Source organism: Cupriavidus sp. USMAA2-4 (genome assembly GCF_001854305.1).
Classification (GTDB): domain Bacteria; phylum Pseudomonadota; class Gammaproteobacteria; order Burkholderiales; family Burkholderiaceae; genus Cupriavidus; species Cupriavidus malaysiensis.
The window spans coordinates 228,186-340,343 of sequence record NZ_CP017749.1 but is presented as its reverse complement, the minus strand read 5'-3'; the positions used below and the strand labels follow the sequence as shown (position 1 = coordinate 340,343).

101 protein-coding genes and 1 pseudogene (2 of these 102 running past the window's edge) are annotated in these 112,158 nt (G+C 67.5%); 42 read left to right on the top strand and 60 right to left on the bottom strand.

What is annotated here, in order from left to right; genetic code table 11:
- A protein-coding gene (locus BKK79_RS21645) for an isocitrate lyase/PEP mutase family protein (RefSeq protein ID WP_071038752.1) crosses the window boundary here: on the top strand, positions 1 to 657 show its 3' portion. The gene continues 198 nt to the left of window position 1, outside the view; 657 of the gene's 855 nt are visible here — the last part of the coding sequence; its start codon lies beyond the left edge, outside the window; the stop codon is at positions 655 to 657.
- A gap of 79 nt (positions 658 to 736) precedes the next feature.
- On the opposite strand, the gene BKK79_RS21640 is transcribed toward BKK79_RS21645, so the two are convergent.
- Positions 737 to 1,159: a YciI family protein gene (locus tag BKK79_RS21640; RefSeq protein WP_071018807.1), complete on the bottom strand. Its 423-nt coding sequence runs from the start codon at positions 1,157 to 1,159 to the stop codon at positions 737 to 739.
- 482 nt (positions 1,160 to 1,641) lie between these two features.
- Here BKK79_RS21640 and BKK79_RS21635 point away from each other — a divergent pair, with 482 nt between their 5' ends.
- A complete protein-coding gene (locus BKK79_RS21635; protein WP_071018809.1) occupies positions 1,642 to 2,067 on the top strand; it encodes an organic hydroperoxide resistance protein in 426 nt (141 codons plus the stop codon).
- Between the two features lie 96 nt (positions 2,068 to 2,163).
- Here BKK79_RS21635 and BKK79_RS21630 read toward each other — a convergent pair whose 3' ends face one another.
- The 9 genes from BKK79_RS21630 to BKK79_RS21595 form a co-directional block, all read right to left on the bottom strand.
- Positions 2,164 to 2,457 carry a hypothetical protein gene (locus BKK79_RS21630; protein ID WP_071038751.1) on the bottom strand — a complete coding sequence of 98 codons (294 nt, stop codon included), beginning with the start codon at positions 2,455 to 2,457 and terminating at the stop codon, positions 2,164 to 2,166.
- A gap of 214 nt (positions 2,458 to 2,671) precedes the next feature.
- A complete protein-coding gene (locus tag BKK79_RS21625; protein ID WP_084085022.1) occupies positions 2,672 to 4,720 on the bottom strand; it encodes a T6SS phospholipase effector Tle1-like catalytic domain-containing protein in 2,049 nt (682 codons plus the stop codon).
- Complete coding sequence (locus tag BKK79_RS39220) at positions 4,717 to 5,208, bottom strand: DUF3304 domain-containing protein (RefSeq protein ID WP_084085020.1); 492 nt, start codon at positions 5,206 to 5,208, stop codon at positions 4,717 to 4,719. The genes BKK79_RS21625 and BKK79_RS39220 overlap by 4 nt, the downstream gene beginning before the upstream one ends.
- Positions 5,209 to 5,317: 109 nt before the next feature.
- Entirely contained in the window at positions 5,318 to 5,809 is a 492-nt protein-coding gene (locus BKK79_RS39215) for a DUF3304 domain-containing protein (protein WP_198173385.1), read from the bottom strand.
- A 13-nt stretch (positions 5,810 to 5,822) separates the two neighbouring features.
- Entirely contained in the window at positions 5,823 to 7,001 is a 1,179-nt protein-coding gene (locus BKK79_RS21615; protein WP_071038748.1) for a T6SS phospholipase effector Tle1-like catalytic domain-containing protein, read from the bottom strand.
- Complete coding sequence (locus tag BKK79_RS39210; protein WP_198173384.1) at positions 6,998 to 7,489, bottom strand: DUF3304 domain-containing protein; 492 nt, start codon at positions 7,487 to 7,489, stop codon at positions 6,998 to 7,000. Before BKK79_RS39210 ends, BKK79_RS21615 begins: the two co-directional genes overlap by 4 nt.
- A gap of 376 nt (positions 7,490 to 7,865) precedes the next feature.
- Complete coding sequence (locus BKK79_RS21605) at positions 7,866 to 8,279, bottom strand: hypothetical protein (RefSeq protein WP_071038746.1); 414 nt, start codon at positions 8,277 to 8,279, stop codon at positions 7,866 to 7,868.
- A gap of 33 nt (positions 8,280 to 8,312) precedes the next feature.
- The gene (locus BKK79_RS21600; RefSeq protein WP_071038745.1) at positions 8,313 to 9,134 is read right to left on the bottom strand and encodes a DUF4123 domain-containing protein; all 822 of its coding nucleotides are present in this window, start codon (positions 9,132 to 9,134) and stop codon (positions 8,313 to 8,315) included.
- A 297-nt stretch (positions 9,135 to 9,431) separates the two neighbouring features.
- Complete coding sequence (locus tag BKK79_RS21595) at positions 9,432 to 11,912, bottom strand: type VI secretion system Vgr family protein (protein ID WP_071038744.1); 2,481 nt, start codon at positions 11,910 to 11,912, stop codon at positions 9,432 to 9,434.
- Between the two features lie 655 nt (positions 11,913 to 12,567).
- Between BKK79_RS21595 and BKK79_RS21590 the strand changes: the two genes are divergently transcribed.
- Entirely contained in the window at positions 12,568 to 12,852 is a 285-nt protein-coding gene (locus BKK79_RS21590; RefSeq protein ID WP_071018812.1) for a hypothetical protein, read from the top strand.
- A 100-nt stretch (positions 12,853 to 12,952) separates the two neighbouring features.
- On the opposite strand, the gene BKK79_RS21585 is transcribed toward BKK79_RS21590, so the two are convergent.
- On the bottom strand, positions 12,953 to 13,156 hold the full coding sequence (locus BKK79_RS21585; RefSeq protein ID WP_071018814.1) for a cold-shock protein: 204 nt from the start codon (positions 13,154 to 13,156) through the stop codon (positions 12,953 to 12,955).
- A 316-nt stretch (positions 13,157 to 13,472) separates the two neighbouring features.
- On the opposite strand from BKK79_RS21585, the gene BKK79_RS21580 reads away from it, so the two are divergent.
- From BKK79_RS21580 to BKK79_RS21570, 3 genes are all read left to right on the top strand, one after another.
- Complete coding sequence (locus BKK79_RS21580) at positions 13,473 to 13,679, top strand: hypothetical protein (RefSeq protein ID WP_071022330.1); 207 nt, start codon at positions 13,473 to 13,475, stop codon at positions 13,677 to 13,679.
- Between the two features lie 427 nt (positions 13,680 to 14,106).
- Positions 14,107 to 14,385, top strand: coding sequence for an isochorismatase (locus BKK79_RS21575; RefSeq protein ID WP_071018816.1), 279 nt, complete (start codon positions 14,107 to 14,109; stop codon positions 14,383 to 14,385).
- 219 nt (positions 14,386 to 14,604) lie between these two features.
- Positions 14,605 to 14,859, top strand: a complete 255-nt coding sequence (locus tag BKK79_RS21570) for a translation initiation factor 1 (RefSeq protein WP_071038743.1) — start codon at positions 14,605 to 14,607, stop codon at positions 14,857 to 14,859.
- 51 nt (positions 14,860 to 14,910) lie between these two features.
- Here the strand turns inward: BKK79_RS21570 and BKK79_RS21565 are convergent, their stop codons facing one another.
- On the bottom strand, positions 14,911 to 15,627 hold the full coding sequence (locus tag BKK79_RS21565) for a TetR/AcrR family transcriptional regulator (protein ID WP_084085014.1): 717 nt from the start codon (positions 15,625 to 15,627) through the stop codon (positions 14,911 to 14,913).
- 279 nt (positions 15,628 to 15,906) lie between these two features.
- Between BKK79_RS21565 and BKK79_RS21560 the strand changes: the two genes are divergently transcribed.
- Positions 15,907 to 17,892 carry an alkyl/aryl-sulfatase gene (locus BKK79_RS21560; protein WP_071038742.1) on the top strand — a complete coding sequence of 662 codons (1,986 nt, stop codon included), beginning with the start codon at positions 15,907 to 15,909 and terminating at the stop codon, positions 17,890 to 17,892.
- A gap of 82 nt (positions 17,893 to 17,974) precedes the next feature.
- Here the strand turns inward: BKK79_RS21560 and BKK79_RS21555 are convergent, their stop codons facing one another.
- The 4 genes from BKK79_RS21555 to BKK79_RS21540 all read right to left on the bottom strand — a co-directional run bounded on the left by BKK79_RS21555 (position 17,975) and on the right by BKK79_RS21540 (position 22,040).
- Positions 17,975 to 19,015, bottom strand: a complete 1,041-nt coding sequence (locus tag BKK79_RS21555; RefSeq protein ID WP_083384437.1) for a S1C family serine protease — start codon at positions 19,013 to 19,015, stop codon at positions 17,975 to 17,977.
- Positions 19,012 to 19,716: a hypothetical protein gene (locus BKK79_RS21550; protein WP_071018822.1), complete on the bottom strand. Its 705-nt coding sequence runs from the start codon at positions 19,714 to 19,716 to the stop codon at positions 19,012 to 19,014. The genes BKK79_RS21555 and BKK79_RS21550 overlap by 4 nt, the downstream gene beginning before the upstream one ends.
- Positions 19,717 to 19,989: 273 nt before the next feature.
- The gene (locus BKK79_RS21545; protein ID WP_071022335.1) at positions 19,990 to 20,967 is read right to left on the bottom strand and encodes a chromate resistance protein ChrB domain-containing protein; all 978 of its coding nucleotides are present in this window, start codon (positions 20,965 to 20,967) and stop codon (positions 19,990 to 19,992) included.
- Between the two features lie 248 nt (positions 20,968 to 21,215).
- Entirely contained in the window at positions 21,216 to 22,040 is an 825-nt protein-coding gene (locus BKK79_RS21540) for a DNA-binding transcriptional regulator (RefSeq protein WP_071038741.1), read from the bottom strand.
- 346 nt (positions 22,041 to 22,386) lie between these two features.
- Here BKK79_RS21540 and BKK79_RS21535 point away from each other — a divergent pair, with 346 nt between their 5' ends.
- From BKK79_RS21535 to BKK79_RS21520, 4 genes are all read left to right on the top strand, one after another.
- Positions 22,387 to 24,276, top strand: a complete 1,890-nt coding sequence (locus BKK79_RS21535) for a bifunctional 3-(3-hydroxy-phenyl)propionate/3-hydroxycinnamic acid hydroxylase (RefSeq protein WP_083384439.1) — start codon at positions 22,387 to 22,389, stop codon at positions 24,274 to 24,276.
- Between the two features lies 1 nt (position 24,277).
- Complete coding sequence (locus BKK79_RS21530) at positions 24,278 to 25,228, top strand: 3-carboxyethylcatechol 2,3-dioxygenase (protein ID WP_071038740.1); 951 nt, start codon at positions 24,278 to 24,280, stop codon at positions 25,226 to 25,228.
- A 43-nt stretch (positions 25,229 to 25,271) separates the two neighbouring features.
- Complete coding sequence (mhpD, locus tag BKK79_RS21525; protein WP_071018828.1) at positions 25,272 to 26,063, top strand: 2-keto-4-pentenoate hydratase; 792 nt, start codon at positions 25,272 to 25,274, stop codon at positions 26,061 to 26,063.
- A gap of 147 nt (positions 26,064 to 26,210) precedes the next feature.
- Entirely contained in the window at positions 26,211 to 27,218 is a 1,008-nt protein-coding gene (locus tag BKK79_RS21520; protein ID WP_083384440.1) for a Bug family tripartite tricarboxylate transporter substrate binding protein, read from the top strand.
- 364 nt (positions 27,219 to 27,582) lie between these two features.
- Here the strand turns inward: BKK79_RS21520 and BKK79_RS21515 are convergent, their stop codons facing one another.
- The 3 genes from BKK79_RS21515 to BKK79_RS21505 all read right to left on the bottom strand — a co-directional run bounded on the left by BKK79_RS21515 (position 27,583) and on the right by BKK79_RS21505 (position 30,236).
- Positions 27,583 to 27,909 carry a hypothetical protein gene (locus BKK79_RS21515; protein ID WP_071038739.1) on the bottom strand — a complete coding sequence of 109 codons (327 nt, stop codon included), beginning with the start codon at positions 27,907 to 27,909 and terminating at the stop codon, positions 27,583 to 27,585.
- A gap of 291 nt (positions 27,910 to 28,200) precedes the next feature.
- On the bottom strand, positions 28,201 to 29,931 hold the full coding sequence (locus BKK79_RS21510; RefSeq protein WP_071018832.1) for a cation acetate symporter: 1,731 nt from the start codon (positions 29,929 to 29,931) through the stop codon (positions 28,201 to 28,203).
- On the bottom strand, positions 29,928 to 30,236 hold the full coding sequence (locus tag BKK79_RS21505) for a DUF485 domain-containing protein (protein WP_071018834.1): 309 nt from the start codon (positions 30,234 to 30,236) through the stop codon (positions 29,928 to 29,930). The genes BKK79_RS21510 and BKK79_RS21505 overlap by 4 nt, the downstream gene beginning before the upstream one ends.
- Positions 30,237 to 30,642: 406 nt before the next feature.
- Here BKK79_RS21505 and BKK79_RS42065 point away from each other — a divergent pair, with 406 nt between their 5' ends.
- Positions 30,643 to 31,380 (top strand): LuxR C-terminal-related transcriptional regulator, encoded by a 738-nt coding sequence (locus BKK79_RS42065; RefSeq protein ID WP_269466496.1) that lies wholly within the window; start codon positions 30,643 to 30,645, stop codon positions 31,378 to 31,380.
- A gap of 282 nt (positions 31,381 to 31,662) precedes the next feature.
- Here BKK79_RS42065 and BKK79_RS21495 read toward each other — a convergent pair whose 3' ends face one another.
- A complete protein-coding gene (locus tag BKK79_RS21495; protein ID WP_071038738.1) occupies positions 31,663 to 33,093 on the bottom strand; it encodes an HdeD family acid-resistance protein in 1,431 nt (476 codons plus the stop codon).
- A gap of 263 nt (positions 33,094 to 33,356) precedes the next feature.
- Between BKK79_RS21495 and BKK79_RS21490 the strand changes: the two genes are divergently transcribed.
- Together BKK79_RS21490 and BKK79_RS21485 are read left to right on the top strand one after the other, a co-directional pair.
- Positions 33,357 to 34,130 carry an SDR family oxidoreductase gene (locus BKK79_RS21490; protein WP_071038737.1) on the top strand — a complete coding sequence of 258 codons (774 nt, stop codon included), beginning with the start codon at positions 33,357 to 33,359 and terminating at the stop codon, positions 34,128 to 34,130.
- Positions 34,131 to 34,261: 131 nt separating this feature from the next.
- Complete coding sequence (locus BKK79_RS21485) at positions 34,262 to 35,167, top strand: LysR family transcriptional regulator (RefSeq protein ID WP_071018841.1); 906 nt, start codon at positions 34,262 to 34,264, stop codon at positions 35,165 to 35,167.
- A 36-nt stretch (positions 35,168 to 35,203) separates the two neighbouring features.
- Here BKK79_RS21485 and BKK79_RS21480 read toward each other — a convergent pair whose 3' ends face one another.
- The 7 genes from BKK79_RS21480 to BKK79_RS21450 are packed head-to-tail and all read right to left on the bottom strand — an operon-like array spanning position 35,204 to position 41,033.
- Entirely contained in the window at positions 35,204 to 36,487 is a 1,284-nt protein-coding gene (locus BKK79_RS21480) for an MSMEG_0569 family flavin-dependent oxidoreductase (protein WP_071038736.1), read from the bottom strand.
- Positions 36,488 to 36,528: 41 nt separating this feature from the next.
- Positions 36,529 to 36,816 carry an MSMEG_0570 family nitrogen starvation response protein gene (locus BKK79_RS21475; RefSeq protein WP_071038735.1) on the bottom strand — a complete coding sequence of 96 codons (288 nt, stop codon included), beginning with the start codon at positions 36,814 to 36,816 and terminating at the stop codon, positions 36,529 to 36,531.
- A gap of 3 nt (positions 36,817 to 36,819) precedes the next feature.
- A complete protein-coding gene (locus BKK79_RS21470) occupies positions 36,820 to 37,845 on the bottom strand; it encodes a sll0787 family AIR synthase-like protein (RefSeq protein WP_071018847.1) in 1,026 nt (341 codons plus the stop codon).
- A complete protein-coding gene (locus tag BKK79_RS21465) occupies positions 37,842 to 38,423 on the bottom strand; it encodes an MSMEG_0567/Sll0786 family nitrogen starvation N-acetyltransferase (RefSeq protein ID WP_071018849.1) in 582 nt (193 codons plus the stop codon). Before BKK79_RS21465 ends, BKK79_RS21470 begins: the two co-directional genes overlap by 4 nt.
- On the bottom strand, positions 38,420 to 39,499 hold the full coding sequence (locus BKK79_RS21460; protein ID WP_071038734.1) for an MSMEG_0568 family radical SAM protein: 1,080 nt from the start codon (positions 39,497 to 39,499) through the stop codon (positions 38,420 to 38,422). The genes BKK79_RS21465 and BKK79_RS21460 overlap by 4 nt, the downstream gene beginning before the upstream one ends.
- The gene (locus BKK79_RS21455; protein ID WP_071018852.1) at positions 39,492 to 40,532 is read right to left on the bottom strand and encodes a Nit6803 family nitrilase; all 1,041 of its coding nucleotides are present in this window, start codon (positions 40,530 to 40,532) and stop codon (positions 39,492 to 39,494) included. The genes BKK79_RS21460 and BKK79_RS21455 overlap by 8 nt, the downstream gene beginning before the upstream one ends.
- Positions 40,533 to 40,550: 18 nt before the next feature.
- A complete protein-coding gene (locus tag BKK79_RS21450; RefSeq protein WP_071018854.1) occupies positions 40,551 to 41,033 on the bottom strand; it encodes an MSMEG_0572/Sll0783 family nitrogen starvation response protein in 483 nt (160 codons plus the stop codon).
- A gap of 495 nt (positions 41,034 to 41,528) precedes the next feature.
- Between BKK79_RS21450 and BKK79_RS21445 the strand changes: the two genes are divergently transcribed.
- On the top strand, positions 41,529 to 42,917 hold the full coding sequence (locus BKK79_RS21445) for an aminotransferase-like domain-containing protein (RefSeq protein ID WP_071018856.1): 1,389 nt from the start codon (positions 41,529 to 41,531) through the stop codon (positions 42,915 to 42,917).
- Between the two features lie 34 nt (positions 42,918 to 42,951).
- On the opposite strand, the gene BKK79_RS21440 is transcribed toward BKK79_RS21445, so the two are convergent.
- The 3 genes from BKK79_RS21440 to BKK79_RS21430 form a co-directional block, all read right to left on the bottom strand.
- Positions 42,952 to 43,719, bottom strand: a complete 768-nt coding sequence (locus tag BKK79_RS21440) for an MBL fold metallo-hydrolase (RefSeq protein WP_071038733.1) — start codon at positions 43,717 to 43,719, stop codon at positions 42,952 to 42,954.
- 105 nt (positions 43,720 to 43,824) lie between these two features.
- Entirely contained in the window at positions 43,825 to 44,403 is a 579-nt protein-coding gene (locus BKK79_RS21435; protein ID WP_071018860.1) for a TetR/AcrR family transcriptional regulator, read from the bottom strand.
- Positions 44,404 to 44,530: 127 nt separating this feature from the next.
- Entirely contained in the window at positions 44,531 to 45,823 is a 1,293-nt protein-coding gene (locus BKK79_RS21430; protein ID WP_071038732.1) for an NAD(P)/FAD-dependent oxidoreductase, read from the bottom strand.
- Between the two features lie 216 nt (positions 45,824 to 46,039).
- Between BKK79_RS21430 and BKK79_RS21425 the strand changes: the two genes are divergently transcribed.
- From BKK79_RS21425 to BKK79_RS21410, 4 genes are all read left to right on the top strand, one after another.
- Entirely contained in the window at positions 46,040 to 46,930 is an 891-nt protein-coding gene (locus BKK79_RS21425; protein WP_157128499.1) for a hypothetical protein, read from the top strand.
- A 358-nt stretch (positions 46,931 to 47,288) separates the two neighbouring features.
- Positions 47,289 to 47,966: a PspA/IM30 family protein gene (locus tag BKK79_RS21420; protein WP_071018866.1), complete on the top strand. Its 678-nt coding sequence runs from the start codon at positions 47,289 to 47,291 to the stop codon at positions 47,964 to 47,966.
- Between the two features lie 69 nt (positions 47,967 to 48,035).
- Complete coding sequence (locus BKK79_RS21415) at positions 48,036 to 48,716, top strand: OB-fold-containig protein (protein ID WP_071038730.1); 681 nt, start codon at positions 48,036 to 48,038, stop codon at positions 48,714 to 48,716.
- A 66-nt stretch (positions 48,717 to 48,782) separates the two neighbouring features.
- Positions 48,783 to 50,585 carry a flotillin family protein gene (locus BKK79_RS21410; RefSeq protein WP_084085011.1) on the top strand — a complete coding sequence of 601 codons (1,803 nt, stop codon included), beginning with the start codon at positions 48,783 to 48,785 and terminating at the stop codon, positions 50,583 to 50,585.
- 107 nt (positions 50,586 to 50,692) lie between these two features.
- On the opposite strand, the gene BKK79_RS21405 is transcribed toward BKK79_RS21410, so the two are convergent.
- The gene (locus tag BKK79_RS21405; protein ID WP_232346422.1) at positions 50,693 to 52,429 is read right to left on the bottom strand and encodes a CocE/NonD family hydrolase; all 1,737 of its coding nucleotides are present in this window, start codon (positions 52,427 to 52,429) and stop codon (positions 50,693 to 50,695) included.
- Between the two features lie 212 nt (positions 52,430 to 52,641).
- On the opposite strand from BKK79_RS21405, the gene BKK79_RS21400 reads away from it, so the two are divergent.
- On the top strand, positions 52,642 to 53,277 hold the full coding sequence (locus BKK79_RS21400) for a TetR/AcrR family transcriptional regulator (RefSeq protein WP_071018869.1): 636 nt from the start codon (positions 52,642 to 52,644) through the stop codon (positions 53,275 to 53,277).
- A 94-nt stretch (positions 53,278 to 53,371) separates the two neighbouring features.
- On the opposite strand, the gene BKK79_RS21395 is transcribed toward BKK79_RS21400, so the two are convergent.
- From BKK79_RS21395 to BKK79_RS21375, 5 genes are all read right to left on the bottom strand, one after another.
- Positions 53,372 to 53,773: a hypothetical protein gene (locus tag BKK79_RS21395; protein ID WP_071018871.1), complete on the bottom strand. Its 402-nt coding sequence runs from the start codon at positions 53,771 to 53,773 to the stop codon at positions 53,372 to 53,374.
- A gap of 793 nt (positions 53,774 to 54,566) precedes the next feature.
- On the bottom strand, positions 54,567 to 55,370 hold the full coding sequence (locus BKK79_RS21390) for an IclR family transcriptional regulator (protein ID WP_071040277.1): 804 nt from the start codon (positions 55,368 to 55,370) through the stop codon (positions 54,567 to 54,569).
- 201 nt (positions 55,371 to 55,571) lie between these two features.
- Positions 55,572 to 56,036 (bottom strand): zinc-finger-containing protein, encoded by a 465-nt coding sequence (locus BKK79_RS21385; protein WP_071018873.1) that lies wholly within the window; start codon positions 56,034 to 56,036, stop codon positions 55,572 to 55,574.
- 90 nt (positions 56,037 to 56,126) lie between these two features.
- A complete protein-coding gene (locus BKK79_RS21380; protein ID WP_071018875.1) occupies positions 56,127 to 57,446 on the bottom strand; it encodes an MFS transporter in 1,320 nt (439 codons plus the stop codon).
- A complete protein-coding gene (locus BKK79_RS21375; protein ID WP_157128498.1) occupies positions 57,443 to 58,654 on the bottom strand; it encodes a M20 aminoacylase family protein in 1,212 nt (403 codons plus the stop codon). Before BKK79_RS21375 ends, BKK79_RS21380 begins: the two co-directional genes overlap by 4 nt.
- A gap of 319 nt (positions 58,655 to 58,973) precedes the next feature.
- Between BKK79_RS21375 and BKK79_RS40490 the strand changes: the two genes are divergently transcribed.
- Positions 58,974 to 59,933 (top strand): LysR family transcriptional regulator, encoded by a 960-nt coding sequence (locus tag BKK79_RS40490; RefSeq protein ID WP_071038728.1) that lies wholly within the window; start codon positions 58,974 to 58,976, stop codon positions 59,931 to 59,933.
- A 54-nt stretch (positions 59,934 to 59,987) separates the two neighbouring features.
- On the opposite strand, the gene BKK79_RS21365 is transcribed toward BKK79_RS40490, so the two are convergent.
- The 3 genes from BKK79_RS21365 to BKK79_RS21355 form a co-directional block, all read right to left on the bottom strand.
- A complete protein-coding gene (locus tag BKK79_RS21365; protein ID WP_071038727.1) occupies positions 59,988 to 60,374 on the bottom strand; it encodes a hypothetical protein in 387 nt (128 codons plus the stop codon).
- Positions 60,375 to 60,596: 222 nt separating this feature from the next.
- Complete coding sequence (locus tag BKK79_RS21360; RefSeq protein WP_071018883.1) at positions 60,597 to 61,331, bottom strand: enoyl-CoA hydratase/isomerase family protein; 735 nt, start codon at positions 61,329 to 61,331, stop codon at positions 60,597 to 60,599.
- Positions 61,328 to 63,451: an acetate--CoA ligase family protein gene (locus BKK79_RS21355; protein WP_071038726.1), complete on the bottom strand. Its 2,124-nt coding sequence runs from the start codon at positions 63,449 to 63,451 to the stop codon at positions 61,328 to 61,330. Before BKK79_RS21355 ends, BKK79_RS21360 begins: the two co-directional genes overlap by 4 nt.
- Before the next feature lie 162 nt (positions 63,452 to 63,613).
- On the opposite strand from BKK79_RS21355, the gene BKK79_RS21350 reads away from it, so the two are divergent.
- Positions 63,614 to 64,522, top strand: a complete 909-nt coding sequence (locus BKK79_RS21350) for a LysR family transcriptional regulator (RefSeq protein WP_071018886.1) — start codon at positions 63,614 to 63,616, stop codon at positions 64,520 to 64,522.
- Here BKK79_RS21350 and BKK79_RS21345 read toward each other — a convergent pair.
- The 4 genes from BKK79_RS21345 to BKK79_RS21330 all read right to left on the bottom strand — a co-directional run bounded on the left by BKK79_RS21345 (position 64,495) and on the right by BKK79_RS21330 (position 68,290).
- Positions 64,495 to 65,067, bottom strand: a complete 573-nt coding sequence (locus tag BKK79_RS21345) for a GNAT family N-acetyltransferase (protein ID WP_071018888.1) — start codon at positions 65,065 to 65,067, stop codon at positions 64,495 to 64,497. The genes BKK79_RS21350 and BKK79_RS21345 overlap by 28 nt on opposite strands.
- Positions 65,068 to 65,172: 105 nt before the next feature.
- Complete coding sequence (locus BKK79_RS21340) at positions 65,173 to 66,222, bottom strand: Bug family tripartite tricarboxylate transporter substrate binding protein (protein WP_071038725.1); 1,050 nt, start codon at positions 66,220 to 66,222, stop codon at positions 65,173 to 65,175.
- A gap of 303 nt (positions 66,223 to 66,525) precedes the next feature.
- Entirely contained in the window at positions 66,526 to 66,954 is a 429-nt protein-coding gene (locus BKK79_RS21335) for a VOC family protein (protein ID WP_071018892.1), read from the bottom strand.
- Positions 66,955 to 67,384: 430 nt separating this feature from the next.
- Positions 67,385 to 68,290, bottom strand: coding sequence for a LysR family transcriptional regulator (locus BKK79_RS21330; RefSeq protein WP_071018893.1), 906 nt, complete (start codon positions 68,288 to 68,290; stop codon positions 67,385 to 67,387).
- A 180-nt stretch (positions 68,291 to 68,470) separates the two neighbouring features.
- Between BKK79_RS21330 and BKK79_RS21325 the strand changes: the two genes are divergently transcribed.
- Positions 68,471 to 70,042: an MFS transporter gene (locus BKK79_RS21325; RefSeq protein ID WP_071038724.1), complete on the top strand. Its 1,572-nt coding sequence runs from the start codon at positions 68,471 to 68,473 to the stop codon at positions 70,040 to 70,042.
- A gap of 97 nt (positions 70,043 to 70,139) precedes the next feature.
- On the opposite strand, the gene BKK79_RS21320 is transcribed toward BKK79_RS21325, so the two are convergent.
- The 4 genes from BKK79_RS21320 to BKK79_RS21305 all read right to left on the bottom strand — a co-directional run bounded on the left by BKK79_RS21320 (position 70,140) and on the right by BKK79_RS21305 (position 73,768).
- On the bottom strand, positions 70,140 to 70,796 hold the full coding sequence (locus BKK79_RS21320) for a Type 1 glutamine amidotransferase-like domain-containing protein (protein ID WP_071038723.1): 657 nt from the start codon (positions 70,794 to 70,796) through the stop codon (positions 70,140 to 70,142).
- A gap of 285 nt (positions 70,797 to 71,081) precedes the next feature.
- On the bottom strand, positions 71,082 to 72,104 hold the full coding sequence (locus BKK79_RS21315) for a class I fructose-bisphosphate aldolase (RefSeq protein ID WP_071038722.1): 1,023 nt from the start codon (positions 72,102 to 72,104) through the stop codon (positions 71,082 to 71,084).
- A gap of 245 nt (positions 72,105 to 72,349) precedes the next feature.
- A complete protein-coding gene (locus BKK79_RS21310) occupies positions 72,350 to 72,775 on the bottom strand; it encodes an SgcJ/EcaC family oxidoreductase (protein ID WP_071040276.1) in 426 nt (141 codons plus the stop codon).
- Between the two features lie 144 nt (positions 72,776 to 72,919).
- Entirely contained in the window at positions 72,920 to 73,768 is an 849-nt protein-coding gene (locus BKK79_RS21305) for a LysR substrate-binding domain-containing protein (RefSeq protein WP_071038721.1), read from the bottom strand.
- Positions 73,769 to 73,871: 103 nt separating this feature from the next.
- Between BKK79_RS21305 and BKK79_RS21300 the strand changes: the two genes are divergently transcribed.
- Positions 73,872 to 74,519, top strand: coding sequence for a LysE family translocator (locus tag BKK79_RS21300; protein ID WP_071018903.1), 648 nt, complete (start codon positions 73,872 to 73,874; stop codon positions 74,517 to 74,519).
- A 231-nt stretch (positions 74,520 to 74,750) separates the two neighbouring features.
- Positions 74,751 to 76,964: a penicillin-binding protein 1A gene (locus BKK79_RS21295; protein WP_071038720.1), complete on the top strand. Its 2,214-nt coding sequence runs from the start codon at positions 74,751 to 74,753 to the stop codon at positions 76,962 to 76,964.
- A 71-nt stretch (positions 76,965 to 77,035) separates the two neighbouring features.
- Here the strand turns inward: BKK79_RS21295 and BKK79_RS21290 are convergent, their stop codons facing one another.
- Positions 77,036 to 77,920 (bottom strand): LysR substrate-binding domain-containing protein, encoded by an 885-nt coding sequence (locus BKK79_RS21290; RefSeq protein WP_071038719.1) that lies wholly within the window; start codon positions 77,918 to 77,920, stop codon positions 77,036 to 77,038.
- Positions 77,921 to 78,057: 137 nt separating this feature from the next.
- Here BKK79_RS21290 and BKK79_RS21285 point away from each other — a divergent pair, with 137 nt between their 5' ends.
- Complete coding sequence (locus BKK79_RS21285) at positions 78,058 to 79,116, top strand: DMT family transporter (protein ID WP_084085606.1); 1,059 nt, start codon at positions 78,058 to 78,060, stop codon at positions 79,114 to 79,116.
- An 18-nt stretch (positions 79,117 to 79,134) separates the two neighbouring features.
- Complete coding sequence (locus BKK79_RS21280; protein ID WP_071038718.1) at positions 79,135 to 80,271, top strand: NAD(P)H-dependent flavin oxidoreductase; 1,137 nt, start codon at positions 79,135 to 79,137, stop codon at positions 80,269 to 80,271.
- 68 nt (positions 80,272 to 80,339) lie between these two features.
- Here BKK79_RS21280 and BKK79_RS21275 read toward each other — a convergent pair whose 3' ends face one another.
- The 8 genes from BKK79_RS21275 to BKK79_RS21240 form a co-directional block, all read right to left on the bottom strand.
- Positions 80,340 to 81,392 (bottom strand): alcohol dehydrogenase, encoded by a 1,053-nt coding sequence (locus BKK79_RS21275; protein ID WP_071038717.1) that lies wholly within the window; start codon positions 81,390 to 81,392, stop codon positions 80,340 to 80,342.
- A 282-nt stretch (positions 81,393 to 81,674) separates the two neighbouring features.
- The gene (locus BKK79_RS21270; RefSeq protein WP_198173383.1) at positions 81,675 to 83,021 is read right to left on the bottom strand and encodes a spinster family MFS transporter; all 1,347 of its coding nucleotides are present in this window, start codon (positions 83,019 to 83,021) and stop codon (positions 81,675 to 81,677) included.
- A 238-nt stretch (positions 83,022 to 83,259) separates the two neighbouring features.
- Positions 83,260 to 84,816, bottom strand: coding sequence for a class I adenylate-forming enzyme family protein (locus tag BKK79_RS21265; protein ID WP_071038716.1), 1,557 nt, complete (start codon positions 84,814 to 84,816; stop codon positions 83,260 to 83,262).
- A gap of 187 nt (positions 84,817 to 85,003) precedes the next feature.
- The gene (locus BKK79_RS21260) at positions 85,004 to 85,933 is read right to left on the bottom strand and encodes a helix-turn-helix domain-containing protein (RefSeq protein WP_232346421.1); all 930 of its coding nucleotides are present in this window, start codon (positions 85,931 to 85,933) and stop codon (positions 85,004 to 85,006) included.
- Between the two features lie 292 nt (positions 85,934 to 86,225).
- Positions 86,226 to 87,038, bottom strand: a complete 813-nt coding sequence (locus BKK79_RS21255) for an SDR family NAD(P)-dependent oxidoreductase (protein WP_071038714.1) — start codon at positions 87,036 to 87,038, stop codon at positions 86,226 to 86,228.
- A gap of 72 nt (positions 87,039 to 87,110) precedes the next feature.
- Positions 87,111 to 87,902: an enoyl-CoA hydratase/isomerase family protein gene (locus tag BKK79_RS21250; RefSeq protein WP_071038713.1), complete on the bottom strand. Its 792-nt coding sequence runs from the start codon at positions 87,900 to 87,902 to the stop codon at positions 87,111 to 87,113.
- Between the two features lie 103 nt (positions 87,903 to 88,005).
- The gene (locus tag BKK79_RS21245) at positions 88,006 to 89,154 is read right to left on the bottom strand and encodes a thiolase family protein (protein ID WP_071038712.1); all 1,149 of its coding nucleotides are present in this window, start codon (positions 89,152 to 89,154) and stop codon (positions 88,006 to 88,008) included.
- Positions 89,151 to 89,555 carry a Zn-ribbon domain-containing OB-fold protein gene (locus BKK79_RS21240; RefSeq protein ID WP_071038711.1) on the bottom strand — a complete coding sequence of 135 codons (405 nt, stop codon included), beginning with the start codon at positions 89,553 to 89,555 and terminating at the stop codon, positions 89,151 to 89,153. The genes BKK79_RS21245 and BKK79_RS21240 overlap by 4 nt, the downstream gene beginning before the upstream one ends.
- Positions 89,556 to 89,788: 233 nt before the next feature.
- Here BKK79_RS21240 and BKK79_RS21235 point away from each other — a divergent pair, with 233 nt between their 5' ends.
- The 4 genes from BKK79_RS21235 (at position 89,789) to BKK79_RS21220 (ending at position 95,071) form a co-directional block, all read left to right on the top strand.
- Positions 89,789 to 90,538, top strand: coding sequence for an IclR family transcriptional regulator (locus BKK79_RS21235; RefSeq protein WP_071038710.1), 750 nt, complete (start codon positions 89,789 to 89,791; stop codon positions 90,536 to 90,538).
- A 108-nt stretch (positions 90,539 to 90,646) separates the two neighbouring features.
- Positions 90,647 to 91,795, top strand: a complete 1,149-nt coding sequence (locus tag BKK79_RS21230; RefSeq protein WP_071038709.1) for an acyl-CoA dehydrogenase family protein — start codon at positions 90,647 to 90,649, stop codon at positions 91,793 to 91,795.
- An 85-nt stretch (positions 91,796 to 91,880) separates the two neighbouring features.
- Complete coding sequence (locus tag BKK79_RS21225) at positions 91,881 to 94,007, top strand: acetate--CoA ligase family protein (RefSeq protein ID WP_071038708.1); 2,127 nt, start codon at positions 91,881 to 91,883, stop codon at positions 94,005 to 94,007.
- Positions 94,004 to 95,071 (top strand): CaiB/BaiF CoA transferase family protein, encoded by a 1,068-nt coding sequence (locus tag BKK79_RS21220; RefSeq protein ID WP_071038707.1) that lies wholly within the window; start codon positions 94,004 to 94,006, stop codon positions 95,069 to 95,071. The genes BKK79_RS21225 and BKK79_RS21220 overlap by 4 nt, the downstream gene beginning before the upstream one ends.
- A 51-nt stretch (positions 95,072 to 95,122) precedes the next feature.
- Here the strand turns inward: BKK79_RS21220 and BKK79_RS21215 are convergent, their stop codons facing one another.
- From BKK79_RS21215 to BKK79_RS21210, 3 genes and pseudogenes are all read right to left on the bottom strand, one after another.
- On the bottom strand, positions 95,123 to 96,106 hold the full coding sequence (locus tag BKK79_RS21215) for a Bug family tripartite tricarboxylate transporter substrate binding protein (protein WP_071038706.1): 984 nt from the start codon (positions 96,104 to 96,106) through the stop codon (positions 95,123 to 95,125).
- A gap of 286 nt (positions 96,107 to 96,392) precedes the next feature.
- Positions 96,393 to 96,626, bottom strand: a pseudogene (locus BKK79_RS42330) (porin); the annotation flags it as partial.
- Positions 96,627 to 96,760: 134 nt separating this feature from the next.
- Positions 96,761 to 97,507, bottom strand: a complete 747-nt coding sequence (locus tag BKK79_RS21210; protein WP_071038705.1) for an IclR family transcriptional regulator — start codon at positions 97,505 to 97,507, stop codon at positions 96,761 to 96,763.
- Positions 97,508 to 97,789: 282 nt separating this feature from the next.
- Between BKK79_RS21210 and fabG the strand changes: the two genes are divergently transcribed.
- Genes fabG through BKK79_RS21170 form a run of 8 tightly spaced genes read left to right on the top strand, consistent with a single transcriptional unit; the run spans position 97,790 to position 106,320 of the window.
- Positions 97,790 to 98,542, top strand: a complete 753-nt coding sequence (fabG, locus tag BKK79_RS21205; RefSeq protein ID WP_071038704.1) for a 3-oxoacyl-ACP reductase FabG — start codon at positions 97,790 to 97,792, stop codon at positions 98,540 to 98,542.
- A 21-nt stretch (positions 98,543 to 98,563) separates the two neighbouring features.
- A complete protein-coding gene (locus BKK79_RS21200) occupies positions 98,564 to 99,712 on the top strand; it encodes an acyl-CoA dehydrogenase family protein (RefSeq protein WP_071038703.1) in 1,149 nt (382 codons plus the stop codon).
- Positions 99,713 to 99,723: 11 nt separating this feature from the next.
- Complete coding sequence (locus BKK79_RS21195; RefSeq protein ID WP_071040273.1) at positions 99,724 to 100,230, top strand: MaoC family dehydratase; 507 nt, start codon at positions 99,724 to 99,726, stop codon at positions 100,228 to 100,230.
- 29 nt (positions 100,231 to 100,259) lie between these two features.
- Positions 100,260 to 101,051, top strand: a complete 792-nt coding sequence (locus BKK79_RS21190) for a citryl-CoA lyase (RefSeq protein ID WP_071038702.1) — start codon at positions 100,260 to 100,262, stop codon at positions 101,049 to 101,051.
- A 32-nt stretch (positions 101,052 to 101,083) separates the two neighbouring features.
- The gene (locus BKK79_RS21185) at positions 101,084 to 103,201 is read left to right on the top strand and encodes an acetate--CoA ligase family protein (protein ID WP_071038701.1); all 2,118 of its coding nucleotides are present in this window, start codon (positions 101,084 to 101,086) and stop codon (positions 103,199 to 103,201) included.
- Between the two features lie 42 nt (positions 103,202 to 103,243).
- Complete coding sequence (locus BKK79_RS21180; RefSeq protein ID WP_071038700.1) at positions 103,244 to 104,212, top strand: Bug family tripartite tricarboxylate transporter substrate binding protein; 969 nt, start codon at positions 103,244 to 103,246, stop codon at positions 104,210 to 104,212.
- A 34-nt stretch (positions 104,213 to 104,246) separates the two neighbouring features.
- Positions 104,247 to 105,296 carry a CaiB/BaiF CoA transferase family protein gene (locus BKK79_RS21175; RefSeq protein ID WP_071038699.1) on the top strand — a complete coding sequence of 350 codons (1,050 nt, stop codon included), beginning with the start codon at positions 104,247 to 104,249 and terminating at the stop codon, positions 105,294 to 105,296.
- Between the two features lie 10 nt (positions 105,297 to 105,306).
- Positions 105,307 to 106,320, top strand: a complete 1,014-nt coding sequence (locus tag BKK79_RS21170) for an NAD(P)H-dependent flavin oxidoreductase (protein ID WP_071038698.1) — start codon at positions 105,307 to 105,309, stop codon at positions 106,318 to 106,320.
- 28 nt (positions 106,321 to 106,348) lie between these two features.
- Here the strand turns inward: BKK79_RS21170 and BKK79_RS21165 are convergent, their stop codons facing one another.
- The gene (locus BKK79_RS21165; RefSeq protein ID WP_071038697.1) at positions 106,349 to 109,039 is read right to left on the bottom strand and encodes a LuxR C-terminal-related transcriptional regulator; all 2,691 of its coding nucleotides are present in this window, start codon (positions 109,037 to 109,039) and stop codon (positions 106,349 to 106,351) included.
- Positions 109,040 to 109,203: 164 nt separating this feature from the next.
- On the opposite strand from BKK79_RS21165, the gene BKK79_RS21160 reads away from it, so the two are divergent.
- The 3 genes in view from BKK79_RS21160 to BKK79_RS21150 are tightly spaced (at most 40 nt apart) and all read left to right on the top strand, a layout consistent with a single transcriptional unit that may run on beyond the window.
- Positions 109,204 to 109,971 (top strand): crotonase/enoyl-CoA hydratase family protein, encoded by a 768-nt coding sequence (locus BKK79_RS21160; RefSeq protein ID WP_071038696.1) that lies wholly within the window; start codon positions 109,204 to 109,206, stop codon positions 109,969 to 109,971.
- 37 nt (positions 109,972 to 110,008) lie between these two features.
- Entirely contained in the window at positions 110,009 to 111,250 is a 1,242-nt protein-coding gene (locus BKK79_RS21155; RefSeq protein WP_071038695.1) for a thiolase family protein, read from the top strand.
- A gap of 40 nt (positions 111,251 to 111,290) precedes the next feature.
- A protein-coding gene (locus tag BKK79_RS21150; protein ID WP_071038694.1) for an acyl-CoA dehydrogenase family protein crosses the window boundary here: on the top strand, positions 111,291 to 112,158 show its 5' portion. The gene runs 293 nt beyond the window's last position; 868 of the gene's 1,161 nt are visible here — the first part of the coding sequence; its start codon is at positions 111,291 to 111,293; its stop codon lies beyond the right edge, outside the window.

Genomic DNA, 112,158 nt, shown 5'->3' with positions numbered 1-112,158 from the left:
ATCCGCGAGCGCGTGGCCCTGCCCCTGATCGTCGATGCCGACACCGGCTTCGGCAATGCGCTCAACGTGATGCAGACCGTGCGCGTGCTGGAGCGTGCCGGCGCCTCGGCCATCCAGCTGGAAGACCAGGCCATGCCCAAGCGCTGCGGGCACCTCGACGGCAAGACGCTGATCCCGGCGGCGGAAATGGCCGGCAAGATCCGCGCCGCCTGCGATGCGCGCCGCGATGCCGACACGCTGATCGTGGCGCGCACCGACGCGGTCGCGGTGGAAGGCATGGAGGCGGCGCTGGCGCGTGCCGAGCGCTACGCGGAGGCCGGCGCCGACGTGTTGTTCGTGGAAGCGCTGCGCAGCCGCGAAGACATGGGCGCGGCCATCGCCCGCCTGGGCGGCCGCGCGCCGCTGCTGGCCAATATGGTCGAAGGCGGCAAGACGCCGGTGCTGTCCGCGGCCGAGCTGCAGGCGATCGGCTTCCGCCTGGTGATCTTCCCCGGTGGCACGGTGCGCGCGTTGAGCTTCGCGCTGCGCGACTACCTGCAGAGCCTTGGCGCGCACGGTACCACCACGCCTTACCTGGACAAGATGCTGTCCTTCGCGGCGCTCAACGATGTCATCGGCACGCCAGGGATGCTGGCGCTGGGCAAGCAGTACGAATGAAGGGCGGCGCGGTCCGGCCGGGTGAGCCGACCGGGCCGCGCTGCGGAAGCAGGGTAGGGCGCGCGCGCCGCCGCCGCGCTTATCGACCCGGGGTCTGGGCGCGCAGCCGCGCTTCCTGCTCGCGCAGTTCCGGCGTCATGGCATCGCCGAAGTCCTCCATGCCGAACAGCGGGCGGATCTCGATCTCCGATTCGCTTTCCATCGGGTTGGGGCAGCGCTTGACCCACTCCACCGCTTCCTCCATCGACTTGACCTGCCACAGCCAGAAGCCGGCAATCAGTTCCTTGGTCTCGGCGAAGGGGCCGTCGATCACCGTGCGCTCCTTGCCCGAGAAGCGCACCCGCTTGCCGCGCACGCTGGGCTGCAGGCCCTCGCCGGCCTGCATGATGCCGGCCTTGACCAGTTCCTCATTGAACTTGCCCATGGCCTCCAGCAGCTCCGTGCTGGGCATCTCGCCGGCTTCCGATTCGGCGCTTGCCTTCACTATCACCATGACTCGCATTGTTCTCTCCTGTTGGGATCGGGGACATAGGGGGAGCCTGCCCTCCTTCTGCGGTTCTCGCGTGGCGGGCGGCTCTGATGGTACGACGAAGGAGGCAGGCGGAAATCGACAAGGACAGATGAAAATCGTTGGCTGGCGCGAAAAAGTGCTGATCGGGGCGCTACGTGAGCGACTCCTGTCGCCAGGGAGTGACGCATCGGACAAATGATCCGGTTGCCTTCATTGGTAAAAAGTAGCTTGCAATTAAATCGTGCACGATCTATATTCCTCTCCATGGCGAGCGCGACGGCGCAGGGATCCGAGGGGATCCCGAGCGGCAGCGGATCGCCTTTGCTGATTTTGCTGATGGCCTGTGCGGAATTGGGGGCTGGAGTCTTTCCCTGGTGTCGCTGCGGCAAATAAGTAGTGTGCGATTTAATCGTATGAAAATTCCGGCGGAAGCCTGTCGGCCCGCCCATCACAACCCAAGCAGGAGTCCTGTCATGTCGATCGAAAAAGTCCTCTACCGCGCCGAAGCCACCGCCACCGGAGGCCGCGACGGCCGCGCCGTCTCGTCCGACGGCGCGTTGGAAGTCAAGCTGTCCACGCCGCGCGAACTCGGCGGCGCCGGTGGTGATGGCACCAACCCCGAGCAACTGTTCGCGGCCGGCTATTCGGCCTGTTTCCTCGGCGCGCTGAAATTCGTCGCCGCGCGCGACAAGGTGGCGCTGCCCAAGGATGTCGCGATCACCGGCAACGTCGGCATCGGCGCGATCCCGACCGGCTTCGGCATCGAGGTCGACCTGCGCATCGCGCTGCCGGGCCTGGAGCGCGACGTCGCCCAGGCGCTGGTGGACAAGGCGCACACCGTCTGCCCCTATTCCAACGCCACGCGCGGCAATATCGACGTGCGCCTGACCGTGCTGTAAGACCTGAGCGAATGGTGCCAGGGCGTCGGGTCGAGCCCTGGCCAGCGGAGCGTCGCCAGCGCGGCCGGCCATGCCGGCCGCTTTGCTGTGTTCTTGCTAGCCGATGCCGGCGGTCTGCGGCGCGTGCCGTAGCGCCATCTCGCTGAATACCAGGGTCTGGTGCGCCAGCTCGGCCGCGAGCGACAGCGCGCTGTGCTGCGCGCAGTCATCGCCGGCGTCGGGGCCGCCATCGCCCGGCGCCTGCTCGCACAGCAGGCGCAGCAGCGCATGCAGTTGCGCGGCCTTCTGCTCGGCCACGCTCAGCGGGGTTTCCAGCGGGAAGCGCGTGGTCAGGTAGAGGTCGGGGCCGCTGCGTTCGGCGGCCAGGGTCTGGCGGGTGGGTTCGGGCATGGGCGTCCTCCAGGGCGATTGCAAGATCCGGCCGCGTGCTCGCGGCCGTCTACGTGGTCGGGACGCCAATCCCGGTTGCCGTGGTTGCGGCAACACAGTGAGCGTATCGCGGACTGATGGGCCGCGATGTTTCGGATCGAAACGTTTGCAGAGGTGGAGGGGCTGGCCATGCTGCGCGCTGCGCCTCCTGCTCCATGCGCATCAGCCGGATGCGTCACGGATGCGCTTCCCCCTGCCGCGGGTCCATGTCTCGCGTTTCGTTATCGGCATCGCCCGCTTTCGGCATGTACACCCAGCGTTGCCGGAAATACCCGCCGCCTTCGCGCCGGCTGCTGGTCACCAGCCGAATGACCGCGACCCGCATCGCCGGGGCATCGTCGTCCCGCATGAGCGGATAGTCCAGTTCGTACTGGTCGCCGTCTTTGGGCAATGCGGTACCGTTGCGGAGGGACGCGATGCGGGCATCCGCATAATGCCGGTTCTGCTCATAAAGGCGTTGCCAGAACGGGTTCAAGCGCTTTCCGCCGGCCTTTGCCTTGCACATGTCCTCGAAGTCCTGCTCCTTGTCATACCGGGTCACGGCCCCCGCGAGATAGAAGCCGGCCAGCGAATCGTGCACATAGTGCTCGAACAGGACAGCCTCCGTCCAATGGGGACGCTGGTGGTTTTCCAGGGGGGCAGCGAAGATGTCTTTCGCCCAATGCTCCCACGGCGTCAGCGGGATCCCGTTGTCCGCGTACAGGACCTGCATCTGGCTCGCCCCGGCGCGCTCGGCCGGGGACAGGAGCACGTTACGGTTGCCGTAGATATGCGCGTTGTCGTCGGCGCGCGAATGCATCACCCGCAGGTCCCATTGCAGATTCTCATTCGATTCCTCCAGATCCTGCTTGTCCTGCGCCGTGGCCGCGTGCTGCGAAATCGATCCCTGTGGCGTGTGCAGCATCCGCGAGCGCCAGCGGTAATAGAGCCGCATGTGCTTGAGGTAGACCTTGCGGAAATCGGTTACCCCATCCGCACGCAGGCGCTGCATGTAGAGGTTGAAGGCCGAGAACACGCCGGGGTCAACCTCGAAGTCTTCGCGGACAACCGGCTCCAGCTTGTCGAATCGCACAAACGGCACACCATGGACCAGTGCCGCCCGATACATGTGAAGCAGCGGAATCTGCGACAGCAGCGCTGCGTGCCCGCCACGCGAGCGACCCTGGTTGCCGGGCGCGTAGCCGCCGCCGACATCCGAATGCACGCCGGGAAAGAGCCATTCCTCGACGTTGCCGCCGACCACGCGGGTCAGGGGGAAATTCATGCGGTTCTCGTGCGCGGCCATCAGGTGCACCGTCTTCGTGACGAGGGCGGGCAGGGGCAGCAGGATTTCCGCCGCCCAGCTGCAATGGCCGCTGAACATCCAGAGAGCGAACTGCTCGTGCAAAGACGCCGACGCGCCCACCGAGGCCACCGAATCGAACAGGCCCAGGAACTGGATTTCCGTATCGATGGCGCCCAGGAACTTGCCATCCTGCAGCGTATCCCGATACCAGTAGCAGAAGGCACGGGCCTCGACCGCGCCGCGCGAGAAGCCGAACACCGAGAGCGTCACCTTGGGCACGCTCGGCGTCGGCTTGGCGAGCAGGCGCTCGCGCAGCTTCTGCGACAGCCGGTCCGACAACGGCTTGAACCACTCGTGGCGCTTCAGTGGGGCAGACGCTGGATCGGGGCGTTTCCCTTGATCGACTTTGGCTTCGTAGTCCTGGATGAGGGCGGCCATTTCCTCTCTTCGGAGCATCGGTTGATCGTCAAATACTGTGCGATGCACGGCGTTATAGACTTGCAAGACCGCCCAGAGGATGCGGGCCTGTCCGCCCTTGGCGAACGCCTTGCCGTCTGTCGTTTCCTGATGCTCGCCGATCTCCTTGAACGGTGTGCCGACGCCTGGGATGTAGTGGCGGTAATACTGATTCGAGTTCTCCGGCAGGTTCTCCGTGATGTCGGGGTATGCCAGAAACAGCCGGACAATGTTGCTGTGGCATCGTTCTTCGGGGTTATCTTCCAGCTTGTCGTAGTCTCGTTCCTTGTTGTTGTTCGTGCCGTCGAAGAACAGTCCGACGTTGACGGCATGATGGCAATTCGGCTCCCCCCCTTTCCGGAAAAGCAGTGCCTCCGGGAAGGTGTTGACCAGGTGATCTTCTTCCTCAAGCGTTAGCTTGCAATAGTCAGCCACTGGTGCGTATTGCGTGACAATGCTTGGGCTCTGAACGGATTGACTCATTGACGCTTGTCTCCCGTCGGATCGTATGGGCGGGTGGGATACGGAATCGGATGCAGCGTGCTTCTTGGGCCGGGGTTCGACACGACGACACGAATCTCGTCGTTGGGGAAGAAGTGCACATATACGTCGCCTGGTTCGGTGTAGGACTCGACCGGGACCCCTTTCTTGGTTTTCCAGTTGTGCTTACTTCCGTTATCCAGTGTCAAGTCGTACCGGATATCGATCGTCAGACCCGGCCGCCAGACTCGCGGCAAGCGGACGCAGCATGTACTCGCGATATCCGCGCCGTATGCCCTGGCATTCGCGCCAAATTGGCCATTGACGGTGAAGCCATAGAGAAATTGACCGGTATGGTTGACCGGTCCGATGGCGGCGTTGATATAGCGCTTGTCATCGTCGCGCGTAGACAGGCCGCCGCTGTTACTGGCGCAGGAAGCCAGCAAGCAAGAGGTGAGGCATGCAGCAATCAGATGGTGTAGCCGTGGCATGGAGGATTCCTTTTCAGTATCAGTTGATCGTCTTCCTCAAGCGTCAGCTTGCAATAGTTAGCCGCCGGTGCGTATTGCGTGGTAATGCTTGGGCTCTGAACGGATTGACTCATTGACGCTTGTCTCCCGTCGGATCGTATGGGCGGGTGGGATATGGAATCGGATGCAGCGTGCTTCTTGGGCCGGGGTTCGACACGACGACACGAATCTCGTCATTGGGGAAGAAGTGCACATATACGTCGCCTGGTTCGGTGTAGGACTCGACCGGGACCCCTTTCTTGGTCTTCCAGTTGTCATCCTTCCCGTCATTGATCAACAGGTCATACTGGATATCGACCGTCAATCCCGGCCGCCAGACACGAGGCAGTCGCACACAGCACACGCCCGCATTTCCGCCACCGTACTTGCTTGCGTTGCCGCCGAATTGGCCGTTCACGGAGAACTCATACAGGTATTGCCCCGTGTGGTTGACGCCCCCGAGGGAGGCATTGATATAGCGCTTGTCAGCGTCGCGCGTAGACAGGCCGCCGCTGCTGCTGGCGCAGGAAGCCAGCAAGCAAGAGGTGAGGCATGCCGCAATCAGATGGTGTAGCCGTGGCATGGGTGAGTCCTTGTCAGTGAACGCGCAGGGGATGGCGATAGACGCGGCGAGAATCGCGTTCCTCATTCAGCCGATACGTGCGAACCAGTGGAATCTGCGACAGCAGCGCTGCGTGCCCGCCACGCGAGCGTCCCTGGTTGCCGGGCGCATAGCCGCCGCCGACATCCGAATGCACGCCGGGAAAGAGCCATTCCTCGACGTTGCCGCCGACCACGCGGGTCAGGGGGAAATTCATGCGGTTCTCGTGCGCGGCCATCAGGTGCACCGTCTTCGTGACGAGGGCGGGCAGGGGCAGCAGGATTTCCGCCGCCCAACTGCAATGGCCGCTGAACATCCAGAGGGCGAACTGCTCGTGCAAAGACGCCGACGCGCCCACCGAGGCGACCGAATCGAACAGGCCCAGGAACCGGATTTCCGTATCGATGGCGCCCAGGAACTTGCCGTCCTGCAGCGTATCCCGATACCAGTAGCAGAAGGCACGGGCCTCGACCGCACCGCGCGAGAAGCCGAACACCGAGAGCGTCACCTTGGGCACGCTCGGCGTCGGCTTGGCGAGCAGGCGCTCGCGCAGCTTCTGCGACAGCCGGTCCGACAACGGCTTGAACCACTCGTGGCGCTTCAGTGGGGCAGACGCCGGATCGGGGCGTTTCCCTTGATCGACCTTGGCTTCGTAGTCCTGGATGAGGGCGGCCATTTCCTCATCGGTGAGCATCGGGCGACCGTAGACGCAGAGATGCACGGCGTTGTAGACCTGCAAGACCGCCCAGAGGATGCGGGCCTGTCCGCCCTTGGCGAACGCCTTGCCTTCTGTCGTTTCCTGATGCTCGCCGATCTCCTTGAACGGTGTGCCGACGCCTGGGATGTAGTGGCGGTAATACTGATTCGAGTTCTCCGGCAGGTTCTCCGTCATGTCGGGGTACGCCAGAAGCAGCCGGACAATGTTGCTGTGGCATCGTTCTTCGGGGCTAGCTTCCAGCTTGTCGTAGTCTCGTTCCTTGTTGTTGTTCGTGCCGTCGAAGAACAGTCCGACGTTGACAATATGATGGCAATTTGGCTCGGTTCCATTCCGAGAACACAGTGCCTCCGGGAAGGTGTCGATCAGGTGATCTTCTTCCTCAAGCGTCAGCTTGCAATAGTCGGCCGCCGGTGCATACTGCGAGAGAATGCTCGCACTCTGAATGGGTTGGCTCATTGGCTCCTCCCTCCGCGTTTCTTGTTCGGATTCACCGGAAAGGGAATGGGGTGCTCTGCCGCATTGGGGGCCCAATTCGTCACGACTACCCGGATTTGGTCGTCTGGAAAGAAGTGCACATAAACGCTGCCGGGCTCCGTGTAGGGCTCGACCGGGACCCCTTTCTTGGTCTTCCAGTTGTGCTTACTTCCGTTATCCAGTGTCAGGTCGTACCGGATATCGATCGTCAGACCCGGCCGCCAGACTCGCGGCAAGCGGACGCAGCATGTACTCGCGATGTCCGCGCCGTATGCCCTGGCATTCGCGCCAAATTGGCCATTGACGGTGAAGCCATAGAGAAATTGACTGGTATGGTTGACCGGTCCGATGGAGGCGTTGATATAGGCCTTGTCAGCGTCGCGCGTAGACAGGCCGCCGCTGTTACTGGCGCAGGAAGTCAGCAAGGTGGAGACGAGGCATACCGCAATCAGATGGTGTAGCCGTGGCATGGGTGAGTCCTTGTCAGTGAACGCGCAGGGGATGGCGATTGACGCGGCGAGAATCGCGTTCCTCATTCAGCCGATATATGTGAACCAGCGGAATCTGCGACAGCAGCGATGCGTGCCCGCCACGCGAGCGACCCTGGTTGCCGGGCGCATAGCCGCCGCCGACATCCGAATGCACGCCGGGAAAGAGCCATTCCTCGACGTTGCCGCCTACTACGCGGGGCAAGGGGGGAATTCATGCGGCTCTCCTATGCGGCCGTCCGGGGCACCGTTCTCGTGACGAGCGATTCCAGGGCCGTGAGGATCCTCGCTGGATGGGCCGTTCACGCGGACGTCATGCGGGCTTGGTTGCGCTTGCCTGACGTGGGCATGGGAATGCCTATCGGGCGCGCCCCTGACAGAACTGAACCGTCATGAGCGCTGCGATCTCCTGTGTCACCTGCTGCGCGCTGTCGGGGTGATAGAGCGCGGAGAAATCCGGGGAATAGACGTAGCTCACGATATTCCTGGTCATCGCGGCGACTTGGGGCGGCGTCGGCATCGTGCTTTGCTTCTCCTCGATTCGCCTATGCGCGGTGTCCAGGGTTTCCCGGTCTTGAAAGCGGCTATTGATGGCTTCTTTGAGTACGAAATCAATGCTGCGGAAGCAAGCCCTGCTCTCGTCGCCAGGATCCGCGGCGAAAGGCGGTGTCGCTGGCCGCTCGTTGTCTCGCTCAGTCGGCGCGGCGCCAGCGCAGGTCGATGCCAGGGTAAGCGCTAAGGCGGAAAGAAGCAGCTTGCAGCGTTTTCGCATAAGACAGTCTCCTCGAAAGATGTTGGCTCGCATTCAGCGTGGCAGCCGTGTGAGCAGATCGGACAGGATGCCTTCCTTGTGGCGCGCGCATAGCAGTGCTTGCTGCACGGCGGGGTCTTGCTCGCAGTCGCCCGCAAAGCGCACCGCGAAGCGGGCGTAGAGAAAGCGCTGTTGATCGTCATCGATGCCGATCCGGTCCAGCGTGGCCAATGCCCGATGCACGGTGTCGTATTGTTCGATGGGGCTGCGCGCCAACTGGGCGTGGTAGGGGTTTTCGGCCATCCTGGCCAGGTGCTGGTCCGGCTCTCCGACGTCGAACAGTTGGATCAGTTGCCGTTCGGTCACCCGGAAGTCCTCGACAGGTTCGTCTGGCCGGGCGGGCTCGGCATCGGGCGCGCCGTCGAAGGATTGGGCCTGCCCGTGCCGGTTGACGATGATCCAGGCGCCAATTCCCGCGAAGGCGTGCGCTTGCTGCTCCGCGTTCAGCCATCCGGGCGCGGGAGGCCAGACACGGGTATCGGCAAAGCGCAACAGCCAGCGCTTGCCGCTGCCGTCCGTGATGCCGGCCGTGCGCATCAGTTGGGCCTGTACGACGGGAGCCGGATGGCGGCTTACCAGCACGCCCAATGCCGGCAGGCCGCTGCAACGGGACACGAGTGTCGCCGTGTGTTGCGCGAGTTGGTTCAGGTCATGCGGCAATTCCAGCAGATGAGGTGCCCAGTCGCGGCCGCTGTCATAGCCGGGGGAGCCGGCGTAGACGGAGAGCGGCGCCGGCCAGCCGTGTTGCCGGCACAGGTCCGGCAGCTCCCTGACGAGCAGGCAATCGACCAGCGCATACAGGCGCGATGCCGGCATTGCCTCGGCGCATTGCCGCAAGATGCCTACCAATTCGCCAGGAAGTTGTGGCGATGATTCTGCTACAGCAAAGTACACGAGGGCTCCAATCCGTTTTCAGAAGGGGGGGCTTCGCGCTCATCGGTGGCGCGCCCATCGCCGCTACGGCGCTGCGAGCTTGGGCGGCCTGGGCGGCCTGGGCGGCGCAGGCCATGCATGGCACCGGCGCGGGTGGCGATGCGGCGCAGCCAAGCCACAGAAGCCACGGCGCGAGTGGCAGCCAGCCTCTCAAGCGGGCTGTCCGCCTGGGGCCGCGCTTCATCCGGCGCGGCTCGCCTGGCTCAGCGCTGCTCCTTGTCTTGCCGCCAGCGTCATGCATTCCAGGCAGATGCCGTTGGGCATCATCTGCCGGGGAGGTGGCAAGGACTTCGGCCCGGGCATGGCGTGGCTGGCCGCGTGTGCTGCCCAACTGCCGGTGGTGCCGTGTTCAATGCCGTTCGCATTGAGCCGCAGATAGCTGCTGCCGGCATTGACCACCACCTCCTTGGCTGCCGCAATCTCGATGCTGTCCATGGCGCTGATCACGCGCAGTACCTTCTGCGCGATGATCTCGATGTCGTCGGTCTGCGCCTGGATCTCGATCTTGCCCTTGGCGGCAAACAGGCGCAGTCCGGCCTTGCGCGCAAACAGCACGATTCGGTGCAGGGCGCTGGCTACCAGGCTCTTGCCCGTTGCCAGGGACAGGTGTCCGCCCGTCGTCATCGCCGTATGGCAGTTGCTGTGCAGATGGATCTCCTGCCCGGCTGTCACCGCGATGCCTGCGGGACTCGCCGCCACGAGATGCGGCGCCGAGAATTCCCCCTGCTCGCCGTGGCCTTTCAGCGTGCTGAGTTGGGATTGCAGCGCGCGGGCGACGTCCAGCTGCTCGGACTGCTGCGCGTGCAAGTGGTCCGCGGCGTCGCCCAGTTCGTGGTGGATTTCATGCGCGCGTGCCAGCCGCTGTGTCGTCTCGGAAACGTCCTTGTGATGGTTGGCGGCATGCGCGCGCATTTCCGTGGTCAACAGCAGGCCCGAGCCGGCACGCATGACACCCCAGGCATCCGTGCGCAGCTCGTACCCTTCGCCGCGCTGGTCGCGCCGTCCCGCATGGCCGGGGACGCGCACGATGTAGCCCATGCTGAGCATCGTGGCCTGATGGTCGCTGCCGAGCTGTGTCTGAATCTGGCCCTGGGTGTCGTCTTGCAGGAAGGTGTTGTGGCGTTCGCCGAACAACTCCTTGCTGCGAAAGCCCGACAGCGCGTGCTGGTCCGGCAGGTTCCACGGCGACCGGTTGACGTGGTTCACCACGCGGCCGGTGATGATGGGGCAGTCCGGATCGCCCGACTGGAAGTTGACAATCACCTCCTGGCCGATGCGCGGCAGGTGGCTTGCGCCGAACTGGTTGCCCTGCCAGGCCTGCGCGGTACGCACCCAGCACGAGCTGTTGGCGTTGCGCTGCCCGACGCGGTCCCAATGGAACTGCACCCTGACCCGTCCGAACTCGTCTACCCAGATCTCCTGATTCTCGGGGCCGACGACCAGGGCCGTCTGCGGCCCGTGCGTATGCGGTTTGGATCGCGTACGGTCGGGGCGGAAAATCTCGGCAGTCGATTGCGCGTCGAATTGCACTTCACAGCGCCACGATTGTCCCTGCCCGGAGACTTCGCCCACGTCCTCGAGCGTCAACTGCGTCGCGAATACCAGATACTCACGATTGGCGGCGGTCTGCGCAAAGCCTTTGAGGGCAAAGGTCGTGCCTGGCACGACGGCACGGACATTACCGGTCCCGGACACGCGGCTGCCGTGCTGCCGGATGGCTTCCATGCGGATGCGGGCGAGCATATCGCCCTCCTTCCATGGGTCGTTACCGGTGGCCGGTTGCGCGTGGCCGCCGCGATACGCGTAGATCTCGCTGTCGGCATGGGCCGTGTCGCGCGGGTCGTGGCACGCCACATGCAGGTCGGCGCGGGGCTTTACGAAGTCATAGTCGGTGCTTGCCCATCTGCCCGAGACCAGTCGGTCGCGCACATGAAACGCATACAGATGTTCGGCATCCGCGCGGTCGGAAGACTGGCGCCATTCGAGTGTGTGATAGGCCGGGCTGGCGACGCGGCGGAACGCCCCGTTGCCGTCGGACAGGACCAGACGATGGCGGCCGCTGGAGTGCTCGAAGAAGAAGCTGATCCCCCATTCTTCGGTCAGGCGCTGGAAGAACGCATAGTCGGTCTCGCCGTACTGGACCTGATATTCCCGCTTGGGGTAACGGGCCACGTCCAGCCGCTTTTCGACCGGAAAGGAATAGTCGGCCAGCAGCTCGTCAAGGATTTCGACCACCGTTTTTTGCTGGAATATCTTGTAGTCCGTGGTGAGCGATGCCAGAAAGAGCCAGGGACGCAGCGTCAGCCGATACAAGAAATGTCGTCCCTCGGGAATCGGCCCGGTGATCTCGGTGACAATTCCTGTAATCTCCCGCTCGCCCGCGCCGAAACCGCCGCTCGGGCCCGTGCCGCTGCCGTCGAGTTCGATCTCCAGCGTCAGTTCCTGGCCCTGCATCTGCGGCAGGTCCAGGTTTGCCTCCGGTCCCCCGAGTCCCCAGCGTTCATCAGGCGTCTTCAGATCCACCGTATAGGTGAACAGGTCGTTGATGCCTTCGGAGCCCTGTACGCGGGCAACGGTCAATGCTACTTGGGCGAGAATTTCCGGCAAGCCGTCGCCGCGGAGTTTGACAGTGCGGGAGGAAGAAGGCGGAGGCATACCCATGAGTCAGACTCCAGGGAAGGAAAGCGCAGCGATCGGAAAGGGGGGATGGGAAACCTGGCGCAGGGCGGCGCCGCGCGAACGCGCGAGCGGCGGTCGCTACCCATGCGGCGGTGCTCCACCGTGCGTAAGCCGGGCCGGCGTCAACCAGAGATGGCGCCCAGGCAACTTAGATGCTGGTGCAGCAAGAGAGGGATTTCCACAGGACGATTCCCAAAATCACCGAAATTTGGCGGCAATTTGCGGTAATCGATGGTCATTCCCCGATCCTTCCAAACGAAGGATGGAGGTTTTCCTGAGCTGAGTAGCGGTCGCTGGCGCAAGACGCTGCAACTGGCCTGGATGGGTCGATGCGCGGGCATCGGGCCAAGGCAATGGGTGGTGCCTGCATCGGCTAGGCTGGCGCCAGCGGGCAGCGGGCCACAGTGGCGCGGCGTGCGCCAATGGATGCCAGCGAAGGGCTTGCGCGGTCGAACCGAGCCAGCGCGATACCGCAGCCGGTGCGGTTGACTCAGCCACGCGGTTCGCCGTCGGTCGTTCGCGAGTGCCGGCGTTCAGCCGCCAGGGGGGGGGGGGCGGTGCCGGCGATCGCCAAATATTCCCGCTGAACGTGGGGAATGCGCGTACAGTGGGGGCATACCATCAACCGGAGAAGGCTGTGGATGCCTACCCGAGCGCCAACTACAAGGGCTTCGATCTCTACCCGCTGGTTTACCCATACGAGCCGCCGCGGGAATGGCATGAGCCCCGGCCCGACCGCGCGTACAACGCCTCGGTCGTGATCTGCCGCGAAGGCAGTCCGCCGAATGCCGAGCATGGCAGGGTCTTCGCGCTGCCGGTCGCGCAGTGGGAGAGCCTGGGTGCCGCGAAGCGTGCCGCCGTCAAGACCGGTGAGGAAATCATCGACGGCCTGGTGGAGGGCATGAGCACGGCCGGTCTTTGAGCCGGGCCCGTTGACCGTCTCGCGGCGGGCTCCAACCGGGATCCCGGCGGGCACAAAAAAAGCCCCGCATTGCGGGGCTTTTCTGCCTGGGAGGCGAGACTCAGATCGCTTCGATCTTGGTCGCTGCCGGGCCCTTCTGGCCTACGCCGGCCACGTAGCGGACCTTCTGGCCTTCCTGGAGCGACTTGAAGCCGCTGCCTTGGATTTCCGAGAAGTGCGCGAACAGGTCGTTGCCACCTGCGTCGGGCGTGATGAAGCCGAAGCCCTTGGAGTCATTGAACCACTTGACGGTACCGGTTTCCATGTTTGGATTCCTCAAAGAATTTCCGCCAGGAAAAACCGCTGGCGGAGCATGACGATCAAGGAAGAAACGAGGAAACGCTTGAAGTGTGTTACGCACCCAGTACTTCAAAGTTACTGCCTGAAAATCTTGCCCGCTCCTTATACCTGTATGTGGATGGAATGTCAAGGATTCGCCCCGGCGGCTGTGTCCGATCGGGCGCATGGAGCGTCACGCCTGTGCGGCGCCGGCTTTCCCGTTCATGATGGCTACCCTTGGCAGGGGCCGTTCCTTGCCCAGGACATTGGCCGTGGCCCCCATCACTCACGAAGGACGCGATATGACGCTCTGTCCGGCCTGCCAGGCCATGGAAATGCACAAGTTCGGCGCACCCGGGCACCCCGCCTTGCGGATCACGGATACCCAGCGCATCAAGCCGGCCAGAGGGCCTGCGCTGACTGTCAGCACCTTCGTGTGCCAGGTCTGCGGAACGCAGTGGACGTATCGCGACCAGAAGCGCGATCCCGAGGCGGGGTGGCAGCGATAGCGCTGCACGCGCGGGGTGCCGGCGGCGTGGGGGAACGGGCCGGTTCCTGCTGGCAGGTATCGAAGATGGTATCATTGCGCCTTATCACCGCATGCCGGTGATAAGCCATAGGCAGGCCGCGACACATCATCAATAGAAGAGAACAAGCTCGGCGGCCGCTCGGGTGTACACCCGATCCCTTCCGGGCGCCACGCGCCTGTCACTATCCGACCAGCGGCACCGCCGCTCCGCGGCGATCGCGCATGTACAGGGCGCGATGGCGAGCGCAAGCATGGTCCTCCCCGAACAGTGCAAGCGATTCTGCCGATGGGCATGACGCGCATTGTTTTTTCCACGTCGACTGGAAGCCGAAGCCGCACCAGTCCGTGTTGACCGCAGTGCGCGGCGCCAGGCCTCTGGCGCGCGCACTGGCAAAGCAGGAAACAACTTGAATCAGAGCATCACCCCGTTCACCGTTTCGGTGTACCCCATTCAGCAAGAACCCGGCATCTGGTTCGCGAACTACGTCATTTCCGAGTACCGCAATGGTGTCGAGCAAGTCGTCGCCAATGTTTCGATGCGGCACGCTACGCACCGTTCGGAAGCCCGTGCCAAGCAGGCCGCGCGCAGCGCCGGCGAACGCGCCGCGGCGCATCTGCGTGCGCGCCAGTTGCGCGGCGCCAAGGCCGGCGGCCTTCGGCTGCCCGGCGGCAAGTCCCCGCGCTGAGCGGGAACGACCTTGGCAAACGCGGGTCTGCGACAGGAGGTTGTCGGTGCATCCGGACCGCCGCCTGCGCGCCAGGCCGGAGATGCCGCGGTGCGGGCCGGCCAAGGGCCCGATCCGATGCCGACACAAAACATGAGCGGCTCCGCCGCTCCCGCGATGGCCACGCGCCATCCGATCTGACCGATCTCAACGATCTGACTACAGGAGGAAGTTCAAGACATGCCGAACAGCGAAGAGTGGGAAGTGCAGCATCTGACTTCGACCGGCTGGGTTGCCGGCAGTTACCGGCACATACCTTGGTTGGAGGTCGAGGTCGATGCGCCGCAGTCTGGTGTGCTGACCGTGCGCCGGCACATCACCGCGATCTACGCGGGGCCTTCCCGCATCACCGAAGACCGCACGCCGCATACCGAGGACATCGGCTTGATCGAGTCCCTGCTGGCGCAGTTCGGCAACCCGACGTTCAGCATCTAGTCCTATTTGCCGCATGCCGGCGCGCGTGCGGCCATCACCCCTCACCCTGCATCAAGACCGCCTGCGGCGAGCCGCAGCGGCGCCGGGCTCGATCGCCGCTGCCCCTGCCCCTGCCGCCGGCGCTGCGCCAGCGGGCGCCGTGAGCCACTGCCGCATCAGCTCGCGCGCCGGCGCCAGGTAGGCTGCGATCGGCTCGCCGCGCCCGTTGGCATACCAATGGCAATAGCACCCATGGAACACCGCCAGCAGCAGCCGCGCCATCTCCGGTGGCAGCGGCCGCTCCGGCGTGCCCAGCGCCTCCACCAGCGCGCGCACATGCCCGTCCCAACCCGCGCGGATGTGTTCGCGCACGGCCTCGGGAACGCTGCCTGAGAACAGCAGTGCCAGCACCACGCCCTTGGTCTCGGGGTGGCGCGTGAAATAGTCGGCGACGCGATCGAACAGATTGTCGAGGCGCTCGGCCTGGCTCCGGCCGGCCGGGGCGCGCGCCTGCATCTCCCCTTCGATTTCCCGGAACAGGCTGATGGCTGCCTCCGCCAGCAGCATTTCCTTGCTGCCGAAATGCCATAGCAGGCTGCTCTTGGCCACGCTGGCAGCGGCCGAGATCTGGTCCAGCGTGACTTCGGCATAGCCGTGTTCGGCGATCAGGCCCTTGGTCAGTGCGATGACGCGCTGGCGTGTCTCCAGGCCGCGGCGGTTCTTGGCCGGCGTGGCCTGGGCGTCTGGCGTGGCCGGAGTGGCGGGCGCGGCGGAGGCTGGGGCAGTCATGGGCAGGGGTACTGGGTCGGCGGAAAATTGTAGCAGCGGGCACTGGCCCCTCCGCCTCGGCCAGATGCCCCCTTGTGCCGGACCCTCCCTCGATATCCCGGCACCTTGACAATGGAAGGGGATCGCTCGCACACTTGAATTATACTGAACGTTCAGAACAATTATAGTCTTGCCGCCAGGGCAGGGGATGCGTCATGCTGCCGGGCGGAGCCGTCCGCAGCCGGGCCGGCCGCCCCTGGCAGGTGCAGGAACACCACGAGATCACAACGAGGAGACACCATGCTTCGCAAGCCCGCCGCGCTGGCCGCGGCCCTGACCTTGCTGTCCGGCGCCGCCGGCATGCCCCCGGCGCTGGCGGCCGACGCGGCCGCCACGCCTGGCGATGCCACCGCCGCCACCCGCCAGGCCAACGAGGCCGTGCTGCAGCAGCTGCCCTTCAATGACCGCCAGGACTACGAGGATGCCCAGCGCGGCTGGCTGGGCACGCTGGCCGATAGTGAAATCCGCAACGCGCAGGGCCGGGTGGTGTGGAACCTGAGCGACTATGCCTTCCTGCGCGCCGATGCCGCGCCGGCCACGGTCAACCCCAGCCTGTGGCGCCAGGCCCAGCTCAACCTCAAGCACGGCCTGTTCCGCGTCACCGATCGCATCTACCAGGTGCGCGGCTTCGATCTCTCCAACATGACGCTGATCGAGGGCGACACCGGCCTGATCCTCATCGATCCGCTGCTGACCGCGGAGACGGCGCACGCTGCGCTCGAGCTGTACTACCAGCACCGGCCCAGGAAGCCGGTGGTGGCGGTGATCTACACGCACAGCCACGTCGACCACTTCGGCGGCGTCAAGGGCGTGATCCGCGAGGAAGACGTCAAGGCGGGCCGCGTCAAGGTGCTGGCGCCCGAGGGCTTCATGGAGGAAGCCGTCAGCGAGAACATCTACGCCGGCAATGCCATGAGCCGCCGCGCCCAGTACATGTACGGCGCGCTGCTGCCCAAGGGGCCGACGGGACAGGTCGACGCTGGCCTGGGCAAGACGGTCTCGCTCGGTACCGTGACGCTGATCGCGCCCACCGACCTGGTGCGCAAGAGCGGCGAGACGCGCACCATCGACGGCGTGCAGATCGAGTTCCAGATGGCGCCGGGTACCGAGGCGCCGGCCGAGATGCTGATGTACTTCCCGCAGTGGAAGGCACTGTGCGCGGCCGAGGACGCCACCCATAACCTGCACAACCTGTACACCATCCGCGGCGCCCAGGTGCGCGACGCCAACCAGTGGTGGCGCGCGCTCGATGCCACGCTGGACCGCTACGGCGACCGCACCGAGGTACTGTTCGCGCAGCACCACTGGCCGAAGTGGGGGCAGCAGAACATCGACGCCTTCCTCGGCCGCCAGCGCGATGCCTACAAGTTCATCCACGACCAGTCGCTGCGCCTGGCCAACCAGGGCTACACCATGACCGAGATCGGCGAAAGGGTGAAGCTGCCACCGGCGCTGGCCGGCCAGTGGGACCTGCGCGATTACTACGGCACCGTCAACCACAATGCCAAGGCGGTCTACCAGCGCTACCTGGGCTGGTACAGCGGCAACCCGGCCGACCTGCACCCGCTGCCGCCCGAGGCAGCGGCCAAGCGCTACGTGCAGTACATGGGCGGCGCCGACAAGGTGCTGGCGCAGGCGCGCGAATCCTATGTCCAGGGCGACTACCGCTGGGTGGCGGAGGTGGTCAAGCACGTGGTGTTCGCCGACCCGGACAACCAGGCCGCGCGCAAGCTCGAGGCCGACGCGCTGGAGCAGCTCGGCTACCAGGCCGAGTCGGCCAGCTGGCGCAGCGCCTACCTGATGGGCGCGCGCGAACTGCGCAACGGCGTGCAGCGCCTCGCCTCGACGCAGTCGGCCAGCCCGGACATGGTGCAGGCGATGACCGACCCGATGTTCCTCGACTACCTGGCGGTGCGCCTGAACGGCGAGCGCGCCGCCGGCCGCACGCTCAAGATCAACTGGGTCCAGCCCGATACCGGCAAGCGCTACGCGCTCACGGTGGAGAACGCGGTGTTCCGCTACAAGGCCGACCAGCAGCATGCCGATGCCCAGGCCACGCTGACCGTGCCGCGTGCCGTGCTGATCGGCGCGCTGCTGGGCCAGACCACCTTGCGCGAGGCGGTCGGCGCCGGGCGCGCGAAGATCGAAGGCGACCCGGCCGTGCTGCAGGCCTGGATGGGGATGCTGGACAACTTCGATCCGCAGTTCGAGATCGTGGCGCCCTAGTCCTGCCTTGGTCCTGCGCTAATCCCGCGCGAGTTCCGCCTCGGTCCTGCCGGGCGGGGGCCGCCCGCTCATTGCCGCCCGCTCATTGCTTTTCCGGCTTGTACACCACGACATTGTCGATGGCGTACAGGGTGCACCGGCGCCGATGGAATGTCTCGCAGTCGGGCACGGCGCGGACGGCGGGATCGGGGTCGGCGGCGGGGTCCTTCGGCTTGATGCCATAGGAGATCCACCAGCCGCCGTTCTCCGCGATGGCGAAGGCGCGCGGCTGCGGCTTGCTCAGGAAGCTCTCGTAGCCGGCACGGGCGCGCGGAGCGACCTGCAGCAGCTTGTCGATGTCGTTCACTTCGGCATAGCCGGAAGCGGCAGGTGCCGGGCGCCCGCCGGGCCTGTCGCCCACGGGGGCACGGCCCTGTGCCGCTACCGGACTGGACCCGGCCCCGGCCGCGAGCGCGGCCGAGCGCCTGGCCAGTGCGGCGGCACTGCGCGCAGGCAGTTCCCGCAGGTAGTTGATGGGCATGGCGAAGTTCAGGTTCTGCCCGCGCCGATGGATCAGGGTCGTGATGCCGATCAGGCGTCCTTCTTCATCGAACAGGCCGCCGCCGCTCGACCCCATCGAGAACGGCGCGGAAGTCTGGATCAGCTTCAGGCCGGATTCCTCATCCTGGCGCAAGGCGGAGACCAGGCCTTCGCTCAAGGTCAGTTCGAGATTCTCCGGATTGCCGAGCGTGTAGACGTGCTGGCCCACCACCAGCTTGTCGCTGTCGCCCAGGGGCACGGCCGGTGCGTTCAGGTTGCGCACCGTGATCTGGCAGAGATCGCGCTCGACATCGAGGTACTGCAGCTTGCCTTCGTAGCTGATGTTGTCCTGCTTGATGACGAAGCGCTTCGCCTTGGCCAGCACGTGGCAGTTCGTCAGCAGGGTCTCCTTGCCGATCACCACCGCGCTGCCGCGCGCGAACTGGATGCCGTCGGCGTCGTAGGTGAGCACGCGCCAGACGCTGGGCGCCGTCTTCTTGAAGAACTGGTCAGGCGCCATGGCCTGCGCGGCCGGGGCCGCCAGCGCGAGCCAGGCCGCGCCCAGGCATGCGGCGCGCCATCCCTTGTGGAGCAAGATGTTCATTTCGGCAGCAGGTCGTTGAAATCGTCCAGGCTGTTGGCGGCACGCTGGCCGCTGTCCGGCGTGGCACCGTCGTAGGTCGACTTGATCGCCTCGTCGGCCCGCGCATTCTTGTTGACGGGGTCGCAGCCGCCGGCGCGCGGGGTGCGTGCGATCAAGGAGCGCTCGGGCCGGGGATTGTCGCCATCGGAGGCATCGAGCACGTTCACGGCACAGCGCATGCCGTCCTGCGACATCGCCAGCAGATAGGTGTGGTTTGCCTTCGGATAGAAGGAAAAGACCACGCGGCAGGATCGCCTGCCGTCCACGCCGACATAGGAAAGCGTCGCCAGCGGCCCGGCGCGCAGCGTACTCGACTGGTGGCCGGTGCTCGCATTGCCCGTCATCACCCGTGCCGGGCTGTGGCAGGCATGCGCGTCATCGTAGGCGTAGAGCGCGAAGGACATGTTGGCCGGTGTCGTCGGCCGCAGCAGCAGGCGCGCCGTGTCGCCGCGCGTCGGCGGTACGTAGGGCTGTACGGGAGTGCATGCGGTGAGCAGCGTCGCCACCGTCGCCACCGTCGCCGATACGACCGCCGCGCCGGGTCCCTGGGGGCGCGCATAGGCTGGCGGGCGGTGGCGTGCCTGGGGACGATGGTCCCGGCCCGGCATCGGCCGGCTCCCCAGGCAGCAGGCGGCGAGCGCCGCCAGGCCGATGACCCGCATATCGTTTCCCCGTGATGTCTTATGGTTTGTCCCGCGGCGGCCCGTGCCTCGTTCCGGCATCGCCTATATTCCGCCAGCGTCGCTAACGTATCGTCCGCCCCCGGGGCTGACCACACCCCTCGTTGGTGGGGGGGGCAGGGCTCCGATCGAGAATCGACCGGGTTTGCCGGCCTGCGGCGATTTAAGCCGTCGGCAGTTGCAAGCCATGATCGCCGGCGGCGTTCTTCGCCAGGCCCGGCGCCGTGGCGTGGCGTCTGCCGCATTCGAGCAGCGCTATCGCTTGCGCCGGGCCGCGCCGGCATAGTGGGTGTAGAGGGACTCCAGCACCGCGCTCATTTCCTGCAAGAGGGCGTCGTCATCCGGCAGGCGTTGGCGCGCACCGGTCAGCACAGCCTCGAACCCGCTCGCCTCGGCGACCGGCGCGCCGCCGACGTCCAGCACGTGCACCAATTGCGCCAGCTTCGACAGCCCCTTGTCTTCCTCCAGCCCGAAGCTGGCCAGCAGGACCTCGAACGACACGCGGTCTTCGAAGTGCGTGAACGTAGCGCCGTCGAAGTCGAAACCCAGGGCGTCTGCCGGGCACTGCCGCACGTCGTCGAGCCACAGGAAGGTCGCATGGGGATCGATGAAGCGCTGGATCAGCCAGGCGCACGCCACCCGGTCGACCCAGAGATGCCTGCGGGTGGCCCAGCGGCGCCCCTGGTACTGCGCGGGGTCGCGCCGCGCGATGATGCCCCGCGCGGCACCACGCGGTTCGCCTGGCGACAACACCGCATCGATCGCGGCATTGAAGTCGCGCCACTTCGCTTCGGCAATGGATGCGAGTTCGCCGGGGAAGAAGTCGATGCGCCGGATCGCGTCGTAGCCCCGCCCGAGACGGCGTGCCAAGCGCAGCAGCTCGGCCTCGCCAAGGCTCGCCATGGCCGCGCGTGCCGCCGCCAGTTCGTCTGTCCACGCCGCGTATTCGGCCGACCGGTCGAACAGCGCCTGGTAGTCGGCCTCTTCCGGCATGGCCAGCACCGGCAGCAGCCACACCTTGCCATCCTGGGCCGCCGCATCGTCGGCGATGGCCTGCAAGGGCTGAAGCAGTTCGGGCCGGTTGGGCAGCAGGTAGACGCCATCGCGCAGGGCGGCGCCACCCAGCGCCTTGATGGCACGCCAGCATCGCATGCGGGCGGTGGCCGCGGTCGTCGGCAGGCTGATGACCAGGAGCCGCCAGTCGGCGCCGGCCGGAGCAGGAGCGGGTTTCATGCGGCTCATCCTAGGCGGGCGCAGCACCCATTTCAAGCATGTAGCAAGGTCTACAAAGCACCGCAGCCGGGCACCGAGCGCGCCATCCGCCATCCATGTCCTGCCGGATGGCCAATGCACCTTGTGTGGATCCTCATGCGCGATGGCGCGGATCCCGGCCGGCATGAAGGGTTCCGGCGGGGCGGCCAGCGTCAGCGCTGTGTACCTGCGCATGGTCAGCACATCGTCAGCGCATCGTCAGCGCATGCCTAGGCCGCCCTGCCGGCCAGGGCCGCCTCGATCCGCGCCGCCACTTCCTGCAAGGGCGCGGCAAAGCGTTCCACGGCCTCCTTGGCGCCGAGCGCGGCGGCCAGGTAGACCACGTTGAGGCTGCCCAGCACGCGCTCGCCGTGCCGCACCGGTACCGCCAGCGCGCCGATCTTGCGCTGTTCGGTCCAGTCGCTGCGGTTGGTGGCGAAGCCGTCGTCGCGCACGCGCTGGACCAGGCGGCGCAGGAAGGCTTCGTCATGGGCCAGCGCGGCCTGCTCGGGGCCGCCGCCGCCGGCGCGCAGCACCTTGAGCACGCTGTCACGCTCGGCGTCGCTGCAGAAGGCGAAATAGGCCCGTCCCGCCGAGGTCAGCAGGATCGGCAGGCGGCGCCCGACCATGGCGCGGTGGAAGGAGAGCGGGCTGAAGCGGTGGGTGGTCTCGCGGATGATCATGGCGTCGCCGTCGGGCGTGGCCAGGTCGGAGGGCCAGACCACGCGCTGCAGCAGTTCGCCCATCAGCGGCGCGGCCAGCGTGGAGATCCATTCGTCGTCGGTGAAGCCCTCGCTGAGCGCGCGTACCTGCAGCGTCAGGCGGTAGCTGTCGTCGGACTCGCTGCGCCACACCAGTCCCTCTTCGATCAGTGTCTCCAGCAGGCGGCGCACCGTGGTGCGGTGCAGGCCGGCGGCCTCGCTGAGCTGCTGCGCGGTGGCGCGGCCGCTTTCCATGCGGTTGAGCGCCCGCAGCACGGTCAGGCCGCGTGACAGGCCGCGTACGTTGGCATAGGGCGAGTGTCGGACCGTGCGCTTTACCGGGGTGGCTGGCATGGAAAAAAATCCTTGTAAATCAATGGCGTGCATTCCTTGCACATGTTGAACGTTTTTTTGTCCGGCGGCAACCGGAACTCTAGACTGCAGCCCATACCAAGACCGATTCTGGAGCAGACAATGTCCCACGCGCCCCGCCTCGCCGCGGTTGCCAGGCCCCGGCCCGCGGCGGCCATGCCGCCGCGCCGAGCCGCGTTCCACCGCGCTCGGCTGCGGTAAGCCGCGGTAAGCCGTCCGGCAACGCTCCCGCATCGCACCCTTTCCAACCGTATCCACATCGATTCCCTGCGGGTCCCGCGGCCGCCAGGCTTGCCGGCACCGGCCCGCCAGGGAACAAGGAGGAGACATGAACCCCGCCTTCGACAAGGACAAGGCGGCCGGAGACGGCCGTCCCCACGACCTGCGCGCGGACGTCGCCATCATCGGCGCCGGCCCCGTGGGCCTGATGATCGCCAACATCCTCGGCCTGCAGGGCGTGAGCGTCGTGCTGCTGGAGAAGCTCGAGCAGATCATCGACTACCCGCGCGCGATCGGCCTCGACGACGAGGCGCTGCGCGTATTCCAGTCGGTCGGCCTGGCCGACGCGCTGCTGCCGCACACCACGCCGAACCACTGGATGCGCTTCGTCACGCCGGGCGGGCGCTGCTTCGCCTCGATCGAGCCGCGCACCGACGAGTACGGCTGGCCGCGCCGCAACGCTTTCATCCAGCCACTGGCGGACCGTGTGCTCTACGAAGGGCTGGCGCGCTTCCCCCACGTGCAGGTGCTGTTCGGCCAGGCAGTCGGCGGCTTCACCCAGGATGCCGACGGCGTCACCATCGATTCGGCCGACGAGGCCGGCCGGCCGGTGCGCGTGCGCGCGGCCTACCTGGTCGGCGCCGACGGCGGCAACAGCTTCGTGCGCCGCGCGCTGGACATGCCCTTCGAGGGCCGCACCAAGCCCAACCAGTGGATCGTGGTGGACGTGCGCAACGATCCCATCGGCACGCCCCACATCTATATGCACTGCGACCCGGAGCGCCCCTATGTGTCGGCCGCGCTGCCGCACGGCATCCGCCGCTTCGAGTTCATGGTGATGCCCGGCGAGACCGAGGAAGAACTGTCGCGGCCGGAGAACATGGCGGCGCTGATCCGCAAGCTGGTGCCGGAGCCGGACAAGGTCGACTACATCCGCAAGCGCGTCTACACCCACAACGCGCGGCTGGCGCGCAGCTTCCGCGCCGGGCGCGTGCTGCTGGCGGGGGATGCCGCCCACATCATGCCGGTGTGGCAGGGGCAGGGCTACAACAGCGGCATCCGCGACGCGGCCAACCTGGGCTGGAAGCTGGCCATGGTGGCCAAGGGCCAGGCCGGCGACCGCCTGCTCGACAGCTACACGCAGGAGCGGCGCGCCCATGCCCGCTCGATGATCCACCTGTCCGAGGTGGCGGGCGACATCTTCGCGCCGGCCAGCCGTGGCGCGGCGCGCCTGCGCGACGCCTTCACGCGGGTGATGAACGCCTTCCCGTCGGCCAAGCGCTACTTCGTCGAGATGCGCTTCAAACCGATGCCGCGCTATGAGCAGGGCGTGGTGCTGCTGCCCGGGGTACCCGAGCGCGAGACCCGGCCCGGCTTCCTCGCGCGGCGCCTGGAGCGAGCCGGCAACTCGGCGCTCGGCCGCCTGCTGGGCTTGATGAGCGAGAAGCGCGAATCGCTGGTGGGGCGCCTGGTGCACGGGCCCGATCCGCTCGGTGCCTCGCCGGTGGGGCGCATGTTCCTGCAGCCGCTGGTGCGCTGCGAGGACGGCCGCATCGCGCGCCTGGACGACGTGATCGGCAACCGCTTCGCCGTGCTGAGCTGGGGCATGGACCCGACCTTCGGGCTCAGCGCCCCGGCGCGCGAGGCGTGGCAGCGGCTGGGGGCCTGCTTCGTCATCGCCAAGCCCGACCCGCAACTGGAATTCCGCGACGACGTGCCGGACGGCGTGCTGGCAGTGGGCGATGTGCATGGCCGCCTGAAGGACTGGTTCGGCGGCCAGCCCGACTCGGTGGTGGTGCTGCGTCCGGACCGTTTCGTGGCCGCGACCTGCTCGCCGCAGGATGTCTCGCGCGCCATCCTCGGCGTGGCGGACAAGCTGGCGCTGCCCGTCGCCGCAGGCGTGGCCGCAGCCCCGGCAGGCCCGGCGCAGCCGGCGCCGCAGCCGGGCCGCGCGGCGGATGCCGGCGGGCCGGCCCTGGCACGCGTGGCGGGAGCCTGACATGCCCATCCATCTCGAATGCCTGTCGCACACGCCGCTGCACGGCTACTTCGATCCGGTGCCGGCGGTGCTGGCGGAAGTGGAGGGCGTACTGGCGCAAGCGCGCGCGCGGGTGGCCGCCTTCGATCCCGAACTGGTCATCGCCTTCGCGCCGGACCACTACAACGGCTTCTTCTATGACCTGATGCCGCCGTTCTGCATCGGCGCGGCGGCGAGCGCGGTGGGCGATTTCCAGAGTCTGGCCGGTCCGCTGGACGTGCCGCGCGACACCGCGCTGGCGCTGGCCGAGGCGGTGCTGGCGGCGGACGTCGACGTGGCGCTGTCCTACCGCATGCAGGTCGACCACGGCTGCGCCCAGGCCCTGGAAGTGCTGACCGGGAGCCTCGACCGCTACCCGGTGATCCCGGTCTTCATCAATTCGGTGGCCGCGCCGATGGCCTCGTGCCGGCGCGCGCGCCTGCTGGGCGATGCCATCGGCCGCTTTGCCGCGCGCAGCGGCAAGCGTGTGCTGGTGGTGGGCTCGGGCGGCATCTCGCACGAGCCCCCGGTGCCCGAGCTGGCCACGGCCAGCCCCGAGAATGCCGAGCGGCTGATCGCGGGGCGCAATCCCTCGCCCGAGGCGCGCGCGGCGCGGCAGGCGCGCACCGTCGCCGCGGCGCGTGCCTTCACCGCCGGCGATAGCGCCATGCACGCGCTCAACCCGGCATGGGACCAGGCCTTCCTGGCCACCCTGCAGCGGGGCGAGCTGAGCGCCGTGGACGGCATGACCGATGCCGCCATCACGCGCGAGGGCGGCAAGTCGGCGCACGAGATCCGCACCTGGATCGGCGCCTTCGCCGCGCTGGCGGCAGCCGGTCCCTACCAGGCCGAGATCGATTACTACCGTGCGATTCCTGAATGGATCGCCGGCTTCGCCGTGATGCACGCCGCGCAGGCCGGAACGGACGCTTGAGACCGGCTGCCAACCCTCCCTCCAACGACAGGACGCCCCAGACATGACCCAGCAAGACCTCATCGCCACCCTGGCCGAGCGCCTGCGCCGCGCCGAGCAGGAGCGCAGCCCGGTCGCGCCGCTGCGCGGCGAGATCGCCGCCGGCGATGCCGACACCGCTTATGCCATCCAGCGCGCCAACGTCGCCTTCTGGCAGGCGCGCGGCCGCCGCGTGGTCGGCCGCAAGATCGGCCTGACCTCGCCGGCGGTGCAGCGCCAGCTCGGCGTCGACCAGCCCGATTTCGGCACGCTGTTCGCCGACATGGTGTACGGCGACGATGAGCCCATCCCGCCGGCGCGCACCCTGCAGCCAAAGGTGGAAGCCGAAGTGGCACTGGTGCTCAAGCATGACGTGAGCGCCGCCGATGCCACCCTGGTCGACCTGATCGGCGCGGTCGACTACGTGCTGCCCGCCATCGAGGTGGTCGGCAGCCGCATCGCCGACTGGAACATCAGCTACGTCGATACCGTGGCCGACAACGCCTCCAGCGGGCTGGTGGTGCTGGGCGCGGTGCCGGTGCCGCTGGCCGGGCTGGACCTGAAGACCGTGCAGATGGAGATGTTTGCCGGCGATGCGCGCGTCTCGGCGGGCCAGGGCTCGGCCTGCCTCGGCCATCCGCTCAATGCCGCCGTGTGGCTGGCGCGCAAGCTCGCCTCGCTGGGCGATCCGCTGCGTGCCGGCGACCTGGTGCTGACCGGCGCGCTGGGCCCGATGGTGGCGGCCGAGCCCGGCCGTTGCTACGAGGCGCGCATCAGCGGCGTCGGCAGCGTGCGCGCGAGCTTCGCCGCGGCCTGAGGCCCGCCGGCGCTCAGGCCCCGGACCCGAGGCCTCAGAGCGCAGGCCGCCGTACCACGGCGGCGCGGCACCGGCGCCGCGCCGCCATCCAGAGGGCCGCATCGACGGCCCCGTCCACAACGAGAAACAGGAAACAGGAGACAGAGCATGAGCCATCGCCATCCCCGGCGCGCGTTCGCGCGCCTTGCACTGGGCGCGGCCGCCGCAGCGGCCGCCGCCTGCCTGGCGGCACCCGCCGCCGGCGCCGATACCGACACCTTCCCGAACCGGCCGCTGACCTTCGTGGTGCCGTTCCCGGCCGGCGGCATCACCGACATGATCGCGCGCCAGCTCGCCCAGCAGATGGGCAACGGCCTGGGCAAGCCGGTGGTGGTGGAGAACCGTCCGGGCGGCGGCGGGCAGATCGCCGCCCTGCAGGTCAAGCGCGCCGACGCCGACGGCCACACCGTCTTCATCGCCGCCACCGAGATGTTCGCCATCAACCCGGGCCTGTACCGCAATTTCTCCTACGACCCGCTCAAGGACTTCAAGCCGGTCACCGCGCTGGCGACCTCGCCGCTGGTGCTGGTGGTGCCGAAGAACAGCCCGGCCGCGTCGGTCAAGGAACTGATGGCGCTGTCGCACAGCAAGGCTGGCGGCGTCAACTATGCCTCGCAGGGGATCGGCTCGATCGGCCACCTGCTGGGCGGCATGTTCGCCGACAAGGCCGGCGGCCGTTTCACCCACGTGGCCTACAAGGGCTCCGCGCCCGCGCTGCAGGACGTGATGGCAGGGCAGGTGGACATGATGTTCGACCCGGTCATCACCACCTCGCCGCTGATCCAGGGCGGCAAGGTCAAGCCGCTCGCCATCGCCGCGCCGCGCCGCGCGGCCCAGCTGCCCGAGGTGCCGACGCTGGCCGAGCTGGGCGTGCCCGGCCTGGATGCCGGCGTGTGGTTCGGCATGGTGGTCAAGGCGGGCACGCCGGACGCCATCGTCAACCGGCTCAACGAAGAGGCTCGCAAGGCGCTCAAGGCGCCGGAGGTGGTCAAGCGCTTCGACGACCAGGGGCTGCAGGCGATGCCGATGTCGCCGCGGCAGTTCGGCGCCTTCCTGCAGAGCGAGAGCGGGCGCTGGGCGCCGCTGGTGAAGGCCAGCGGAGCGGTGGTGGAGTGAACCTGAGCGAGGAGGAGGCCGTGCGGCGGCGCCGGGCCTTGCCTGACGCCGCCATTGCTGCCGGTGAGCAGAACATGATCAGGCCGCTATCCACCCACGCGGCATGCGCTGCTCGGCCACGTCCGTGGCCATAGGGAATGCAAGCGCCGCCGCCGGTACGCGCCTTCGAGCCTCCGTGCCGAGGTAGCGCGCACCGGTCAGCGTCAAGGCCAGGCCATCCCGCGCTTGGTCTTGGCGCCTTTCCTGTCGAAGGTGAGGATGCGCACCATGCCTTTCGCTGCAGCGATGCCGCGTTTCTTGTCCTGCTTGCCTTGTGCGGGGCGCGCTTCCGCGAGCCGGCGGGAATGTCGCGGGGGGGCGTGGCTCAGGGAGCGGAAGCTCCGCCCGCAATGAGCGCGAGCAGGGGCCAGCAGAGGTAGGCCAGCAGCAGGATCACGGCCAGCGGGCGCCAGCGGTGCGGCGGACGATCGATCCAGCGGTACACGAAATAGACGACTGCGCTGAGTGCGACCTGAAAGAGTGCGCTCACGCCGAGCAGCACCCATCCGAAGGCGGGCATCAGCGCTGACGCATCGCGCCAGCCGATCGAGCAGCCGTTGCACATGCCGCCTCCCAGCATGGCCAGTACCACGAACAGCAGATAGGGCACGAGGATCAGCAGTGCCGAGTCGATACCCAGCACCCAGAGCAACCATCGATATCGCAGCGGGGCGGCGGCTGGGGCGTGAGCGGGTGAGGCGCTTGGCATGACAGGCTGGCGGGCATATGGGGAGAGCGCCAAGGCTATCGGCGCGACGCCAGCGGTGTCTCAAGAGATTTCCGATTCCACATGAGAAACGCCCGAATCTGTGCCGCGGATGTCGACACAGGACGGTGCGGGCGCTGCCGCGCGCGAGGTGGGGGAGAGGGGCAGAGGGGGAGGAGGAACCAGGCCCGTCGGCGCGCGTGGCGCCGCCGGGCCCGTCGGCACCGGGCCGATGCCTCAGTGCGAGGAGGCGCCGGCTGCGCCCAGGCCGGTTTCGGAGCGCACTTCCTGTGCGTCGAAGGCGGCGCGTTCAGCCTTGGCGCGTGCGCTGTTGTCGAGCAGCGAGAACAGCCAGACACCGGCGAAGCCGATCGCCATCGAGAACAGTGCCGGCGAGGTGTACGGGAACCAGGCCGAACCCTTCGGGTAGCCGAGCGTGGCTTCCCACACCGAAGGCGAGACAATGGTCAGGCCGACCGAGGACACCAGGCCGAGGAAGCCGCCGATGACAGCGCCGCGCGTGGTGCAGCCCTTCCACAGCATCGACAGGAACAGCACCGGGAAGTTGGCGGAAGCCGCGATGGCGAAGGCGAGCGACACCATGAAGGCGATGTTCTGCTTCTCGAAGGCGATGCCGAGCGCGACCGCGACGATACCCAGGACCACCGTGGTGATGCGCGAGACGCGCAGTTCCTCATGGCTGTTGGCCTTGCCCTGCTTGAGCAGGGTCGAGTACAGGTCGTGCGATACCGCCGAGGCGCCCGACAGCGTGAGGCCGGCGACCACCGCCAGGATGGTGGCGAAGGCGACCGCCGAGATGAAGCCGAAGAAGACGTCGCCGCCGACCGACTTGGCCACCAGCACGGCCGCCATATTGGCGGTGCCCGCGCCGCCCTTGATCACGCCCTTGGCCACGTCGGCCATCTCCGGGTTGGTCAGCACCAGGGTGATGGCGCCGAAGCCGATGATGAAGATCAGCACATAGAAGTAGCCGATCCAGGTCGTGGCCCACAGCACGGACTTGCGCGCTTCCTTGGCATCCGGCACGGTGAAGAAGCGCATCAGGATGTGGGGCAGGCCGGCCGTGCCGAACATCAGGGCCATGCCGAAGGAGATGGCGGAGATCGGGTCCTTGATGAAGCCGCCCGGGGCCATCACCGACAGGCCGATCCTGGCGGCCTCGTCCGGGTTCTTGCCGGAGGCGCTGGCGATGGCCGTCTTGACCTCGACCGCCTTGGCGAACAGGGCCTCGGGGCTGAAGCCGTACTGGGCCAGCACCATGATGGCCATGAAGGTGACGCCGGCCAGCAGCATGCAGGCCTTGATGATCTGTACCCAGGTGGTCGCCGTCATGCCGCCGAACAGCACGTACACCATCATCAGCGCGCCCACGATCACCACCGCCACCCAGTAGTCGAGGCCGAACAGCAGCTTGATCAGCTGGCCGGCGCCCACCATCTGCGCGATCAGGTAGAAGGCCACCACCACCAGCGTGCCGAGCGCGGCGAAGCTGCGGATGGGGCCCTGCGCGAAGCGGTAGCCCGCCACGTCCGCGAAGGTGAACTTGCCCAGGTTGCGCAGGCGCTCGGCCATCAGGAAGGTGATGATGGGCCAGCCGACCAGGAAGCCGATCGAGTAGATCAGGCCGTCGTAGCCGCTGCTCATCACCGCCGCGGAGATGCCGAGGAAGGAGGCGGCGGACATGTAGTCGCCGGAGATCGCCAGGCCGTTCTGGAAACCGGTGATACCGCCGCCCGCGGTGTAGAAGTCCGCGGCGGAGCGCGTGCGCGAGGCCGCCCACTTGGTGATCCACAAGGTGCCGAGGACGAACAGCGAGAACAGCACGATGGCCGTGGTGTTGGTGGCCTGCTTGGCGGTCTCGCCGACGTCGCCGCCGCCGGCGAATGCCGCGCCGCAGGCGGTGGCGGCCGCGAGGCCGCCCAGGATGCGCAAGGATGGGGTCTTCATTTCGCCACGTCCTCCAGGATGTCCACGGTCAGGCGGTCGAACTCGCGGTTGGCGCGCCGCACGTAGATGCCGGTGATAGCGACGGTAAAGAGGATGACGCCGAAGCCGACCGGCACGCCGATGCTGGTCACGCCGCTGCGGAAGGGCTGCCCCAGCAGCGTCTTGTCGAAGGCGATCAGGGCAATGTAGCCGTAATAGACGATCAGCATCAGCATCGTCAGCAGGATGCCGAGGCTGTTGCGCCTGCGCTTGAGCGCCGCGTATTTCGGGTGCGCCTGGATCTTCCCGATCAGGTCGGTGGACATGAAGCGTCTCCTTTAGTGTCTTGAGTTGGATAGCCTGGATTCTCGGCAGTTGACCTGACGCGGGACTTACAGCGGTGCCGCGGAAGCATGGCGATCGGATCAGTGCTTTCCCTAGCGTGCCATGTGCGCCGTGCCGTCGCGCAGCGCTCCGGCTGCGATCGATGGCAGCCATCGGCGCTTGCCGCATGGCGTTCTCTGCACGGCAAGGGCCCGGGTGTCTCGCGCGCGCAACCCGTCATGCGAAGCTTCCTTACGGGCGCTGCCTTCTCGGTATACTTCGCGGAAAACAGCCGGAAGTCAGAGCTGTCCTGGCTATGCGGGAATGGAGGGGCAACGTGGTGGCCGACAGGCCACCCATCGAGCGGGAAGGGACTGCGCTGTGGCAGGCACCGGTAACAACGACAAGATGACCGGCTGGGCTGGGGTTCTGATGCCATGTGTCGACACGCAGGTGCGGACCTGCGGCGAGCAGCAGGAAGCGCGGCGGGGCTTGCCCTTGCCGATGCGCGCTGACGGCTTGCCGGACGGTGGTGGCAAGGACGGCGCGGCGGGTTGCGCCCTTGCGCCGGTCGCAGACGAGAGCCAGGCCGTCGGCGCGACGCTGCCGGGCTGCCCCGGGGACGAACGGTCCCCGCATGCGCAGGCCGTGGCCTTGCCCATGCTGTCCGCGCGCCAGGCCAGCGTGTACGCGCTGCTGGTCGACGGTCTCTCCAACAAGCGCATCGCCCTGCTGCTCGGCCTGCAGGAGGGTACGGTCAAGGAGCATGTCTCTGCCATCCTCGCCAAGCACTGCGTGCGCGACCGCCGCCAGTTGATCCGGCAGGCGCCGCTGCCGGCCCCGGCAGCGGCTGCGCCGGCGCAATGGGACCTGTCACCAGCAATGCCGCCGCACACGCCGTGCGCCGGCGTCCCGCGCCAACCGATCACGCCGGCGGAGCTGGGTCTCACCCGCCGTCAGGGCGACGTGCTGCAATTGCTGCTCGACGGTCTCTCGAATCGCGTCATCGGCAGGCGGCTTGGCTTGCGCGAAGACACCGTCAAGGAGCACGTCAGCGCCATCCTGATGGCGCTGAAGACGCCGCGACGCGCGCAGGTGATGGCGCTGATGCGGCAGTTCGAGCTGCACTTGTGCCCTGAGTCCTAGTGCCCTGGTGCCCTGGTGCCCTGGTGCCCTGGTGTCCCGGTTCTTGAATTCGTGGAATCACCAGGCCTGTCGAGAAGCCGTGCGAGGCCGTGCGAGGCGGTGTCCCGCATCGCCTGCCGCGCGGCGCCGATCGTCTCCGTGTGCCGGTTCACGTGTGCGGGAGGGGCGGCCGGCGCGCCGGCAGGAGCCTCGACTCGCGCGAAGCCCGGCATGCTGCCGTCGATCGCTCGTTGCGACGGCTGGCGGGATGCGTCCGCCTGAGCGCCCGGCAGCCTGCCGGCCTCAGCGCCGCGCGCTGCCGGCGTCTTCGTCCTGCACCTGCCAGTCGCGCCGTTGCTGGCGCAGCCGGGCGAGCGTGGTGCGCGCGGCGCGCGCGGCCTTGCGCCAGGCGAAAGGCCGGGGATCGGCCAGCATGCTGAGCGCGCGCGCGTAGTCGAGCGCGAGGCCGGGCGTCCATGCCATGGTCACCGCGCGCTTGCGGATCTGCGCGGCCACCCACAGCTCCGGCGTCACCAGCACGCGCAGCAGGCTGCGCCAGCCGGCACGATCGCCATGCAGGCGGCCCACCGCGCCTTCGAGCGCGGCTTCCAGCGCGTGGGCGACGGTGCTGGAGCAGTTGCGGTGCGTCAGGTTGTAGGTGGTGTTCCGGCGGTAGCGCTGCCAGAAGGCCTGCAAGCGCAGGGGATCGTAGTTGCGGATGCGCACGCGCGTCGTGGAGGGACACCAGGCCTGCGCTTCGGTGGCGTAGTCGGGCTGGAACAGGCCGGGTACGTCGTTGTCGGCGGTGGCGCGCAGCAGGCGGCCGAAGTCATCGGGCGAGCGGTCGATCTCGACCGCCGGGTAGAGGCTGATGTAGATGCCTTCCGGCGTTTCCAGCGCGGCATGGCCGGTGGAGATCACGCCGTTGGCGTCGACCGCGGCGATGTAGCGGCGGATGATCGGCGGCGACTGCGCGGGTGTCCTGGCCGATCCCGTGGGCGTCCACACGTGCACCGTCAGCGCATGTTCGCCGTCGGCGGGCGGCCCGTCCCATTCGGCGCGGTCGAAGGCGGGCGGTGCCGGTGCAGCGTTGCCGCCGCCGTCCTCCTCCGGCATGGTCCCCGCCACGTCGGCCTCGGGCAGCCGGCCGGGCCGCGACGATCCGCGCAGCGCCGGATTGGCGGCCAGCCGCCTGACGCGCGCGGCCAGCGTCAGCATGTTCAGGCCGCCGAAGAAGAGGAACAGGCCGAGGCCGTAGGGCAGCGTGCCGACATAGTGGGTCGGGTAGGGCTGGAAGAAGAACACCGCGATCAGCAGTTCGGCCACGCCCCAGGCGAGGGCGACGTGCCAGCGCCGGTAGCGCACCACCCACGCCGACACGCACTGGAGCAGCCCGTCGATGAGGAAGAGGGCGCCGAAGATCATCGACAGCAGGAAGTGGCCGTAGTGGTGGCCGGCGAAGATCAGGGCCGACGCGCCGACCACGGCGATACCCTTGACGTAGCGCAGCACGCGTTGGCCGCCCACGCCGCTCCAGGCGACCACCAGCGTCGCCAGGCCTTCGATCAGGAAGAGCCAGGCGAAGAACTGGATGGGGAAATGCAGGGCGCCGTCGAGCGCGTCGATGAAGATGGCGATGCCGGCGACCGCCCAGAGCGCGCCCGTCCAGAGAATGGCGCGGGCGCGGCGGTGCAGGTAGTCGATGCCCATCAGCAGCAGCACCAGTCTGACCATATCCCCTCCTGAGTATGGGGCCTGTCGGGGTCCAGTCCCGCGCGGCAGGCCGGCGCGCGGGGCGCATGCATTGCCGGAGGACCATAGCACGGGCCGCCGCCGGTCGCCAAGCCGCCGGCCGTGGCGCCTGCGGTGTCGAAGCGCTGCGGTGCTGCGGCATGCGATTGGAACGGATTCCTGGACAATCCATCCAGCCGCGCCGGGCTGCGCAGGCCGGCGCGATCGCCTAGTCTTGAGACTCTCGAATCGATGCGGAGGCATGCATGGCTGACCACTCTATCCAAGGCAAGACCGTCCTGATCGCCGGCGGGGCGAAGAACCTCGGCGGGCTGATCGCGCGCGACCTCGCCCGGCACGGCGCCCGCGCGGTGGCGATCCACTACAACAGCGACGTCACCCGCGCGGCCGCCGAGGAGACCGTGGCCGCGCTCAAGGCGGCCGGTGCGCAGGCCGTCGCCTTCCAGGCCGACCTGCGCCGCGCCGGCGCCATGGAAGCCCTGTTCGCCGATGTGGTCCAGGCGGTCGGCCGGCCCGATATCGCTATCAATACCATCGGCAAGGTGTTGAAGAAGCCCTTCACCGAGATCACCGAGGCCGAATACGACGACATGGCCGAGGTCAACGCCAAGACCGCCTTCTTCTTCCTGCGCGAGGCCGGCAAGCACGTCAACGACCACGGCAGGATCGTGACCCTGGTCACCTCGCTGCTGGGAGCCTTCACGCCGTTCTATGCCGCCTACGCCGGCACCAAGGCGCCGGTCGAGCATTTCACGCGCGCCGCCGCCAAGGAGTTCGGCGCGCGCGGCATCTCGGTGACGGCGGTCGGGCCGGGCCCGATGGACACGCCCTTCTTCTATCCCGCCGAGGGCGACGATGCGGTGGCCTACCACAAGACCGCGGCCGCGCTGTCGGCCTTCAGCCGCACCGGGCTCACCGACATCGAGGACGTGGTGCCCTTTGTCCGCCACTTGGTCAGCGACGGCTGGTGGATCACCGGACAGACCATCCTGATCAACGGCGGCTACACCACCAGGTAGGAACCGGCACGGGCGGGGTGCCGCGCTATCATGCGGCCGTCGCCTCCCCCGTGAGCGCCGCTGCCCGCGCCGGAGAGGGGCCGTAGCGCGGCGTCCGCCGCGCGGATTCCCTGCTTGAGCACAAGGCCGAGATGGACCGACTCGAACAATACCGCGTCTTCGTGCGCGTGGCGGAGATGGGCAGCTTCATCAAGGCCGCCCACGCGCTGGAACTGCCGCGTGCCTCGGTCTCGGCCGCGGTGCAGCAGCTCGAAACGGGGGTCGGCACGCGCCTGCTGCACCGGACCACGCGCCAGGTGCGCCCGACCGCCGATGGCCTGCAGTTGCTGGAACGCGTGCGCCCCCTGCTGGCGCAGGCGGACGAGGTCGAGCAATTGTTCCGCGCCGGCCAGCGCAAGGCGGTCGGCCGGCTGGTGGTCGACGTGCCCAGCCGTATCGCGCGCCGGCTGGTCGCACCGGCGCTGCCCGCGCTGCTGCGGCGCCACCCGCGCCTGGAACTGGTGCTGGGTTCGACCGACCGCATGGTGGACCTGGTGCAGGAAGGCGTGGACTGCGCGGTCCGGGTCGGCGCCCTGCAGGACAGCAGCCTGGTGGTGCGCCCGGTCGGGCGGCTGGCCCTGATCAACTGCGCCAGCCCGGGCTACCTGGGGGAGTACGGCACGCCGCGCGCGCCCGAGGACCTGGCGCGTGGCCATGTCGCGGTCGGCTACGCCAATGCGCTCACCGGCCGGACGCTGCCCTGGGAGTACCGCCACCAGGACGAGACCGTCACGGTGTCGATGCCGAGCCGCGTGGTGGCGAACAATGCCGAGACCTATATCGCCTGCTGCCTGGCCGGCATCGGCCTGATCCAGATCCCGCGCTTCGACGTGCAGGACCTGCTGGACCGCGGCGAACTGGTCGAAGTCCTGCCGCAGCACCGCGCCGCGCCGATGCCGCTCTCGCTGGTCTATCCGCACCGGCGCCAGCGCTCCGCGCGCCTCAATGCCTTCTTCGAATGGTTCGAGGCGCTGATCGCGCCGAGCGTCGAGCCATAGCGGCGAGCGGCCACGCATGCGGCCGAGCGGTGGGCCTCAAGCCGCCAGCGCCTCCGGCGAGCACGCCGCCGCGATCCTCTCCGCCAGGTACTGCGCGTCGCGCGCGATGCCGGAGAAGCGGCCCGAGCCCCACGTGTGCAGCCATGGCAGGCCGAGGAAGTACAGGCCGGGATGCGCGCTGACGCCACGCACGTGCCCGGGGTGGCCGCGGCCGTTGAATACCGGCACCTCCAGCCAGCCGAAGTCGGGCCGGAAGCCGATGCACCAGATCACGCTGCCGATGCCCGCTGCCTGCGGGTCGAGTTCGGTGCGTTCGGCCGCGGGTGTCCAGGCCGGTGTGTAGAGGCTGGGCGGCGGCGCGTCGATGCCGTGCGCGGCGATGTACTGGTCGATGCCGGCGTTGATGCGGTTGTAGGTGGCGTCGGCATTGTCGAGGTTCCGGCGCAGGTCGGGTGCGAAGCGCAGGCGCCCGTCGCGGTAGTCCTCCAGCACGCCATACAGTTCCATGCCCTCGGCGGCGAAGCGGCGCAGGTCGATGTCGCGTCCTCCGTCGCGTCCGGTCACGTAGTGGTTGGTGTTGTCGCGCACGCCTTCGCGCAGGGGATGTTCGGTGACAGGCAGGTCGTAGTACTTCATCTCGGCCAGCCAGTCGACCACATCGCGGCCGCGGTAGAAGCGCGCGCAGCGCGGGGCTTCGCCCACGGCGAGGTAGACCTGGCGCCCGGCCAGGTGCAGGTCCTCGGCGATCTGCGCGCCCGACTGGCCGGAGCCCACCACCAGCACCGCGCCCTCGGGCAAGGCCTGCGGGTTGCGGTAGTCGGCCGACTGGACCTGCCTGATCGATGCCGGCAGCCGCTCGGCCAGGCGGGGCACGATCGGCGTGCGATAGCCGCCCGACGCTACCACTACCTGGTCGGCGCCGAAGGTACCGCGTGTGGTGACCACCGCAAAGCCGCCCTGCGGGCGCGCCTTGACGCTGCATACTTCGGTGTGTTCGAGCACGGGCGGGGCGACCGCGCGGATGAAGCCGTCCAGGTAGGCGATGATCTCGTCCTTCTTCATGAAGCCGTGCGGGTCGTCGCCGGCATAGGGGTGGCCAGGCAGTGCGCACTGCCAGTTCGGCGTGACCAGGCAGAAGGCATCCCAGCGCTGGGTGTGCCAGGTATGGGTCATGGTGTGCTGCTCCAGCACGAGGTGTTCGATGCCGGCCTGGCGCAGGTAGTAGCTGAGCGAGAGACCGGCCTGGCCGCCGCCGACAATGATGACGGAGTAGTGGCGGGCCTCGCTGGTGGCGGGAGGGGGAGGCGTGGTGTCAGGCATGACGCGGGTTCCTTGGCAGAGGGAGGTTCACGGAGGGCGTTCTAGCGCTCGAAGGCGAGTACCGTCACCGTGGCACCGGCCTGGCCGGCAAAGCGGGCGGCGGTGGCTTCGATAACGTCGAGCTGGTCCTGGGCCGCCGAGCAGGCGAAGCCATAGCGGCGGCGCACCCGCTCGGAGGCCTGGTTCAGCGCGCTGCGCGCGCGGTCCAGGAATTCCGGCAGCGGGTAGGCCGCGCCGGCCTCGAGGTGCTCGCTCACGACGGAAGAGGGCGAATAGCACAGCGTTTCGCGCTGGTCGGGCCAGCGGACGCGGAAGTGCGTGACGGGCATGGTTCAGGCTCCCAGAGGCACGGCATCGATGCCGGCGGGTGGCAAGCCGGCCGCGGCGGGCCGGGGCAGGATGAAGGGCTCGCAGCCGAAGTCCCATAGCAAGGCCCGCTCGCCGGCCTGGGCGATTGTCACGCGGCGCGATGCGTCGAGCATGCCGATCTCCGCGCAGGCAAGGCCGCGCGCGTGGAAGCGGGCCGCCACCGTGGCGGCGTCGGCCGCGTCGACGGCGAGCAGGAAGCCGTAGCTGGGAAAGGCCGACAGCCAGCGCGGCAGCGGCACGCCCGGCGGGATCGGCAACGCGTCGAGGTCGATGGTGCCGCCCACGCCCGAGCATTCCATCAGCATCAAGGCGGTGCCGACCGCGCCGGCCATGCTGATGTCCTTGGCGGCCGCGCACAGGCCGTCCTCGGCCAATGCCGGCAGCAGTTCGAGGTCGGCGCGCAGGCGCGCGCCGGGCACGCCGGTGGTGGCGTTCCAGTAGGGATAGGGCTCCTCGAAGCGGCCGCGCAGGTCGACCGCCATCAGCAGGCGCTGCCCGGGGCGCGCGCCGAAGCTGGTCAGCAGCCGGCGCGCGCGCCCGAGGATGGCCACTGCAAGCTGGGGGCCGTCGCTGCGCGCGTTGCTGTGGCCGCCCACCAGCGGCACGCCGTAAGCGGCCGCGGCAGCGGCCATGCCGCGCACGACTTCGTCGGCCGGCTCCAGGCCCTCGCTCCAGATGGCATCCACCACCGCCAGGGGGCGCCCGCCCATGGCGTAGATGTCGCTCACGTTGACCATCACCGCGCTGTAGCCGGCGAACCAGGGCATGGCGCGCAGGAAATCGCCGACCATGCCTTCGATGGCGAACAGCAGATGGCTGTCACCATCCGCGATGGCGGCGCAGTCGTCGCCGAGCAGGATGCCGCGCGCCTCCGCCTGCGCGCCGGCCGGCAGCGCCTGCTGCAGGCGGGCGAGCAGGCCGGCGATATCGGTCTTGTGGCCGAAGCCGCGGCTGGCGCGCAGCAGGTCGGCCAGGGTGGCGGCGCTCATGACGGCCTCCTGTCGTGCTGTGCGCTCCCGTCGTCGATGACGAAGCCGGCATACGGTGCATGGCAGGGCGGATAGTGGTGCAGGTCGGCCTCCATCAGGTGGTGCGGCCAGCCCAGCAGCGTCTCCTCGGCCAGCGTGGTCCAGTGCAGGCGGCGGAACAGCGGCACGTTCTGGCTCTGTACGTGGGCGAGGAAGCGCCGGCAGCCCAGCGCATGCGCGCTGCTCACCGCCAGGCGGATCAGCGTGGCGCCGAGCCGGCTGTGGCGCCGGTAGGGCGCCTGTACCGCCAGCCGCGAGCCGTACCAGACCCCGGGCTCGCTTTCATGGATGCGCACGGTGCCGACCACCGGGCCGCGCGCGCCGGGCGGGCCGCCAGCGGCCTCGTCGCAGCGCACCGCCACCAGCAGCTGTGCGGCGTCATCGACCGCGTCACGGTCGTCCTCGGCAAAAATGCCTTGCTCGGCGCAGAACACCGCGCGGCGCAGTGCGTAGGCTTGTTCGATCTCCCAGCCGGCCTCGGCCCAGCGCACCTGGTAGGCCGGCGCGGCCGGCACCTCCACGCATAACTCGGGTCTCATGCCGCGTCTCCCTCGTAGGCCGACAGCGAGGAGCAGGCTCCGCACTTGCCGCAGCCGGCCTTGATGTCCGCCGAGCGCAGCCCGGCCGCGGCCACCATGCGGCCCAACGGCGCCAGCACGGCGCGCATGAAGTCCGGCGAGGGGGCCGGATGATCCTCCAGCGGCGTGCCGGAGATCGGCACGAAGGGCACGACGAAGGGATAGACGCCGATCTCCAGCAGCCGCTGCGACATCGACAGGATGGACTCGGCGGTGTCGCCCAGGCCGGCCAGGATGTAGGTGCTGACCTGGCCGCGGCCGAACACCCCGACCGCCGCCGCGAAGGCATCGAGGTAGCGCGACAGCGGCACGGTGGCCTTGCCGGGCATGATGCGCGCGCGCACCGATGGCGTCACCGCTTCCAGGTGCATGCCCAGGCTGTCGATGCCAGCGGCGCGCAGGCGCGCGAACCAGCGGTCGTCGTCGGGTGGTTCGCACTGGCCCTGGATCGGCAGGTCCACGGCGGCGCGGATGGCGAAGGCGCTGTCGCACAACAGGGCGGCACCGCGGTCCGGCGTCGGCGGCGTGCCGGTGGTCAGTACCATGTGCCTGACGCCGTCGAGCAGCACCGCCGCGCGCGCCACCTCGGCGAGCTGCTCCGGAGTCTTGCGCGCGATGGTGCGGCCGGCCGCCAGCGACTGGCCGATCGCGCAGAACTGGCAGGTCTTGCGCCGGCTCTGGTAGCGGATGCAGTCCTGCAGTACCGTGGTCGCCAGCACATCGGCGCCGTGCAGGGTGGCAATGTGCGAGTACGGAACGCCGTCCAGCGTCTGCATCGCATAGAAGCGCGGCGTGCGTGGAAAGCTCACGCTGGCGATCGGGATGGCGCCGCGCATGAGCGTGCTGCGCCCGTGCGCGTCGGGCGTGGCTGCCACGTAGGGCGAGTGCCAGGCGGTACTGGTATGGACCGGCACCATGATGGTCACGCCGTCGATGGTGACGGCCTTGTGGTCGGACGGACCGGCACCGCCGCGCCGGCTGGCAGCGCCGGCGCGCGGGTCTTCCAGCCGCAGCCCGATGGACTGCAGTTCAGTCATCAACTGCCGGCTCGAGGCCGGCAGCGTGTCGCGAGAAGGCATGGTCTGGACTCCGGTCGTCTGGGTGGATGGCGGCGGCGGGCACCTGGGGCCGTGGTGCGTGCATGACGGACACGGGGGCCGCCGGGCGGTCGTTGATCAGCAGGCTGAGCAGCTCGGGGCGCGCGTAGTGGCCCACCGAATCCATCATGCGCTTGCGCTTGGTGATGAGGGCCAGGTCGAGGTCGGCCACCACCATGCCTTCGCCTTCGCGCAAGGGCGGCGCCAGGTGTTGCCCCTCGGGCGAGATGATGGCGGTGTGGCAACCGCCGCGCAGCGCCTTCTGCAATGCGGGGTCGGTGGTGACCGAAGCGATCTGCGCCTCCGTCAGCCAGCCGGTTGCATTGACCACGAAGCAGCCGGACTCCAGCGCGTGGTGGCGGATGGTGGCCTCGATCTGCTCGGCAAAGATGGGACCTACCAGCGAACCGGGGAACTGGCTGCAGTGGATCTCCTCGTGCCGGGCCATCAGCGCATAGCGCGCCAGCGGGTTGTAGTGTTCCCAGCAGGCCAGCGCCCCGACGCGGCCGATGGCCGTCTCTGCCACCTGGAGACCGGCGGCATCGCCCTGGCCCCAGATCATGCGCTCGTGGAAGGTAGGCGTCAGCTTGCGTCGCTTGAGTGCGAGCCGGCCTTCGGTGTCGAAGATGAGCTGGGTGTTGTAGAGGCTGCCGTGGTCGCGCTCGTTGACGCCCAGTACCACCACCATGCCGTGGCGGCGCGCACGCGCTGCCACGGCCTCGGTGACGGGACCGGGGACGGCCACGGCCTGTTCGTACAGGCGCAAGTGCTCCTGGCCTGATTGCACCGGCGGGCGCACGAAGGAGAAGTAGGGGTAGTAGGGCACGAAGGTCTCGGGGAAGACGATCAGCCGTACCCCGTCGCGCGCGGCCCGGTCGATGGCGTCGAGCACCTTGGCGAGGGTGGCGGCGCCGCTGTCGAGATCGGGTGCGATCTGGACGGCGGCGGCGCGCACGATGCGTGGGTCGGACATGGCGGATCCCCTGCCGGCTCAGACGGTCCAGGTGTCGAGGATGAGCGCGTTCTCCTTGCGGTGAAGCAGCTTCAGGTCGAGCACGTCGAGCGGATTGATGGGGCGGATGCCTTCGACCAGGGACGCTTCGCCATGGCCGTAGAGCGCTTGCAACGCGAAGCGGCAGGCGTACACCTTGCCACCTTCGGCCATGAACTTCTTGAGCTGCTTGTTGAAGTTGAGGTGGCCGGCGAAGGCCTCGTCACCCAGCGTGGGAAAGCCCCGCTGCAGGCCGAGCGTGACGCCCGGGCCGTATAACAGGATGCTGGTGTCGAAGCCTTTGCGCTGCAGGCGGGTGGCCTGCAGCAGGTTGACGAAGCCGATCGAGCCTTCGAAGGCTACGGTGTGGAAGGTCACCAGGGCTTTCTCGCCGGGCTCGGCCTTGACGTCCTCGAACACCTTCTCCTCGAAATCGACGAGGACATCGCCATCCTTGTGGGCGGGGTGGTTGACTGCGGGCATGCTTGGCTCCAGTGCGTATGGGTTGCGTTGAGCGGACGGCGCGTGGCTCGGGGCGGTCCGGCCGGCGCTCGCCGCCGGCATGGGCAGCGGTGCAAGCGATATGCCATCGGTGCCGCTCGACCATGCGATCAAGGACCGATCATTCATACGGCGAGCGATCGATCGCATGCTTGATCGCATCCGCGCGATGGCCTCGGCGCCACGTGCCGCGCCGGCATGGCGCCTGGCGGCGCCGCGGCCCTGCACCGCGAGCGCGCGGAGGCTGCCCGCGCGAGGCATCGGCTTGGTGCAGGCGATGCCTCGCGCACCATCAAGTGGCCACCCGGAATGCAATCAAGGATGCGATCAATGATGCGAACAATGCAGGCGCACATGGCCATGCATGGAGCGAAGCGCAGGCGAGACTGGCGCGTGGCGCCATGACGTCCGGATGGCACGCGAAATGCATCGGCAGCGCTGGCGCCGCCGCGGCGCACGTTCCAGAAGGAGAGAGCCGTGTCCGGCCTGACCAGTCATTGGGCGAAGCGCATCGCCGACAGCCCCAAGCCCGCCTACCTGATGATCCCCGACCTGATCGAGGAGGCCCTCGCCGATGGCCGGCTGCAGGCGCGCGACCGTCTGCCGGGGCTGCGCGACATGGCCGAGGCGCTGCGGCTCAACTATTCCACCGTGGCGCGCGCCTACGGCGAGGCGCGCAAGCGCGGCCTGATCGATGCCAAGGCCGGCAGCGGCACCTATGTGCGCGGCCGTGCCCCCGCGCTGCCGCTGCGTGCCGGCACCAGCGCGGAGATGACCATGAACATGCCGCCGGAGCCGCCGGCGCTGGCCGCGCGGCTGCGCGAATCGGCCGCCGCGCTGCTCGGCGGCACCGATCCCTACCAACTGCTGCGCTACCAGGACTTCGGCGGAACGCCCTCCGATCGGGCCGCGGTGTCCGGCTGGTTGCGGCGGCTGGTGCCGGCCGCCGGCGGCGACACGCTGCTGGTCTGCCCGGGCATCCACAGCGCCCTCGTGGCGCTGCTGTCGCAAGTGGCGCGCAGCGGGCAGACGCTATGCGTCGAGGCGCTGGCCTATCCGGGCATCAAGGCCATCGCTGCCCAGCTTGGCGTTCACCTGCAGGCGCTGCCGGGCGACGAAGACGGCATGCTGGGGGCGGCCTTCGAAGCCTTCTGCAAGGCGCAGCGGCCAGCGGTGCTGTATTGCAACCCGACCCTGCAGAACCCGAGCACGCGCACCATGCCCCAGGCGCGGCGCGAGATCCTGGCCGATATCGCGCTGCGCTACAACGTGCCGATCATCGAGGACGATGCCTACGGCATGCTGCCGCGGCGCAAGCCCGATGCCTTCGCTGCGCTGGCGCCGGAACTGACCTACTACCTCACCGGACTGTCGAAGTGCTTCGGCGCAGGGCTGCGCACCGCTTTCGTCCACGCGCCCACGCCGCGCCAGGCCCAGCGCCTGGCCGGCACGCTGCGCGCCACCTCGGTGATGGCCAGTCCCTTCACCACGCTGCTGGCGCGCGCGTGGATCGAGGATGGCACCGCCGACGAAATGCTCGCCGTGCTGCGCCAGGAGAACGCCGCGCGCCAGGCGATCGCCGCGCGCGTGCTGGGTGCTCATCCCTACGAGGCGGATGGCGAGGGCTTCCACCTGTGGCTGCCGCTCGACGGCAGTGCCTGGCGCCCCTCCGAACTGGCGCTGCATCTGCGCTCGCGCGGCATCGGCGCGGTCTCCGGCTCTGCCTTCTCCACCGACGGTAATCCGCCTGATGCCATTCGACTGTGCCTGGGCGGCCCGAGCGAGCGCGACGAGATCGAAGAGTCATTGCAGATCGTGGCCGAGACACTGGAGGACCCGCATCACCTGCATTCGGCGATGCTGTGAGGCGGCGGGCGCGGCCCGGGACGGCCGCTCGGCATCAGAGCCGGTAAGCCTCGCCGTCCTCCGGAATCCGCAGGCGGTCCGTCATGCCTTTCTCGATGGCGAATTCGCGCAGTGCCCGGCGCGTCAGCACGGCGTGGTTGACCGCTTCCATATGCGAGGCGATCAAGGTCGCGCCCGGCGCGGCCTGATAGGCCTGCCAGACGTCCTGCGCGTCCATGATGATGGCGCCGAGGCCGATCACCCGGGCGTCGCCGGCGTTGAGGATCACGACTTGCGGGTTGTAGCGCCGCAGGTTGTCCTCGACCTGCGCGTTCCATACCGTGTCGCCGGCCAGGTACAGCGTGTCCTCGCCGGCGTGCTCGAAGACCACGCCGCAGACCTCGCCGAGGATGTCGCCGATGGCGCCGATGGCGGCGTCCGAGCCGTGCTGCCCGGTGGTCTGGCGCAGGGTGACGCCCTGGAAGATCGCGTCGCGCAGCAGGCGGACGTCGCCGAAGCCCTGCGAAGCAAGCAAGGCGCGATCGGCTTCATGCTGGACGAACACGGGGAGGTGTTTCGGCACCAGGGTGCGGGCGGCTTCGTCCCAGTGGTCCGGGTGCGTATGGGTCACGATCACGGCATCGACGTCGAGCAACGAGGCGACGGGCACCGGCAGCGCGGCGGTGGGGTAGGGCAGGTGGCTGTTCACCGTGCCCGGCAGTCCGGGGTAGGCGCCTTGCTCGGCGAGCATCGGGTCGATCAGGAAGCGGCTGCCGCCGTACTCGATGACCAAGGTGGCATTGCGGACTTGCTGGATGCGCATGGAGTTCTCCTGAGAGGGCGCTTCGGATGGATATGGACCGATCAGTCCATAATGGGGAAATGAAATCGGCGGGCTGGCGCGGTTGCCGCATGGACCCGGCGCGGTTCAGTCGAGGTGGGAGAGCAGCAGCGCCAGGGCGTGCTCGAGTTCCTGCGGCGGGAAGCCGGCGCGCGCCATCACCTGCAGGCCGGGGAAGCCCAGCACCAGCAGCCGTCCCAGTTCGGCGGGGTCGCGCGTGGCGGCGATCGAGCCGTCCGCGCGGCCCCTTTCAACCTCCTGGGTCAGCGCCGCCTGGATGTACTGCAGGTCGCCGATGACCCGCTCGCGGATGGACGCGTCCTGCGGGGCCATTTCGACAGCCTGGTTGATGCTCATGCAGCCGCGCAAGGGACCGGGCGTCGCGACATCGGCGAAGAGCGTGCGGAAGAAGCGCTCGATGGCCTGGCGCGCGGGGCCGTGCCCGAGAATGCGGTGCATCTCCGCTGCCCGCCCCTGGCGGTAGGCGTCGAAGGCGGCCAGGAAGAACTCGCGCTTGCCGCCGAAGGTGGCGTACAGGCTGCTCTTGCTCAGTCCGGTCGCGTCGAGCAGGTCGGCCAGCGAGGTTGCCTCATAGCCTTTGCGCCAGAATACGTCCATCGCCTTGTACAAGGCTTCGGCGGTATCGAATTCCTGTGGCCTTGCCATGGTGGACCGGGGAACGCGCTCGCGGGCAGTTTCAATGTCCGGCAGCATATCAGTTATGGACCGATGGGTCCATAACTGGCTTGTGTGCCGCGGACGGGCACTGGACCCCGCCCGGAGAGGGATGCCCTCAATCGAGCCGGATCGGCGCGCGCAGCCGGGTGTTGAGCCGGTCGACCAGCCACAGCAGTCCGCCGCGCCAGAAGCCGAACAGCCGCGCCTGGTGGCTGCGGTACAGCAGCGCGTGGCTGAGTTGCGCGAGCCGCCCGCGTATCGTCAGGCCCTTGAACAGGCCGAATTTTCCCAGCGAGCCGAAGGCGTCGTAGTCGCCCAGCGAGACCAGGGCGCCGAAGTCGCGATAGGAGAAGGCGGGAATCTTGTCGCCCCGCAGCCAGCCGGGAAGATGGCGGATCAGGTGTTGTGCCTGCTGGTGGGCGACCTGCGCCGTCGGCGGCAGCGGGCGCTGGTTGCCCGGCAGGGTCAGGCTGGCACAGTCGCCGATGGCGAAGATGCGCGGATCGCGCGTGGTCTGCAGCGAGGGGTGTACCAGCAACTGGTTGGCATGGGAGGCCTCCAGACCGTCCAGCCGCGCCAGCAGGCCGGGCGCCTTGACGCCGGCCGCCCACACCTTGAGCGAGGCCGTCACCTGGCCACCGTCAGCGAGAGTGAAGCCGTCCGCGGTGGCTTCGGTCACGCGCGTGGCGGTGCGCACGCGCACGCCCAGCGCTTCGAGCCGGGCCTGCGTGGCGGCCGAGATGTCCTGCGGAAATGCCGCGAGCAGGCGCGGCCCGCTTTCGATGAGGGTGATCGACAGGCGGGCCGGCAAGCCTTGCGCGCCGTAGGCGACCGCGGCTTGCGCAAGCTGCACCAGCTCGGCCGCGAGCTCGACCCCGGTGGCGCCGCCGCCGACGATGCCGATCGACAGGGTTTCGTCCTGCGCGAGGCACTGGAGCATGCGCAGGCGGACTTCGCGGTTGAAGGCGTCGGCCTGCAGGCGGGAGTCGATCTTGAAGCAGTGCGCGGCCACGCCCGGTGTGCCGAAGTCGTTGGCCTCGCTGCCGATCGCGAGCACCAGCGCGTCGTAGGTCAGGCGCCTGGCCGGCACCAGCAGGCGCCCGTCGCGCGCGTGCAGCGGAGCGATCCGCAGCTCGCGTGTAGCCCGGTCGAGGCCGGCGAGTTCGCCCGGCTGGTAGGTGAAGCCCGCATCGCGGGCCTGGGCGAGGAAGGTGGTCTGCTGCTGGGAGACGTCGCGCGTGCCTGCCGCGATGGTATGGAGCATGGGCTTCCAGACATGGGCGGAGTCGCGGTCGACCAGGGTGACGGCCATGGTCCGTCCGGCGCGTGCGGAGCGCCTGCCCAGGGCGGTGGCGACCTCGAGGCCTGCTACCCCTCCACCCACGATGACGATCTGTTGCGGCTGCATCTTGTGCGTTCCTTTGCTCGGGCATGAGATGCGCCGGATTATACATACATGCGTGAATGTATGTATGTGGTCGACGGCTTGGAGGAGCGCCGGTGTGAGTCGGTGTGCCCCAGTTACCTGCGTTGCCTGCGTTGCCTGCACTGGCGTGTGATAGACGCGGTCGCGCTCATCCGGGCGCCCGGCGCCCGGCGCCTGGGGCCGGGTATCATGCGCCGCATGACCATCAAAGCGAACCCGACATCGCGCCCGGCCGGGCGCCGCCAGCGTGCCGGCGCCGAACGGGCCTTGCCCGAGCCGCTCGCCAAGCGCCGCGTGCTGGCCATGCTGGCCAGCCGCTTCTTCATCCGCTGCCACGTCATGCTGATCGCGCTGTGGTCGCTGTCGATCGGTGTGCTCGCCAGCAAGCTGCTCTGGCTCGCGGGGCTGTCGTCGCTGCCGCTGCGCTATGGGCTGGCGACGGTCGCGGCCTACTGCGGCTTCCTGTGCGCGGTGCGCGTCTGGCTGGCCTATGTCGGGCTGCCCGCTGGGCGCCGCGGGACCGGTGACGAACCGGCGCGCGCGAGCGACGGGGCCGATGGGGGCGTGGATCTGGTGGATTGCCTGCCGCTGCCCCGCGGCGGGGCGGGCGGCGCCGCACGCGGCGCGCGCCCGGTGGCGGGGCAGGGCGGTACCTTCGATGGCGGTGGCGCCTCCGGCGATTTCGATGTGGCGGCGGCGGACCTGCCCGGCCTGGCGGACCTCGGTGAGACCGGGAAAGCGGCAGGGCGCGGCGCCGGCGACCTGCTGGACGGCGCGGCCGATGCCGACGACCTGTTCGGCGTGGTCCTGCTTGCCCTCGGCTTGCTGGCCGCCGCCGTGATCGGTGCCGCCTACGTGTTCAGCCAGGGGCCGCTGATGCTGGCCGAGATCGCGTTCGAGGCCCTGCTGGCCGGCGGCCTGCTGCGCGTGGCACGCCGTGCCGACGAGGCCGGCTGGCTGCGCGCCGCCGTGCGGGTGTCGGCGCGTCCGGCGCTTGCCGTGGCGGCGCTGGCCATCGGCCTGGGCTTGGCGTTGCAGCACTGGTTCCCCCAGGCCCGGAGCCTGGCGCAGGCGCTGGGGCTGCGCTGAGCCACCGGCGGCGCCTTGTTCCGTGCAGCCATGCCCGGGGCCAAGGCGTGCTGGCGCACCTGGTCGGATGCTGCCCGGCGTCGCGGCATCCCACGCGATTCCTGCAATTCAGACGGATTACGCCGATCTCGAGAATGGTCTGAAGCCCAGCGATTGCAGCGCCGGCGAGAATCGCCCCGGTACCTGGCGCGACGGCGCGGGCCGGCGCGATCCTGAACCTGTCCCGCCCCCTCCCGCCCGCGCCTCGTACCTGCCGCCAGACGCACCGCAAGAATCGCCGCCGGATGCGTCGTTGCCCTGCCTGCCAGCGTCGCCTTTCCCCATGCGTCGCAGCCACCGTCCACCGAGGAGAGTCGCCTTGAACAGCGAAGGACTTCACAGCCGCATCGCGAGACTGCTGGCCGCCAACGTGCATGCGCTGGTCGGCTCGATCGAGAGCCGGACTCCCTTGGCTGTCCTGGAGCAATACCTGCGCGAGTTCGACGAGGTGATCGGCCGGGCGCGCGTGCACCTGGGCCGGCACGAGGCCGCCCGCTACCAGTCGACCAAGGCCATCGCCCGCGTGAACGACGAGATCGGGCGGCTCGACGCGCAGATCGCCGTCGCGCTTCGCAGCGGGGAGGAGGCGCTGGCACGCACCGGCGCCGCGCGGCAGATCGAACTGGAGGACAGCCTCGTGCTGCTGCATCAGCGCTTGCAGGAGACGGTCGAGCGGACCGGCGCGGCCGAGGCCGAACTGCTGGCCCTGCGCGCCAAGCGCGAAGAGATGGAACTGGCACTGTCCGACCTGCTCGCCGCGCGGGCGTCGGCTTCCTTGCACCCAGCGGCGCCGTCGGCACCATCGGCGCGGGCGCAGCAGCTGGGCCTGGGCTTCAGCCGTGCGATGGCCGGCGCCAGCGGGCTCCCTGCCGGGGGGGCGGCGCCTGCCCAGGCCGACGCGGCATCGCTCAGGCAGCTCGACGCCCTGCTCAAGGAGCAGCGCGTCAGCGAGCGCCTCGAACGGCTGCGGACAAGGCAGGGCAGCGCCGCCGCCTAGGCCGTGCGCCACCGCTTGCGCCGCGGCCCGCGGGTCCGGCCTTCCTGAACCGTCCTGTGCTGCCCTCTCATGAGTGAACTCCTGCATCCCGGCTATGTGCCGTTCGTGGTCGCTATCGGTGTCATGGTCGCCATCGGCACGCTGGAGGCGCTTGCCTTGCTGGCCGGCCTGACACTGACCGGCCACGCCGACCACTTCCTGACCGCCCACCTGCCGGGCCCGCATGCGGCGGCCGCCGGCGCGCTCGATGCGGGCGAAGGCGGCGGCGCCGGCATCGTCGGCGCATGCCTGGGCTGGCTGCACGTCGGACGCGTGCCCTTGCTGATGCTGCTGATCCTGTTCCTGACAGGTTTCTCCATTGCCGGCCTGCTGCTGCAATGGCTGCTGGCCACCGCCACGGCGCACCTGCTTCCCGGCGCCGTGGCGGCGGCGCTGGCCGCGCTGGCCGCGCTGCCGTTCGTCAGGGGAGCCGGCGGCCTGCTGGTGCGCTATTTCCCGCAGGACGAGAGCTCGGCGGTGTCCGAGTCCGATTTCGTCGGGCGCGTCGCCAGGATCACGCTGGGCCAGGCAAGCGCCGAGCACCCGGCCGGCGCGCGCCTGATCGACGATCACGGCCGCGCGCACTACATCCGGGTCGCGCCGGAGGACGCCACGCAGACCTTGTCGCGCGGCCAGGAGGTGCTGGTGGTGGCGCGCGCCTCCGGCAGCCTCTACCGCGCGATTCCCAATCCGCGGCCCGATCTGTTGTAGGGGCCGCCAGCCGGGGCAATCGCCGGCTGCTTCATCCACTTTCCGCTGACGGAGACTCGCAACCCCATGGCCAACCTGGATTCCCTCGTTTTCTGGAGCGTCATCGCCCTGGCCGGCATCATCGGCCTGGTCGTGATCGGCGTGATCTTCTCGCGCCTGTACACACGCGCCTCGGCCGAGCGTGCCTTCGTCCGCACGGGGCTGGGCGGGCAGAAGGTCATCATGAGCGGCGGCGCGATCGTGCTGCCCGTGTTTCACGAGGTCATCCCGATCAATATGAACACGCTCAAGCTCGAGGTCAGCCGGGCCACGCGCGACAGCCTGATCACCAAGGACCGCATGCGGGTGGATGTCGTGGTGGCGTTCTTCGTGCGCGTCAAGCCGACCGTGGAGGGCGTGTCCACCGCCGCGCAGACGCTGGGCCAGCGCACGCTGGCGCCCGAGAGCCTGCGTTCGCTGGTCGACGACAAGTTCGTCGACGCGCTGCGTTCCACGGCGGCACAGATGACCATGCAGGACCTGCAGGACGCGCGCGAGCAGTTCGTGCAGGGCGTGCAGAACACGGTGGCGGAGGACTTGACCAAGAACGGGCTGGAACTGGAAAGCGTGTCGCTGACCAACTTCAACCAGACCTCCAAGGAGTTCTTCGACCCGAACAACGCCTTCGATGCGGAAGGCCTGACCAAGCTGACGCAGGAAACCGAGCGGCGCCGGCGCGAGCGCAACGAAGTCGAGCAGGATACCGAGGTGTCGGTGCGCGAGAAGAACCGCAACGCGCTGGAGCGCAAGCTCACCATCGAGCAGGAGGAAGCCTTCCTCAAGCTGGAGCAGGAACAGCAGGTGAAGACGCGCAGCGCCGAGCAGAACGCGCGCATCGCTTCCTATGAGGCCGAGCGCCACCAGGAGGCCGAGCAGAGCCGCATCTCCGCCGAGCGGCAGGTGCAGGAAACCGAGATCCAGCGCGAGCAGGCCGTGCGCGGCCGCAAGGTCGAGGCCGAGCGCGACGTGCGCGTCAAGGAGATCGAACTGCAGCGCGTGACCCAGATGGCCGCCATCGAGCAGGCCAAGGTGACGGAGATCGCCGAGCAGGAGAAGGCCATCGTCATCGCCGGCAAATCGGAGGCGCAGTCCCAGGCCCAGGCACGCGCCAACGAGGCGCTGGCCGAGGCGGTCAAGGCCGAGCAGATGGTGGAGACGACCCGGCGCACCGCCGAGGCCGATCGTGCCAAGCAGGTGGCGCTGATCGAGGCTGCCCAGGAAGCGGAGATGCAGGCCGTGCACGTGACCACGCGGGCTCGCGCGGAGCGCGAGGCGGCGGAACTGCAGGCCGCGGCCATCGTCGAGCTGGCCGAGGCGACCCGCCAGAAGGGCCTGGCGGAGGCCGAGGCGCAGCGCGCGCTGAACGACGCCGTCAATGCGCTGTCGTCCGACCAGACCAGCCTGAAGTTCAGGCTGGCCCTGCTGCAGGCGCTGCCTGGCATCATCCAGCACTCGGTCGAGCCGATCAAGGCCATCGACGGCATCAAGATCATCCAGGTGGACGGCCTGAACCGGGGCGGCGGCGCCGAGGCGGCCGGCCCGGCGGCCGGCGGGGGCGGCAACCTTGCCGAGCAGGCGATGTCGGCCGCATTGTCGTACCGGGCGCATGCGCCGTTGATCGATTCGCTGTTGCAGGAGGTGGGGATCGATGGGCGTTCGCTGCAGGGCCTGGCGCCGAAGCTGGAGGAGGCGCCGGCGGCGCGCCTTGCCTCCCCGGGGCCGCATGCCCAGCCTGGAACGCGAGCCGGCGAAGGGTGGACCGAGGAGGAGCGGGGCGGCAAGGCGCGCGGCGGCGCGGGCGAGGCGCGGCCGCCGCGGGTCGGAGCATAAGCGGAAGGCAAGAGGCGGGGGGGCAAGGCGGGGGGCAAAAGCGGAAGGCATCCGGCCACCAGGTCCGGTTGCAATGGCCGCGCCATCTCGTCCTGCCCGATCCCCCGTCAGCGTTGCCGCGGGATCAGCGGCAGCAGCAGGTAGGACTCCTGGCCCTCGCCGGTGGCGATGGTGTTGACGCCGCCATAGACCACATCATCGCGATCGGCGTGCAGGAAGGGGCCCGAGCCGTGGAACGGACCGTCGAGGCCCGGCTGCGCCCAGTCCGAGCCTTGTACCGTCAGCGCGAGCCGGAAATCCTTCGGTACCACGATGCTGGTCGCCCAGATCTCCACGTCGACCTCATAGAGCCGGTCCGGCACCATCGCCTCGCTGGCGAGGTGCGCGTGATAAGGCCGGTATTCGGTCGAGTGCGCCGGATCGAGCGCGCGATGCGACACGCGCAGCCAGCCCTGCGACACCGGCGCATGCGGCTCGGACGCCCCGTCGAACGTCACGTCGCGGCCCTCGGGGTCGAGCAGGCGCAGCGTCGCGAAGATGTCCATGTCGGCCGTCGAAGAACGCACCCACAGTTTCAGCTTCACCGGGCCGGTGAACTCGGCCTCCTCGCTGAATGGCGCCGTCCTGAAAGTCTGGGCGCCGCTCATGGCCGGATAGGAACGTTCGGCGGCGGGGGCGCCGCTGCGGCCGGGGGCGAGGCTGGTGTCCTCGGCGTTGAGGTAGAAGCGCTGCCACTGCGTGCCTGGCAGCGGCCACTCGGTTTCGCTGCGCCAGGCAATCGAATCCGGACGCCGGATGGCGAGCTGGATCGGCGGCTCGTCATCCCAGCCGTTCTTCTCCCCTTTCAGGAAGAAATCGAAGAAGCGCTTCTGCAGCGCGACCGACTCCGGCGCGTAGAACGGCGCATGATGATCACCGGTATGGATGCGCAGCCACTTCTGCCGGCTGCCGGCGGCGAGATAGCCTTCGATGTTGCCGCGCCCATGCAGGCCCTGGCCGCCCCAGTTGCCGACCGACAGCAGGGGCACCTGGATGCGGGCGCCGATCGGGGTGCGCTCGCGGTAGAAAGCCGTGTCGAAGGGCTGCCGGCGGTGCGCCTCGGTCGGCGCGATGCGGTTGGCTTCGAGCACGTGCTGCGGCAAGGGCTCGCCCGTGGTCTTCTGGCCGGAGATTGCGTCGACATACGGTGTCTCGCCGTTGCCGTGCTGGTTGAGCAGGATCTGGCGGGCAAACCAGATCTTCTGGAACTCCGTGCTGGCGATGCCGCCGTGATAGGCGATGTCGCGATAGTGGTCGAAGGCGCCTTCCCACGGGACGATGGCCGCGAGCCCTTCGGGCTGGCGCGCGGCGACCTGCCATTGGTTGATCGCGTAGTAGGAGATGCCGAGCAGGCCGATCTTGCCGCTGCTCCAGGGCTGGCGCGATGCCCAGGTGATCAGCGTGGCGTAGTCCTCGGTCTGCCGCGGCGAGAAGGGATCGAGCATGCCGGGCGAGGCATTGCTGCCGCGCGAGTCGGCGTGAACGACCACGTAGCCGTCCGCCACCCAGTGCTCCGGATCCGGCGCTTCCCAGCGGATGAAGCGGCAGGACGAGGTCTTGCAGAGTTCCGGGTTCCCGGCGACAAGCTTGTTCCAGGCGTCCTGGTAGGCGGGCGCGTCGGCGTCCCTGGTGTCCTTGCCGTAGGGCCCGTGCAGCATCACGACCGGAAAGCGGCCGGCTTGGTCGGGGCGGTAGACATTGGCCCGCAGCGTCAGTCCATCGCTCATGGGCACTTCCACATTGCGCTCGAAGATCATCCCGGGCACGCCGGTCTCCACGTGCTGCGCAAGGCTCGATTCGGTCATGGTGAAAATCAATCCGGTTGTCAGAAAGTTGGCGAGGTGCAAATATCCGCGTACCACTGTGGTCTCCTCCTGGCCCATCCGATCGCCGGCATGGCAGGCATCTGCCGGTTTCCGTGATCCGTCGGGCTTGCAGGGGAGGCGGTGCGTCAAATCATAGGCGGCGGTACAGGGCGCGGAAACTCGCATTCGCCGTCGCGGACAGGAAAGGCATCATGCTGAAGAAGGTCCCGAAACAGGCACGTTCGGAGCACATGGTCGCGTGCATCCTCGCGGGGGCAACTCGCGTTCTGGACGCGGTCCCGCTGGCCGAAGCGACCACCAACCACATTGCCGAGGTGGCGGGTGTCAGCATCGGCTCGCTCTACCAGTACTTCGGCAGCAAGGAGGCCATCGCGCATTGCCTGCTGCACCAGCATCTCGAGCAGACGGTCGGCCTCTTGCGTGAGATCCGCATCGCCTCGCGCGGCTGCCCGGTCGAGGAACGCATGCGCCTGTCCTTTCTCGAAGTGCTGCGTGATCACCGCAGCCATCCCATGCTGCATCTCAACCTGACCGCCGTGACGCAGCGGGAGGATTTCCCGCCGTCACAACTGAAGCAGGTTGTCGGCCGGATGATCGACGAAATCGCGCTGGGACTGGCGGAGGAGCACCCCGAGGCCGATCCCGACGAGATCAGGGTCTGTGCGACCCTGCGGCACCAGAGTTCGATGCTGCTCGCCCACGCGGCGCTCGATCGCCGGAGGTTCGGCCAGGATAGCGTCGTGATGGATTACTTCGACACGCTGAGCGCGGCGCAGCTGTCGTTGCTCGACCGCCGGCCGGTCCGGCGTGCCCCGCAACCTTCGTAATCGCTTTCCGGGCAGTTCCATCGCGGCGCCGCTCCGCATCCGCCCGCGGCCCCGGGCGGGGCCTTGGGCGGGACGGCTGGGTTCAAGCGGTGGTTCAAGCGGTGAGGCGCTCCGCCAGGGCAAGCCGGTACGCGGCCCAGCTGAAGATCGCCCACACCATCGCGAGCAGGCAGAGCCAGTGGTAAGACGCGGCCGGGCCGGCGCCCGCGGCCATCTCCCCGTCCGGCAGTGCGCAGGCCTGGAGCCCGAGGCTCAGTGCCAGGCCCAGCGCCGCGCCGGCGCTGGCCGCATGCGCGAGCCGGCGGCGCTGCAGGCGCGCATCGCCGTGGGGCGGGTGGCTGGCCAGCAGCCGGAAGGCGAGGGCGAGTCCGGCGCACAGGCCGGCCAGCGCGCACAGCATGGCGGCGGCCGGGTTGCCGAGGGCCATGACGAAGAGTCCGGCGCCTTCCAGCGAAGCCAGGACGCAGAGGGACAGCCAGATCTGTTGGGATGACAACGGTATTTCCTCCAATGTGTCGGATGACGCCTAGTCCGGGGTGCCCGACACCGGGTACCCGGCCGGGGTAGGGCGGGCTCAGCAATGTCCGACCCTCCAGCCACGTGAAGCCGCATCGGACCACCCAGGCACCATCATCCTTCTCGAACATTTCGAGACGATGGCCAAGGCAGTCGGTCCGCCGCAGCCGATCGAGCGCGGCGGCATCCAGGGTGCCGAGGTTGCGGGCCAGCCAGTGCGGATAGGTCCGCCCATGAACCGGATAGAGCCGCTCCTGCGCGAGCAGGGCCGCCAGCAACAGCGTGGACACGGCGATGCCGGCCGCGAGCGCGCCCAGCAAGGCGCAGCGACCCGCGCCGGGCGCAGAAGTCGGGGCCGAATCGCAGGCCTGCCATGGCACAAAGCAGAAGCAGTGATGGCGCGAGCGACTCGATCATCCGAGCCAGCCTCGCCATCGGGGCGCGCAAGCCGTGCCGGGCGGTCATTCGCGTGCGCGTTTCTCCACGTTGTTGGCCTGGGCCGCGCCGGCTCGCGCGGTGAATCGCCGCACGGTGATTCGGTGCATTCTGCTACGGTGCCCGGCGGCAAGTGCGCGCCAGTTTAGCGGTGGCTCGGTGCCAAATGCGTGAGCGGAGAGAAAAGCAGTCTTTTCCTGGGGGTGGTGCGTAAGCTGCTGAACGGCGGGGAGGGAATCAGGCGGGGAATCGCTGCCGCGCCCGCGACGGCGCGGGCCGGTGCCATGCCGTCGCCGCACCACCGGCCAGCGGGGCGCGGTGGATGCGCGGCAGGCGCCTCAGAAGGTACCGGCCAGTTCCCGCGCCGCATCCTGCAGCCGCGGCACGAACTGCAGCGAGCGCGACAGCGGCGAGCGGGCGGTGGGGGCATGCACGGCCAGGGCCGCCACCACATGGCCGGCGGTGTCGTGCACCGGCACGGCGACGCAGGAGATGCCGGCCACGAACTCTTCGTTGTCGACGCCCATCTGCTTGTGCGCCGAGCGGTCCAGTTCGGCCTCCAGCAGCTCGACGTCGGTGATGGTGTTGGGCGTGAAGCGCTCCAGCCGCAGCTGGCGCACCAGCGCGGCGCGCTGCTCGCGCGGCAGCAGCGACAGCAGCAGCTTGCCGCTGGCCGAGCAGTGCAGCGGCACGCGCGAGCCGGGCTTGAGGTCCAGGCGCAGTGGCCACGGCGCCTCCATGCGGTCCAGGTAGAGCACCTCGGTCTCGTTGAGCATGGTCAGGTTGACGGTCTCGCCGATGTCCGCCACCAGGCGGGCCAGGATGGCGTGGCGCAACTGCCGCGTGCCGGAGTGCGTGACGATGGCGACGCCCAGGCGCGCCAGGCGCGGGCCGACCGCGTAGGCATTGCGCGCGCCGGGCTCCCGGATCACCAGGCCGCCAGCCTCCAGCGCGCCCAGCATGCGGTGCAGCGAGGCCTTGGGCGCGTCGAAGCCCTGCATGATCTCGGCCAGCGTCAGCGGCCGGTCGGCGGCGACCAGGAATTCGAGCAGGGAGAAGGCGCGCAGCGTCGGCGTGTCGGCGCGCTCGCCGGCGGCGTCGCTTTCGGGCGTGGGCGTGGGCGTGGGCGGTGCGGTGCGCAGGGGCGTGCGCGCGGTGGCGGGCGCGGACGCCTTGGCGGCGGGCTTGGTGCCGCCCGTCCTGGACTTGGTGCGGGCAGCCGTGGCGGTTTTCAATCCAACCTCCGTTCCGGAAAACGAGACGGATAGATTGTACTTCTGCCCGGCGGCAGGTGCAGCCGCAGGCCTTCGCTCAGGGAGGGGCCCGCCAGGGAGGTGCCGCGCTCAGCTTTCGTCGCCGGGCTCCCCGGCAGCGCCGCGGCGCTGGGCGAGAAAGGCCCCGATCAGGCCGATCGCCTGGCGGCACTGGGCGGCGTCGAAGGCGTGGATGCTGCCGGAAGTGTCCGCCAGGCCGAGCTGGGCGGCCAGCCAGCGGATGCCCTTGGCGCGCGCCTCGAAGGCGCGGCAGCCGTCGCGCCGCATCTTGGCCGCCACCAGCGGCTCCAGCGCCTGGTGCAGCTCGGACTTGGCCTGGCGCAGTTCGGCATTGGCCAGGCGGCCGAGCGGGACGTGGCGCTTGCTGCGTGGATAGGTGCCGATCCAGGCTTCGCAGGGGGTGCACACCCACAGTGGGCCGTGGTCGTCACGGTAGGGGTAGGCGGATTCGCCGGGCTGCATGAGCACGGCTTTGGCGCCGCAGAAATCGCAGACGGGCTGCGGTGGCGCAGGAATCGGGCGGCCGACACGCATGGCTGGGAAGGGCGGGAGGGAAAGCGCCCAATCGTAGCATGCGCGGCGGGCCTGCCCGGGAGGCGCGGGCAGGCGCGGCAGCCGTGGAGACTAGTCGAGCGCGCGTCCCGCCTGCTCCTCGGAGCGCGTGACCGCCCACAAGGCGAGCACGCCCAGGGCCATCACGTACCACGCCGGCGCCAGCCGCGAGCCGGTGAGCTCGATCAGCCAGGTCGAGAGGAACTGCGCGAAGCCGCCGAAGATCGACACGCCGATGCCGTAGACGATCGACAGCCCGGTGGCGCGCACGGCGCGCGGAAAGACCTCCGTGATCATCGTCACCGTACTGACGGAGATGAACACCGTCGGTACCACCAGGATCGCGGCCACGGCCAGCAGGCGGCCGATGCCCGGTGCCGCCGACAGCCAGCCGAAGGCGGGCAGGATGGCCACCAGCAGCAGCACGCGGGCGACGTTGGCGACGCGCTTGCGGCCCCAGGTGTCGCTCGCCATGCCGGCGGCGGCCGCCAGCACCATCTGCAGGGCGCCGGCCAGCAGGGAGGCCCACAGTCCGGTCGAGAATGGCAGCTTGAGCACGCCGACCGCGTAGTTGGTCAGGTAGTGCAGCGCGATGTAGTTGGAGGAGGTCGCGCCCGCGGTCATCAGCACGCCCAGCACGACCTTGCGGCGGTGGTCGCGCAGCACGGCCATGACGGGGGTGCCGGCGGCCTTGCCGCCGCGCACGTCGGCCCGGGCATGGGTCTCGTCGAGATGGCGCCGCACGTAGGTGCCGAGCGGGATCAGCGCCAGGCCGATCAGGAAGGGGATGCGCCAGCCCCAGGCCTCCAGTTGCGCCGGGCTCAGGGCTGCGCTCAGGCCCAGCCCGACCAGCGAGCCGAGCAGGGTGCTGAGCGCCTGGCTGAACAACTGCCAGCTGGCGAAGAAGCCGCGGTTGCGCGGGCCGGCATACTCCAGCAGCATCGAGGTGGAGGCCCCGACCTCGCCGCCGACGGCGAAGCCCTGGATCAAGCGGCCGAGCACCAGCAGGCAAGGCGCCAGCGGCCCCGCCTGCGCATAGGTCGGCACCACCACGAAGACCGCCGAGCCGGCGGCCATCAGCCAGAGCGTCAGGCTCATGGCTGCCTTGCGGCCGGCGCGGTCGGCGTAGCTGCCGATCACGATGCCGCCGAGCGGGCGCACCACGAAGCCGATGCCGAAGGTGGCCAGCGACAGCAGCAGCTGGGTCATCGGCGAGCTGGCCGGAAAGAACTGCTTGCCGAGGATCGTGGCGAAGTAGGTGTAGATGGCGAAGTCGAAGAATTCGAGGCCGTTGCCGATGGTGATGGCGGCAATCTTCCTGGGCAGGCTGGCCTGGCCGCCGGCCGCGGCGGCGGCCCGCGGCGGCACCGCAGGGGCGTGCTCGGCACTCATGCGGCGCCCTCCTCGCGGGCCTGGCCGTTCACCGGCAGGAAACGCTCGACGAGGCGGGTCCAGTAAGCGGCGCCGATCGGCAGGATGGCATCGTTGAAGTCGTAATGGGGATTGTGGACGCTGCAGCCGAGCTCGCCGTCGCCGTTACCGATGATGAAATAGCTGCCCGGGCACTGTTCGAGCATGAAGGAAAAGTCCTCGCTGCCGGTCAGGGGCTCGAAGTCCTCGACCAGCCCGTCCGCGCCGAGCCATTCCCGCGCGACCTCGCGCGCGAAGCGTGTCATGGCCTCGTCGTTGACGAGGGCAGGGTAGCGCCAGCGGTAGTCGATGTCGACGCGGGCGCCGAACACGGCGGCCTGCGCCTGCACCAGCGCCTCGATGCGCTCGCGCAGCTGCAGGCGGACTTCCGGCTGGTGCGCGCGCACCGACAGGCGCAGCTCGACCGAGTCCGGGATCACGTTGGGCGCATCGCCGCCGTGGATGGCGCCGACGGTGACCACGGCCATGCGGCGCGGGTCGACGTTGCGGGAGACGATGGTCTGCAGCGCGACCACGATATGGGCGGCAACCACCACCGGGTCGATGGTGCCGTGCGGCATCGAGCCATGCCCGCCGCGGCCATGCACGGTCAGCACGACGGTATCGGACGACGCCATGGCCGGGCCGGCGCGGAAGCCCAGCTTGCCGACCGGGAAGCCCGGCATATTGTGGAAGGCGAACACTGCGTCGCAGGGGAAGCGCTCGAACAGGCCGTCCTCGATCATCTTGCGCGCGCCGGCCAGGCCTTCCTCGGCCGGCTGGAAGATCAGGTGCACGGTACCGTCGAAGCGGCGCGTCGCGGCCAGGTGCTTGGCGGCTGCCAGCAGGGTGGCGGTGTGGCCGTCGTGTCCGCAGGCGTGCATCTTGCCGGCGATGGCGCTGGCATAGGGTTTGCCGGACGCCTCGTGGATCGGCAGTGCATCCATGTCGGCACGCAGCCCGAGTGCGCGCGTGCCGCTGCCGGCGCGCAGCGTGCCCACCAGGCCCGTGCCGCCGAGGCCGCGCGTCACCGTGTAGCCCCAGCCGCTGAGGCATTCGGCCACCAGGTCGCTGGTGGCGAATTCTTCGTAGGCCAGTTCGGGATGGGCGTGGATGCGGTGGCGCAGCGCGCGCATCTCGGCTTCGCTGTCGCGGATCGCTTGCGGAATATCGGGTGCGGTGGTCGGCATGGTCGGCATGGTCGTCGGGAAGCGGGTGGGGTGGCAGAAGGGGGAGAAAGGGGGCGGCAGCACGCGCCGGCCATATCGGCGATGGCGGCGCACCGGGTGCCGTGCCGCTATACCTGCTGCGCATGGTAGCCAAGCCGTCGGCGCGGAAAAAGGTCGTGGGAGCGCTCGCCGTCAACCGTTGATTGACACCATTGGGCGGGGCCAGGATGATCTTTCCGGTGCGCGCGGCTGCGGCGCGCCGTCGGAGCGCGGCGTGCCGCAGCGAACGAAGCCGCATCCGCGCCAGGCCGGCGCACAGTCAGTAAGCGGAGAGCGTGCGATGACGATCCACTGGAAACTGCATCAACTCGAGTGCCTGGTGGCCGTGGTGGACCACGGCGGCGTGCGCAAGGCGGCCCTGGCGCTGGGCCGCTCGGCGGCGGCGGTCAGCAAGTCCATGCGGGAACTCGAACAGCAGGTGGGCACGGCACTGACCGAGCGCCACGCGCAGGCCCTGGTGCCGACCGAAGCGGGCGCCACGCTGCTGGCGCATGCGCGGCTGGTGCTGGGGCAGTTGCAGCGCGCCGGCGAGGAGATGCTCCAGCGGGGCAGCAAGACCGGCGGCGAGGTGCGCATGGCTGTCACCCCCTGGTTGCTGCAGAGTGTGCTGCCGGCCACGATCCGCGAGTACCGCGCCTTGCGCCCGGACGTGCAGTTGTACATCGCCGAGCACCTGGGCGACGAATACCCGGACGTGCGCAGCGGCGCCCTCCATTTCGCCCTCGGGCCGCCGCCGGACGCCTCGCAGGCGGGCGTGCTGGAGACGCGCCGGCTGTTCCGCTACACCTACGCGGTGGTCGGGCGCCTCGGGCACCCGGCCGCCGGCGTGCGCCGGCTGGCCGACCTGAAGGACTACGACTGGCTGGTCAGCCGCCCGGTCGAACACCTGTCGCCGGTATTGCGCGAGTTTTTCGCGACGGTTCGCCGCGGCAAGGTGCAGCGCCTGCACGTCGCCCGTTCGGTGCAGGCCGCGCTGGCCATCGTGCGCGACACCGATATGCTGACCTTCGTGCCGTGGCCGCTCGTCGAGACGACGGAGATGCGCGATCGTGTGACGACATTGCACCTGGACGGCGAGACTCTTGGCGAGAGCGCGACCTGCCTGGTGACGCGCAGCTTCGAACCGATGCCCGGCGCCGTCATTGCCTTCCTCGACTGCCTGTTCCGCACCACGCGCGAGCACGCCCGTTCCACCGACACGGGCATGCGGCGCATCTTCAGCATGGTGGACGTCTGCTGATGGCCGGCGGGGCCGGAATCGGGGGATCCGGATCGAAGCGTGGACGGCGGCCTGCTACGGCCCGGTGTCGCCGGGCCGCTGCTGGCATCCGGCGAGCGAGGACGGCGAGATCGTCTCGCTGCAGAGAAGCCGGGGATCGATCGGGAAGAGGCTCAGAAGTGCCGGTGGATAGGCGGCCGGGTCGATGACGACCAGCGTGCCATGCGTGGCCGCGCTGAAGACCTGGCCAAGGCCGAGCGCGCTATGCGCGTCGAGGCCGCACACGTAGTAATAGGTCCGCCCGTCCCACTCGATCCAGCCTGCGCGATACGGCTCGGAAAGCGTGGTGATTGCAACTGAAACGTATTCTCGATAGCAGGCGATGGCTAAGCGAAGCCAGGCCAGGTGGACGGTATAGAGGTCTGAGGCAGGGTGAGGAAGCTCGGACGTATTGTCTTGCACAGGAGTATTGTTTCTTTTGTTTCTCTTGAAAGACAATGGCAAGCATAACAGCTATCCGGGCACGTCTGTGAGATTCGGCGGCGCGCTTGTTTTCTCTTTTCTTGTCTCCTCTTTTGTGTCCTCTTTCATGGCGCGCCGGGTATTCGCTGTCCTGGCCGGGGAAGGGGAGCCTCCCCGGCCAGGCCCATGCCCGGCGCTCGGCACGGCGGCTGACGGGGCGTGCTAGCGCCCGCGGAAGTCAGGCTTGCGCTTTTCCGCGAAGGCCTTGACGCCTTCCCGGTAGTCCTCGCTGGCGGCCAGCGCGGTGAGATGGCCCATCTGCGGGTAGGCCAGTTCGGCGGGCGATTTCGGCAAGGTCTCCTGCGCCGAGCGCTTGATCGTCTGCAGCACCAGCGGCGCATAGCCGGCCAGCCGCTCGGCGATCTCGAGCGCGCGCTCGCGGTGCCGGCCCGCCTCCGTCACCTGGTTGACCAGGCCGACCTCATAGGCGCGCCGCGCGCCCAGCGGGTCGCCCAGCATCAGGAATTCCATGGCGATCTTGTGCGGGATGCGCGCCACCAGGCTGGCGGTGATGCCGCCGAACAGGCCCAGCCTGGCTTCGGGAAACAGGAACTGCGCCGTCTCGTCGACCACGCACAGGTCGCTCATCATGGTCAGCGTGAAGCCCGCGCCCACCGCCCATCCGGATACCGCGCTGATCAGGGGCTTGTCGAGCTTGACGCCGACATTGGGCACGCCTTTCCAGGCTTCCTTGGAGGCGTCCTGCACATCCACCCCGGCGCAGAAATGGTCGCCGTCGGCGCTGAGCACGGCAACGCGCTCGTCGCTGCTGGCGAAGCGCTGCCAGGCTTCGTGCAGCAGGGCGGTCATCTCGGCGTTGATGGCATTGCGCCGCTCACTGCGGCGCAGGGTGATCAAGGCCAGATGCCCGCATCGTTCGTAAGTGACCAGGCTCATTGCTCCTCCTTCCAGACGGCGCGTGCGTCCGCTACCAGGATCGTGTCGCCGTGGACCATGACCGGATTGGCCTCGCATTCCGCCAGGCGTTCGCCCAGGTGGGCGGCAAGCTGTCCCATCCGGTGGATGAGTTCGACGATGCTGTCCACCCGAGCCGGCGGCCGCCCGCGGTATCCGTTCAGCAGCGGATACTGGCGCAGTGCCGACAGCGCCCGCGCGATGGCCGGGCGCGACGCCGTGGCGGGCAGCAGGGCGGTGTCGCGCTGCAGTTCGACCAGCGTGCCGCCGAAGCCGAACGTCAGCATCGCGCCGAACTGGGCATCCCAGTGGGTGCCGACCAGCAACTCGGCGTCGGCGCGCGCCATCCGCTGCAGCAGGCAGCCCTCGAACACCGCCCCGGGAACCTTGCCCGCCGCCGCCCGCAGGTCGGCGAAGCGGCTGGCCACCATCGCCTCGTCGGCGATGTCGAGGGCCACGCCGCCGATATCGCTCTTGTGGCTGATCTGCGGCGATACGACCTTCATCGCCAGGGGGAAACCGAGCCGGCGCGCCAGCTCGACGGCCTCCCCGGCGGATGCGGCGACCTCGCCGCCGGTGGTGGCGATGCCGGCCGCGCACAGCAGTTGCTTGGCCTGGTGCTCGGGCACGAGCCCGGCGCGCAGTTGGCGGCAGGCCGCGTCGACCTCGGCCCGGGAGAACGGCGGCTGCGCCGCCGGCGTTTCGTCCGTGCCGGCAGCGCGGGCATCCGCGAGGCGGTTGACGAGGAAGCGGGTGGCCTCCTTGACGGAAGCGAAGTGGGGCAGGCCGGCCTCCCGCAGCCTGGCCACGGCGGCATCGCCGCAACTGCTGGCGGCGTTGACGAACAGCAGCGGCTTGCCGGCATCGCGCTGGCAGGCAATGACGGTCTCGGCCGCGCCGACCATGTCGGGCTGCGTGGTCATGACGAACAGGCCCGCGCCGACATGGTCGTCCGCCATCATCGTGGCCAATACCCGCTTCAGCCAGTCGGGTTGCCGGAGGCGGTCGGCGGCAGGAACGGAGCCGAGGTCGAAGGGCAGGTGGGCGGAGGCCGCCGGCATCAGCGCGGCCAGCGCCTGCACCGTGGCGCCGGACAAGGTGGCGGCGCGCAGGCCGGCCTCGTCGACCAGGTCGGATGCCACCGCGCCGCCGCCGCCGGAGCCGGAGAAGACCGCGACGCCCCGCTTCGCGGGAGCGGGCAGGCTGGCCCAGGCCGCGGCCTGCACCACCAGTTCGAGCGGATCGTCGACGATGACCGCGCCGGCGTGGCGCACGCATGCCTCGAAGGTGCGGTAGGCACCCGCCATGCTGGCGGTATGCGATTGCACCGCGCGCTGGCCGGAATCGGTACGCCCCGCCTTGGTCAGCAGCACCGGCTTGCCGGCGGCCCGCGCGCGGCGCAGCAGGTCCAGGAAGCGCAGCGGATCCTTCAGCCCCTCGACATAGAGGGAGATGACGCGGGTGTGCGCATCCGCGATGGCGTATTCGAGGAAATCGCAGACCTCCAGGTCGGCCTGGTTGCCGAGCGAGACGCAGAAGCTGAAGCCGGCGCCCAGGTCGTAGGCGCGCGCCAGCATGGTGCCGGCCAGCGCGCCGCTCTGGCTGACCAGCGCGATGCTGCCCGCGGGCAGGCTTGCATTGCGCATCAGCGCCTGCGAGTTCAACAGGCAGAGCGAGGCATGGCTGCTGAAGTAGCCCATGCAGTTGGGGCCGATGATGCGCGTGCCGGCCGCGCGGGCGATCGCCACCACCTGCTCCTGCAGGGCACGGCCCTGCTCGCCGGCCTCGGCGAACTGCGAGGTGACCATCAGCACGGCCTTGACCCCGGCGCCGGCGCAGTCCCGGATCGCGTCGAGCACGCGCTCGTTGGGCACCGCCACCAGCGCCACGTCGACCGGCGCGGCGATAGCGCGCACGCTGGCGAAGGCCGGCAGGCCCTGGACCTCCTGGCTTTTGGGATTGACGGGGTAGATCTGCCCGCCGTAGTGGAATTTCCGCAGCAGGGCGAGCATGCTACCGCCCCATTTCTGCAATTCGTCGGAGGCGCCGACGATTGCCACCGCGCGCGGGTTGAGGATGGTTGCGATCGTATCCAGGCTCATGTCGGCGTGTTCCTCATGGTGTCGTTGGCATATGTCGTTGGCACATGCGGTACCGCCTGGGCCGTCGCCGGAGGCCGCGGCGGAGCGTGGTTGAGCCCGAGTATTGAATAAGGTAACTTATATGTGAAATAGAAATGTTCTATTCATTGATAGAGTGACTCGATGAAATTCAGCCTGTCCCAACTGCGTGCCTTCGTGTCGGTGGCGGAAACCCGCAGCTTCAGTACCTCGGCGACGCGGCTGCATGTGACGCAGCCCACCTTGAGCGCCACCATCCGCACGCTGGAAGGGCTGGTCGAGGCCAAGCTGTTCGACCGCGATACGCGCAACGTGGCCATGACGCCGGTCGGCGAGGAGTTCCTCGCCATCGCCAAGCGGGTGCTGGACGAGGTCGAGCGCGCGCAGCACGACCTGAAGCAATTCCTGGTCGGGGGGCGTGGACGGGTGCGCTTCGGGGCGTTGCCGGTGCTGTTCGGCTCCGAGGTCCTGCAGCAGGCGATCGCGGAGTTCCGCCAGGCCTGCCCGAACATCGAACTGGAAATCCATGACCTGCGTACCGAGTGCTCGGTCGACCTGCTGAAGAGCCATCGCCTGGACCTGGCCCTGATCACGCAGGTGGCGGCCGACGCGGAGCTCGAGCCCGTCGCCATCGGCACCCAGACCATCGCCGTGCTGTTGCCGGCCGCGCATCCGATGGCGGCCGCGGCGGCGATCCGCTGTGCCGACCTGGTGCGCGAGCCGATCGTGGCCCTCAACGCCAAAGGCCCGATGAGCGTTTACTTCGACCAGCTCCTGTACCAGGCCGACCTGCGCCTGCAGCGCACCTACCGGGTGGGGCAACTGGTGACCGCCGCCGGGCTGGTCAGGGCCGGACTGGGGCTGGGCATCATGTCCGGCCTGTCCGCGCAACTGATGGCCGGCGAGGACCTGGTCTGCCGCCCGCTGGTCGATCCGCAGGTGGCCCGTCCGATCTCGCTGGTCAGCCTTGCCGGGCGCGAACTGTCGCCGGCCGCGCAGCGCTTCCGGCAGATCCTGCTCGACGGCTATGCGCGCTCGCCGATCCAGGCCTGAGCCGCGGCCGCACCGGCGTGCGCCGCATCCGCAGCGGGGAGGCGCTTGACGAAGGGCAGGCCGATGCGGACCGTGGTGACGGCCGCCAGGTCTTCCAGGGCCGTATAGCCGAGATTCAGGTAGAGCTGGATGGCCTCGGGCTGCCGTGAGCCGGTGGTCAGGTAGAGGTGGCGGTAGCCTTGCCGCGCGGCCTGCCGTTCCAGCTCGTGCATCACGCGCGCGGCCAGCCCCTGGCGCCGGCGTTGCGGGTGGGTCCATACCCGCTTGATCTCCGCGGTGTCCGCATCCGCATGGCGCTTGAAGGCGCCGCCGGCGATCGCCTGGCCCTGGTCGAGCAGCAGCAGGAAGTTGCCGCCCGCGGCGGGGGAAAACAATGCCGGCGCGTACTTTTCCATCTCGTGCGGTTCGGTGCGCTGCGCCGCCAGCTCCCGGTAGCGGCTCGCGTATTCCTCGCTCAGCCCGGCCAGCAGCGGTTCGGCGAGCGGGTCGTCCGGCGTCGTGTAGACGAAGCGATAGGAGGGGGCTGGGCAATCTGCCTGGGTCATGGGGAAGATCCTTGCGGAAGCGATGCGGCCCGCACGGCGGCGGGCTGGAGGCGGTGCAGGCGCGGGGGGCGGACGGGCGGCCGCCCGGCCATCGCCCGCCGGCCGTCACTCGAGGCTGATGCCGGCGCTGCGGATGATCTCGCCGAAGGTCTTGTAGTCCCGCTGGTAAAGCTCGCCGAACGCCTTGGGGCCGGCGTAGGACGGCCACATCGCGAAGGTCTTCATGCGCTCCAGCAGGTCCTTGCTCTGCAGTACCTTCTCGCATTCCTGCGCCGCCTTGTCGATGACCGGCTGCGGCGTGTCCTTCGGCACGAACAGCCCGAACCAGGCTCCGGGCATGGCGGGCAGGCCGGCCTGGTCGCGGTTCGGCACGTTGGGGAAGTCTTCCGGCGCCTTGGGCGACAGGTAGGCGAGCGGGCGGACCTTGCCGCTCTTGGCATAGGGGATCAGCGTCGGGTCGAACATGATATCGAGGCGGCCTGCGAGGATGTCCGCCACGCTGTCGGAGGCGCCCTTGTAGGGCACGTGCAGCAGCTTGATGCCGTAGGTGCGCTCGACCATCGTGCCGGTCAGGTGGAGCTGCGTGCCGATGCCGCCGCTGCCATAGCTCAGCTTGCCGGGATTGGCCTTCGCATAGTCGATCAGCTCCTTGAAGGTCCTGGCCTTGACATGGTTGCCGACGAAGACATAGCCGGAGGTCTCGGCGAAGCGGCAGACCGGCGCGAACGCCGTCAAGGGATCGATCGGCGACTTGCGTACCTGCGGCGCGACCGCCATGACCCCGACCGGCGCGGCCAGCAGCGTGTAGCCATCCGCCGGCGCCGACAGCGTGGCCTGCATCGCCAGCACGCCGGCGGCGCCGGTCTTGTTCTCCACCACGTAAGCCTGTCCGGTCGACCGCTGCAGGACCTGGGCCATCGCGCGCAGCACGCCATCGACGTCGCCGCCGGCCGAGAAGGGCCAGACGATGCGCACGGGCCTGGACGGATAGGCGTTCTCCGCCTGCAGGGCCGACGAGAACGTCCCGCAGGCCACGGACAGCACCGCAGCGACCGCCAGCGGCCAGCCACGGCGCCTGCGGGTTTCGGGGGAGGCATGGCTGGCGGAACGGGCCATGCCGGGGAACCGTCTTGCTGCGGCGGCGCTGCGGATCATCGCGTGGTCTCCTCGATAGGAAGGATGCCGCTCTGAGCGGCGGCTGGGGACGAGTATCGAGGAGCCCGCCTGATGAGTGAAGTTGAAAAATTCAATAAATATATAGATGCGGGCTATGGGTGTTGACGGGCCGGGCCCGGGGGCCGGACCCACGGCGAAGCCGGGGCTTGCGCCAGTGGTGTTCCCGATCCGGCGGCGGGATGGTACCGGCGGTGCGGGGCGGAAACGGCAGAGGCGGGGCCGGGCCGGCCGCATCCCGGCCGCATCCGTGAGCGCGCGCTGCCATGCCGCGCCCGGCGCCGATCACCCGGCTGCCCGCATCGTCGGTGTAAAGGTGATGCCCACCAGCAGCCCTTCCGGTCCGATGAAACGGCTGACGGTCTGGCCCCATGGTTCCTGCCGGTTCCTGACCAGCAGCCGATACCCTCGCGATTCGAGTTCCGCCGTCGCCGCTTCGACGCGCTCGACGTCGAACTCGATCCAGGCTTGCGGGATGGGCACGTCGCCGGGCCACTCCTCCGCGCCGAAGCACGATTGCGCCGCCTGGGAGAGTGGCCACAAGGCAAAGGTGTTAGCGCCTGCCAGGCGCTCCGTATGGAGATAGCCGCCGTGCTCTTCCCGGAACGGGATGGCGAGGGTCCGGCAGTAGAGGTCCCGGCTTGCCCGGGCATCCTGGACGATGGGGCCGAAGCCCGCGATGAACAGGGCCGTGGTGGCGAGAGGCTTTTCCATGGCATCTCCTTTGCCGCGATGCGCGGCGTGAAGAGGAACTCGCTTGGGGAGCGGATAGGCCCGCCCGCGCCCCGGCCGACCTGGTCCACTGGATCCCTGAAATCGGTCGCTGCCTGCCATGCCGTGCGGGCTGATCGCGTCGTTGCCATGGCTCGCCAGCGCCGGGCCATGGCTGCGCTCGGCGCCTGGCGCCGATTCCCGCATGACATGTCCTTCACCTCCGGTCTCAATGATTCGGCGGACCAGTGTGGCGGCCAGAATCCGGGGGGCACGGATGGGGATGAGTCTATGGATGAGTGTAGGTTTGTTTCTGGCCGGCTGGCCGGGCCGCGCTCGCGACATCGACCTTGTACGCCGCGTCGCAGGTGTACTGCCGGCACTCGACTTGCGCTCACGTACCGGCGCTGGCGAGCCTTGCCCTCAGCCGAGGTCAGCCGAGGTTCATCAGCGGAATCTCGGCAACCAGTGCATCGATCGCACAACGGGTCTTCAACGGCAGATAGGGCGTCTTCGGCCACACCGCATGGATTTCCTGCAGTCGCACGCCGCAGCGCTCCCTCACGGCGATGAGCTCACCTGCCGCCACATATCGCGTCAGCAACCAGCACGGCAACTGCACGAGCCCCAGCCCGGCGACGCCTGCCCCGGCAATCGCCTGGATATCGTCCAGGCTCAATTGCGGCTTGACCAGCAACTCCCGCTCCATGCCGTCCGTGTCGAGCACGCGCCATGGCGACATCACGCCGGCGCGCGAGTAAGCGATCCCCGCATGCCCCTCGAATTCATCGATCGCGACAGGCGTGCCATGCCGCGCCAGATACGACGGCGCGGCTCCGATGCTCAGGTCCTGGACCCCGAGGCGGCGTGCCGCCAGGCTCGTGCTGTCACGCAATGCGCCGATGCGCACCGCAAGATCGATGTTCTCTTCGACGAGATCCACTGCCCGGTCTGTAAACGAGATATCGATCTGGAGATCGGGGTGCTTGCGTGCGAGCCCGAACAGCACCGGCGCGACGCAATGGTGGCCGAACGCGAGCGGCACGCTGACCCGCAGGCGGCCGCGCGGCTCGCTGTGTCCGCTCTCGAGTTCCACCTCGGCGGCTTCCAGTTCGGCCAGCGCCCGGACGCATCGATCGTAATAGGCCTGCCCGGCCTCCGTCAGTGTCTGGCTGCGCGTCGTGCGCTGGAGCAGGCGCACGCCAAGGCGACCCTCGAGCCGCGCAATCACCTTGCCGATGGCCGAGCGCGTCAGCCGCATGCGCTCGGCTGCAAGCGTAAAGCTGCCGGCTTCGACGACCTGCACAAAGACCGCCACGCCATCCAGTTTGTCCATCACATTGGGGCCTCGTGGGAGTAATTCATGGGAATTATTTGCGTCAATGGGGAAATTTATTCCCGATATAGTACATCCGACGAGATGCTGATCGGGCCGCTCCCGGCGTGTACACCGGACGTGTTCACGCAAACGCAAACGCAAACGCAAACGCAAACGCAAACGCATTCCACTGCGATATCCATGACACTTTCCCACCCGCCAAGAAACGCCCTCGCGCTGGCCGCAGTCTGCTTGACTTCGTTGATGTTCGGCCTCGAGATATCCAGTGTCCCGACGGTACTCCCCATCCTGGAAAGCGTGCTGCGCGCGGATTTCAAGGAGATCCAATGGATCATGAACGCCTACACGCTTGCATGCACCACCGTGCTGATGGCGACCGGGGCGCTGGCGGACCGATTCGGACGCAAACGTATCTATGTGGCCAGCATCGTGATGTTCGCCGTCACCTCCCTGATCTGCGGGCTCGCGCAAAGCGCGCCTGTCCTGATCGTCAGCCGCTTTTTTCAAGGAATGGGCGGCGGAGCGATGCTGATCTGCCAGGTGGCGGTGCTCTCGCATCAGTTTCAGGAGGGACGTGAACGCAGCCGGGCGTTTGGCGTCTGGGGAATCATCTTCGGCATCGGCCTCGGCTTCGGCCCGATCATCGGAGGCATGATCGTCGCGGTCGCCAACTGGCAATGGGTCTTTCTCGTCCACGCACTGATCTCGATCGTGGCACTGGGTCTCGTCTTCGCCGGCGTGCGGGAGTCGCGCGACCCCCATGCGCAATACCTCGACGTTGCCGGCATCCTCACGCTCTCTTTGTCGTGCTTCGGCCTTGTCTACTTCATTACGCAAGGACCGGATCTCGGCTTGGGCAGCCCCGCCGCGTTAAGCATTGTCGCGGCGACGGTGCTGAGTTTCATCGTGTTCATCTTTGTCGAGAAGCGCAGTCCCCGGCCGATGTTCGATTTTTCCGTCTTCAGGATCCGCCCGTTCTCGGGGGCGCTGTGCGGGTCGATGGGCATGAACTTCAGCTACTGGCCGTTCATGATCTACCTGCCGATCTATTTTCAAGGCGCGCTCGGCTATACGAGTGTGAATACCGGACTGTCACTGCTCGCTTATACGCTGCCGACGCTGGTCGTCCCGCCACTTGCCGAGCGGCTTGCTCTCAGGTTCGACGCGCGCAGGGTCATTCCGCTTGGCATGTTCACCATCGGTCTCGGCTTCCTGCTGATGAGGTTCGGCGCCGGCATGGAGCAGGCCAGTTGGCTCACGATGCTGCCGGGTTGCCTGTTGTGCGGAACGGGGCTGGGTCTGACCAATACGCCGGTCACCAATACCGCGACGGGCGCCGTGTCGCCGAACCGCGCGGGCATGGCTTCAGGCATCGATATGAGCGCGAGAATGATCAGCCTGGCCATCAATATCGCGCTGATGGGTTTCATACTCCTCGAAGGCGTGCTGTCCTATCTTGCGCACGCGCTTCCTGGCATTGCCGAAACCACGCCGCTGCGTTGGCTCGCGGAAAAGGTCGCCGCAGGCAGTATTGCGCAACTCACGCAGCATGGCGCGGAGCTTGCGACTGCCGATCCGCACGGCGTCATCGTTCGTGCAGCGCTTGTACACGGCTTCGAACTAGTGATGCTGTACGGCATGATCTGTGCCTGGGCCTTGGCGCTGCTCAGCTTGGTCGCGTTCGGATCTGCCACGCGGGCACTTCGCCAGGAACTTGCGCGGGACGAGCGTGCCCGTCACCCGAGCACGTAGCGCATGCCTTGCGCTGCGGTGCGCGTGTGCGTTTCGTTGCTCGCCTCGCACGACCTCTCGACAGCCCGGGTGCTCAACGAATGCAAGACTCGGAACGTTAGCGCGGCAAGCCGGCTTGGCCGACCACCTCATTGCGAATGCCATCGATCACCAGGGCCTCGCCGTCCCGGAGTGTCCGGAATGGCATCCGGTGACGCTTGTAATACTCCACTTCCGCGCCGACCGCGGCCGACTCGGGATGATCTGACTCGAAGTGTACGACCAGGGAAAACGGCAGGAATCCAAGCCCGTCCCAGACCACGGCCGGATCGTATCCCGGCGGTACTTCGGCTGGATCGCTGACGCGGTCCAGTGCACGAAGCGTGCTCGAGGCAATGACTGCCGCCGCGCTGAATCCGGCGTAGACGAGCCTGTCACGTTCCAGCAGATCGGCGAGCAGGAGATCGCATCCGCTTTGCCTCATGGCCCTGCGCAGTATGAAGGCGTTGCCGCCGTTGACCCATACCGCGTCGAACTTCTGCAAGGCTTCGCTCAGGCGGTCACGGGCGCCGAAGAACTGCCGGAGATCGAGTTCCTGCACCGTGAACCCCAAGGCGCGGAGCTTTGCCGCCTGACTCTCCAGCCACTGCGCGCGCGCCGCTGCACGATGGTCGAGCGCATTGACGATGATGGCCGCCCGCATTTCGCCGCCAACCAGTCGCGCAAGTCGCCCGGGATCGGCACCGACATCGAAAGACGAAAGGTATAGGCGCACGGCGAGTTCTCCAGGTGTCGACAGCGCTGTCCGGGATGGGACACGATATCGGCATTGTCGGCGAAATCGCCGTCATGGTCGACTCTCATGGTCGACTCTCATGGTCGACCCTTGAGGTCGGAGGTTCCTTCCGGCTGGATGCACTGGCCAGTGTTCTCGCGCCCCGCAGGATGGCTGCCAATCCGAGGCGGCCGGTGAAGGCGAATCGCCCGCCAGCGGCATAGGAACCCCGCCGTCCGGATGGATGGCCGGGGCGCCTCCCGTATGGCCTCGTCCGTCGTACGCTCAGCCCGCTCCCTCCTCCAGCGCCGGCTGGTACTGCCCCAAGCACGCCATGCCATTCAGCCTTGCGCGCAGCAGCAGCGCCCGTTGCGCTGGCGCGGCATTCGCGGCCTCGCCGTGCCAGGCCAGCAGCGGCGGCTCCTGCAAGGCGCGTCCGTAGGAGAAACTCAGGCGCCAGGGCATCGGGCCGAGCCGGTTCATGGCATCGAGATTGGCGGTGGCCTCGGTCGGCGTCTGGCCGCCGGAGAGGAAGAAGATGCCCGGCACCGCCGCCGGCACCGTGCGCCTGAGCACCTGCACGGTCTGCGCGGCAACCTCGGCCGGAGCGGCCGGTGCCGCCTCCTTGCCGGGGAGCACCATGCTGGGCTTCAGCAGCATATGTTCGAGCGTCACCGCATGCCGGTGCAAGGCGTGGAAGACCTCGTGCAGCACGCACTCGGTGACGTCGGCGCAGCGGGCCATGGAGTGTGCGCCATCCATCAGCACCTCGGGTTCGACGATGGGCACGATGCCAGACTCCTGGCAGATCGCGGCATAGCTGGCCAGCGCCTGCGCATTGGCCTCGATGGCGAGCCGGCCGGGCAGCTGGTCCGACACATTGAATACCGCGCGCCACTTGGCGAAGCGCGCGCCCTGCTGGCGATAACCGGCCAGCCGCCTGGCCAGCCCGTCGAGGCCTTCGGTGATCTCGTCCCCGGGGGAACGGGCGAGCGCGAGCTTGCCCTTGTCCACCTTGATGCCAGGCACGATGCCCTGGCGCGCGGCCAGTTCCGGCAGCGGCGTGCCATCGTCGGCGCACTGGCCCAGTGTCTCCTCGTAGAGGATCACTCCGCTGATGAATTCGCCAAGGCCGGGTGTCGACAAGAGCAGGGTGCGCCACCCCCGCCGGCTCTCCTCGTTCGATTCCACGCCGATGCGCTGGAACCGCTTGGCGATCGTCGGCCCGCTTTCGTCCGCGGCCAGCAGGCCCTTACCCGCTTGCACCAGATGGTCCACGGTGGCTTGCAATGCGCTGGGTTCATCCATGACCTTGCTCCAAGAGGGGGATGTATGAACAAGCAATAGCTCATCCATGCCATCGCGCAAGCGAGCGGGGGAACACATGGCCGGCCGATGGTGGCGGACCGAACGATGCGCGTGGCCGGCTAGTGGCCGGCTAGTGGCCGCCTTTCGGCCTTCTGGAGCCGGGACAACGCTCGATGGGCGCAAGATGAGGTACCGCCGGCGGCATGCACTGCCGGCCAGCCGCGCGCCAACATCCAGGTGTTCGATCAGAGACCTCGGCTATCTCTCAAGATAGCTTCTCCCGTACGGGGATTCGTCAGGGTGACGTTCTCGAGCGCCTGGATCCGCCACGTGCCAGCCTTGCGCGTCAGCACGGCGAGGATCAGCGTGTCGACCGCGTGCGGACCCGCCGGATGCGCGGTGCCGACCGTGAGCCGGCTCCAGAAGTGCACGACGGCCGCGTCGTCATGGATGGCGACCACGTCGATCAGCTCGTTCTCCAGCGTGGAATCGCTGTAGATGGTGGCATGGATGGGCGCATGCATTTCGATAATTGCCGCCACGCCGCGCACGTAGTGCCCGAACCGGTTTACGAACGTCGCATCCTCGTGGAACAACGCTCCGAGGGACTCCATGTCATGGCTGTTCCAGGCGGTCTGAAACGCCTGGGGGGCGTGTTCGGCTTGTCTCATTGGCGTCATGTGGATTCTCACGGTTGTTCTACGTTGGGGGGGCTGGCGTGTTCGTGGTGCGTTCGTGGTGCGTTCGCAGTCGGGCGGACTAAGCAACGCTTACGCTACCACGGGATCTCGGCGCATCGCTGAAGCCCAAGCCGCTCAAACGCGCATCTCAGCCAGGATCTGTTCAGCGAGGAAATCGCAAGGCGGCCGTGCGGAGCGGGCGCTGCGGGCCAGAACGACCTCGAGATCATCCAGGGGCGGCAGCCCTTCGTTCTGCGATAGCTGGACCAGGTGCCCCGGCACGCTGCATCGCGCCAGCGGCGCGATGGCGAGCCCCGCTTCGACCATGCTGAGCACGCCCAACAGGCTTGGGCTCTCGTAGGACATGCGAAACCTGATGTTCTCCCGCTGCAGCGCATGGATGGCATTGGCGCGTGCAGTACTGCCCTGTGCGAACACAGCGAGTGGAAGCGGGCGCTCCTGCCACACTTTTCTTGCCGGCGACCCGGCCCACACCATCGGCTCGTACCGGATGAACTCTCCCGCAATGCCCTTCGCTTTCGTGATGCAGGCCAGGTCCAGCGTGTTGTCCTTGAGCAAGGGAACGAGCGCACTGCTGGGCAGGCCGATCACCCGGATCTCGACGCGCGGATGAGCGACCGCGAACTTGCCCAGGACCTGTGGCAGCAACGACGAGGCGTAGTCGTCGGGAACGCCGATGGTGACGCGGCCCTTGATCTCCGGACGCACGATCGACGCCCAGGCTTCCTCTCGCATCGCCAGCATTCGGCGGCCATAGTCCAATAGCGTCTTGCCCTCCGCGGTAATCGCGACATTGCGGGTGCTTCGCACGAAGAGCGGTTTTCCCAGCGCTTCTTCAAGTCCCTTGATCTGCATGCTCACTGCCGACGGCGACCGATGCACGGACTCTGCCCCGCGCGCGAACGAACCCGTCTCGGCAACCGCCACCAGCATCTCAAGCACGTCCAGGTCGAGCTTCTTCATTTTGATCAGAAAAGCTGAGTAATGGGTTCAGTTTAATTCGTTTTACTGGAGTGTATGGCAGCCGGATACTAGCAGCGACGATCACTTGGATGAGCCCACGAAAATGCATAGTACGGCGTCGATCTACGGATTCCTGGCGGTTGCCGGAATGCTCGCTGTAACCCCTGGGCCGAACATGGTCTACGTGATGTCGCGCTCGATCGCGCAAGGCCGCATGGCGGGGATGATATCGCTCGCGGGCGTCATGTTCGGATATCTCTTCTATATGTTCGGGGCCGCGTTCGGCATCACGGCGTTCTTCCTCGGCGTGCCTTATGCGGGCAGTGCCTTGGGTGCCGTGGGCGCGCTCTATCTGTTCTATCTGGCGTGGCAGGCCGTGAAGCCGGGTGGCCGCTCTCCCCTGGAGGTGCGCGACCTGCCGCGCGAACGGCCGCGCCGGCTGCTGGTGATGGGGGCGACGACCAGTCTGTTGAATCCCAAGCTCGCGATGATCTTCCTGTCCCTGCTGCCGCAGTTCATCGACTATCAGAACGGCAGCGTTCTCAGGCAATCGCTGGCGCTGGGATCGTCGCTGATCGTCGTGTTCGCCACGGTCAATGGCCTGGTGGCGGTCTGCTCCGGCAGCATGGCGACGCTCCTGTCGCGCCGCCCGGGACTCCTGCTGGCCCAACGCTGGGCGATGGGCCTTGTCCTGGGTGTGCTGGGCATGCACATGGCCGTCGATGCATTGAGGTCGGCGGGCATCTATTGAGGACGTTCGACACCAGCGCGGGGACGCTCCGCGACCGGGTCGGCAAGCGTTGACCCGGCCGCGCTTCTTGCGGAAAAAAAGAAGTCCTGCGGCATAGGGCTCGCCTCTTGTTGTCAACGCGAAACAAATGTAATCGTCTGTAAATGCGGCGCGCTGCAGTCGCAACCTGACAACGGCAACGCGCTTGCGCTTTGGTACGATCCGGCCCTTTCCGCCAGCGCCCCCGCCCCAGTGAATAGCCGCTATGTATCGTTGCTTCGAGAGCACTGCGCCCGCTTGCTCGCCCGCATCCGGCCGTTGCTCGCCGCCGGCAGCGCAGCGGCCGGGCGTGCTGTCAGCAGCGCACTGCGCCGCCTGCGTCACCCGACGCGGCGCGGCATCGTGCTTGCACTCCTTGCCGTGCCAGCGCTGTTCGTGGCGTTCGTGCTGGCGCTCGTGCCGTACACGCCGGGCATGGGCGACATCCGCAAGGCCCGCATCGACCGGCCGGCGTTGATTGTGTCGGCCGACGGCCGGCTGCTCGACCAGTTCAAGCCGGTCAATCGCGAGTGGGTGCCGCTCAGGCGGATCTCACCCTATATGGTCGACGCCTTGGTCGCGACCGAGGACCGCCGCTTCTACGAGCACCATGGCATCGACTGGAGGCGTACCGCGTCGGCAGCGTTGCATACGTTCTCGGGCGACCGGCAGGGCGGCTCATCGATCACCCAGCAGCTGGCTCGCAACCTGTATCCGGACGAGATCGGCCGCGCGCCGACCCTCACGCGCAAGCTCAAGGAAGCGATCACGGCGTTCAAGATCGAATCCGTGTACAGCAAGGACCAGATCCTCGAGACCTACCTGAACACGGTGCCGTTCCTGTACAACGCCTACGGCGTGGAAATGGCCGCACGCACCTACTTCGGCAAATCCGCCGATCGGCTCGACATTCTCGAAAGCGCGACCCTGGTCGGCATGCTGAAGGCCAACAGCACCTACAACCCCGTGCTGAATCCCGAGCGCGCCTTGCAGCGGCGCAATACGGTGCTGGGGCAGATGGACAAGTACGGCAAGCTCAAGCCCGGTGCCTACGCATGGCTGGTGCGGCAACCACTCAACGTCGATTTCGAGCCGCAGAGCGCACCACCGGGCGTCGCCCCGCATTTCTCGGCCCAACTGCGCAAGTGGTTGAGCGCATGGGCCGGGCGGAACGGCTACAACATCTATGCCGACGGACTGGTGGTGCGCACCACCATCGATTCCCGCCTGCAGGGGATGGCCACGCAGGCGATGGCCTGGCAGACCAATCAGTTGCAAGCGATCGCCAACGAGGCGTGGGATGAGCGGACGGGATGCTGGCCGGGCAATGAGCTGTTCCAGGCCTTCATGCGGCAGACGGCGGAGTACCGCGCCGCGCGCGACGGGGGGCAGACGGACCAGGCCGCGCTGAGGAGGCTCGCGGCGAATCCTGCATTCGTCCGCGCGCTGTGCCGGAGCAAGACGCAGGTCCAGGCGGGCTTCGTCGCGATCGATCCGCGCAACGGCGACATCAAGGCCTGGGTCGGCAGCCGCGATTTCCGCGAAGTGCCGTTCGATCATGTGCAACAGGCCCGGCGCCAGCCCGGTTCGACCTTCAAGCCCTTCCTCTACGGCGCGGCCTTCGCGGATGGCGCACGGCCGAGCGATACCTTCGTCGACCGGGATGTCGCCATTCCATTGAGCGGGCATGCGGTCTGGCGGCCGGCCGACGCGGAGCCGCCCAGCGGCCGGCCGATGACGCTGCGTGACGCGCTGGCTTACTCGCGCAATCGCATCACCGCCCAGCTCATGCAGAAGGAGCGCCCCGAGAAGGTCGCGCAGCTCGCGCGCGCGATGGGCGTGCGCGAGAGTTCGCTCGAAGCCGTACCGTCGCTCGCGCTCGGCACGAGCCCGGTCACGCTGAAGGAAATGGTCTCGGCGTACAGCACCATCGCGAACCGCGGCGCCTATATTGAACCGCGCATGGTCACGCGCATCGAGAATCATGACGGCAAGGTGCTCGCCGAATTCCCGAGCGCCGTGCCCGAACGGGCGCTGCCTGCCGGTGCGGCCCAGGTGCTCGTCGACGTCATGCGCGACGTGATCAGCCGTGGCACGGGCAACGGCATCCGGTCGCGCTTCCGGATCTACGCGGATGTGGCCGGCAAGACCGGCACGACGCAGGACAATGCGGATAGCTGGTTCATCCTGATGCATCCGCAACTGGTCGCGGGCGCCTGGGTGGGATTCGATGATGGACGCGTGACGCTCGGCGACTACTGGGGGCAGGGCGCGCACAGCGCCCTGCCGATGGTTGGCGCCTTCTACGACATGGCGCTGCGCGCGCGGGTGATCGACGCGGGCGCGCGGCTCGGGCCGGAGTCTCGGCCGCCGCGCGTGACCCATCCGCGCAAGCAGCAGCGGCACTTCTTCTTCTGGCCGTTCTGACGGGGGATCGCCGTCGGCCCGTTCCGGACCGGCGCGGCGGGATCCTTCACCGACGCCAGCGCCTCCGGCATTCAATAGCCGGGAGGCGGCAGGCTCTCGGACAACGTCTGGACCAGGATGGTCTTCAGCCGCTCGGCGGCGGGCGATAGCGCGCGACCTGCGTCATGCAGGGCCAGTCGTATGGTTGGAACGGGCGGAAGGCCGGAGCTCGCGTCCAGTACGGTCAACGAGCGCGGCAGCCCCAGCGCCGTGCGCAAGGTAATGCCCAGGCCTGCGTCGACAGCGGCCCAGAGCCCATGGAGGCTGGAACTGGTGAAAGCGGTGTGCCAGGCGACCCCGGCCTTGTCGAGCGCGTCGATGCAGGCCTGGCGGAAGAAGCAGGGGGCCGCATACACGACCAGCGACAACGGCTGTTCAGGCTTGAACTCCGCCTGGCCCGCGGCAGGACCGATCCAGGTCATCGGCAAGGTTGCGAGCAGCTCGCCGTCGTGCCGCGCGTCCGCACCGAACGCCAGGGCAAGGTCGAGCTGGCCTTTGTCCAGGCGTTCGAGCAGCAGCGCATTGCGTTCTACGATGGCCTCGATCAGGACGGCGGGGTGGGCCCGCTTGAACTGACCCAGCACCTTCGGCAGCCATGTCTCGGCGAGATCGCTCGGCACGCCGAAGCGCACCGCACCCGCGACCGACATCCCGCGCACGGCCGAGACCGCCTCGTCGTTCAGGTCGAGAATCCGCCGCGCGTAGCTGAGGATCACGTCTCCCGCTTCGGTCGGTGCGAGCCCCCGTCCCTCCTTGCGGAACAAGGGCTCGCCGATCTGTTCCTCGAGCTTGCGGATCTGCTGGCTCACCGCCGACTGCGAGCGGCCGATGTGGTCGGCGGCGCGATTGAAGCTGCCGAGGTCCTGTGCGGCCACCAGGGTGCGCAGGATATCCATGTCGAGATTGGGTCGGATCATAGTTCAGTTCTACGAAACTGTTCGATAAGAAATATCCAATTTTCTTAATGATAGGGAACTCCTACCATCCGAGCAATGGAGGAGCGAGCCAGCCGGCAGACGCTCTCCCGATACGAGGAGGTAGAAATCCAATGTCCATGGAACCATCGGAAACCGTCGCAGCCGCTGCCAGCCCCGGGCGCCTGGCTTCCTGCCCGCCGTCGGCGGGAACAGATTCCGCAAGGCGGCAAGGAGCGTCCCGCCTGCCCTCCGGCGGCTATGCCAAAGGCGTGCTGTGCTGCGTTGTCGCGACGCTCTCCTTCGGGATCATGTTTCCCGTCATGTCCAGCGCGCTGACGCGGATCGATCCGTTCACCTTCACGTCGCTGCGCTATTTGACGGCCGGCATGGCATTCCTTGTACTGCTGGTCTCGACCGAGGGGCGCTCCGCGCTCCACGCCGACGGGCAGTCGATGCTGCTGGCCTGGTTCCTGGGGACGGTGGGCTTCGCCGGCTTCGGCTTTCTGGTGTTCCTCGGCCAGCAGATTGCCGGCAGGGATGGCGCCCTGACCGCCTCGATCATGATGGCGACCCAACCGATGCTCGGCCTGGTCGTGAACTCGATCGGCCGGCGCGTTCTGCCGCCGCGCTTTTCGCTGCTGTTTATCCTGCTGTCCTTCTGCGGCGTGATCCTGGTTGTCACCAAAGGCGATATCGCCGGCCTTCTCGGCGAACCGCAGAGCTACGCCGCGAACGTGCTCATCGTGCTCGGCGCCCTGTGCTGGGTGATCTACACCTTCAGCGCGAGCTTCTTCACCCGCTGGTCGGCCTTGAAATACACGACCATCACCACCGGGCTCGGGCTTCTGAGCATCGTCTCGATCAACGGCGTCCTGTTGGCCCGGCACGTCATTCCCGTCCCCGGCAAGGCCGACCTGCTCGCCATCCTGCCCCATCTTCTCTACATGGGACCCGTCGCCGGATTCGTCGGCATTCTCTGCTGGAATCTCGGCAACCGCATCCTGACGCCGCTGAACGGCGTCCTGTTCATGGATGTCGTGCCGATCACGACCTTTCTCGTATCGGCCATGGAAGGCATCGTGCCGACCGATATGCAGATTGCCGGGGCGTGCATGACCGGTGCCGCGCTGGTCTTGAACAACATCTACCTGCGCCAACGTGCCCGTCGGCCCGTGCGCGTGGGTTCCGATCTCTGATGCCTGGGAAACCCGATCATGTGGAATGAAACCGATGTCAGCCGGAAGCTCGGCATCCGCTATCCGATCATCCAGGGCCCATTCGGCGGCGGCCTGTCGTCCGTCGCGCTAGTGGCGGCCGTCTCGAACGCCGGTGGGCTGGGATCGTATGGTCTGCATACGACGGCCCCGGATGCCATCCAGGACCTCGCGAGCGAGATCCGCGCGGCCACCGATCAGCCCTTTGCCTTCAATCTGTGGGTTCCCGAATCCGACCGCGATCCCGTGGTCGATGCCGCTGCCTTCGATCGCTTCCTTGCGCCGCTGCGCCCTTACTATCGGGAGCTCGGCGTTGCCATCCCCGATCTCCCGACCCGTTTCGGCCACGACTACGCGCAGCAGATCGAAGCCGTGCTCGAGGCGCGGCCGCCAGTACTGAGCTTCGTCTTCGGCCTCCCTTCTCCCGCGATCCTGCGCGAGTGCCGGCGGCGGAATATCGTCACCGTGGGTACGGCGACCACCGTGGACGAAGCGATCCTGCTGGAGGCGGCGGGATTGGATTGCATCGTTGCCAGCGGCTTCGAGGCCGGCGGCCATCGGGGCTCGTTCCTGCGTACTCCCGAGGCATCCCTGACCGGCGTCTTCGCCCTGGTGCCGCAGATTGCCGATCGCGTCAAGACTCCCGTCATCGCCGCCGGCGGCGTGGCGGATGGCCGCGGCATCGTGGCCGCGCTGGCGCTCGGGGCGCAGGGTGTCCAGATCGGAACGGCATTCCTGGCGTGCGACGAGTCAGGTGCCAGCCCCGCGCATCGGGAAAAGCTCCTCAGCCCTGACGCAAGACGCACCGTGCTTACGAGGGCGTTCACCGGGCGGCTGGCCCGCAACATCGCGAACCGCTTCACCGAAGAGATGGCCGCGTACGAAGCGGATGTGGCGCCGTATCCGGTTCAACGATGGCTCACCGGAGGCTTCCGGGCGGCGGCCCTGCGAGCGGAACGCGACGACCTGATCGCACTCGCGGCAGGCCAGGCAGCGTCACTTGCCCGGCGAGGCAGCGCGTCGAGCTTGATCACACGGCTGGTCGACGATGTCGGCGCGATCACGGCCGGCTTGGCGGCTGACGGCTCCGCAGTGCTGCCGCAGGTACCGCAGCATCGGGGGGATGGAGGCGTGTAACGGGCCGTCGCTGTCCTGCTGCCGAGGCTCGGCTGCCCCGACCCTACGAGGGCAGCCGACAATGCGCGTTATGGAACCAGCACGGTGCGCCCGATCACCTTCCCCTGCGACAGCGCGATCAGCGCGTCGTTGACTTCGTCGAGCGGGCGGCTCCTCACAGGCGTCGGCTGGATCTTGCCGTCGCGCATCAGCGCGACGAGCTCGCGCAACTCGGGCAGCGTGCCGACATAGCTGCCTTCGATCCGCAGCGGCTTCATCGGGATGACCGGCAGCGACAGCGTGATGTCGCCACCCATCAGCCCGACGACCACCACGTGTCCGCCGCGTGCGGACGAGTCGAGCGCGAGCGTCATGGTCGGCGTCGCACCGACGAGATCGAGCACTGCGCGCGCGCCGCCATCCGTTGCCTGGATGATCTGCTGCGCGGCGTCCGGCGCGCGCGCGTCGATGGCGGCGAGCGCGCCGGCCTGCTGCGCGGCGTCGCGCTTCGTCGCGTCGACGTCGACCACGATCGCGCCCTTGCCGCCAAGCGCCTTCAGCACCTCGATCGCCATCAGCCCGAGGCCGCCCGCGCCGATCACGACGATCGGCCCTTCATGAATCCGCTCGCCGAACTTCTTGATCGCTGAGTAAGTCGTGACGCCCGCGCATGCGAGCGGCGCGGCCTTCACCGGATCGAGCCCGCTGAGATCGACCAGATAGCGCGGATGCGGCACGATCACATAGTCCGCGAAGCCGCCGTCGCGCACTGCGCCGAGCGACTGCGGCTTCACGCAGATGTTCTCCTCGCCGCGCCGGCATGCCGCGCACTGGCCGCAGCCGATCCACGGATGCACGACCGCGACGAGTCCGATCTGCACCGGACCGGCGTCCGGGCCCGCAGCGACGACCTCGCCGGAGATCTCGTGGCTCGGCGTCAGCGGCAGCTTGAGGCCGCGGTCGGCGAACATGAGCTTCTTGCCGCCGCCGAGATCGTAATAGCCTTCCCAGATGTGCAGGTCGGAATGGCACAGCCCCGCCGCCTTGACCCGCACCAGCACCTCGGTGCCCTGCGGCTGCGGGATGTCCTTCTCTATCAGCTCGAGCGGCTGGCCATAGTGAGTCACACAAAAACAACGCATTGGCATTGATGCCTCCTTCGTTTGAATCCCGTCATGCGGGGTGGCCCCGGCTTCCATACTGGTCTTGCCCCCATATTCCCGCTCCCCAAGTCGCAGTCATGGGCTGCCGGACGGCGATTGCCGAAGCCAAGCAAACCGGTCAGGTGCGCGCTGCGATGGCCGTACTGTCCCAAGGGCGCCTGCGCCGGCAAGGCCGGGATCGAAGGCGGCAAGCTCATGGGCACCCGCGAAGTCGACAGCGGCCTGGAGACCGTCGCTTCGGCGATGTGCTGTGCGAACGGATCAGGCGGCCGCACCAGCCATGGCGCGCTGCGCCGCGGCCGCATCGGTCGAGTAAGTCCGAGTTGCAAGCAGCAACCCCACCCCGCACACGGCCAGCGCGATCGGCACCACTTCCATCGAGTGCAGCAGGCCCAGGGCCCGAATCTCGTCGGTCATCTGCATGGCGCCCGCGGCCGCCATTGCGGCTTTGGCGTTGTGGTCGGACACCAGACCCAGCAGCACCGGCCCGGCGGTGCCGCCCACGATATATGACACGGCATAGCTGACGGCCGTGGCCGTGGCGCGTAGCCGCGGTTCGAAGACATCCATCAGCACAGGCAGGGACGAGGCGTAGTAGTGGTACTGCAGCACCCAGGCAAGCCCGAACAGCGCCACGAACATCGTGACTTCGGTGCTCTGGACTTTCAGCGCCCAATGAATCAGCACCGCGGCAATCAGCACGCTGATGGCGCTGAAATACATCCGCGCATGTTCGTGCCTGCGGTGCAGCCGGTTGCTCAACCAGCCGCCAAGCGGCAGCCCGATCAGGCCCGAGGCGCCGACGATGATGCCGCTGGCCATGCCGGCGTCCTTGAGCGACAGGTGGAAGTAGCGGATGAGCGTCGAGGTCAAGAAGGCGCTGGCCGCGTTGGACGCCATGGCCAGCGCCAGGCCCGCGATGAGCAACGCCCACACCGTCGGCGTCTTGAACACGCGCAGGAACGGACGGTCGATCGGGTGCTCGCTGATCTTGATGACCTCGGACGCTCCGCGCGCAGGCTCCTTGATGAAGAACATGCAGAAGGCCAGCAGGATGCCCGGGACGGCGGCGACGAACAGGGGCGCGCGCCAGTTGCCGAAGTATTGGGCGATGGCGCCGGTGGTGAAGAAGCCCAGCAGCAGGCCTACCGGCAGGCCGAGCAGGAAGATGCCGGTGGCGCCGGAGCGCTTGTCGGCCGGGAACAGATCGCCGATCAACGAGGTGGCTGGTGCCTGATAGCTGGCTTCGCCCACGCCCACCAGCACCCGGATCGCCAAGAAGGAAGCAAAGCCCCATGCCAGGCCCGTCATGCCGGTGAAGAGACTCCAGATCAACAGGCCCCAGCCCAGGATGTGCTTGCGCGAATATTTGTCGGCCCAGCGCCCGATCGGCACGCTGGCCAGGGCATACACGATGGTGAAGGCCGATGTGGTCAGGCCCAGTTGCGCATCGTTCAAGCCCCATTCCTTGCGGATCGGCTCCAGAAGGGCCGTCGGCACGATGCGGTCGTAATAGTTGAAGAGACAAGCCAGAAATAGCAGCCCCGTCACTCGCCAGGCGTTATCCGCTTGCTTGCCGGCACCGCCGGTTCCAGTGTTCCCCATCATCTTGGTGTCTCCTTGATTTTTTTACTAATCGCGTCACTTCGAAAGCGGTAAAAGCCGGTTCGGCTTACACCAGCGACGTGGTGCGTCCGGGCACAGGTATTGCCGATATTCCGGGCCCGTGCCCGGGATCCGTCGCGCTGCGTGCCCTCCGGACAAGGTCGTGGCGATGCCGGCCGATGTAGGGGCTTGTCGCTCATGGGCATGTCTCTCGCTCGTGGAACGGAAAAGGACGGGCGATTCAGATCTTGCGTTGCTGGCCCTGCCAGTAATGGGCGCGCAGGTCCTTCTTCAGCACCTTGCCGATCGCGCTGCGCGGCAGCGCAATGACAAAGTCAACACTCTTGGGGGACTTGACGGAGCCGATCTTGCTCTTGCACAGCGCGATGAGTTCTTCGGCGCTCACACTTTGGCCAGCATTGAGCTCGACGACCGCCTTCACCGCTTCGCCCCATTCTTCATCGGGCACGCCGATCACCGCGCAGTCCTGCACCGCGGGGTGTGACCAGATGACCTGCTCGACTTCGCTCGGATAGACATTGAAGCCGCCGCTGATGATCATGTCCTTCTTGCGGTCGGTGATGTGCAGATAGCCTTCGGCATCGAGATGGCCGACGTCGCCGGTGTGCAGCCAGCCGTCGATGATGGCTTCGGCGGTCTTGTCCGGCGCCTTGTAGTAGCCCTTCATCACGAGGTCGCCGCGCACGCAGATCTCGCCGCTCTCGCCCGGAGCCAGGATCTCGTTGCGGTCGTTCATGATCTCGACGCGAATCAGCGGATTGGGGCGACCGACCGAGGATAGCCGTTTGTCCGGCGCGATCTTGCCGTTGACGAAATGCTCGGCCGGCATCAGGTTGGAAATCGACGCTGGGCATTCGGTCTGGCCGTAGCCCTCAGCCATTACCGGGCCGAACACTTCGATCGCACGCTTGAGCTTGTCCACCGACATGGGCGCAGCGCCGTACATGAGGTACTTGACCGACGAGAAGTCCCGCGCTTCGATACCGGGCATGTCGAGCAGGCGGTAGATGACCGTCGGGGGCAGGAAAAACTCCGTGACCCGATGCGTGGCGATCGCGTCCAGCAGCAATTCCGAATCGGGCTTCGTGATCACCACCACCGTGCCACCGCGTGCGGTGCACGGAAGCGACATTGACCCCGCGGTATGGGTCATCGGCGCCGCGGCGAGATTCACCGGGCGCTCCGATGCGCCATACGTAAACGCCATCATGTAGTGCGCGAAGTAGGTCTGCATGGAGCGATGCGTGTTCATCACACCCTTGGGCACCCCGGTCGTGCCGCCCGTGGCGGAAATCGACACCACATCGTCCATGCCGTAGTCGACGAGCGGCTTGGTCGACGGCTGGCCATCGACCCACTTCGCGAGCGATGGCGCCCACGACAGATCGGCGTCGACGCACACCCACAGCCGGATCTTCGGCAGGCTGGGGCGCAGCGTCTCGATGGTCTGCGCGTAGGCCTGGGTGAAGAACAGCGCCTCGCAGTCGAATTGATCGAGGACGTACTGGCAGTCGTTGGGCGCGTTGGTCCCGCTGACCGGGATGTACGTCATGCCGGAGCGCCACACGCCCAGCGTGCAGAGCCAGGCCGTGACGTCGTTGCCGGCCCAGACGGCCGCCTTGGTCTGCTTTGCAAATCCGGCGGCGATCAGGCCATTGGCGATGCGGCACGAAAGCTCCCCGGCCTGCTGGAATGAGTAGCTGCGCTCGCCTTGGATATAGGCGATGCCGCGGGCGTTGATGCGCCACCCCCGATCGAAGAAATCAATGATTGCCATCCTTGCGCCGTCCTCAGTGAAATCCGCGCCCGCCCAGCGCCGTGTATGCCACCGGCGCTATCGGGTAGCTTGAAATCATCAGCGTTTGGGGCGCGCGCGCTTTGCTTGCGCGCGCACGACGCGTTGTCGATTCGCGCAGGGAAAACCCCGGTTTGCTCGACCGGGGGCCGGGAGCGCGCTCAGGGGCTCAGCGTGCGGCCATGCGGCGCATCTCGCCCGGCGTGAGCTGATAGCGCTGCTTGAACACGTGGCAGAAGTGACTGGCGGACTTGAAGCCCCAGCGGAAGGCGATGTCCGATACTTGCAGGTGCTGGCAGGCCGGATCGGTCAGCGCCTGCCAGCATCTGGCCAGCCGACTTTCGAGAATGTGGCCGGCCACCGTCGCGTCGCCGCCCGCGAACAGTGCCTGCAGATAGCGCAGCGAGACGCCATGCGCGGCAGCAATCCGTGCCGGGCTTAGATCGTCTTCATGCAGATGCCCGGCGATGTAGGCGCGCACGCGTTCGCGCAGCACGGCCTTGGCGTTGAACTTGCTTGCGCGCTCCAGGCCCGGCAGGGCGATGTCCAGCAGTTCAATGGAGGTGCGGCACAGGGTGGCGTGGGCGGTCGGCTTCACGCTGCCGACTTCCCGAGCCAGGCCAAGCAGGTGCTGTGCCAGCAGCAGGCCGATGCCGGAATGGCTCTCGATGCGGCACATGGCGGGTGGTTCCCGGCGCTGCGGCAGGTGTTCGCGCATGAGCTGCCATGGAATCATCAGCGACACGTTCTGCATCGGTTCCAGCACCTCGAAGCTGTGCCGCTGGTCGGTGCGCCACAGAATCATGTCGCCCGGGCGCATTTCCTCGTCCCAGTGCGCATCCGGTGACTGTATCCGCTCGCGGCCGCTGAGGTTCAATTGCAACGCCAGGTACAACTCGTCACTTGGCCCGCCACGCCTCGCAGTGGGTAGTTGCCCCACGGATTGGGTGCCCGTGATGCTTACCAGCGTGGCACCTGCCAACTCATGCTGCCGCAGTTGCCCCACAAAGGTGGAAGGCGCCGCCGGAGTGGAAATGCGCCAGCGTCGGCCAGGGCCGAAGACCGCCTCGAAATCGTTGGTTCGACTATCGGCGGGCACCTGGATGGTGGTCCATTCCGTGGGCGGCAGTTGCATGTTATGTCTCCTATCCGCGTGCGCTGCGTGGGCAGCTTCACAAGCAGACTCTGGGATTGATTGACCTTGCCCCTGCTCCACGAATCCCATCGCCGAGGAATTCAGGCCGCTTTGCCTTGTTGGGCGGCCCGGTATTTCTCTAGCGTCTATGGCCCAGCCGCGTATGGAAAATGCATTCGACCGCGTGGCCGGATGTTGTCCGACGCACGCGGTCTTCTGCCTTGGACGTCTGGATGCGGCACTCGTCAGCGCGACATCACAGCATCACGTAGCCGCCGCTCACGCCGAGACTCTGGCCGGTGATGAAGGCCGCGCGGTCCGATGCCAGGAATGCCACCACGCCGGAGATGTCCTCCGGTCGCGACAGCCTCCCCAGCCCGCGCCCGATCGGGTAGGCGCCCAGCATCTTCTTGAGACGCTCGTCGGTGTCGGGCGTGGCCGACGGATGCAGCGGGCCGTTGGCGATGCCTTCGTGCGAGACGGCGCCCAATGCGATGGTGTTGACGTTGATGCAATCGCGGCCGTGCTCCTGAGCGATCGCCTTGGCGAATCCCAGCATGGCCGCCTTGGCACCCGAGTAGACCGCCAGGCGTGCCTCGCCGACACGGCCGGCTTCGGACATGATGTTGACGATCTTGCCGCCGCCCTTGCGTTGCATGCCGGGCAGGGCGCTGTGGCAGCAGTTCATCACGCCGTAGACGTTCAGGTCGACGACTTCCTTCCAGTCCTCCACCGGCATTTCCATGAACGTCGGCGGCATGCCGCCCTTGGTGCGGCGCGCCACGGTCACGCCGGCGTTGTTCACCAGGATGTCGACGTCGCCGAAGCGTTCACGCGCCAGCGCGAACATGCGCTCCACCTGCTCGGCGTCGCCGATGTCGGCCTGCACCGCCAATGCCTGGCCGCCTGCCGCTTCGATTTCCTGCTGTACCGCCTGCGCGCGCTCCAGGAAGTAGTCGTTGACCACGACGTTGACGCCTTCTCCGGCGAGCTCCAGGCAGATGCGCCGGCCCACGCCTTGTCCGCCGCCAGTCACCAGGGCTACCTTGCCTTGCAGATGCAGTTCCATTCCGTTCTCCTCCAGTTTTCGATGTTCAGATGCTTCGATGTTTCGATATTCCGATGACGTCTGCGTGCGGGCTCAGCGCCCGACGAAGCGGGGCGCGCGCTTCTCGACGAATGCGCGCATCCCTTCCTTCCTGTCCTCGCTGTCCATCACCATGGCCGCGCCGTAGCATTCGAACTGCAGGCCCAGGTCGACCGAGCCTTGCATGCCGAGGTTGACCGACCGTTTCGCGAAGCGCACGGCCAGGGGCGGTTGCGCGGCGATGCGCCGGGCCATCGCCAATGCTTCGTCCATCAGCTTGTCGTCGTCGACCACACGGTTCACCAGGCGGATGTCTTTCGCCGCGTCGGCGCTGATCAGGTCGCTGGTGAAGATCAGTTCCTTGGCCACGGCCTGGCCCACCACGCGCGGCAGGCGCTGCGTGCCGCCCGCGGCGGGGATGACGCCGAGCTTGATCTCGGGCAGGCCGAATCGTGCCGATCGCGCCGCCAGCCGGATATCGGCGCACAGGGCCAGTTCCAGGCCGCCCCCGAGCGCCACGCCGTTGATGGCGGCAATCACGGGCTTCTCGAATTCCTCGATGCCGCGGAACAGTTCATGCGTCCTCTGCTGCGTGACGTAGTAATCGGCGGGGTGCGCCGTGCCGCCCGCGCGCTCCTTGATGTCCGCGCCGGCGCAGAACGCCTTGTCGCCGGTGCCGGTCAGCACCACGCAGCGAACGCTGCTGTCGTCCCGCGCCAGCTCGAAGAAGGCCTTGGCAAGATCCGGCTTCATGGTGCCGCCGAGTGTGTTCATGCGCTCCGGGCGGTTCAGCCGGATGATGGCCACGCCCTCGACCACTTCGTACAACAGGGTTTCGAATTGCATCGATGTCTCCTTGCTTGGAATGATGTTCGCGCCGATGTTCGCGCCGATGCTTGCCTGCGGGTTTGTCGGACGCATGCGCTGCCGGTGAGCCCGCAGGATCAGATCAGTGCGTTGCCGCCAGCACGTGGGCGAAGGCCACCGAGCCGAGCCCGATCATGTGAGCCAGCCCCAGGCGCGCGCCCGGGTGCTGCCGTCCGCGTGCCTCGCCGCGAATCTGGCGCGTGATCTCGGCGATCTGGCCGATACCGGTCGGTCCGGTCGGATGACCCATGCCGAGCAGGCCGCCCGATGCATTGACCGCGCACTGGCCGCCGATGGCCGAAGCGCCGCGTTCGAGCCACGCCGCGCCTTCCCCGGGCGCGCACAGGTCCATGGCTTCCGTGTAGACCAGTTCCTCGATCGAGAAGGCCTCGTGCAGTTCCACCAGGTCCAGGTCGCGCGGACCGATTCCGGCCTGCTCGTAGGCCAGCGCGGTGGACTTGCGCACCATGTCGGCGGCCGCCGACGAATCGTCGCGCTCCAACTCCTCGCTGTTCGCCACCGATGCCAGCACGCGCACGGCGCGGCGCTTGTCCAGGCCGAGACGCTGGATCGCCGCCTCCGACACCACAATCACGGCGGCGGCGCCGTCGCCACGCGGGCAGCACTGCTGCACCGTCAGGTCGCCCACCACCTTCGGCGAGGCCATGACCTGCTCGAGCGTGCGCGGCTTGCGGAACTGTGCATACGGGTTGAGCGCCGCATTGCCGTGGTTCTTGACCGCGACGCGCGCCATGGCTTCGGGCTTCAGGCCGTGCTGGCGCAGGTATTCGCGTGCCATCAGCGCGAACTTCACCGGTGGCATGGTCGCGGTCGGTGCCAGGTGCGGCAGGCCGTCCTTGTCGGCGGCCTTGCGGCCATCGCCGAACTTGTCCACGCCCATGGCCACCACCACGTCCGAGACGCCGCTCGCCACCTCCAGGCACGCCTGGCGGAACGCCGAGCAGCCCGAGGCCGAGGCGCTTTCCACCTGCGTCACGGCAAGGCCGGTGGAGCCCAGGTGGCGGAACATGACACGTCCGGTGGCCATGCCGATCGCCGACGTCCCCACATAGGCGCTCTGCACCTCCGGCCAGGCAATGCCGGCGTCCGCCAGTGCCTCGCGCACCGCGCGCAGGCCGAGGCTGACATAGGGGGTATCCGAGGCGAACTGGTACGGATGCAGCCCGATGCCGATCACGTAGACGGGGTTCTGCTGGAGCAGGCGGTTCATCGTTGCACCTCCTCGCCTGCGGGCGCGAAGCGCAGCGGATAGCGGTCGCCGCCCGCGGCGTCGGTACGAAGCACGCCCTGCACCATCATGCCGGGAGCCAGTTCCGCTTCGCTGGCCACGTCGAGCAGCACTTCTTCGCGTATGCCTTCGGCGAATTCGACTTCGCCGACGACGAACGGCGGCGGCATGTCGCGTACCAGCGGCGCATGCACGGTCACATAGTTGCGCAGCCTGCCCCATGTGGACATCTGCTCCACCGTGCCGCGTTCGGGGTCGGCTCCGCAGTACTGGCAGCCATAGGCGGTGGCCGGGTAGGTCGGCTTGCCGCATGCGCCGCAGCGCAGCACGGCCAGGGATGGTGCCCCTTGTGTTTCAGGCGAGCGGGATTCCGCAGTTTGCATCGTGTCTCCTTTTCAGTATCTGTCTGCCCGCCGGGCGCGAGTGCCTTGCACGTCGGCGCGCCGTCGCGGGTGCCATCGGCCGATCTTTGTCTTGCAAAACTACGATAGGTCGGATTAGTATCCAGTATATCGTAGTCATATGGCCTGTCAAACACGGAAGAGCGTACGAAATCTCGTAGACTGTGCGGTTTGTGCGGATGCCGCATTGTCATCACGAGAATTTCGGAGAACCCATGCCAAGCTTTGTTCCTGCTGCCGCGCGCAGCCTTGCCGTTTTCGAGGTGTTCTCGCGCGAAAAGCGCGAGCTCTCCAATTCGGAACTCGCGCGCCTGCTCGACCTGCCGGAGAGCAGTTGCTCGGACCTGCTGCATACGCTGACCGAGACGGGGTATCTGATGCGTACCGCGCGCACGCGCCGCTTCTATCCCACCACGCGGCTCCAATCGATCAGCGAAGCCATTGCCGGCAACGATCCGCTGGCGGCCGTGGCGGCCGAGGCCACCGAGTTCCTCACCGGCAAGACGGGCGAGACCTCCTTGTGCGGCCGGCTCGATGGCGCCTACGTGCGGGTGACCGGCTTCCAGGAAAGCCGCTACGAATTGCGTTACGTGTTGCGCGTCGGCAAGCGCCTGGCCTTGCATGCCACGGCGCTCGGCAAGGCGCTGCTGGCGGTGCTGCCGCCGGAAGACGCGGCGCGGCAGCTACGCCTGCGCGCGCTGCCCAAGCTCGCGCCCAGAACGGAAATCAACCCGGTCGCGCTGGAAAAGCAGATCGCCGAAGTGCGTGAGCGCGGCTGGGCCTGGGTCGAGGACGAGGGCGGGGAAGGGGTGACGGCTATCGCGGTGGCCGGGTTGATCGGCGACGAACCGTTCGCGATCTCGCTGGCGGGCCCCACCGAACGATTCAAGCGCCGCAAGGACGAGTACCTGGAAGTGATCGAGGCTGCGCGGGACCTGGTGTTCCCCGCTGCCCAGAAGGACTAGGTCGGCACATGGGGCTTTTCCTGTGTCCGGCTTTGTATCTGCGGTACCTGGCACGCCATGCCGCCGGCGCCGCATGCATTTCCCAACCGGGATAAAACAGGAGACCCCATGTGTTTCGAAGCAACTTCCGAGCAGCGGCTGCTGCGCGACAATATCCGCCGCTTCATGCAGGCGGAGGTGGCCCCGCTGATCAGCCGGCATGATCAAGAGAAGACCTTTCCCTTCGAGATCCTGAAGGGCTTGGCGCAGTTCGGCTACATCGGCGGGCGCCTGTACGAGGAACAGGGCGGAATGGAGCTGGACCAGCTCACCTGGGCGATGATGATGGAGGAGGCCGGCTATGCCTGGCTGTCGCTGCGGACCATCCTGAACATCACCAACGGCCCGATCCTCAAGCTTGCTGCCGACGGTACGCCGGAGCAGAAGGCCCGCTTCCTCGCGCCGCTGCTGGCTTGCGAGCGCAAGGTGTTTACGGCGATCAGCGAGCCGGGTACCGGCTCCAACATCGCGCAGATCCAGACGCGTGCCGACCTCGACGGCGACCACTACGTGCTCAATGGCCGCAAGCTCTGGATCACCAATGGCGCGTTTGCCGACTTCGGCATCGTGGTGGCCCGTACCTTCAGCGACAACTGCGAAGGCCAGTTGTCGACCTTCCTGGTCGAGCGCGAAGTCAGCCCTTACGAGGTGCGCCGCGTCGACACCATGGTGCTGCGCAGTACTGGCACCGCCGAGCTCGGCTTCGACAACGTCCGCATCCCGCGCGAGAACCTGCTGGGCGAGGAGGGCGGCGCGCTCAAGCGCATGCTGCAGGGCCTGGACGGGGCACGCGTGAATATCGCGATGGGCGCCGTGGGCGCGGCGCAGTGTGCGCTCGACCTGGCCACCGACTATGCCAGGACACGCACGCAGTTCGGCCGTCCCATCGGCAGCTTCCAGCTCGTGCAGAAGATGATCGTCGACATGACGATCCGGGTCGAAGCGGCTCGTGCGCTCGGGTATCGCGCCGCCATGGCGCTCGACCGCGGCGAGGACACGCGTGTCTCGGCATCGATTGCCAAGTTGTATGCGACCGAGGCCGCGCACGAGGTGGCCAGCATGGCCCTGCAGGTGCACGGCGGCCTGGGCTACGCCACGGACTACCCGATCGAGCGCATCTTCCGCGATACGCGTGGCGGCACCATCCCGGAAGGAACCACCGAAGTCCAGACACTGATTGTCGGCCGGGAGATTCTCGGCATGTCGGCCATCGTCTGAGCGGCAGCAGCCGCGCCGGGCGCCCCAGCCCTTTCCGCTCGGCGTAGCGCCGGGCTCCGCAGACTATCGCATCGAGAGAACAATCATGGAGACATACCAAGACCTGTCGCGGCTCGTCAGCCCGCGTTCCATCGCCCTGGTCGGGGCCAGCGACCGCAGTGGCAGCATCGGCGCCCGCGCGCTCGAGAACCTGCTGGACCATTCGGATTTCCGTGGCGAGGTGTACCTGGTCAACGCGACCAAGCCGGAAGTGGCCGGGCGCAAGGCCTGGCCCGACGTGGCGTCGCTGCCGGCCGTGCCCGACACCGCCGTGGTGGCGGTGCCCGCCGAGCATGTGCTCGCGGTGCTGGAACAGTGCGGCGAGAAGGGGGTGCGCTTCGCGATCATCCTGACCTCGGGCTTTGGCGAGGCCGGCGAGGAGGGCAAGGCCGCCGAGCAGACCATGAAGGAGATCGTGGCGCGCACCGGCATGCGCATCTACGGGCCGAACTGCCCGGGCCTGACCAATATCACGGAGCGGCTTGGCCTGACGTTTTCGCCCTCGTTCCAGCACGATCTCCGCGGCGGGCCGGTGGGGCTGGCCACGCAGGGCGGCGGCCTCGGCCGCAACGTGCTGCAGGCGATGGACCGTGGCATCGGCGTGGCGCTCTGGAGTTCCAGCGGTAACGAGGTCGACCTGCAGGTGAGCGACTTCATCCACTACATGGCCGATGCACCTGATATCAAGGTCATCGCCACCTTGCTCGAAGGGGTCAATGACGGCCGCAAGTTCGTCGCGGCCGTACAGCACGCGGCGCGCAAGGGCAAGCCGGTGGTAGTGCTCAAGGTGGGACGTTCCGAGTACGGGCGCAAGGCGGCACAGTCGCACACGGCTTCGATCACCGGTTCGGCGGAGGTCAATAGCGCCGTGTTCGCCCAGCTTGGCGTGGTCGAGGTGGATGACATCGATGAACTGATCGACACCGCCTGGCTGTTTGCGCGCGGCATGCCGCGCCAGGGCGGTGCCCTGGCGATCTACTCGGGGTCGGGCGGCACCTCCGCGTTGTGCGCCGACATGGTCGGCAACGCAGGACTGAAGCTGGCCGAGTTCGCGCCGCAGACCCTCGCTGTGCTGCGCGAAGCGCTGCCGTCGTACGCGGCCATCGACAATCCCATCGACACCACCACCGCGGTGATGGGCAATCCGGAGCTGACACGGACCTGCCTGCAGGCGGTCTGCCAGGATCCGAACGTGTCGCTGGTATTGCTGCCGCAGGCGCTCGAGTATGGGGCCATCACCAAGCTCGCCGCCGACATCACGGCACAGGTGCAGGACGAGAGCCCGGTGCCGATGCTGCCGATCTGGATGAGCGAACGCCAGGGCGAAGCCTACCAGGTGTATGCCGATGCGCGCCTGGCACCCGTGCGCAGCATCAGCAAGGCCGTCAAGGCGGTGCAGCGCTGGATGGCCTATGCGGACTGGCGGGCCCGCGCCGATATCGACTTCGAGCCGCTGTTGCAGACCGCCGCGCGGCCACGCGCCGACGTGCCCACGCGCGCCCTGTCCGAGCCCGAGGGCAAGGCCATGCTGCGCGCAGCCGGCATCGCCATCCCCGTGTCCCGTGTGGCGGCCACGCTGGAGCAGGCGCGCGAACTGGCGCGCGAGGTGGGTTACCCGCTGGTGGCCAAGGTGGTGAGCGCGCAGATCCAGCACAAGTCGGATGTCGGCGGGGTGGTGGTCGGTATCCACGACGAAGCCGGGCTCGAGGCAGCCTGGCAAGGCATCCACGCCTCGGTCACGCGCAACGTGCCCGATGCACGCATCGATGGCCTGCTGCTCGAACACATGGCCGCGCCGGGTGGCCTGGAGATCCTGATCGGCGTTTCGCGTGACCCGGTGTTCGGGCACATCCTGACCTTCGGCCTCGGCGGGATCTACGTGGAGATATTCAAGGACGTATCGCGCCGCATGCTGCCGCTGTCGGCCACCGAGGCCGAGGGCATGATTCGCGAAGTGCGCTGTTTCCCGTTGCTGGATGGCGCGCGCGGTAAGCCGAGGCGCGACGTCGCGGCACTGACCGCGCTGCTGGTGAAGGTGTCGGACTTCGTCGTCGCGCATGCCGACCGGCTGGTGGAGATGGACCTGAATCCGGTCTGGGTCGGCGTCGCCGGAGAGGGAGCGCTGCCGCTCGATGCGGTGATCGTGATGGAGGAAGAGGGGGAGGGGAAATGAGCACGACCCATGCGGCCGGTGCCCCGCCGCTCGCGGGTGTGCGTGTCGTCGACCTGACCGAACTGCTTCCCGGCCCCTTCCTGACGCAGTCTCTCGTCGACATGGGCGCCGAAGTGGTGAAGATCGAGCGTCCGCCGCACGGCGACAATGCCCGGCGCATGGCGCCGGGGCTGTTCGATGCAGTCAATCGTGGCAAGCGCAGCCTGTTCTGCGACCTGAAGAGCGAAAGCGGCCTGGCCGAGGTGCGGGAGCAGATCGCGCAGGCGGACATCCTGATCGAATCGTATCGCCCAGGCGTGATGCGCCGGCTCGGACTGGACTATGACAGCCTGCGCGCGCCGTTCCCGCGGCTGATCTACCTGTCGCTGACCGGGTTCGGCCAGGCGGGTCCACATGCGCTGCTGCCAGGTCACGACATCAACTACCTGGCAGCAGCGGGCGCGCTGTCGCTGACCGGCGCGCCCGGTGGTCCTCCAGAGCACCAGGCCATGCTGCCGATCGCGGATCTGGCCGGCGCCTCCACGGCGCTATCCGCGCTGCTGGCCGCGCTCTACCAGCGCACGGTGAGCGGACGCGGCCAGTACCTGGATGCGTCGCTCGCCGACAGCGTGCTGCATTGGATGGTGCCGCGGCTGGGGTTGTTTCGCCAGAAGGCCGCGGCCACGTCCGATGCGCAGCGTGCGATGCTGGCCGGCAAGGCGGCCTACGGTGTGTTCCGCTGCAAGGATGGCCGCTACCTGACCATCGCCGCGCTGGAGGAGCATTTCTGGCACGGCTTGAATGCCGCGCTCGGTCTGTTTGCCGCCGACGATGCCTGTTGCGCGACCCACGCCGCGCGTACCGCGCATGCCGACGCGATCAATGCGCGCCTGGCGGAATGCGTGGCCGAGTATGACGCCGATGCACTGATGGCGCGCCTGGCCGACGCGGACCAGCCGGTGTTCCCGGTGCTGGATGCCGCGGAGGCGGTTGCGCAAGCCCGGGCCAGATCGGGGGCGCGCATCACGGAGACGGAGAACGGGCCGTTGCCAGGGTTCCCGGTGACGCTGGAGGGCATGGCCTGATGCAGCGCGGGGCGGCGGCCTTGGCCGCGCCCCGCGTGGAGGGTCCCCTGGTCAGTCCAGCTTGGCGCCGGACTTCTTGACCACATCGCCCCACTTCACGATCTCGGCCTGGATGAAGCTGCCGAACCTGGCTTCGGACAGGCCGAACATCGGCACACTGCCGTATGGCTCCATCGACTTGCGCACCTCAGGGTCGCGCAGCGCTTCCTCCGTCGCCTTCGAGATCAGCGCCACGGTCTGTGGCGGCGTGCCGGCCGGCACGAGGATGCCGGACCAGCTGCTGGCCTGCGCCACGGCATAACCTGATTCGGCGATGGTGGGCACGTTCGGCAGCAGCGCCAGACGATCGTTGCCGGTCGTGGCGAGCGCGCGCAGCTTGCCGCTCTGGATGAACGGCAGCACCACGCTCGGATAGTCGAACATCACGTCCAGCACGCCACCGAGCAGGTCGTTGATGGCCGGCGAGCTGCCCTTGTACGGAATATGGGTCAGTTGCACGCCAGCGCTGGTCTGGAACAGTTCGGCGCTCAGGTGCGTGCCGGTGCCGGCGCCCGCCGAACCGAAGTTGACCTTGCGCGGATGCTCCTTGGCATACGCCACCAGTTCCTTGACCGTCTTGTACGGGCGCGAGGAATTGACCACCAGGATCGTGGACGTTTCCGAGAGCCCGTGGACCGGGGCGAAATCCTTCAAGGGGTCGTAGCGCACCTTGCGGTACAGCGCCAGGTTGGCCGCCATCGTGCCTTGCGTGCCGTAGATCCAGGTGTAGCCATCGGCCGGCGCACGCGCCGCGACTTCCGTGCCGACCATGCCGCCGGCGCCGGGCCGGTTTTCCACCACCACCGATTGTTTCAGGATCTCCGACATCCTCCTGGCGATGGTGCGCGACGCCGTGTCGGTGATGCCGCCCGGGGTGAACGGGACGATCCAGGTAATCGGCCGACTAGGGAACTTGTCCTGTGCGAATGAGAGCGCCGGCGCGATTGCCAGCGTTGCCAGCAGCGGTCGCAGCCGGTCTCGGAACCTTCTCTTCATGCTTGTCTCCTTCGATTCTTTCTTCGAAATGTCGTAGTACTATACAGCCAATCGAAGTAAATGGAAGTGGGATATCCGAGGAGATCAACGGGGGAAGGTCCGGGTGGGCGTCATCGGAGAACCGTCCGGATCCAGGTGGTGCGGGCAAAAAGGGGGACGGGCCACAATCGTGCCGTCGTCCTTGCCTTGTCGGACGATGGCCGCTTCAGTGCCAGGCCTGTCTTGGGTAATCAGGCGCGAAGAGGTAACCCTGATCGATGCGCGAAATGAAGGACCAGGTCTTCTGTCAGAGCTTGTGGCGCACGCCCACCGCCACGCCTGGCATGTCGCGCTGTCCGTTGGCCAGGGCGTAGCTGTTGTCCAGCGACAAGCTGTTGGCAAAGCCGGTTCCCGGCGGCTCCAGCATCAGGCCCGCATGCTTCGCCTAGGCGGTGGTCAGGTTGACGTCGGTACGCCGGGAGAAGGTATCGTCCGTCACGAAGGCACGGTGCCAGGGGTTGGCCACAGGCGTATCGCCGAACCGATTGGATGTTCCAGCCCCTCGCTGTCGTACAGGATGGTCTTGAACCCCACGTTTTTCGATGCCAGGCCAGCGTGGGCAACTTGATTCGGTGTACCGCCCGGACACGCCATGCCCGCCGTCCGATGCTCGTCCTACGCGGCCCGCTTCGAGAACATTGCTGCCGCGACCTTGCGCAGCGCTTCCAGGTAATCCTCTTGATGCCGAGCGAGTCGGTCGGCGGGTCCTGCCAGTGACAGCGACAGCGGCTCCGGCCCGAGAAAGCCGGAGACAGCCAGCGCGTCCACACCTTCGCTGCCTTCGCTGCGTGCCGCGTACCAGCCGCGCTTGCGGCCTTCCTCGACGTCGTGTGCCACGTCTTCCGCATCGGTCACCGTGCCCGGGACCACCTTGCGCAGCGGCTTGAGCCGAAGCCTGCGCAAGGCTTCGTCCGGTGGCAGTACGCCAAGGAGCGCTTTGCCCATCGCCGACGTATGCAATGCAATACGCTCGCCGGCCGCCAGGACATAGCGCAAAGGGTGCTTGCCCTGTTGCACCGCGACCACCCGCACGTTGGCCACCTCCAGCCGGCCGACAAACGCCGTTTCGCCCGTGCGCTCCGCCAGCAGGGTCGCGGCCTCCGTTCCCGCTGAAAGCAGCGGGTCGTTCTGCTCGATCCGCTGAAGTACTTCGCCAAGCTTTGCCGTGGGATAGAAGCGCCGCGTTTGTGCCGTCCGCGCGAAATAGCCCAATTCGAGCAGCGTATGCAGCAAGTCCGTGCATGTGCTTTCGGGCAGTTCGAGCAGTCGGGCTATCTCGGAATTGGAGAGCTCGCGCTGTTCGCGGGCAAAAAGTTCGAGGACCGCCATGGTGCGGGCGGATGCGGGGACGAAGTTCGGCATGTGTGGCAACAGAGGTCTGATTGGATGATTCTGCGGTATTTCGCAGGGAAGATCAAAGCTGCCTTTCTTGTATGTGCATGATTGTGCATTCCGTGTTGGATTGGGGATTTTTATAAGCTATTGAAAATAAAAGATTTATATGGTTTTGAGTGAGTGTTCCAGCACACGATGGCCATTCCCTGGTTCGCTATCGTGAGTTGACCTGTTCTGCGGTATTACGTAGACTTCAACGAAATGTCGCAGTTATGTGGCGCGACATGACGACTGTCAAGAGAGGACGAAATGGATTTGGGCATTGGTGGCAAGGTCGCGGTCGTGACGGGCGGCGGACGGGGAATCGGGGCAGAGACGGCGCGCATGCTGGCCGGGGAGCGGGTGAAGGTGGTCGTTTCCGATATCGACCTGGCGGTGGCCGAGCAGGTGGCGCGGGAGATCGTGGCGGCCGGAGGCGAGGCCATTGCCTCGCGCGGGGACGTATGCGAGTTGTCCGACGTCCAGCAGGTCGTAGCGGACGCCACCGAGGCTTTTGGCTGCGTTGACATCCTGGTGAACAACGCCGGCTTCAACAAGGACCGTTACCTGACGAAGATGACCGAGCCGGAATGGGATTCGGTGGTCGACGTGGTGCTGAAGGGCGCGTTCCACTGCACGCGCGCCGTGCTGCCCGGGATGATGGCGCGCAAGTGGGGCCGCATCGTCAATATCTCGTCGCGCTCGGTGTTCGGCAATCCGGGCCAGACCAACTACAGCGCGGCCAAGCTCGGGCTCGTTGGCTTCACTCGCGCGCTGGCGCAGGAGCAGGCGAAGTTCGGTGTCACCGTCAATGCGGTGGCACCGGGTTTCGTCGAGACCGAACAGATGCGCGCCAACCCTACCTACGAGAGGCTGCGCGAGACGGCGCTGGAGAGGATTCCGGTCGGCTTCCTCGGCATGCCCGAGGACATCGCCTCGTCCGTGGCCTTCATGGCCTCGGAGCGTGCCCGCTACATCACTGGCGTGACGCTGTTCGTGACCGGCGGCCGCTTCTCTTCCTGATTCCGCGAAAAGGCAACAAGCATGGATTTCGATTTCAGCACTGAACAGGTCGCCCTGCGCGATAGCATCCGCCGCTATATGCGCAACGAGGTGGTGCCCCGCATCAACGCATGTGAGCGCGACCGCCGCATCCCGCTGGACGTGCTGGCCGGCGTCGGACAGTTCGGCTACATCGGCGGCATGCTCCCGGAAGACGACGGCGGCCTCGGCCTCGACGCCGTCACGTGGGCCATGATGCTGGAGGAGGCAGGCTACTTCTGGGGCTCGCTGCGCACCATCGTCAACATCACCAACGTTTTCATGAGGTTGGTGAGCCGGCACGGCACGCCGGAGCAGAAGGCGCACTTCCTCGCGCCGGTGCTGGCGAGCAGCAAGGGCGTCTGCGTGGCGCTGAGCGAGCCGAACCACGGCTCGAATCCGGCCGGCATCGAGACCCGCGCCGACGACAAGGGCGACCATTATCTGCTGTCGGGCACCAAGCTGTGGATCACCAACGGCGTGGCGGCCGACTTTGTGCTCGTGCTGGCGCGCACTTACAGCGTCACCTGCGACGGCGGCCACTCGCTGTTCCTGCTCGACAAGTCCGAGACGCACATCGAGGCGCGCCTGGTCGACAAGATGGTGCTCAAGGCCTCAGGCACGTCGGAGCTGTTCCTCGACAACATCCGTCTGCCGAAGTCCAGCCTGCTCGGCCAGGAGGGCGGTGCGTTGAAGGCGGTGTCGGTCGGCCTGAACTATGGCCGCCTCAACATCGCGATGGGCGCGGTCGGCGCGGCGCAGGCCGCGTTGGACCTGTCGATCGAATATGCCAAGACGCGCAAGCAATTCGGCAAGACCATCGCGCATTTCCAGCTCGTGCAGAAGCACATCGTCGACATGATGGTGCGCGTGGAAGCCGCACGGGCCCTGGGCTACAAGGCGGCGGCGTCGCTGGACAAGGGCCTGCCGTCGCGCATCGAGTGCTCGATCGCCAAGCTCTACGCGGCCGAGGCCGCGCACGAGGTAGCGAAGACTGCCATCGGTGTGCACGGCGGGATCGGCTATTCGACCGAATACCCGCTCGAGCGCATCTTCCGCGACACCAGCGGCGCGAGCATCCCGGAGGGCACGGCCGAGATCCAGACCCTGATCGTCGGGCGCGAGGTGCTCGGCGTGTCGGCCATCGTTTGATGGGGACCGCCATGCACACCGCATCCACGCCGTCGCTCGCGGGGCTGTCTGCCCTCCAGTACTACTGGGAGGACCTGGAGCCTGGCCTGGTCTTCGAGACCGCCAGCCGCACGATCACCGAGACCGACGTGGTGGGCTTCGCCGGGCTGAGTGCCGACTACAACCGGCTGCACGTCGATGCCGAGTATGCGTCCGCCACTGCCTGGGGCAAACGCATTGCCCACGGCATGCTGGTAGCGTCGATCCTGTCGGGACTGAACACGCGCACGGTCGTCAACCAGCTGCTCGAACCGTCACTGGTCGGCCTGCTTGAAATGAACCTGCGCTTTCCCAAGCCGACCCTGATCGGCGACACCATCCATGGCCGCATCAAGGTGAGCGGACGCCGCGAAACGTCGAACCCCACGCGCGGCATCGTCGAGTTCTGCCGCCAGGCCATCAACCAACGCAACGAAGTGGTCTGCGAGTGCGACGCTCGGATGATGGTCCTGCGCCGCCCGACCGCCCCGACCGCCTGATACCTGATAGACAGATCGAGGATCCCCCAATGATCAGCACCGAAATCGGATACACCACCGTCGACAGGATCACCGTGCGCGGCAAGGACCTGTCGCAGGAACTGCTCGGCAAGCTCGACTTTGTCGAGATGATGATGCTTACCATCCTCGGCCGCCTGCCGGACGCGCGCGAGAAGCGGATGATCAACCTGCTCCTGGTGGCGGCCTGCGACCACGGCCTTACGCCAAGCGCAATCAGTGCGCGGCTGACCTACCTCGGTGCGCCGGAGGCCATGCAGGCAGCAGTGGCCTCCGGCCTGCTCGGCGCCGGCAGCGTGTTCCTGGGCACCACGCAGAACTCGGCCGAACTGCTGATCCATGCTGCGCGCGACCTGGCCGACGATGCTGCCGATGAGGCGGTGCTGGCATGCGCCCGTGAAGTCATCCGGCAGTCTCGCGAGAAGAAGCAGCCGATCTACGGTGTCGGGCATCCGATCCATGTGAACGGTGACCCGCGCGTGCCAACGCTGGCCCAGGCCTCGCGCGACAACGGCTACTTCGGCAAGCACTGGCGCCTGATGTATGCGATCGAGAAGGTGTTCCGCGAGGAGATGGGCAAGAACCTGCCGATGAACGCTGTCGGCGCCGTCGGCGCCATCGTCGGCGACATGGGGCTGGAGCCGCTGCTGGCGCGCGGCTTCATGCTCGTCGGCCGCGCCGCCGGCCTGCTCGCGCACCTCTACGAGGAGCGCCAGAACCCCATCGGCCAGCAAGTGTGGGACCTCGTGCTCGCGCAGGACCCGCGCAATGAGCTGCCCGTGCGCAAGCCGAAGCAGGCATGAACGCTGTCCCGACAAGAATGACTGGAGGAAACATGGAGACATTTCAAGACCTGAGCCTGCTGATGGACCCGCGCTCGGTGGTGCTGGTCGGCGCGTCCGATCGGACCGGGAGTCTCGGCCAGCGCGCGCTCGAGAACATCGTCGAACACTCGCGCTTCGAGGGCGAGTTGTTCCTTGTCAACGCCACGCGCGACGAAGTCGGGGGGCGCCCCGCATTCCGCCGCGTGGAAGATCTGCCGTACGCGCCGGATCTCGCCATCGTCGCGGTGCCGGCGGCGGTGGCCAATGACGTCATCGAATCGTGCGGTCGCCGGGGCATTCGCTTTGCCGTGGTGCTGACGTCCGGATTCTCCGAAACGGGCGAAGAGGGTGCGCTGCTGGAAGCGCGTATGCGGGAGGTCGCGCGGGAGACCGGAATCCGTATCTATGGTCCGAACTGCCCGGGGCTGACCAACATCAACAAGGGGCTGGGCTTCACGTTCTCGCCTGCCTCGCGCCACGACCGCATGCCGGGTCCGATCGGCCTGGCCACGCAGGGAGGCGGGCTCGGCCGGACCTTCCTGCAGGCGTGTGCGCGGGGCGTCGGTATCGGCCTCTGGTGCTCCAGCGGCAACGAGGTGGACCTGACGGTCAGCGACTACATCAACCACATGGTCGCGATGCCGGAGATCAAGGTGATCGTGACGCTGCTGGAGGGCATCAACGATCCGCCGCGCTTTGCGCGTGCCGCGCTGAACGCGGCGGCGGCTGGCAAGCCCATCGTGGCGCTGAAGGTCGGCAAGTCGGAGTACGGCGTGAAGGCCGCGCAGTCGCACACGGCGGCGCTGTCGGGCACGGCGGAAATCAACAGCGCGGCGTTCCGGCAACTGGGCATCATCGAAGTCGACGATATCGACGAAATGATCGACACCGCGGCGCTGCTCTCGCGCGGAGTGCCCGAGCGGGCCGTACGCACGGCGCTGTACTCGTTCTCGGGCGGTACCGTGGCGCTCGCCGCCGACATGCTCGGCACCGCCGGCCTGGAACTCGCCAGGCTGGCGCCGCAGACAACCGACAGGCTGCGCGAATTGCTGCCCGCCTTTGCGGCGATCGGTAATCCGGTCGATACGACTGCCGAGATCCTGGTCAAGCCGGAGATCAGCTACGGCTCGCTGCTGGCGGTTGCCAGCGATCCGAACGTGGATGCCGTGCTGTTCCCGCTGCCGATGGAATATGGCGAGGTGACGCGCGCGGCCTGCGAAAACATGGTCAAGGTGCAGGCCGCAGTCTCGAAGCCGATCATCCCGGTGTGGATGAGCGACAAGCTCGGCGAGGGCTTCGATGTGCTGGTGGAAGGCGGCTTGCCGCCGGTGCGCACGCTCGGCAAGGCAATCAAGGCGATGCAGCGCTGGAATGCCTGCGGTGCCTGGCGCGGGACGTTCGATCCGTCGTGGGCGCCGCTGATCTGCACGACGGCGGTGCTGGAGCCGCGGGCCCGCCGCACCTGGTCCGAGGCGCAGGCCAAGGCCATCCTCGCGCGTGCTGGCGTGGCGGTGCCGCCTGGCGAGGTGGCGCGCGACGAAGACGAGGCCGCTGCAATCGCCCAGCGTCTCGACGGTCCGGTGGTCGCCAAGATTGCCAGCGCGGACATTCTGCACAAGTCCGACATCGGCGGCGTGGTCGTCGGACTGCGCGAGCCGGAGGCCGTGCGCCAGGCGTTCCGCACCATTGCCGCCAATGCCGCCAAGGCATACCCGCAGGCGCGTGTGGATGGTGTGCTGATCGAGCGCATGTCCGACCTCCGGGGCGGCGTGGAAACGCTGGTTGGCGTGCACCGGGATCCGCTGTTCGGGCCCGTCATCACGTTCGGCATGGGCGGTGTGTTCGTCGAGTTGTTCAAGGACGTCAGCCGTCGCCTGCTGCCGCTCACGCGCCACGAAGCCGCGGCGATGGTGCGCGAGACGCGCTGCCATGCATTGCTGAAGGGTTTCCGCGGCGGCGAGCCGGTCGATGTCGGGGCGCTCGAGGCGCTGCTGGTGGCGGTGTCGGATTTCGTCTGCCACAGCGCCGGCACCGCGCCGGTGGAAGAACTCGACCTCAACCCCGTACTCGTCAGCAAGGCCGGGGCCATGGCGCTGGATGCCGTGCTGATCGAAGCCATGTCCGCTTGAGCGGGTCCTATGCTCGACATCATCGTACAAGGAGCGATATTCATGTTCAAACGCATGGCCATGCTGGCCGCTACCGTGGGATGCGTGGTGGCCTCCGCGCACGCGCAAACGGCCTACCCGACCCGTCCCATCAAGCTCATCGTGCCGTTCACGGCAGGAGGCATCACTGACAACGTGGCCCGCGCCGTCGCGGAGCACGCATCGAAGCAGCTCGGCCAGCCGATCGTGGTCGACAACCGGCCCGGAGCCGGCGGCAATATCGGCGCCGGCTATGCGGCGCATGCCGAGGCCGACGGCTACACGATCTTCCTCGGCACGCAGGGCACGCAGGTCACCAACCAGTACATCTACAAGTCGATCTCCTATAAGCCGGACGCCGATTTCCAGGCCGTGCAGGGACTGATCGCCATCCCTAACGTGATCGTGGCAAATGCGTCGCGGCCGTACAAGACCTTGCCCGAGCTGATCGCCTATGCGAAGCAGCATCCAGGTGAAGTCACCTATGGCAGCCCCGGCGTCGGCACGGGCGCGCATCTTGCCGGCGAGCTGTTCCAGGCGGTAGCCGGTGTCAAGCTGCGCCACGTGCCGTACAAGGGCAGCGCCGGATCGATCACCGACCTGCTCGGCGGCAACCTCGACATAGCCTTCGACTACCCCGTGTCGGCGGCACCCCATGTCAAGTCGGGCCGCCTACGGGCGCTGGCGATCACGGGCGAGAACCGTACCGAGGCACTGCCGGGCACGCCGACCTTGCGCGAACTCGGCCTGGCAAAGGCGACGTCGGAGTCGTGGACCGGCGTGTTCGTGCCGAAGGGCACGCCGCCTGCGGCCGTGTCGAAGTTGCAGGCGGCCTTCGGCGGCGCGGCACAAGAGAAAACCATCCAAGCGAAATTCGGCGAGTTCGGCGGCACGCCGCTGCTGCTCCCGGGCCCGAAGTTCGCCGACTATGTACACGCCGATGCAGGCAAGTGGAAGCGCGTGTTGGAAACGGCCCGCGTGTCAGCGGAATGACCGGCCTTGTCTCATGGTTCAGCCAGCACACGACATGACTCAGCACACCCTGCCGCTTGCCGGCATCCGGGTCCTGGATTTCTCGGAACTCCTGCCCGGTCCATTCTTCACCCAGAATCTCGTGGAACTGGGGGCGTCCGTTCTCAAGATCGAGCGCCCGCCACACGGTGACAACGCCAGGATCATGGCGCCCGGTCTGTTCGCCTCGGTCAACCGCGGCAAGCAGAGCGTGATGGCGGATCTCAAGGATCCCGCGCAGGCCGCGCGCATCCGGGAGATGGTGACCGAGACCGACGTCGTCGTGGAAGGCTACCGCCCGGGCGTGATGGACCGCCTCGGCTTCGGCTACGAAGCGCTGGCAGCGCTGAATCCGCGCATCGTCTATGTCTCCCTGAGCGGCTACGGCCAGACCGGACGATTGGCGAAGTCGCCGGGCCACGACGTCAACTACCTGGCAACCGCCGGCGTCCTGGCGCTTTCGGGCTCCGATCCCGAACGACCGGGCCACGGTGCCGGACTGCCGCTGGCTGACCTGTGTGGCGCGATGTACGCACTATCCAGCACGCTTGCCGCGCTGCTCCAGCGCCAGACCACAGGCGTCGGACAGTATCTGGATGTGGCGCTGACGGATTGCGTGATGCACTGGATGAACCCCCGCCTCGGGCATTTCGACGAGGCGGGCCTGGACGAGCTGGCGGCGCAGCGCAACGATGTCCTCGCCAAGCCGGCCTACGGCGTGTTCCGCACGGCGGACGGCAGCCACGTTTCGCTCGGTGCGCTGGAGGATCACTTCTGGAGCCGGCTGGCAACGGCGCTGGTGCTGGACCTGCCGCTTGCCGGCTACGAGCGGCTCGCCGCCCGGGTCCACGATGCGCCGCGCATCAATGCCGCAATTGCCGCCAGCGTGGCGACATTCGATGCGGACACGCTGCTGGCCTTGCTCGATGCGGCGGACGTCCCCGTCTCGCGAGTCGTGGAGCCGTCGGCACTGCGCGCCTCCGCTCACGCCGTCGAACGCCGGCTGATCCGTACCGACGACGAGGCGGCCTTCATCCGCTATCCCGTCAAGATGTCCGGCATGTAGGAGAGCGCCGATGCACCCTTCGCAGCACGCGCCGTCGTTCCACACGCGCATCACCGACCTGTTCGGCATTCGTCATCCGTTGCTGCTCGGCGGCATGCACATCCTTGGCGAGTCCGGCCTCGTGGCAGCGGTGGTCAATGCGGGGGGAATGGGGTTCATCACGGCCCGCTCGTTCCCGTCGCCCGACGCACTGCGCGCGGACTTGCGCCGTTGCCACGCGCTGACCGGCGGCCAGCCATTCGGCGTCAACATCACGCTTGCGCGCCGCGCGGATGCCAATGCTGCCGCGCAGGATTGGATCCGCGTCGCGCTGCAAGAGGGCGTGCGGCACTTCGAGAGCGCTGGAGGTCCACCCGGCGAACTGGTCGGGCCGATTCAGCAGGGCGGCGGCATCCTGATCCACAAGTGCCCAAGCGTGCGCCATGCGCTGAGCGCGGAACGCTGCGGCGTGGATGCCGTGGCGCTGGTCGGCATGGAAGAGGGTGGCCACCCGGGAGCGAATCCGTTGCCGACCTTTGTCAACGGCGCGCATGCGCTGCAGAGCGTGAGCGTGCCGCTGGTCCTCGGCGGAGGCATCGGCACGGGCCGGCAGATCGCCGCCGCGCTGGCACTCGGCGCGGACGGCGTGGTCATGGGCAGTCGATTCATGGTGGCCGCGGAGACGGCTGCGCACGATGCACTCAAGCGCCGGATCATCGCGTCCGGGGTCAATGGGTCCATCACCATCATGGACTCGCTTAGCGACACCTGGCGGGTCCTCGACAACGCCGCGGCCCGCGAAGTCCGCCGCCTCGAAGCAAGCGGCGTGCGCCGCCATGCCGATTTCGGCGACCTCATCCTGTCGTCGCGCACGCGCGAGAAGGTATACCGCGATGGCGACGTGGAGGCCGGCATCGTTTCGCTGGGTCCGGCAGGCGGTTTTGCCGACGACATTCATCCGGCGGGATGGATCGTGGAGCGGCTGATCGGCGACGCGGTGGAAGCCACCCGATCGCTTGGGCAGCGCCTCGTTGCGTTGCCCTAGGAGCCTGACGGTGGGCGACGCTCGTGGACTAGCGCAGCAGTCCAAGTGCGCGACCTGTACTGACCGCCTGCATCCGGCTGCGTACGCCGAACTTGCCGTTGATGTTGCGCACATGTGTGCACACGGTGTTGATGGAAACAAACAGCTTGTCGGCCATGGCGCGGTTGGAATAGCCTTCAGCCAGCAATTGAAGCACTGCCAGCTCCTTGCGCGTCAGGGGATCCAGAAGGTAGCTGTCCAGCGATAGCGTAGTCGTTTCGGCCACCGGATCAGGCAAGGCCGTACCGAAATCATGGACCAGGCGCTGCAACCAGACCGCGAATGCGCGGTCCTTCTCGGCGGGAGTCTTGGCGAACAGCTCGCGGACCAGGACCCCGACCGCGGCACCCTCGTCCAGCACCGCACGCACGAAGCCTTCCTGGCAGCAATCGCGCAAGGTCTCACTGAGGCCATTCAAGGCCCCGTTCCGATCACCGCTGCGCGCCTGGGCAACGGCACGGATCAGCCGAAGCTTCAGGGCTCGATGGTGGCGCCGTGCGGCGACAGCGACATCGAGCTCACCGGTCAGCCCTTGCAGGGCCGCACCGGCATCCCCGACAAAGGCTTCCCACCGCAGTAACGAAAGAGCGGGATAGTCGACATCATTGGCAAGCAGGCGCAGGTGGGAAATTGGCGCCCAGATGGCCGGATCGCTTGCGCGCCTGAGTTCGTCGCGGGAAGCCTCGATGTGCCCTTGGAGCAGCTGGGTGCGTGAGCGCTCCAAGCGTGCGCTGACGACCACGCGGGGCAGTTGCCGCTGGTGTCCCAGCATTTCCAGTTCTGTCAGGAGCCGGAGAGACTGGTCCACATCCCCTGCGCCGAAGGCAATGCGCGAAAGCATCCGATAGCCCAGCGTCAGGTGGTCGGGCAAGCCCACGTCGCGAACTAGTGGCGTATAGACCCGCAGCAGTCCTGTCGCCTGCTCCAGGTCGTTGCTTTCGTAGACGGTTGCCGCATAGAGCATGCCGGCCCAGGCGTTGCCGTTGGTGAAGCTGATGTTCGCATGGTGGGTGGCGCTGACCGCTGCGCGAAAGCGTGCCGTTGCCTCGCGCATCCGTCCCTCGAAGAGCGCAATCGTTCCCTCGACGGATTCTGAATGCATATCGGTGAGGGCGCCTGAATGCGGATTCAGGCCTGAGCGGTGCAGATCGAGCAGCCGCAAGGCCTCGGCGGCCTGGCCCTTCGTGGAGCAGATGCCCGCGAGCGTATCCAGCAGGACGCTATCGGCGAAGTTGTCACCGCTGGGCAGCCTGCCGAGACTCTGCATACCTGCCGCATAGGCTTCCTCCGTCCGATCCATCATCGCCAGCAAGGTGGGCCGCAAGGCCATGACGTGGGGCCAGACCTCGGGCGCATTGGATTGATCGAGGCGACTGGCCTGCATCCGGGCCATCGCATCCCAAGGGCCGTGCGTACAGCCCAGCGCCCAGAGGTGGATCATTTGAAGCCGTGCATGCTGGGCGAGGGCGGTTGCGGGGATGTTCTCGAACCAGCGCGACAGCAGGCGCATGCGCCCGGCTGCGAGCAGGCCCATGGCATGCGCTTCCAGCATCGCGATGGCGTGCTCGAGGTCATCGCCCTCCAGCGCGTGTTCGATCGCGGGGACCGGCCGCTGCTGCGATTCGAACCAGCGCGCTGCCGCGCGGTGCAACTGCGGGATCTCGTCCGGCAACTCGCGCGCCAGCTGGGCCCGCAGGAAGCCGATGAAGAGACTGTGGTAACGGAAGCTGCGCTCCTCGCCATCGATCCGGGTGATGAGGATATTCTCGGCTTCCAGCTTGCGCAGCAGGTCCTCCGCATCGACGCCCGGAACCAGCATGCGACAGAGTGCCGGGCTCAAGGTCTTGAGAATGCTGGTGCGCAGCAGGAAACTCCGCACCTCGGCGGCTTGCAGGTTCAGAACCTCTTCCGTCAGGTAGTCGGCGACTGCCAGGTTGGATCCCGAGAAGCGGTCAACGAACTCAGCCTTCGCGTCCTGGTGCGCGAGCGCTGCCGATGCCAGCCAGAGTCCGGCAATCCAGCCTTCGGTCTTGTGGTGCAGGCGCTGCAGGTCGATCGGGGGCAGTTCGATCCCGCGTCGGTGAACGAGGTAATCCTGTGTTTCCTCGACAGAGAAGCGCAAGCGCTTGGCGTCGATTTCCAGCAACTGGCCGCGGGCGCGCAGCCGCCCCAGTGCCAGATTGGGAACGCTGCGGGTGCCGATGATCAACTGCCCACGACGGGGCAGGTTGGCGACAATTTCCCGCAGCAGCCCTTGCACACCTGGCTCATGGATGGTTTCGAACTCATCGATGAATAACGCGAAGGGACGCTCGCAACGTGCCAGGCGGCTGACGATCTGTACCGCTGCATCCTGGGGATGCGGGGTATCGGACTCGTCCGGGGCGATCTCGCGCAGCGCTTCACCCAGGCAGAACAGAAAACGGGACGCGTCGTTATCCGCACGGTCCACCGTCAACCACGCGGTCTGAACCTGAAGCTCCTCCAGTCGGTTGCGGCACTGCAGCATGACCGTCGTCTTGCCGAAACCGGTGGGCGCCCGTATCAGGACAAGGCGGGCAGATCGCGCCTCGCACACCAGATCCGTGATTTCCTGCCGCGGCACCTGAATCGGACTGGCCGAGGGCGGGTTCAGCTTGGTGTCGAGGACGCTGATGGGGGAGAGGGCTTGCTCAAGCATGGGGGGCAGGCGTATTCACGACTTCTCCGGGCCGGTGTTCTGGTTCTGGCCAGGTCCAAAAATCATTAGAAATGATGAGGCGAGGCCACCGAGGTGTTCCTAAGATCAGTGGCTCCAGGCACCCATTGCCGAGTCGCAACATGGAACCCAAAGGAAATCCAACGATGGCCTTCATCGACACCGAAGTCAGAGAGCATGTCCTAATCATCACGCTGAACCGGCCGGAAGCGCGCAACGCTTTCACTCCAGCGATGGCGCAGGAGATGGAAGCGGTGATTGACCGCTACGAGGCCGACAGCGCTCTGCGGGTGGCGATTCTACGCGCGGAGGGTAACACCTTTTGCTCCGGGCAGGACCTGAAGGCGGCGGCTCGCGGCGAGATGGCCACGACCGAGCGACGCGGTGGCTTCGGCATCATGAACAAGCCACCCATGAAGCCATTGATCGCCGCCGTCGACGGCCAGGCGCTGGCAGGCGGCATGGAGCTCACGCTGTGCTGCGACCTGGTCGTGGCCTCGAGCGCATCCGTATTCGGACTGGCGGAAGCCAAGCACAGCCTGGTAGCGATCGGTGGCGGGTGCTTCCGCCTGCCACGGCGGCTGCCGTGGGCCATGGCGATGGAGATGATCCTGACCGCACAGCCCAAGAGCGCCCTCGACATGCAGCGATTCGGCTATGTCAACAGCATCGTGGAGCCTGGCGCGGTGCTGGATGAGGCCCTGCGCTACGCGGAACGCATCGCCGCGAACGGACCGCTGGCGGTGCTTGCCTCCAAGCAGATCGCGTGGTCGGCGACGAACGAGGGGTGGACCGACGAACAAGCCTGGGCGCGCCAGATGCCTATTGTCACACCGGTGCTGAAGTCCGAGGACTTCAAGGAAGGCCTGAAGGCATTTGCCGAGAAGCGTGCCCCTCAGTTCTCCGGCCGTTGATGTTCGGTAACTCAGGACAGAAAAAAAGAGGATCGAAATGGATGATGTTTACATTGTAGGTGTGGGCATGACGCCTTTCGGGCGTCTGCTGGATCGGACGGTCTACGACATGGCCGGCGAAGCTGTGGCCCTGGCGCTGAAGGATGCCGGATGCGAGCGCGGCGACGTGGGGTCGGTTTTCTATGCGAGCGCGACGAATGGCCCCTTGCAGGGGCAGACCTCGATCCCCGGGCCGATTGCCATGCGACGCATCGGCATCGAAGGCGTCCCGGTGTTCAGCGTCGAGAACGCTTGCGCGTCGGGATCGTCCGCCGTCAATCTGGCCGCACAGGCCCTGCGCGCCGGTAGTTGCGACATCGCGCTGGCCGTGGGTGCCGAGAAGATGAATGTGCCGGACAAGGCCAAGATGTTCGCCGTGTTCGATGGCGGCTGGGACGTATCGACGGTGGAGCAGAACAAGGCTCAATTGCTGGCCATGGGGGAGGGTGTGGAGGCGCCCCCGGGCACGGTTTCCGACAAGCCGTACAGCGTATTCATGGATGTGTACGCCGCGCTGTGCCGTCATCACATGAAGACCTACGGAACGACCCAGCGACAGATTGCGGCGGTGGCGGCGAAGAACCATCAGCATTCGGTGCACAACCCCTTGTCCCAATTCCGCCAGCCTTTCACCATCGAGGAGGTGCTCGCCGCGGCACCGATCACTTACCCGCTGACCATTGCAATGTGCTCGCCGATCAGCGATGGTGCGGCAGCGGTCGTGCTGTGCAACGCCGCTGGCCTCAAGCGCCTGACAGGCGCAGGCGGACGCGCTGTCCGGTTGCTGGCCAGCGTCATTCAAACTGGTTCCAACCGAGGGCTGGATGAACCGCATCGCATCGTCGCACACCTCGGGGCCAGGAAGGCCTATGAGCAGGCGGGTGTGGCGCCGGAAGACATCGACGTGGCTGAAGTGCACGACGCCACGGCCATGGGCGAGATCCTCAATGCGGAATCGCTCATGCTGGTTCCGTTCGGGCAAGGCGGGCCGGCGGCCGAGCGCGGCGACTTCACGGTCGGCGGGCGCATCCCCATCAACCCCTCGGGTGGCCTGGAGTCCAAGGGCCATCCGATCGGCGCGACCGGCCTGGGGCAGATCCACGAGTTGGTGACCCAGCTGCGGGGCGAAGCCGGGGCACGGCAAGTCGACGGCGCCCGGATCGCCATTCAGGAAAACGGCGGTGGTCTCTATGGCATCGAAGAGGCCGTAGTGGCCGTGAACATCTTGGCTAGACCATAAATTTCCAAGCACTCAATTCCAAGAACTCCAAGGGGACACCATGGGACATGTTTTCAGAACCGAGCAACAACAAGCGGCCGTCGACGGCCTTAAACGCTACCTCAACGACAAGATCGATCCGCTCTTTCGCAAGGAATACCGTGACGACGCCTTGGTACCGAAGGGGAAGATGCGTGAGTTCCTGAAAGACCTGTCCGAGTTCGGAATGGTCTCCGGCGTGGTCGGCGAAGAGCATGGCGGCATGGGCATCGATTTTCTCACGCTGACCATGCTGTTCGAAGAGGTCTGCGCCAGTGCACTCGATGTGTCGACCGTGGTGCTGATCAACACCTTCGCCGCGAAGCTCATCGCCGAGAAGGCCCCGGCGCCGTTGCGCGAGCGCTATCTGCCTGGCTTGCTGAGCGGTGAACTGTTCTGCAGCATGGCGTTCTCCGAGCCTGATGTCGGCTCCAACGTGATGGAGATCAAGGCACGAGGTCGGCGGGATGGCGATCACTACGTCCTCAGCGGCGAGAAGACCTGGATCAGCAACGGCAGCTACTCGGATGTCCTGATCTGCACAGTGAGAACCAGCGACGATCCGCGCAAGGGCCTGTCGCATTTCCTGCTCGATCGCAAGGAGCATCCCTACGAAGTGCGCGAGATCCACAAGATCGCGAGCAACGGCCAGTCCACGGCCCAGATCTTCCTCAACGACGTGCGCGTGCCCGCCAGCAACATGATGGGTAACGAAGGCGATGCGCTGCGCAACACGCTGGCCGTTTTCGAGCGTTCGCGTGTATTCGTCGCGGCGCAAGGCGTGGCCGTGGCACGGCGGGCGCTCGATGAGGCGGTAACCTACTCCACGCAGCGTCGTCAGCACGGCAAGGTCATTGCGGGCCACCAACTGATCTCCGCGATGCTGGCCG

Coding starts and splice junctions, on each gene's coding strand:
- BKK79_RS21640 (WP_071018807.1), bottom strand. CDS start 1,159: ATGCGAGTCATGGTGATAGTGAAGGCAAGCGCCGAATCGGAAGCCGGC.
- BKK79_RS21635 (WP_071018809.1), top strand. CDS start 1,642: ATGTCGATCGAAAAAGTCCTCTACCGCGCCGAAGCCACCGCCACCGGA.
- BKK79_RS21630 (WP_071038751.1), bottom strand. CDS start 2,457: ATGCCCGAACCCACCCGCCAGACCCTGGCCGCCGAACGCAGCGGCCCC.
- BKK79_RS21625 (WP_084085022.1), bottom strand. CDS start 4,720: ATGAGTCAATCCGTTCAGAGCCCAAGCATTGTCACGCAATACGCACCA.
- BKK79_RS39220 (WP_084085020.1), bottom strand. CDS start 5,208: ATGCCACGGCTACACCATCTGATTGCTGCATGCCTCACCTCTTGCTTG.
- BKK79_RS39215 (WP_198173385.1), bottom strand. CDS start 5,809: ATGCCACGGCTACACCATCTGATTGCGGCATGCCTCACCTCTTGCTTG.
- BKK79_RS21615 (WP_071038748.1), bottom strand. CDS start 7,001: ATGAGCCAACCCATTCAGAGTGCGAGCATTCTCTCGCAGTATGCACCG.
- BKK79_RS39210 (WP_198173384.1), bottom strand. CDS start 7,489: ATGCCACGGCTACACCATCTGATTGCGGTATGCCTCGTCTCCACCTTG.
- BKK79_RS21605 (WP_071038746.1), bottom strand. CDS start 8,279: ATGCGAAAACGCTGCAAGCTGCTTCTTTCCGCCTTAGCGCTTACCCTG.
- BKK79_RS21600 (WP_071038745.1), bottom strand. CDS start 9,134: ATGCCGGCATCGCGCCTGTATGCGCTGGTCGATTGCCTGCTCGTCAGG.
- BKK79_RS21595 (WP_071038744.1), bottom strand. CDS start 11,912: ATGGGTATGCCTCCGCCTTCTTCCTCCCGCACTGTCAAACTCCGCGGC.
- BKK79_RS21585 (WP_071018814.1), bottom strand. CDS start 13,156: ATGGAAACCGGTACCGTCAAGTGGTTCAATGACTCCAAGGGCTTCGGC.
- BKK79_RS21580 (WP_071022330.1), top strand. CDS start 13,473: ATGACGCTCTGTCCGGCCTGCCAGGCCATGGAAATGCACAAGTTCGGC.
- BKK79_RS21570 (WP_071038743.1), top strand. CDS start 14,605: ATGCCGAACAGCGAAGAGTGGGAAGTGCAGCATCTGACTTCGACCGGC.
- BKK79_RS21565 (WP_084085014.1), bottom strand. CDS start 15,627: ATGACTGCCCCAGCCTCCGCCGCGCCCGCCACTCCGGCCACGCCAGAC.
- BKK79_RS21560 (WP_071038742.1), top strand. CDS start 15,907: ATGCTTCGCAAGCCCGCCGCGCTGGCCGCGGCCCTGACCTTGCTGTCC.
- BKK79_RS21555 (WP_083384437.1), bottom strand. CDS start 19,015: ATGAACATCTTGCTCCACAAGGGATGGCGCGCCGCATGCCTGGGCGCG.
- BKK79_RS21550 (WP_071018822.1), bottom strand. CDS start 19,716: ATGCGGGTCATCGGCCTGGCGGCGCTCGCCGCCTGCTGCCTGGGGAGC.
- BKK79_RS21545 (WP_071022335.1), bottom strand. CDS start 20,967: ATGAAACCCGCTCCTGCTCCGGCCGGCGCCGACTGGCGGCTCCTGGTC.
- BKK79_RS21540 (WP_071038741.1), bottom strand. CDS start 22,040: ATGCCAGCCACCCCGGTAAAGCGCACGGTCCGACACTCGCCCTATGCC.
- BKK79_RS21535 (WP_083384439.1), top strand. CDS start 22,387: ATGAACCCCGCCTTCGACAAGGACAAGGCGGCCGGAGACGGCCGTCCC.
- BKK79_RS21530 (WP_071038740.1), top strand. CDS start 24,278: ATGCCCATCCATCTCGAATGCCTGTCGCACACGCCGCTGCACGGCTAC.
- mhpD (WP_071018828.1), top strand. CDS start 25,272: ATGACCCAGCAAGACCTCATCGCCACCCTGGCCGAGCGCCTGCGCCGC.
- BKK79_RS21520 (WP_083384440.1), top strand. CDS start 26,211: ATGAGCCATCGCCATCCCCGGCGCGCGTTCGCGCGCCTTGCACTGGGC.
- BKK79_RS21510 (WP_071018832.1), bottom strand. CDS start 29,931: ATGAAGACCCCATCCTTGCGCATCCTGGGCGGCCTCGCGGCCGCCACC.
- BKK79_RS21505 (WP_071018834.1), bottom strand. CDS start 30,236: ATGTCCACCGACCTGATCGGGAAGATCCAGGCGCACCCGAAATACGCG.
- BKK79_RS42065 (WP_269466496.1), top strand. CDS start 30,643: ATGACCGGCTGGGCTGGGGTTCTGATGCCATGTGTCGACACGCAGGTG.
- BKK79_RS21495 (WP_071038738.1), bottom strand. CDS start 33,093: ATGGTCAGACTGGTGCTGCTGCTGATGGGCATCGACTACCTGCACCGC.
- BKK79_RS21490 (WP_071038737.1), top strand. CDS start 33,357: ATGGCTGACCACTCTATCCAAGGCAAGACCGTCCTGATCGCCGGCGGG.
- BKK79_RS21485 (WP_071018841.1), top strand. CDS start 34,262: ATGGACCGACTCGAACAATACCGCGTCTTCGTGCGCGTGGCGGAGATG.
- BKK79_RS21480 (WP_071038736.1), bottom strand. CDS start 36,487: ATGCCTGACACCACGCCTCCCCCTCCCGCCACCAGCGAGGCCCGCCAC.
- BKK79_RS21475 (WP_071038735.1), bottom strand. CDS start 36,816: ATGCCCGTCACGCACTTCCGCGTCCGCTGGCCCGACCAGCGCGAAACG.
- BKK79_RS21470 (WP_071018847.1), bottom strand. CDS start 37,845: ATGAGCGCCGCCACCCTGGCCGACCTGCTGCGCGCCAGCCGCGGCTTC.
- BKK79_RS21465 (WP_071018849.1), bottom strand. CDS start 38,423: ATGAGACCCGAGTTATGCGTGGAGGTGCCGGCCGCGCCGGCCTACCAG.
- BKK79_RS21460 (WP_071038734.1), bottom strand. CDS start 39,499: ATGACTGAACTGCAGTCCATCGGGCTGCGGCTGGAAGACCCGCGCGCC.
- BKK79_RS21455 (WP_071018852.1), bottom strand. CDS start 40,532: ATGTCCGACCCACGCATCGTGCGCGCCGCCGCCGTCCAGATCGCACCC.
- BKK79_RS21450 (WP_071018854.1), bottom strand. CDS start 41,033: ATGCCCGCAGTCAACCACCCCGCCCACAAGGATGGCGATGTCCTCGTC.
- BKK79_RS21440 (WP_071038733.1), bottom strand. CDS start 43,719: ATGCGCATCCAGCAAGTCCGCAATGCCACCTTGGTCATCGAGTACGGC.
- BKK79_RS21435 (WP_071018860.1), bottom strand. CDS start 44,403: ATGGCAAGGCCACAGGAATTCGATACCGCCGAAGCCTTGTACAAGGCG.
- BKK79_RS21430 (WP_071038732.1), bottom strand. CDS start 45,823: ATGCAGCCGCAACAGATCGTCATCGTGGGTGGAGGGGTAGCAGGCCTC.
- BKK79_RS21425 (WP_157128499.1), top strand. CDS start 46,040: ATGACCATCAAAGCGAACCCGACATCGCGCCCGGCCGGGCGCCGCCAG.
- BKK79_RS21415 (WP_071038730.1), top strand. CDS start 48,036: ATGAGTGAACTCCTGCATCCCGGCTATGTGCCGTTCGTGGTCGCTATC.
- BKK79_RS21410 (WP_084085011.1), top strand. CDS start 48,783: ATGGCCAACCTGGATTCCCTCGTTTTCTGGAGCGTCATCGCCCTGGCC.
- BKK79_RS21405 (WP_232346422.1), bottom strand. CDS start 52,429: ATGACCGAATCGAGCCTTGCGCAGCACGTGGAGACCGGCGTGCCCGGG.
- BKK79_RS21400 (WP_071018869.1), top strand. CDS start 52,642: ATGCTGAAGAAGGTCCCGAAACAGGCACGTTCGGAGCACATGGTCGCG.
- BKK79_RS21385 (WP_071018873.1), bottom strand. CDS start 56,036: ATGCGTGTCGGCCGCCCGATTCCTGCGCCACCGCAGCCCGTCTGCGAT.
- BKK79_RS21380 (WP_071018875.1), bottom strand. CDS start 57,446: ATGAGTGCCGAGCACGCCCCTGCGGTGCCGCCGCGGGCCGCCGCCGCG.
- BKK79_RS21375 (WP_157128498.1), bottom strand. CDS start 58,654: ATGCCGACCACCGCACCCGATATTCCGCAAGCGATCCGCGACAGCGAA.
- BKK79_RS40490 (WP_071038728.1), top strand. CDS start 58,974: ATGACGATCCACTGGAAACTGCATCAACTCGAGTGCCTGGTGGCCGTG.
- BKK79_RS21360 (WP_071018883.1), bottom strand. CDS start 61,331: ATGAGCCTGGTCACTTACGAACGATGCGGGCATCTGGCCTTGATCACC.
- BKK79_RS21355 (WP_071038726.1), bottom strand. CDS start 63,451: ATGAGCCTGGATACGATCGCAACCATCCTCAACCCGCGCGCGGTGGCA.
- BKK79_RS21350 (WP_071018886.1), top strand. CDS start 63,614: ATGAAATTCAGCCTGTCCCAACTGCGTGCCTTCGTGTCGGTGGCGGAA.
- BKK79_RS21345 (WP_071018888.1), bottom strand. CDS start 65,067: ATGACCCAGGCAGATTGCCCAGCCCCCTCCTATCGCTTCGTCTACACG.
- BKK79_RS21340 (WP_071038725.1), bottom strand. CDS start 66,222: ATGATCCGCAGCGCCGCCGCAGCAAGACGGTTCCCCGGCATGGCCCGT.
- BKK79_RS21335 (WP_071018892.1), bottom strand. CDS start 66,954: ATGGAAAAGCCTCTCGCCACCACGGCCCTGTTCATCGCGGGCTTCGGC.
- BKK79_RS21325 (WP_071038724.1), top strand. CDS start 68,471: ATGACACTTTCCCACCCGCCAAGAAACGCCCTCGCGCTGGCCGCAGTC.
- BKK79_RS21315 (WP_071038722.1), bottom strand. CDS start 72,104: ATGGATGAACCCAGCGCATTGCAAGCCACCGTGGACCATCTGGTGCAA.
- BKK79_RS21310 (WP_071040276.1), bottom strand. CDS start 72,775: ATGAGACAAGCCGAACACGCCCCCCAGGCGTTTCAGACCGCCTGGAAC.
- BKK79_RS21305 (WP_071038721.1), bottom strand. CDS start 73,768: ATGAAGAAGCTCGACCTGGACGTGCTTGAGATGCTGGTGGCGGTTGCC.
- BKK79_RS21300 (WP_071018903.1), top strand. CDS start 73,872: ATGCATAGTACGGCGTCGATCTACGGATTCCTGGCGGTTGCCGGAATG.
- BKK79_RS21290 (WP_071038719.1), bottom strand. CDS start 77,920: ATGATCCGACCCAATCTCGACATGGATATCCTGCGCACCCTGGTGGCC.
- BKK79_RS21285 (WP_084085606.1), top strand. CDS start 78,058: ATGGAACCATCGGAAACCGTCGCAGCCGCTGCCAGCCCCGGGCGCCTG.
- BKK79_RS21280 (WP_071038718.1), top strand. CDS start 79,135: ATGTGGAATGAAACCGATGTCAGCCGGAAGCTCGGCATCCGCTATCCG.
- BKK79_RS21275 (WP_071038717.1), bottom strand. CDS start 81,392: ATGCGTTGTTTTTGTGTGACTCACTATGGCCAGCCGCTCGAGCTGATA.
- BKK79_RS21270 (WP_198173383.1), bottom strand. CDS start 83,021: ATGATGGGGAACACTGGAACCGGCGGTGCCGGCAAGCAAGCGGATAAC.
- BKK79_RS21265 (WP_071038716.1), bottom strand. CDS start 84,816: ATGGCAATCATTGATTTCTTCGATCGGGGGTGGCGCATCAACGCCCGC.
- BKK79_RS21255 (WP_071038714.1), bottom strand. CDS start 87,038: ATGGAACTGCATCTGCAAGGCAAGGTAGCCCTGGTGACTGGCGGCGGA.
- BKK79_RS21250 (WP_071038713.1), bottom strand. CDS start 87,902: ATGCAATTCGAAACCCTGTTGTACGAAGTGGTCGAGGGCGTGGCCATC.
- BKK79_RS21245 (WP_071038712.1), bottom strand. CDS start 89,154: ATGAACCGCCTGCTCCAGCAGAACCCCGTCTACGTGATCGGCATCGGG.
- BKK79_RS21240 (WP_071038711.1), bottom strand. CDS start 89,555: ATGCAAACTGCGGAATCCCGCTCGCCTGAAACACAAGGGGCACCATCC.
- BKK79_RS21235 (WP_071038710.1), top strand. CDS start 89,789: ATGCCAAGCTTTGTTCCTGCTGCCGCGCGCAGCCTTGCCGTTTTCGAG.
- BKK79_RS21230 (WP_071038709.1), top strand. CDS start 90,647: ATGTGTTTCGAAGCAACTTCCGAGCAGCGGCTGCTGCGCGACAATATC.
- BKK79_RS21225 (WP_071038708.1), top strand. CDS start 91,881: ATGGAGACATACCAAGACCTGTCGCGGCTCGTCAGCCCGCGTTCCATC.
- BKK79_RS21220 (WP_071038707.1), top strand. CDS start 94,004: ATGAGCACGACCCATGCGGCCGGTGCCCCGCCGCTCGCGGGTGTGCGT.
- BKK79_RS21215 (WP_071038706.1), bottom strand. CDS start 96,106: ATGAAGAGAAGGTTCCGAGACCGGCTGCGACCGCTGCTGGCAACGCTG.
- BKK79_RS21210 (WP_071038705.1), bottom strand. CDS start 97,507: ATGCCGAACTTCGTCCCCGCATCCGCCCGCACCATGGCGGTCCTCGAA.
- fabG (WP_071038704.1), top strand. CDS start 97,790: ATGGATTTGGGCATTGGTGGCAAGGTCGCGGTCGTGACGGGCGGCGGA.
- BKK79_RS21200 (WP_071038703.1), top strand. CDS start 98,564: ATGGATTTCGATTTCAGCACTGAACAGGTCGCCCTGCGCGATAGCATC.
- BKK79_RS21195 (WP_071040273.1), top strand. CDS start 99,724: ATGCACACCGCATCCACGCCGTCGCTCGCGGGGCTGTCTGCCCTCCAG.
- BKK79_RS21190 (WP_071038702.1), top strand. CDS start 100,260: ATGATCAGCACCGAAATCGGATACACCACCGTCGACAGGATCACCGTG.
- BKK79_RS21185 (WP_071038701.1), top strand. CDS start 101,084: ATGGAGACATTTCAAGACCTGAGCCTGCTGATGGACCCGCGCTCGGTG.
- BKK79_RS21180 (WP_071038700.1), top strand. CDS start 103,244: ATGTTCAAACGCATGGCCATGCTGGCCGCTACCGTGGGATGCGTGGTG.
- BKK79_RS21175 (WP_071038699.1), top strand. CDS start 104,247: ATGACTCAGCACACCCTGCCGCTTGCCGGCATCCGGGTCCTGGATTTC.
- BKK79_RS21170 (WP_071038698.1), top strand. CDS start 105,307: ATGCACCCTTCGCAGCACGCGCCGTCGTTCCACACGCGCATCACCGAC.
- BKK79_RS21165 (WP_071038697.1), bottom strand. CDS start 109,039: ATGCTTGAGCAAGCCCTCTCCCCCATCAGCGTCCTCGACACCAAGCTG.
- BKK79_RS21160 (WP_071038696.1), top strand. CDS start 109,204: ATGGCCTTCATCGACACCGAAGTCAGAGAGCATGTCCTAATCATCACG.
- BKK79_RS21155 (WP_071038695.1), top strand. CDS start 110,009: ATGGATGATGTTTACATTGTAGGTGTGGGCATGACGCCTTTCGGGCGT.